Origin of the sequence: Amycolatopsis sp. PS_44_ISF1, from assembly GCF_032335455.1 — a bacterium.
In the GTDB taxonomy this organism is placed as follows: domain Bacteria; phylum Actinomycetota; class Actinomycetes; order Mycobacteriales; family Pseudonocardiaceae; genus Amycolatopsis.
This window is the reverse complement of sequence record NZ_JANUXO010000004.1, coordinates 465,311-580,653: the sequence shown is the minus strand read 5'-3', so window position 1 is coordinate 580,653 and position 115,343 is coordinate 465,311. Positions and strand designations below refer to the sequence as shown.

Here is a 115,343-nt window from a genome sequence, read left to right as displayed (position 1 = left end):
CGTGAGGCCGAAGCCGTCGACAGCTTCCTCGCCGAGATCATCCCGGTGTACCCGGCGGCCCAGGGCATGCCGTCGTGGTCGATCGCCAAGTGCGTGCGCCAGGTGCTCGACGTGCTGGAGGTCGACGAGGACCCGATGCCCGAGGAACTGCTGAAGCGCCACGGCCTCCCCGCGCTGGAGCGGGCGCTGCGCGGCATCCACCGGCCCGAGGACTGGGCCCACCTGGAGACTTCGCGGCACCGGCTGAAGTGGGACGAGGCCATGGCCGTCCAGCTGATCTTCGCGCAGCGGCGCCATTCCGTGGTGTCCCGGCCGGCCAAGGCCAGCCCGCACACCGACGGCGGCCTGCTCGACGCGTTCGACCGGCGGCTGCCGTTCGAGCTCACCGCGGGCCAGCGCGCGATCGGCGAAGACCTCGCCGCCGATCTGGCGACCGAGCACCCCATGAACCGCCTGCTGCAGGGCGAGGTCGGCTCCGGCAAGACCGTGGTCGCGCTGCGGGCGATGCTGCAGGTCGTCGATTCGGGGCGACAGGCCGCGCTGCTCGCGCCCACCGAGGTGCTGGCCGCGCAGCACGCCCGTTCCCTGCGCGAGATGCTGGGCGAGCTGGGCCGAGCCGGAGAGCTGGGCGCGGCGGACAACGCCACGCGCGTCACGCTGCTCACCGGCTCGATGGGCGCGAAGGAGCGCAAGAAATCGTTGCTGGAGACGGTCAGCGGCGAGGCGGGCATCGTCGTCGGCACCCACGCGCTGATCCAGGACACCGTGCAGTTCGCCGATCTGGGTTTCGTGGTGGTCGACGAGCAGCACCGGTTCGGCGTGGAGCAGCGGGACGCGCTGCGTTCGCGCGGCGCCGACTCCACCAGCCCGCACGTGCTCGTCATGACGGCGACGCCGATCCCCCGCACGGTCGCGATGACCGTGTACGGCGACCTGGAGACGTCCGCGCTGCGCGAGATGCCCGTCGGTCGCTCGCCGATCAAGACCACGGTGGTGCCGGTCGCGGAGAAGCCCGCGTGGTTCGACCGCGTGTGGCAGCGCGTCACCGAAGAGGTCGCGAAGGGACACCAGGCGTACGTCGTGTGCCCGCGCATCGGCGACGAGCCGCCGTCGGACAAGAGCGACAAGCGTCCGCCGCTCGCGGTGCTGGACGTCGCCCCCGATCTGGTGGGCGGGCCGTTGAAGGGGCTGCGGATCGCCGCGCTGCACGGCCGGATGCCGTCCGACGAGAAGGACGCCGTGATGCGCGCGTTCGGCGAGGGGAAGGTGGACGTGCTCGTGGCGACCACCGTCGTCGAGGTCGGCGTGAACGTCCCCAACGCGACGGCCATGGTGATCCTCGACGCCGACCGGTTCGGCGTGAGCCAGCTGCACCAGTTGCGCGGGCGCGTCGGCCGGGGCAGCGTGCCGGGCCTGTGCCTGCTGGTCACCGAGACCCTGGACGGCACCTCGACCCGCGAACGGCTGGCCGCGGTCGAATCGACCACGGACGGTTTCGAACTGTCGCGGCTGGACCTCGAACTGCGTCGCGAGGGGGACATCCTCGGCGCCTCGCAGTCCGGCACGCGTTCGAGCCTCAAGCTGCTTTCGCTGCTGCGCGACGAGGACGTGATCACCGAAGCACGCGAGCAGTCGCAGGAAATCGTGGTGCGCGATCCGTCGTTGTCGCACTACCCTCGGCTGGCCCAGATGGTTTCGGACGTCGTGGACGTGGACCGCGCGGAGTACCTGGAGAAGAGTTGACCCTGTCCGTCCGGCCCGCCACGGTCGCCGACGCGGCCGGTATCGCCACCGTCCACATCGGTTCCTGGCAGGCGGCGTACGAAGGTCTGCTCCCGGCGGAGTTCCTGGGCGGCCTTTCGGTGCCGGCGCGCGAACGCTTCTGGACCGAGACGTTGTCCGCGCCTGAGGCCTGCCACACGGTGCTGGTCGCGACCGCGGAGGGCGCCGTCGCGGGCTTCGCCGTCGCTTGCCCCAGCCGCGACCAGGACGCGACCGCGGAAGTCGGTGAGCTGGCGTCGATCTACCTGCTGCCGGACCACTGGGGGCAGGGCGCGGGGCGAGCCCTGCACGAAGACGCGGTGACGGCGCTGGCGCGATCCTTCACCACGGCCACCCTGTGGGTCCTCTCGACCAACCGCCGGGCCCGCCGGTTCTACGAACGCGCCGGCTGGTCCCCGGACGACCGCACCAGGGTCGAGACGACCAACGACGGAACCGTGACGCTCGAGGAAGTCCGGTACCGGCTGCCGCTGGGCGGTTGAGAGCGGGGCCGTCAGGCTGGCGAAGTGGCGCCTGCCGAGCCGGTCGATGCCCCGCACCCGGCCCGGCGGTCTGAGCGGTCCGCGCGGGCACCCGGTCGGCGCGTCCCGGCTGATTTCGGTTGCCACCTGCCGCTGCCGGTGCGTTAGCGTGCCGCAGTATGCCAGCCCTCGACGCAGTGACACCCTTTTCGCCCGACGACGTGACCCCGATCGCGGACCTGATCGGCGACGCGCGCGTCGTGGCGATCGGCGAGAACAACCACCACATCCGCGAGTTCGGCGAGCTGCGCAACCGGCTCCTGCGGCACCTGGTGACCGAGTGCGGGTTCACGGTGCTGGGCTTCGAGTCGGGTTTCACGGAGGGGTTCCTCGTCGACGAATGGCTGCGCGGCGGCCCCGGCGAGGTCGCCGACGTCGCGCGCGACGGCTTCACCTTCAACCTCGGCGGCTCGCCTGAGATGCACGAAATGCTCACCTGGCTGCGCGAGAACGGCGAGGTCCGTTACGCGGGCCTCGATCTCCCCAGCTCGGCCGGCTCACCGGCGCCGGCGCTGCTCGCCGTCCGGCGCTACCTGGAGGAGGTCGACCCGGACGTGCTCCCCCTGGTCGAGGCCGGTCTCACCGCTTCGGAGCCGTACGCGTCGGTAAGCAGCGCGATCGCCCCTGGCCTTTACGCGGCGATGGCCGCGCCCGCCCGCGACGCGGCGACGGCGGCGCTGACCGTGCTCGCCGCTCACCTCCGTTCGCTGGGCCCGGTGTACCGGCAGCGGCACGCGGGCGATCCCCATGCACACGCCGTCGCCGAGCACCAGGCCGAGGGCGCCCTTCGCGTCGACACCTACCTGCGAGAGCTGGCGGCGATGATGTCCGGCGCGGCGCCGGAGCTCGTGAGCTCTTCGCGTGACACCTACATGGCCTCGACGGTCCAGTTGCTGCGGCGCCTGCACGAGAGCGAGAAGATCATCCTGATGGTCCACAACGGACACCTGCAACGCATGCCCTTCGCGCCGAAGGGGGCGATGCGCTTCCCCTCGGCGGGCACCCACCTGGCGGCAGAACTCGGCGACGACTACTTCACCCTCGGCGTCACGGCCGGCGCGGGTACCACCACCGGCCTCACCCCGGACGACGGCGAACGCCTCGGCTTCCGCGTCCACGAGAACGAGCTGCCGCCGCCCGCGGAAGGCAGCGTGGAGGCGGCGCTGGCCGAATCGGGTTCGTGCCTGGTCGACCTGCGGGCCAACCGCGGGAAGGGGGGCTCCGGACCGTCGAGCATTCGGCACGCCCACCTGTTCACCCCGGTCGACGTGGGGGAAGCCTTCGACGCCTTGGTCCACCTGCCGCGGATGTCGGCCAGCGCCAACGTCGCGTCTGCTTGAGAAGGGGGCGACGGCGCCCCCCGAAGTCGCCGCTCGATGGCGAGGCCACGCCGGGTCGACGATCACCAGCCCCCAGCCGTCTTCGAGGCGAGCTGGCCCGGCGGACCACGGATCAGCCCATCGTGTGACGCCGAGCTGCCGCCCATCGGCGACGCAGAATGCGCACCGGCCCGCGGTCACCGTCGTCGGTATCAGGGGCGCACCCAGCGCGAAGCCTGACAACGCTGTCACCGGCTCGCCGCCCGTGCTCCACCGGCCGCCGGGCCAGGACGTCGCATCGGCGGACGTCACGACCGCGTTGGTGCAGGCCACGAAGCCGGCGTGGTCGAGAACGGACCCGCAGGCACAGCTGACCGGCGGCCGCGTGCCCGGCCCCGGGCGGTTGCGGGCGCGCCGAGCTCCCCGCATCATGCACCCGGGTCGGCGCACATGATGTCCATCACCTGGGCAACGGCTCCCGGACCGCGGGAAAAACCGGGTAACGTGCCTTCACTACCGATCCGAAACGGGAAGGACCGGGCATGTTCCGCAAGGTGCTGGTGGCCAACCGCGGCGAGATCGCCATCCGGGCGTTCCGCGCTGGCTACGAACTGGGAGCGGGCACGGTCGCCGTGTTCCCGCACGAGGACCGCAACTCACTGCATCGGCTGAAGGCCGACGAGGCCTACGAGATCGGTGAGCCGGGTCACCCGGTGCGCGCCTACCTCTCGGTGGACGAGATCGTGGCCGCCGCCGAGAAGGCGGGCGCCGACGCCATCTACCCGGGTTACGGCTTCCTGTCGGAGAACCCCGACCTGGCCCGCGCCTGCGAGGAGGCGGGGATCACGTTCGTCGGCCCGCCCGCCGACATCCTCGAGCTCACGGGCAACAAGGCCCGCGCCGTGAAGGCGGCGCGCGAGGCCGGCGTGCCGGTGCTGGGCTCGTCGGAACCGTCGAGCGACGTCGACGCCCTGGTGGCCGCGGCCGAAGACCTGGGCTTCCCGGTGTTCGTGAAGGCCGTCGCCGGTGGTGGCGGCCGCGGGATGCGGCGGGTCCAGGAGCCGGCCCAGCTGCGTGAGTCGATCGAAGCCGCCGCGCGCGAGGCCGAGTCCGCGTTCGGCGACCCGACGGTGTTCCTGGAGAAGGCCGTGGTCGAGCCGCGGCACATCGAGGTGCAGATCCTCGCCGACGGCGAGGGCAACGTCATCCACCTCTACGAGCGCGACTGCTCGGTCCAGCGCCGCCACCAGAAGGTGGTCGAGCTGGCGCCCGCGCCGAACCTCGACCCGGATCTGCGGGCCCGGATCTGCGCCGACGCCGTCAAGTTCGCGCGCCAGATCGGCTATCGCAACGCCGGCACGGTCGAGTTCCTGCTCGACAAGCAGGGCAACCACGTCTTCATCGAGATGAACCCGCGGATCCAGGTCGAGCACACGGTCACCGAGGAGGTCACCGACGTCGACCTCGTGCAGTCCCAGCTGCGGATCGCCTCGGGCGAGAACCTCGACGACCTCGGCCTCTCGCAGGAGAAGATCTACCTGCGCGGCGCCGCGCTCCAGTGCCGGATCACCACGGAGGACCCGGCCAACGGCTTCCGCCCGGACACGGGCATGATCAGCGCCTACCGCTCGCCCGGCGGCTCCGGCATCCGGCTCGACGGCGGCACCGCCTTCTCCGGCACCGAGATCAGCGCCCACTTCGACTCGCTGCTGGTCAAGCTCACCTGCCGCGGCCGGGACTTCAAGACCGCCGTGGGCCGGGCCCGGCGCGCGGTCGCCGAGTTCCGCATCCGCGGGGTGTCGACGAACATCCCGTTCCTGCAGGCCGTCCTGGACGACCCGGACTTCCGCGCGGGCAACGTCACCACCTCGTTCATCGAGGAGCGCCCGCACCTGCTCACCGCGCGCCACTCCGCCGACCGCGGCACGCGCCTGCTCACCTACCTGGCCGACCAGACGGTGAACAAGCCGCACGGCGAACGCCCGCGCACCCCGGAAGCGGCCGAGAAGCTGCCGAAGATCCCGGCCGGTTTCAAGCCGGTCGACGGCTCCAAGCAGAAGCTCGCCGAGCTGGGTCCCGTCGGCTTCGCGAGCTGGCTGCGCGAATCGCCGCTGCTCGGCGTCACGGACACGACGTTCCGCGACGCGCACCAGTCCCTGCTCGCCACGCGGGTGCGGACGAAGGATCTGCTGGCCGTCGCGCCGGTGGTCGCCGCCACCGTGCCGCAACTGCTCTCGCTGGAATGCTGGGGCGGCGCCACGTACGACGTCGCGCTGCGCTTCCTGGCCGAGGACCCGTGGGAGCGGCTGGCCCAGTTGCGCAAGGCCGTGCCGAACATCTGCCTGCAGATGCTGCTGCGCGGCCGCAACACCGTCGGCTACACGCCCTACCCGACCGAGGTCACGAACGCCTTCGTCGAGGAGGCGGCCGCCACCGGCATCGACATCTTCCGCATCTTCGACGCGCTGAACGACGTCGAGCAGATGCGGCCGGCGATCGAGGCCGTCGCCGAGACCGGAACCGCCGTCGCCGAGGTCGCGCTCTGCTACACCTCCGACCTGTCCGACCCCGGGGAAAAGCTCTACACGCTGGACTACTACCTGCGGCTGGCCGAGCAGATCGTCGGCGCCGGCGCGCACATCCTGGCGATCAAGGACATGGCGGGGCTGCTCCGCGCGCCGGCCGCGGCGAAGCTGGTGACCGCGCTGCGCCGGGAGTTCGACCTCCCGGTGCACATCCACACCCACGACACGGCGGGTGGCCAGCTCGCCACCTACCTCGCCGCGATCCAGGCGGGCGCGGACGCGGTGGACGGCGCCGTCTCGTCGATGGCGGGCACCACGTCGCAGCCTTCGCTCGGCTCGATCGTCGCGGCCACCGACCACTCCGAGCACTCCACCGGCCTCGACCTGCAGGCGATCGGGGACCTGGAGCCGTACTGGGAGAGCGTCCGCAAGATCTACGCGCCCTTCGAAGCCGGCCTCGCCTCGCCCACCGGTCGTGTGTACCACCACGAGATCCCGGGCGGGCAGCTGTCCAACCTGCGCACGCAGGCCATCGCGCTGGGTCTCGGCGACCGCTTCGAGGACATCGAGGCCATGTACGCCGCCGCGGACAAGATCCTCGGCCACCTGGTGAAGGTGACGCCTTCGTCCAAGGTGGTCGGCGACCTCGCGCTGCACCTCGTCGGCGCGGGCGTGTCCCCCGAGGCCTTCGAGGCGGAGCCGAACAAGTTCGACATCCCCGACTCCGTGATCGGCTTCCTGCGCGGTGAGCTCGGCGACCCGCCGGGCGGCTGGCCGGAACCGTTCCGCACCAAGGCCCTCGAGGGCCGTTCGGCGGCCAAGCCGGTGGTGGAGCTGTCCGATGAGGACCGCAAGGAGCTGACCGACGACCGCCGCGGCGCGCTGAACCGGCTGCTGTTCCCGGGCCCCACGAAGGAGTTCCGGGCCCACCGCGAGGCCTACGGCGACACCAGCGTGCTGCCCAGCAAGGACTTCTTCTACGGACTGCGTCCCGGCGAGGAGTACGCGGTCGATCTGGAGCCGGGCGTGCGCCTGCTCATCGAGCTGGAGGCGATCGGCGAGGCGGACGAGCGGGGCCTGCGCACGGTCATGTCCTCCCTGAACGGCCAGATCCGGCCGATCCAGATCCGGGACCGCTCCATCGCTTCGGACATCCCGGCCACCGCAAAGGCGGAAAAGGGCAACCCGAAGCAGATCGCCGCCCCGTTCGCCGGCGTGGTCACGCTGCAGGTGGCCGAGGGCGACGAGGTGGAGTCGGGCGCGACCGTGGCGACGATCGAGGCCATGAAGATGGAGGCATCCATCACCGCTTCGGCGGCGGGCAAGGTCGGGCGTCTGGCGATCACCTCCGTTCAGCAGGTCGAGGGCGGGGACCTCCTCATCGTGCTCGAGTAGCCGGGTCCGGCGCCAGCTTTACGGGTCGCGAACGGCCCGTTCGCTCCCCTGGGTGGCGAATGGGCCGTTCGCGACGTTCTGGGCTCGTGTTCGGCGGCGCGCCCGCGCTAACGTCGGCGGCATGCTGATCAACGCGGTGCCGCAGTGGCAGGGCGCGATCGGTCCGAGAGCGTCCGGGCTGGTCGACGGCTGCCTCGAACTCTCCGAACTGGCCGGGCACGTGCTCGGGCGGCCGGTGCGCCACGTCCGCCAGGACCCTGCGACGTCCGGCGTGGTCGACGGCGTCGCCCACCGGGCCGTGCTCACCGGCGCGAACCGCGCGGCGCAACTGGCCGCGCTGGAGGCCCCGGGCGGTCCGGTGCTGACCATCGGCGGCGACTGCGGCGTCGAGCTGATCCCGATCGGGGTCGCGCGCTTCCGGCACGGTGCAGGGCTGGGCGTCGCTTGGCTCGACGCGCACGCGGACCTGAACACGGCCGAGTCGTCGCCGTCCGGCGCCTTCCACGGCATGGTGTTGCGGTCGCTGCTCGGCGAGGGTGACGCGTCGTTCGCGGCGAGCCCGGCGCTGGAGCCTGGCCGGGTCGCGCTGTTCGGCGCGCGGGTTTTCGACCCGGCCGAGCGGGAAGCGCTCACCCGCGGCTTGGCCGTGCGAACCGAGGACGTCCCCGCGACGCTGCGCGCGGCCGGCGCGGACCGGGTGTACCTGCACCTGGACCTGGACGTCCTGGACCCGGCGGAATTCGGCGGGCTGAACCACCCGGAGCCCGGCGGGCTGACGATCAGCAGGCTGATCGAGGCGCTGGACGGACTGTCCGAAATGGACGTCGTCGGCGCGGGAATCACGGAGTGCGTGGGCACCGGGGCGCAACTGAGCGTGCTCGAACCCGTTGTCGCCGCAGTGGGGAGGTTGCTGATGCGGGCTTGATCCCTGGTCCAGGAACGCCGGCGGTTCATCCCGGTGTCCTTGCTGGTAGACGACCACGCGCGCGTGCGGCCCGAAGGAGGTGTGCCCGCGGCCGTGACGTGGATCGGTCATCGCACGGCGAAAACCACGCCGGCCGGCTCGGATGCGGACCATCAGCTGTCGTGTTCCGCTGAGCTCTAGCCCAGCGCCGCGCGAACGGCGTCGACGGTCCCCGGCCGGTCCGCCGCCGACTTCACGCACCCTGAAGGCGAACTCCCCGGCTGCTTCGCGAAGCAACTCGGCACGGCTCGGCTACTCGATCAGGCCGCGACGATGGCGGCGACGGTGGTGCCGAGCGAGGTCCACTGGCCGAGGATGACCAGGTGGACCGCGGCGGTGAGCGTAGCGCGGAGGTAGCGCGCTTGCCGGGGCGAAATTGGTCATGCGGCGGGTCGTCAGCGTGGCTTTCGTCGGGCGGTGCGAGCTGTCCGCGGAGCGAGCACTTCCGCAGTCAGCGCGCCGATCAGGAGAGCGGCCACGATCGTGTGTCGCCGAATTGGACGGACAGCAGGTCGGCCGCGGGCAGGACGAGCGGGACGCTCATGGACGGCAGGGCTACCGGCGGCGGCACCGGTAGCGGACGCTGACCGTGGCCTGGTCCAGCGTCGCCCCGAGCCGTCTCCGCTGGGCGAACCGGCCTGCACCTTGCCGTTCTCCCGGCCACCGGGCGATCGGCATAACCCGGCCGGACCGGCTGCTTCCGGCCGGCGCGCTGGTTCGTCCGTTCGTACGTACTTTACGCGGCAGCTGGGGGGGAGATTTGTCATGAGGTTCGGGCCCTACCCGGTGAAATTATAACGAAAGTGACAAGAAATCGGTTTCTTCTGCGGGAGGTGACACATTTGAGCTTGGGTTTTCGATGTGTCCGGTGTCACCCCTCGATGGCCGCGGGGTGCCCGGCCGGGCTTCGGCGTCGGCGGGGAACCGGGGTGGGGCAAAGGAGCTGCGATGTCGGTGGAGCGCGGAGTCGATCATCCGGTGCCCCCGTCGGCGCTGCCCCGGAAGCTGGCCGAGATCCTGCGGCCGGAGCTGGCGAGCCTCTCCGAGGAGATCGTCGACGAGATCCAGGCGACGATCCCGGCGTACGCGCGGCCGCTCGACGGGCCGTACGGGAAGTCGATCCGGGCCGGGGTGGAGTACGCGATCACGCTGTTCGTGGCGCAGATCGCCGATCCGAGCGCGTCCAAGGAGCAGTCGCACGAGGTGCACCACCGGCTCGGGCAGAACGAGATGCGCGAGGGCCGGAGCCTGGACACGCTGCAGTCGGCCTATCGCGTCGGCGCGCGGGTGTCGTGGCGGCGGATCATGCGGGTCGGGCGCCGCAGCGGGCTTTCCTCGGCGGTGATGTCGCAGCTGGCGGACGCGATGCTGGCGTTCATGGACGAACTCGCGTCGGTGGCCCTCGACGGTTACCTGGAGGCGAAGGCCCGCACGGCCGGCGCGCTGGAGACCTGGCGGCGGAAGCTGCTCGGATTGCTGCTGGAGGTTCCGGCCGCCCCGGCGAAGGCGGTGGCGGAACTCGCGCAGCTCACCGGCTGGGCGGTGCCGGAACTGGTGTCGCCGATCGCGGTCCGGCCGCTGCTCGAAGCGCATCCCCGCCGGCGCGTCACGCTGGATTCCGACATCCTGGCCGAACTCGACGGGGTCGAGCCGCGCATCGTCGTCCCGGGACCGATCGGCGGCGCGCGGCTGGCGACGTTGCAGGCGGCGCTGCCGGACCACTGCCTGGCCATCGGGCCGTGCGTGCCGCTGGAGAGCCTCGCGGATTCGCTGCGCTGGGCCCGGGCCGCCCTGGTCCTCGCCGATCGGGGGCGAATCCCCGGTCAGCGCGTGATCCGCGCCGAAGAACACCTGGCCGCGCTGCTGGTGAACTCCGATACCGCGCTGGTCACGCTGCTGCGCGCCCGGCTGTTCGCCCCGCTCGCCGAAATGACGGACAAGCAGCAGGACCGCCTCCTCGAGACGCTGCGGGCCTGGCTCGACAGCCAGGGCAACGTCGTCGAGATCGCCGAACGCCTCCAGGTCCACCCCCAGACGGTGCGCTACCGCATGCGCCAGCTGCAGGCGACGTTCGGCGACCGCCTGCGCGACCCGTCGGCTCGCTTCGAACTGGAACTGGTGCTGCGCGGCTGCGGCCCGGACCGCCCGTCGGCCGGCGAGACTTGGGTGGGCGGCCTCCCCGTGGGCGAGCTGATGCCCTCACCGCGCCGGAGCCCGCACTGGAGTGAGCACTGACCTCGGCTCTCGACTCTCGGCCTTGAGCGGCGAGAGCCGGCGTGGCCGCTGAGCGACGACATCGGTTTCGCTCACGGCCGCGGGTGGGGGCCGCTGGGGGTTTCCCTGGTTTCGCCGCTGCGGGACGACGCCATCTTTCGGACGTGCGTTGGGCGAGGGTGCCCGGCTGAGAGACGCGGAGACGTCGAAGGGCGCGTGGCGGTTCCGGCGGGGCCAGGGCGTGGTGGGTCAGCGGGGGGACTTCGCGGCCTGCGCGCCCGGGGAGTTCGCGTCCGGTGGGCACTGGTTGTGGTCCGGGGTCGTGCACTCGGCCAGGTTCAGGGTCTCCACGTGGGCCTGGTTGCCGGGGCCCGAGGCCATGCCGGTGAGGAGCGGGCTCAGGGGCTCGGTGGCGCCACAGCCGCGGAACGGCGGGAGGGTGAATCCGCGGAACTTGGGATCCGGGGAGTTCGGGTCGGTGCCGATGGAGCCGACGCCCAGGGGCTCGTAGGGGCCGCGGACGTCCAAGCCGACGGGTTGCGAGGTGACGCAGTCCGGGCCCACGTCGAGGGGCTGGCCGTTCACCTTGGCGTTGCTGAGACGGGCCATCACGTCGATGTGGGTGGTGAGGATGGAGGCGTTGTTCGCGTCGGTGGTGATGGTGCCGTTGATCGGGATCTGCCTGGCGTTGAGGTAGTCGACCGGGAGGAACTCGACCGTCGCGGTCACCGGGACGAAGCCGAAGCCGAGGAAGGTGGACTGCAGGGGCTTGAACGACGTGGTGCCCGAGACGGTGCTGTCGATCGGGATGCCCGTGTTCGGGTCGAGGCGGATGGTCCAGACGCCGTTGAGCAGGGCGGTCGGCGAGCTGGTGAGGTTCGCGCCCAGGCGCCTGACCGTGGACTTGGCCACGATCCGGACCAGGACCAGCGGCGTGACGATCGTCAGCGGCTCGTCGTCCTCGACCTGGGCCCTGGCGCCGGCAGCCACGCCCTGGCCGGGGAGCACCACGAGCGTGCCCAGCTCGGTGGGCTGGTCGGGGGCCAGGGTGCAGGCCACCTGCTTCGCGGGCGGGGTGCCGGTGGGGGAGCTTCCGGTGGGGGGCGTGGTGCCGGTCGCCGGGGGCTCGCCGGAGGGGGGAGTGCTGGGGTCGGTGGCGGAGCCGGACGCGGTGTCGCCGCCGCCGCCGCCGGTGCTGGAGCCGGTGCTGGAGCCACTGCCACTGCCACTGCCGCCACTGCTGGAGCCGCCACTGCCACCGCTGCCGGAGCCGCCGCCGGTGGGGTTGGAGCCGGTGCCTGGGTTGGGGGTGCCGTTGCCCGGAGTGCCGGTGCCGGTGCCGGGAGCACCGGGCTGGTGACCGGGGGCGGGGCCCGGGGCGCTGGTGCCCGGGCCGCTACCGGGGCCGGGGCCCGGGCCGGAGCTGGTGCCGGTGCCCGCTGGGGCCGGGGAGAGGGCGAGGGTCGGGGCCGTGACGTTCAGGGTCACGGCGCCCGGGGTGTCCAGGGCCAGTCCGGGGGCCTGGCCGGTGGCCGTCAACGTGACGTCGCCGGTGGGCGGCACCGCGGTGGGGGCGAAGGTCATCGGGACGGGGATGGTGTCCTTCTTGTCGTCCCGCTGGATCGCGAGGCCGAAGGTGAGCCCGCCGGCGAGGCGGCCCGTGGTGGTCAGGGTCTGGGCGACGGCGTGGGGCAGGGTGAAGGTGGTGGTGAAATCGTCGATGGACAGCGTCTGGCCGGTCTTCACCGAGGCCGGCAGGGTCGCGGTCGTGCGGACGGTGAGCGGGACCGGGCCGGCCAGGGGGCAGGTCATGGCCACCGTCACGCTCGCGGTGTGGGTGGCCGTGCGGTCCGGGCCCGGTGCGGCGGACGAGCCGGCCGCGGTCAGCGTGCCGCCGGCGGCGCTCAGGACGCCCAGCACCGACAGGACCGTGAGGGACCGGGTTCGCTGCCGGAAACGAACTGCCACTGCTGCTCCACCGCCCCATTTTCCGGGCGGGCAAATGCATTCGGGCTCCGCCGCAGTCGAAGTTACCCGCGGGTTCAACCGGTGACAAGACCTGGGGACAACCCCCTGGTCAAGGCCGGTTTTGTTGTCCGATCCTGCGTGCCCGGACCGGCGTTTTCGTAGCGGGGTGACAAAGAAATCCGGCGTGGTTTACCGGGCTCGGACCGGCTGGAAGCATCGCCGAAAAATGGCCAGGAGAGAAGAGGCTGCTGTGTCTGGTGTCTTTCGGTCCCGACGGATCCCGCGCCGCGGCGTCGTTCTCGGCGCCGCGCTGGCGGTCGCCGTGCCATTGTGGACGGCCGGGGCCGCCACGGCGGCGCCCAGCGGCGGCGTGTTCGGCTGGGGGGTGGCGATCACCGTGACGCTCGCCATCCCGCCGGAGACCGCCGACGGCGTCACGTCGATGTCGGCCGGTGGTATCGACGCGCTCGCGCTGCGCAACGGCGGCGTGCTCGCTTGGGGCGACAACAACTTCGGCCAGACGCAGGTGCCCGCGGGCCTCACCGCGGGTGTCGCGCAGGTTTCTTCGGGGTGGGCCCACGAGCTCGCGCTCAAGAACGGCAAGGTCTACGCCTGGGGCAACGACTGGTACGGCCAGACCGACCTGCCCGCCTCGGTGGCCGGCGGGGTCACGGCGATCTCGACGTCCAATGTGCACAGCCTCGCGTTGAAGCAGGGGGGTCAGGTGGTCAGCTGGGGCTCCCGCACCGACGTGCCCGCCGCCGCGGCTTCCGGGGTCAGCGCGATCTCCGCGGGCGGCGACCACAACCTGGTGCTGAAGAACGGCGGCGTCCTGGCCTGGGGCAACAACACCTACGGCCAGACGACGGTACCGGCGGCCGCGGCTTCCGGGGTCAGCGCGGTTTCGGCCGGTTACGACCACAGCCTGGCGCTCAAGAACGGCGGCGTCATCGCCTGGGGCCGGGACAACTTCCACCAGGTCGAGGTGCCGGCCGACGCGACGTCCGGCGTGGTCGCGATCGACGCCGGCTGGAACCACAACGTGGCGGTCAAGGCCGACGGCACGATCGTGCTCTGGGGGTCCGACATCTCCGGGGAGAGCGACCCCTCGGCCTGCGCCCCGATCTTCGGCGCCTCCGCGGGCAACGGGTCGACCTTCGTGCTCAAGCCGGATCTGAACGCCTGCCAGTGACCCCACCCGAAAACGGGGGCGACCGCGGTGGTCGCCCCCGTTTCGTGCCCCGGGAATCAGCTGATGGTGAGGTTCGGCGAGAACGAGGTGTTCTGCGCCGGGGACTGCGCCTTGAGGGTGCAGTTCATGGTCCAGTTGGACCAGCTGCCGTCGGAGGCCTTGTGGAACTGCAGCGCGGCGGTGATCGGCGTGCCGAGCTTGAGCGTCGCCGAGCCGGCCGCGCCCGCGGTGTAGGTCGGGATGCTGGAGGTCGCGACCTGCGAGATGACCACGGTGATCGGGCCGCCCGCCGGGTAGATCGTCTCCGGGACGTTGAGCCCGGTGGCGGCCGGCTGCGAGAGCGTGCCCGCGGTCGCGCTCACGGGGACCGTGGCCGAGCCGCGGATCCCGTCGAGGCCGACGGCGGTGAGCAGCGAGTGGACGCTCGCCGAGACCGTCGCGGTGCCGCCCACGTTGGTCGGGGTGATGGTGGTGCCGGACGGGACCGTGTCGGGCGCGCTGAGGTGCGCGGTGATCCCCACGGGCTGGGCCGGGATGCCCGGGAAGGTGCAGGTGTAGGTGATCGCCGGGTTCGGCGAGGTGCCGGCCGAGTACACGGTCGTGGCCGCCGCCGCCGTGCCGGCGGTGAGCACCGCGATCGCTCCCACGGCGATGCCGGTCATCGCGGCGCTCGTGGACAGCTTCCTGAATCGGGACATGCCTGTCTCCTTGTTTCGGGTTTCACTTCCGCGGAGCCTACGTTTCGGCGCGGGCACAACGTGCTCACGAAATCCCCCCGGCTCGAGAGTCATCATCGAGCGCAGTAGGCTTTGTGGAGGGCGTCCGGACCATCTGGATCCGGTCGCGACGCCAAGGTTACCCGCGAGTTCGGTCGGCAACAAGCCTGTTACGCGGGGGTTTTCCATTGCGGCGGATGAACCGATTATCTTGTCAGGGACCGAGTAAAAGTGGCGCGGTGTTCGTTGGTCGATGACAAATTCCTGTGCCGGAAAAGCCGGAGGGGCGCCGGATGTTTCCCGGCGCCCCTCCGATTCGGTGATCGAAATCAGGAATCGGTCTTGGGAGTCAGGGTCAGGGAGATCGTGTTGTTCGGGCCCGAGACCAGCGCGCCGAGGGCCAGGTCGGCGATGAAGCAGTTCTTGAAGTCCGGGATGGTGTAGGTGCCCTTGACCGTGATGGGCTGGGTGATGTCGACGTTCTGGGCCGACAGCGTGAGGTCGAGCGGCTTGGTCGTCTTGCAGCTGCTGGGCACGGTCGGGACCGGGACCACCGGCACGACGAAGCCGGCCCAGATGTCGTTGATCTCCATGTTCGCCGTGGCGTGGGTGGTGATGTTGCCGTTGGCGATCGTGCCGGTGACGGGTGCGGTCGGGGTCACCGTGACCTTGGCTTTGATCCGCAGCAGGCCCGAGGCCAGCGAGATGTCGGCCTGGGCCGGCGGCAGGCTCAGGTCGCCGCGCAGGCCGACGCTGCCGGTCTGGTCGTCGATGAGCAGGGCGCCGTCCAGGCTGCCGGGGCCGAGCTTGATCGCACTGCCGGTCTTCTGCACGGTGGTGGTTCCGGCCACCCCGTAGGAGACCGGGATCTCCACCACGTCGGCGGAGGCGGGCACGGCGGCCGCGAGGCTCAACCCGACCGCCGCGACCGCGGCGAGGGCGCCGGTGCGCGCCTTTCTGGAAATGGACATGATTGTTCTCCTTAATGGTTTGACGATCGGCTCCGGCTGCCCCCGGAGACCGTTTTCAACGCGGTGAAAGATCGGTGACGACCCAGCTTCCGCCCCGGCGCTCGGCCGTGACGGAAAGTTGGGCGGCCGCGGTGCTGGTGGTGCCATTATCCGCCCGGCCTGCGGATTGGTCCAGGAATGCGAGCAACTGTGCGTGGTCCCCGTCGAGCTGCTGGACGGAAATCTGGGAGACCCGGGAGGTCAGCACGAGTTTTTGGGCCGGGGCCATTCGGACCACGTCCGCGAACAACTGGTCGTAGGAATCCCGCGCTTTGCCCTGGAGGACGACGGCTGCGGCTTTTGCGGTGACGTCGGTCTTGTCGTAGGAGTAGGAGAAGACCTTGTTGAGCGCCAGGCTGACGGCGGAGGTGACGTCGGCCGTCGCGCCGACGTCGGTGAGCGCCCGGTTCGCCACCGCGGGGGAGCTCTCGGTGGCGTGGGCCTCGAGGGTGAACCAGGCGCCGGCGGCGGCCAGAACCACGGCTGCGGCCCCGAAGGCGGCGGGGAGCCGGCGACGGTGGCGGGGGTGGGAGCCGGGATCGGCGGAAGGGTCGGGGGTGCCGGTGGTTTCGGTGGGCTCGCGGTCGTCGCTCGCGTCCTGGCCTGCGGGGGGAGCGGAGACGTCGGACGGCGAGACCGGGTGCGGTGGCGTGGTGGGGTGGTCCGGGGGAGGGGCGCTCGTCACGACGTCACCGCCAGTTGGTCGAGGGTGCTGAGCTTCCAGCCGGACGGGGTGCGGGTCAGGGTGGCGGCGTAGCGGTTGCGGCGGGTGGCCGGGGCGGTGCCCGCCTTCTCGACGGTCACCTCCACCGACGCGATCAGCTTCGCGGTGCCGGCGTGGGCGTCCAGTTCGGACAGACCCGCGTCGAGGACCTTGCCGGTCGCGACGGTGGCCGCGGCGGTCAGGGCCTGTTTCGTCTGAGGGGTGGTGCGGGCCAGCTGGTCGTGGAGGGGGCCGGTGGAGGCGTCGAGCCAGTGGGACAGGCCCGCGTCCACCTGGTGGTAGTCGAGGGTGTTGAGGGTGGCGACCAGGGTGCGGCCGGTGGTCAGCGCCTCGTCGCGGGTTTCGCCGTAGGTGGCGGAGGGGGAGTGGGCCGCCGAGTACCAGGTGTAACCCGACCAGCCCGCGAAGACCGCGGCCGCGGCCACGGCAGCCGCCGCGGCCCAGAGCGGCTTCCGGCGTGCGGCGGCGGCGATCCGGGACGGTTTCCGGTCCGCCACGGGGTGATCCGCCGGGGCCGGATCGAGGTCGCCGCCCGGGCTTCCCGCCGCGGCGGCCGTCGTGTCGCCGCGCGTTGCCGAGGTGTGCTCGTCCGGGTCGAAGACCGCCGCCTCGTCCGGCTCCGGCTCCACGAGCGCCGTCAGTTTCCGTTGGGCAGCCACAGCATCTCCCTGAGATCGGTGGACGTGGGCTGGCCCGCGAAGCGCGTCAGGTCGGTCAGGCCGCCGGCGCCGCCGGGGACGGCGGCCGGGGGGACACCCGGGTGGGGCGCGTTCTGCGAGCCCCGTACCGAAGTCGCGGAGCCGGCGGGCAGGGTGCAGGCCGCCGCGGTGTTGAACGGCAGGGGCGAGGTGTCGGTGCTGCTGCGGACCGGCGTGCTTCCGTAGCCCGTGCGGCACGGGGGCGGGTCGAAGAAGGTCAACGCCAGCGAGACCTTCCCGCTGCCCGGCGTGATGGCCGCGGACGTCGCCGCCACCGCCTTCGGGGTGGTGACCAGCAGTTGCTCCAAGCCGTCGGTGCGGGCGCTGAACACCTGCGACGTCGTGAGCAGGTTGGCCAGCAGCACCGGCAGTCCCGGGTCGGTGTCCTTCAGCAGCCCCGAAATCTCGGTGGCGGCGGGGGGCGCGGTCGCGATCAGGCGGCGCAGGTCGCCGTCGGAGGACTTCAGCTGGGCGGCGAACAGGTGGGCGTTGCGGGTGAAGTCGCGCCATTCGTCCGAGGAGTTCGCCTGGGTGCGCAGGACCGTGGCGCCGTCGTCGATCAGCCGGTGGGTCTGGGGCAGGTGGTCGGAGGCCGACTTGGTGAACGACGACGCCGTGTCCATCAGCAGTTGCAGGTCCGGGCCCGAGTTCTGCAGCGCGTTGTCCAGCTCGTCGACCACCGTGCGCAGGTCGTCGGCCGGCACCGAGGCGGTCAGGTCGTCCAGGTTGGTCAGGAACGTCTGCACCGGCAGCGGCAGCGTGGTCGACTCGCGCGGGATCACCGAGCCCGCGGCCAGGTACGGGCCGTCGCCCGTGCGCGGCTGCAGGTCGACGTACTGCTCGCCGACGGCCGACCGGTTCGCCACCACCGCCTGGGAGTTCACCGGGATCGGCGGCGCCGAGGAGTCGAGCACCAGATCGGCCTCCATGCCGGCGTCGGTCAGCCGCAGCGGGCCGACGCGCCCGACCGGGACGCCGCGGTAGGTCACCTCGCCGTTGGTGAAGATGCCACCACCGTCGGACAGTTCCAGCTTCACCGTGTACGAGCCGAGGCCGAACAGCCGGCTCAGGCCCGCGTACTTCGCGCCGACGAACGCCGTGGTCACCAGCGCGATCACCACGAACACCAGCACCTGCAGGCGCGCCTTCCTCGACAGCATCACGGGCCTCCCGGCAACGGCAGCGTCGGCAGGCCCGGCGGCGTGCCCTCGCCCGGCGGCGGCAGCGGCACGCCGGGGGCGGGGATCAGCGAGGCGTAGACGTTGAGGTAGTCGCCCTTGACCGCGTCCAGCACCGGGTCGGTGAACGGGAAGGTCGGCAGGATCTCCAGGGCCTTGGGCAGGTTCTGCCCGGCGTCGGCGAGCCGGTGCAGGATCGGCGCGAGCGAGTTCAGGTCCGCGACCAGGTCGTCCCGGCTCCGGTCGACGACGTTCGTGGCCACCGAGGACAGCGAGTTCAGCGAGTTCAGCATGGTGACCAGCTGCGCGCGCTGGTCGGTGAGCGTCTTGAGCCCGGGGGTGAGGTCGGTGAGCGCGTCGGCGATCTGGTCGTCGCGGTCGGCCAGCGAGGCCGACAGGTGGTCGAGGCCGTCGAGCGCGGTGGTGATGTCCGCGCGGTGGGCGTCCAGGTTGGACACCAGGGTGTCCACTCCGGACAGGAACCCGCGGATCTCGTCCTCGTTGCCGGTCATCACCTTCGACAGCTCCTGGTCGATGGTCTGCAACTGCCCGATGCCGCCGCCGTTGAGCAGCAGCGAGAGCGCGCCGAACACCTCCTCGAACTCCGGGTTCCGGTTGGTCCGCGAGACCGGGATGACGGCGCCGTCGCCCAGCTTCCCGGAGGCCGCCTGGTCCGGGGGCGCCAGCTCCACGAACTTCTCGCCCAGCAGTGACGACTGGCGCAGCCGGGCGACCGCGTTCGCGGGCAGCGCGACGCCGCCGTTGACCACCAGCACGGTCTGCGCGGTCCAGCCGTCGGCGCCGAGGCCGATCGACTCGACGCGCCCGACCGGCACGTCGCCGACCTTCACCGCGGCCTGCGGTACCAGGTCCAGCACGTCGGCGAAGTCCACGGTGACGTGGTACGGGTGGTCGCCGAGGTCCGCGCCACCGGGCAGCGGCAGGTCGTACACGCCGTGGAAGCCGCCGGGCGTGGAGCAGCCGGCCAGCGCGAGGCAGGCCACCGTCACCGCGGTCAGCAGGGGCCGGACCTTCATCGCCCACCTCCGGACACCGCGCCGCCGGACACCACGTCACCGGACACCGGCAGCGGCAGGCCGGAGACGTAGTCGAGCAGGTCGGTCCGGCCCTGCAGGGTGCCGGTGGCCGGGTCGATCGCGCCCAGCACGTTGGTCACGGCCAGCGGGGCGTCGTCGAGCACCTCGGTCAGCGAGGCCCGCTGGTCCACCAGCGTCCGCGTGGTGCCCGCCAGCTTGTCCACATTGGACTTGATCGCGGCCCGGTTGTCGTGGATGAAGGACTGGACGGCGGCGAGCGCGCGGCCGAGCCCGTCGAGCGCCCCGGCCAGCTCGCCGCGGTTGGCCGCCAGGGTGTCCGAGACCGCCGCGAGCTGCCGGTTGACGTCGGCGACCTGGCTGTCGTTGGTGGCCAGCATGGTGGTGAACTTCTGCAGCTCGTCGACGGTGCCGAACAGGTCGTCCGAATTGCCCGCCAGCGTGCGGGCCAGCTGGGCGAAGTCGCGCACGGAGTCGTTGAACGCCGTGCCGTTGCCCTGCAGGTTGGCCGCGCCGGTGCGCAGGAGGTCCGACAGCGCGCCGGTGGAGTTCGCGCCCTTCGGGCCGAGCGCCGTGGCGAGGGTGTTGAGGCTGGCGTAGAGCTGGTCCAGCTCCACCGGCGTGGCGGTGCGGTCCCGGCTGATCACGGCGCCGTCGGGCAGCTGGGGCCCGCCGCGCGCCAGCTTGACCAGCTGCACGTAGCGGTCGGCCACCACGCTCGGCGCGATCACCACCGCGGGGGTGTCGGCGGCGACGGCGACCCGGGAGTCGACCGAAAGGTCGACCCGCACCTGCTCGCCCTGCGGGGTGACCGCGGTGACCTCGCCGATCTTGACGCCGAGCACCCGCACGTCCGATCCGCTGTAGACCCCGACCGCGCGGGAGAAGTACGCCGTGACGTGGTGGCGTCCGGCGCCGGAGAACACCCACCACAGCACACCGGCGAGCACCAGCGCGAGGATGAGGGCGAAGACCAGGAACCTGCTGGTGCGCAGGCCTGCCCGGGTGGTGGTCACTTCGCCCCTCCCTTCGGTGGCGTGCACGGGTCGCGGTTCTCGGGGATCAGGCCGCACAGGTAGCTGTCGACCCAGCGGCCGTTGCCCACGGCGTTGTTCACCACGCGGAAGTACGGGCCGGCCAGCTGCAGGCTCTTCGCGAGGTTGTCGTTCTGCCGCTGGAGCAGGTCGGTGACCTGCCCGAGCTGCCCGAGCGCGGGGGCGAGCTGGTCCTTGTTGTCCGCCACCAGCCCGTTGAGCTGCTGAGCGAGCTGCTGAGCGCCCACGAGGAGCTGGTGGATGGCCTCGCGCCGGTGGTCCAGCTCGGTCAGCAGCAGGTTGCCGTCGTCGATCAGCTTTTCGAAGTCGTCGTTGGAGTTCGCCAGTGTGGTGGTCAGCTTCCGCGCGCCGGAGAGCAGTTCCGCGATCTCGTTGTCGCGGGAGGACACCGTCTTGGACAGCGCGCTGAGACCGTCGAGGGCGGTGCGGACGTGCTCGGGCGAGTTCCTGAACGTGTCGCTGATCGCGGTGAAGCTGTCCGCGAGCTGCTTGGTGTCGATGGCGCCCGCGGTGTCGGCGAGCCCGTTGAACGCGTCGGTGACGTCGAACGGCGTGACGGTGCGGGTGCGCGGGATCGGCCGGTCCGGGTCCTGGTCGGCGCCGCCGGTCGGGTTCAGGGCCAGGAACTTGCGGCCCAGCAGGGTCTTGATCTTGATCTGGGCCGAGGTCCGGTCGCCGATCCAGGCGTCCTTGACCCGGAAGCTGACCAGCACGTGGTCGTCGGCCAGCTCGACGTCGTCGACCTCGCCGACCTTGATGCCGGCCACCCGCACCTCGTCGTCGGCCTGCAGGCCCGCGGCTTCGGTGAACTCGGCCTGGTAGGTGGTGCCGCCGCCGACGACGGGCAGGTTCTCCCAGTTCAGCGTGAGGGTGAGCACGGCGGCCAGCACGACGCTGCCGGCCACGCCCAGCGTCAGCGGGTTGCGCTCGCGGAAGGACTTCACGCGCCACACCTCGCCGCGGTCGCCGGGACGCCGCGGGGCGGCGAGGTCTGCAGCGTGGCGCTGCACAGGTAGAAGTTCAGCCACGAGCCGTAGGAGCCGATGCGGCCGAGGGCGGTGAGCTTCGGCGGCAGCTTGTTCAGGAAGTTGTCCACATCGGACTGTCCCGTGTTGAGGTTCTGCGACAGCGCGCCGAGCCCGGAGATGCTGTCCTTGAGCCCCGGCCGGGCCTGCTCGAACAGGCCCGCGGTGGACTGGGACAGATCGGCGATGCCGCCGATCGCGTCGCCGATCTCGGTGCGGTCGCCGGCCAGCCCGGAGACCAGCTGCCGCAGGGTGGAGATGAGCGTGGAGAGCGCGTCCCCCTTGCCGTTCACGGTCTTCAGCACCGAGTTCAGGTTGTCGATCACCCGGCCGATCACCTGGTCGCGGTCGGCCAGCGTGGTGGTCAGCGAGCCGGTGTGCGCCAGCAGGTCCTCGACCGTTCCGCCCTCGCCCTGCAGCACCTGCACGATCTCGCCGGACAGATCGTTGACGTCCTTCGGCGAAAGGGCCTGGAACAGCGGTTTGAATCCGTTGAACAGGTCGGTCAGGTCCAGCGCGGGGGTGGTGCGCGAAAGCGGGATCTCCCCGCCCGGCGGCAGCGGCCCGGCCCCGGGCTCGCCGCGGTTCAGCGCGATGTAGCGCTGGCCGACCATGTTGCGGTACTTGATCACCGCGCTGACGTTCGAGGGCAGCGTGTGCCCCTGCTCCAGCGAGAAGGTGACGTGCGCGCGGTTGTGGTCGACGATGTCCAGGCTCTCGACCTGGCCCACCTTGACCCCGGAGATCCGCACGTCGTCGCCGGCGTTCAGCGAGGTCGCGTCCAGGAAGGTGGCGCCGTAGACGTGGGCGCTGCCGACCGTGCCGCCGGTGATCGACAGCGCGAGCACCAGCGTGGCCACGGCCGTGACCAGGATGAAGATCAGGCTCTTGACCAGCGGGGCGGCGAGGTTCCTCACTTGAGCTTCACCTCCGTGCCGCGGTAGAGCGGGCCGACCAGCACGCTGCCCCAGGCGGGCACCTGCGCGGTGGGCACGCCGATCGACGGGGCGATGAGCGTGGCCAGCAGCTCCTGCTCCTGCGGCGAGTTCGCGACGCCGAGGTCGCCGTCGGTCCCGGGCAGCAGCGGGTGTGCCTGCGTGCCGGGCGCGGCCGCGGCGGTGCCGGTGGTCGGCACGACGCCGCTGGGGTAGCAGCGAGGGCCGCCGGTGGCGTTGTACACCGGGGTGTCCCGGCCGGGCACGTACTTCCCGCGCGATTGGGTCACCGAGATCTCCGCGTGCAGACCGGGCCGGTCGGTACCGGCGCCGAGCACCTTGTTCATGTCGGGCTTCAGGTCGGTCAGGGCCTGGAGCGTGCAGGGGAAGCTGGGGGAGTACTCGGCCGCGATCTCCAGCGGCCGCCGGCTGTCGGCGGACAGCGCGATGATGGTGTCGCCGTTGTGCTGCAACCAGGTCTTGACGTCGTCGGAAGAGGCGGTCACCTGCTGGTACAGCGCGCCGAGCTCGTCGCGCCGGTCGTTCACCGTGCCGAGCGTGACCGCGGAATCGGACAGGGCGTCGAGCAGGTCCGGCGCGATGTCTCCGTACAGCTTCGAAACGGTGGCGAGGTCACGCACGTTCTGGTCCAGCCGGGGCAGGTCGGGGTTGAACTGCTCGAGGTAGTCCGAGACCTGGGCCAGCGTCTGCCCGAGCTGCGCGCCGCGGCCCTGCAACGCGGTGGACACGGCGGTCAGCGTGGTCGAGAGCTTCTGCGGCTGCACGGCCTGGAGCAGGGGCAGCAGGTTGTCGAAGACGCGCTCCAGCTCGATGGCGTTGGCCGAGCGGTCCTGCGCGATCACGTCACCGGCCCTGAGCGGGGGCGTCCGGTCGGAGTCCGGAATGGAGAGCTGGACGTAGCGCTCGCCGAACAGCGTCTTCGGGACCAGCAGCGCGGAGACGTCGCGCGGCAGCCGGCCGACCTTGTCCGGGTCCAGCGCCAGGGCGATCTCGGCCCCGCCGGCCACCGCGCGCACGCCGCGGATCTCGCCGACGACGACCCCGCGCGCCTTCACCTGGCCGCCTTCGCGCAGCTGGTTGCCGACCCGGTCGGCCTGGAGCGTGACCGGCACGGACGTGATGAAGTCCTTGTCGTAGATCTTGATCGTGATCAGCACGAACACGCACATCACGGCCAGGAACAGCACCCCGGCGGTCCGGACGCCGGCCTTGCGCAGGCTCGCGTGCCGGCTCATCCGGCCACCTGGACCGTGGTCGTCGCGCCCCAGATGGCGAGGCTGAGGAAGAAGTCGATCACGCTGATCGCGACGATCGCGGTGCGCACCGCGCGGCCCACGGCCACGCCGACCCCGGCCGGCCCGCCGCTCGCGCGGAACCCGTAGTAGCAGTGGGCCAGCACCACCACGACGCTGAACACCAGCACCTTGCCGAACGACCACAGCACGTCGCCGGGCGGCAGGAACAGCAGGAAGTAGTGGTCGTAGGTGCCCGCGGACTGGCCGAAGGCCCAAACCGTGACCTGCCGGGAGGCGAGGTAGGACGAGAGCAGGCCGATCGCGTACAGCGGGATCACGGCGAGGAAGCCGGCGATCACCCGGGTGGTGACCAGGTACGGCACGCTCGGGATGCCCATCACCTCGAGCGCGTCGATCTCCTCGGAGATCCGCATGGCGCCCAGCTGCGCGGTGAACCCGCAGCCGACCGTGGCCGAGAGTGCGAGCCCGGCCACCAGCGGGGCGATCTCGCGGGTGTTGAAGTAGGCCGAGATGAAGCCCGCGAAGGCCGAGGTGCCCACCTGGTTCAGCGCGGAGTAGCCCTGCAGGCCCACGACCGTCCCGGTGGCGACGGTCATGCCGATCATCACGCCGATCGTGCCGCCGATCACCGCGAGCGCGCCGCTGCCGAAGCTGACCTCGGCCAGCAGTCGCACGACCTCGCGCAGGTAGCGGCGCACCGTGCGCGGCACCCAGCCGATCGCGCGCAGGAAGAACAGGATCTGGTCGCCGAGCGTGTCGAGGAAGCCGAAGCGCCGGTCGACGGCTTCGATCACCCGAGCACCCCGGTTCGGGGTCTTGGTGGCCATCGGCTCAGCTCCCCTTGGGCGGCACGAGTTGCAGGTAGACGGTGGTCAGCACCAGGTTCAGCACGAACAGCAGCAGGAAGGTGATGACCACGGACTGGTTCACCGCGTCGCCGACGCCCTTCGGCCCGCCTCGCGGGTTGAGGCCGCGGTAGGAGGCGACCACGGCCGCCACGAAGCCGAAGATCAGCGCCTTGATCTCGCTGATCCACAGGTCCGGGAGCTGGGCCAGCGCGGAGAAGCTGGCCAGGTACGCCCCCGGGGTGCCGCCCTGCATGATGACGTTGAAGAAGTAGCCGCCCAGCACGCCGACCACGCTGACCATGCCGTTGAGGAACACCGAAACGCCCATCGCGGCCAGCACGCGCGGCACGATCAGGCGCTGGATCGGCGAGACGCCGAGCACCTCCATCGCGTCGATCTCCTCGCGGATGGTGCGCGAACCCAGGTCCGCGCACATCGCGCTGCCGCCTGCCCCCGCGATCAGCAGCGCGGTGACGATGGGGCTGGCCTGCTGGATGATCGCCAGCACACTGGCCGCGCCGGTGAACGACTGGGCGCCGATCTGCGTGGTCAGCGAGCCGATGTGCAGCGCGATCACCGCGCCGAACGGCACCGAGACCAGCGCCGTGGGCAGGATCGAGACGCTCGCGATGAACCAGAACTGCTGCACCAGCTCCCGGAACTGGAACGGGCGGCGGAAGCTCAGCCGCACCACGTCGAGGGCCAGCGCGTAGAGCCGGCCGGTCTGCCGGACCGCGGCGGCCCCCGGGAACTGCGTCGCCATCCGAGCCTCCCAGCATTCTCCGGGCGCGGTGAACTCACCCGTGAGACGCCTTTCCGGCTGGTCCGAATGGCGGACGCGCTTGCCGGGCGAATGGTTTCCGGGTATTACCGTGCTGTTTCGTTACTGGTCGGTACGCTAACCACGGCCCCGCTCGGAGACAAGAACTTGTGTCTGGTTGCGGGGTCACGGCCTGGTAACCGCGAAATTCTTGTGGACTTCTGACAAAGGTGGCTGATCTTGTTGTCAGAGGTGGAAAAGAAAAATCCCGGCCCGTGGCGGGGCCGGGATTTGTTGAGCACTGGTCAATTCTTCAGGTCGGCCACGATCTCGTAGGACCGCAGCCGGTCGGCGTGGCCGTGGACCATCGTGGTGACCATCAGCTCGTCCGCGCCGGTGTCGGAGAGCAGCTGCTCCAGTCCCTTGCGGACGGTCTCGGGCGAGCCGATGATGCCGGAGCCGAAGCGTTCGGCGAGGAACGCGCGGTCCATCTCGGTGTACGGGTACCCGGCGGCTTCCTCGGGCGTGGGCAACGCGATGGGGCGGCCGCGGCGCAGGCTGAGGAAGGTCAGCCCGCTCGGGCCGGCCAGGAACTGCGCGCGCTCGTCGGTCTCGGCCGCGACCACGGAGACCCCGAGCATCACGTACGGCTCGGCGAGCGCGTCGGAGGGCCGGAAGTTCTCGCGGTAGAGCCGCACCGCGGGCAGCGTGTTCTCGGCGGCGAAGTGGTGCGCGAAGGAGAACGGCAGGCCCAGGCGCCCGGCGAGCTGGGCGCTGAAGCCGGACGAGCCGAGCAGCCACACCGGCGGCTTGTTGCCTTCGGCCGCCACGGCGTTGACCCCGCGGGCCGGGTCGGGCTCGAAGTAGCCGATGAGCTCCAGCAGCTGCTCGGGGAAGTTCTCGGCGGACAGCCCGCCGGGCCCGCGCAGCGCGAGCGCCGTCCGCTGGTCGGTGCCGGGCGCCCGGCCGAGGCCGAGGTCGATCCGGCCGGGGTGGAACGCCTCCAGCGTGCCGAACTGCTCGGCCACCACGAGCGGCGCGTGGTTCGGCAGCATGATGCCCCCGGACCCGACGCGGATGGTCTCGGTGGCGTCGGCCACGTGCCCGATCATCACCACGGTGGCCGAACTCGCGATGCCCGGCATGTTGTGGTGCTCGGCGAGCCAGTAGCGGTGGTAGCCCAGCCGCTCGGCGTGGCGGGCCAGGTCGAGCGTGTTGCGCAGGGTCTCGGCCACCCCCCTCCCGTCCGAGACGGGGGCGAGGTCGAGCACGGACAGCGGGACGTCAGGCAGGGAACTCACAGTCGGCGTAACGCGCGAGGGGGCGGTTCCCTTCCCGGAGCGGTCCGGGTCCCGCCCGGCCTTCAGCCCTCCGGCAGCCAGTCCGGGTTCGAGGCCAGCACGACGAGCTGCTGGGTGGCCCGGGTCAGCGCCACGTACAGCACCCTTCGCCCGGTGGTCGACTCCGTCACCAGCTCCATCGGCTCGACCAGGACCACCGCGTCGTACTCCAGCCCCTTCGAGTCCAGGCTGCCGACCACCTTCAGCCGCTCGTCCGCGGTGGCGGCGAACCAGGAAGTGACCTCCGGCACCCGTGCCATCGCCGTGATCACGCCCACAGTGCCCTCGACGGAGCCCATCAGCTCCTTCACCGCGCCCTGCGTCGCCGCCTCCATGCCCGCGCGTTCGACCGGGCGAACCTCCGGGGTGATGCCCGTTCGACGCACCGCGTGCGGCAGTTCGCCGGCCTCCGCGTGGCCGACCACCACCTTCGCGGCCAGGTCGAAGATCTCCGCGGAGTTGCGGTAGTTGGTGCGCAGCGTGTAGCGGCGGTGGGCGGTCTTGGGGCCGAAGGCCTGCTCGCGCGCGGACGCGGCTTCGGCCGGGTCCGGCCACGAGCTCTGCACCGGGTCGCCGACCACGGTCCAGCTCGCGTACTTGCCGCGGCGGCCGACCATGCGCCACTGCATCGGCGAGAGGTCCTGGGACTCGTCCACGACCACGTGCGAGTACTCGTCGTAGTGCTCCGGGCGGTGGGTCGCCCCGGTTCCGCCGCGGCGCTCCGGCTCCGCTTCCAGCACCGTCTGGCGCCGGCGGCGCTTCGGCTCCGGGCCGATCAGCACGCGCAGCTCGTCCAGCAGCGCGACGTCGGCCACCGACCAGCCGCGTGAGCGGTCCGCGAGGTCCGCGGCCAGCATGGTGATCTCGCCGCGGTTGAGCACCCCCTTGGCCGCCGCCGCGAGGCGCTTCTCCTCGCCCAGCCACTTCAGGATCTGCGCCGGGTACAGCACCGGCCACCAGACGACCAGGAAGCGGTGGAACTCGATGCGCTCGCCCAGGTCGGTGACCAGGTCGGCGCGGTCGAACTGACGGCCGTCCTCCTTCGCGTACCCCTCGGCCTTCGTGGCCAACGCGTCCAGAAGCAGCTCCGCCACCCGTACGCGCGAACGGTTCGGCGGCGCGCCCTGCGTGTGGGCCTTCCGGCGTACCTTCTCCAGCTCGCGCTCCGAGAGCTTCAGCACCTCACCGCGGTAGACCATCCGCAGTTCCTCCGGCGCCTCCGGCGGGATGTCACGCAACGCCCGCAGCAGCACCCGCCGCATCCGCAGCGAGCCCTTCACCGCGGCCAGCGGCGAGCTGTCCTGACGCACCGCCTCGAGCCCGTCCAGCACTTCGCCGAGCGCGCGCAGCTCGACGTTCGTCTCGCCCATCGACGGCAACACGCGGGAGATGTAGGAGGTGAACACCCCGGACGGCCCGATCACGAGCACGCCGGCGCCGCCCAGCTGACGGCGGTGGCGGTAGAGCAGGTACGCCGCGCGGTGCAGGGCCACGGCCGTCTTGCCGGTGCCCGGCCCGCCGGTGATCTCGGTGACCCCGCGCCACGGCGCGCGGATCACCTCGTCCTGCTCCTTCTGGATGGTGGCGACGATGTCGCGCATCTTCTCGCCGCGTGACCGGCCCAGCGCGGCCATCAGCGCACCTTCGCCGACGATCTGCATGTCCTCGGGCACGGCGTCGGCGATCAGCACGTCGTCGTCCACGTCCAGCACGCTCGACCCGGAGCAGCGGATCACGCGGCGGCGCACCACGTCCATCGGTTCCTCGGCCGTGGCCTGGTAGAACGCGGCGGCGGCGGGGGCCCGCCAGTCGGTCACCAGGTTGTCGAACTCGGCGTCGCGGATGCCCAGGCGGCCGACGTAGACCAGCTCGCCGTCGCGGTGGTCGAGCCGGCCGAAGACCAGGCCCTCGTACTCCGCGTCGAGCGTCTGCAGGGTCTGGTTCGCGTGGTGGACCATCATGTCGCGCTCGAAGAGCATCGACGCCTGCTCGAAGATGGCCTCGCGCTGGGCGCCCTGCCCGATTTCGTAGCCCTTCGTGCGCATCGCCTCGGCCTGGACCTTCAGCGCCGCGAGCTGGGTGTACACCCGGTCCACGTGCGCCTGCTCCACGGCGATCTCAGCCCGCCTGACCCGGGGTTCGGACACGCATCGCTCCTCGAAGACTCTCGATCGCCCCATCAAGGCGAAGGACGACTCTACGCGTTGCGCGCGCGTGGTTCAGCACGTCCTGCCCAACACCACATCCCGGGACTCGGCGAAGATGGGGGAGTGACGAGGATCGTGGCCGGGAAGGCGGGCGGGCGGCGGCTGAAGGTGCCGCCCCGAGGGACCCGCCCGACGTCCGAACGGGTGCGGGAAGCCCTGTTCAACGCCCTGGACGTGGCGGGAGAGCTGGACGGCGCGCGAGTGCTCGACCTCTACGCGGGCTCCGGCGCCCTCGGCCTCGAAGCCCTCTCCCGAGGTGCGGCCGACGCGTGGTTCGTCGAGGCCGACCGGAGGGCGGCCGACGTGCTTCGCGGGAACATCGCCGACGTGGGTCTCGGCGGCACCGTGCGCGCGGCGCCGGTCGAAGCCGTGGTCGCCGCTCCGGCGCCCCTGCCGTTCGACCTGGTGCTGGCCGACCCGCCGTACGCCGTGGACGCCACGGCGCTCGGCCGAATGCTGACCGCGCTCGGCGAAGGCGGTTGGCTCGGCGAAGGCGCACTGGTGGTGATCGAACGGGCCGCTCGCGACGGCGCGCCCGGCTGGCCCCCCGGCTTCACGCCGACGCGTGAAAAGCGTTACGGCGACACCGCTCTGCACTGGGCGGAATTCGAGGCCCGGTCCTCGGGTGTGACGCAGTAGTCACGAGGTGCGCGCGGGCCCGCCCGGCTTGGTAGCGTCCGCCGCATGCGGCGTGCGGTCTGTCCCGGCTCCTACGATCCGGCCACCAACGGACACCTCGACATCATCGAGCGGGCCTCCCTCCTCTTCGACGAGGTCGTCGTGGCGGTGGGGGTGAACAAGAGCAAGAAGGGCCTGTTCGAGGTCGAGGAGCGCATGGAGATGCTGCGCCTGATCACCGCGAAGCTGCCCAACGTGCGCATCGACTCGTGGCAGGGCCTGCTCGTGGACTACTGCCGCGAGAACGACATCGTGGCCGTGGCCAAGGGGCTGCGCTCGGTCAGCGACTTCGACTACGAGCTGCAGATGGCGCAGATGAACCGCGAGCTCACCGGGCTCGAAACCCTGCTGATGGCCAACAACCCGGCCTACGGATTCGTCTCCAGCTCGCTGGTGAAGGAGGTCTCGGCCCTCGGCGGCGACATCGAGGCCCTCGTCCCGCCGGTGGTGTTCGAGCGGCTCAAGCAGGTCTTCCCGAAGGCGGGCTGACCGGCCGGGCCACCGGATCCGCCGGACGCCGTGGGAACCGCCCGGCATCGGGAGGACTGCCCGGCACTGGAATTGCCCAGCTCCGGGAAGCTGCTTAGCTCCGAGAAGCCGCACGGCGCGGGGGTAGTCGCACAGCGCGGGGAAGCTGCCCGGAACACGGCCGATCGACCGGAAACCGTGCAGCGCCCGGAATCGGTCGAGCAACCCCAGACCTGCGGGCGTCGTGACCGCAGCCCGGTATGGTCCTCCGGGCCGCCCCTCCGGCGGGCGACCTCACCCGATCGGGCGCCGACCATCGTCGGGACTTCGGCCGTCTGCCCTGAGTGTTCACTTGGTGGTGTCTCCGCGACCATTCGATCGGGCTACGGTCCGAAAATGACCAACCATCGTTCCCGTTTAGCTGGTGTCCTTTTCGCACTGCTGGTCGGTTTCCTGGGGTTCGCGACGGCCGCGCAAGCCGCTCCGGCCACCCCGGCCGGCCCGGCGGCGTCCGCCTCGCCCGCCTCGGTCCGGCAGAACTCCTGCGGTGACCTCTCGGGCTTCTCGCACAAGGCGCTTTTTTCGCTGCCGGCCGAGGCGACGACCACGTACAACCTGATCCAGAAGGGTGGCCCGTACCCGTACCCGAAGAACGACGGCGTCGTCTTCGACAACCGCGAGGGCATCCTGCCGTCCTGCGCCTCCTCGTACTACCACGAGTACACCGTGCCGACGCCCGGCGCGAGCAACCGCGGCACGCGCCGGATCATCACCGGGCGGGGCGGCGAGTACTTCTACACCGGCGACCACTACGCGACGTTCAGCGTGATCGACGTCGACGGCGGCGGCAGCACCGCGGCCTGCGGCGACCTGTCGAAGCTGTCCGAGGTCGGCTACTCCACCCTGTCGGCGGCCGCGAAGAAGGTCGTGGACACGGTCAAGGGCGGCGCTTCCACCGGCACCACCTACGAGAACCGCGAGGGCGTCCTCCCGGCCTGCGCAGCGGGCTACTACCAGCTGTTCCCGGTGGGCACCGACGACCGCGTGATCAGGGGCAAGGCCGGCGAGCTGGCCTACACCCCGGACCACTACGCCACGTTCGAGGCGATCGACCTCGACTCCTGACCCGGCCGGTCCGCCGGTGCCGTCCCGGAGCGGCACCGGCGGTCTTCCGCGCGAACAGGACACGCCCAGCCCGGCGCGCGTTCACCGGTTCGGCCGCCGCAGCGGGCAGACTGGACCTCAGCGAACGGGGAATTCTGCTTGAGGGAGTGGCCGTGTACCGGGTTTTCGAGGCACTCGACGAGCTCGTCACGATCGTCGAAGAGGCGCGTGGGGTGCCCATGACGTCCAGTTGCGTGGTGCCCCGTGGCGATGTCCTCGAACTGCTCGACGACGTCCGCGACGCCCTGCCGGGCGAGGTCGACGACGCCCAGGACGTGCTCGACAAGCGCGACGACGTGCTGCACGCGGCCCGCAAGGAGGCCGGCGAGACCGTCTCCGGGGCCAACGCGGAAGCCGAGCGCACGCTGAACGACGCGACGGCGGAGGCCGAGCGCATCCTGGCCGACGCCCGTGACCGCGCCGAGCAGATGCTGGGCGACGCGCACAACGAGGCCGAGCGCATGGTGGCCGGCGGGCAGGCCGAGTACCAGAACCTGACCGAGCGCTCCCGCGCCGAGTCCGAGCGGATGATCCAGGCCGGGCGCGACGCCTACGACCGCGCCATCGAGGACGGCCGGGCCGAGCAGGTCCGCCTGGTCTCCCAGACCGAGGTGGTGCAGGCCGCGCACGCCGAGTCGGCCCGCATCGTGGACGAGGCGCACGCCGAGGCCGAGCGCCAGCGCGGCGAGTGCGACGTCTACGTGGACGGCAAGCTGGCGGAGTTCTCCGAGCTGCTGGCGACCACCCTGCGGACGGTCGACTCGGGCCGCAACCACCTGCGCTCCCCGGCCAACCTCGGCGGCGGCGGGCGTCCCACGCTGTACGACTACCAGGTCTGACCACCGGGTCCGGCCCCGTCGGAAACCGGCGCGGGCCCTCGCCAGGGGTCTGGGCCCGGCCAGCGTGAACGGGCCCGCGGACCCTTGCGTACCCTGGTCACCGATGTCTGAGAACTCTTTGCACCCGGACCGGCCTGCGCAGCTCGACGACCGCAGCCCCTGGGTGATCGACACCCGTGAGCTGGGCCGGCGGGCCGGCCTCAGCCGTGAGGTGCGCCGCACCGTCCCGGTCGAGGTCGCGCTCGGCGTGCCCGGCGTGATTTCCATCGAGGCGGGCTCCGCCGTCGAGCTGGACCTGCTGCTCGAGTCCGTGGTCGAAGGCGTGCTGGTCAGCGGGACGGCCTCGGCCACCGCGAACGGCGCGTGCGCCCGCTGCCTCGACCCGGTGACCGAGCTGGTCGAGGTCGACCTCACCGAGCTGTTCGCCTACCCGGGCTCGGCCACCGAGGAGACCACCGACGAGGACGAGATCCCCCGCCTGGTCGACGACCGGATCGACCTGGAGCCGACCGTCCGCGACGCCGTGGTGCTGGCGCTCCCGCTCGCGCCGCTGTGCCAGGAGGACTGCGCCGGGCTGTGCACCGAATGCGGGGTCAAGTGGGCCGATCTCGAGCCCGGACACGGGCATGAGAAGATAGATCCTCGGTGGGCCGCGCTCGTTGATCGATTCGACGACGAGAACGCGGGCGATAAGCCTGCGCACGGCTCCGGAGAGCAAGCCTGACGAGCGTCCAGCTCGATCCGGGAGAAGAAAGTTCGCTCGCCAGGCGCGAGCAGACCGTTTTAAGGAGATCTACTCGTGGCCGTCCCGAAGCGGAAGATGTCGCGATCCAACACGCGCTCCCGCCGCAGCCAGTGGAAGGCGGCTCCGGTTCAGCTGGTGCCCTGCTCCAACCGCGCCTGCCGCCAGCCCAAGCTCCAGCACATCGCGTGCCCAGCGTGCGGCCAGCACAACGGCCGCCAGGTCGTCGAGCCCGCCTGATCGGGCAGCCGGACATGGGGGGCAAGCCGACCGGTGGCGCACCGGCGGATCCCGCATCCTTGCTCGAAGCGCTCGGGGTCGAAATCGACCCCGAGCTGCTTCGGCTGTCCTTGACCCATCGCTCGTACGCCTACGAGAACGGTGGCCTGCCGCCGAACGAGCGGCTCGAGTTCCTGGGCGACGCGGTGCTGGGGCTGGTCGTCACCGACCACCTCTACACCACGCACCCCGACCTGCCCGAGGGGCAGCTCGCGAAGCTGCGGGCCAGCGTGGTCAACATGCACGCGCTGGCCGGTGTCTCCCGCGCCCTCGGTGAGGGTGGTCTCGGCGCGCACCTGCTGCTGGGCAAGGGCGAGGAGCTGACCGGTGGCCGCGACAAGGCGAGCATCCTGGCCGACGGCCTCGAGGCCGTGATCGGCGCGGTGTACCTGGCGCACGGGATCGAGATCGCCCGCAAGCTGGTGCACCACCTGTTCGACGGGCTGCTCGCCGAGGCCCCGCTGCGCGGCGCGGGCCTCGACTGGAAGACCAGCCTGCAGGAGCTCACGGCGTCGGCCGGGCGCGGCGTGCCCGAGTACCGCGTCGAAGACACCGGACCGGACCACCGCAAGGAGTTCACGGCCACGGTGTTCATCGGCGGCCGTCCCCTGGGCCACGGTTCCGGCACCACGAAGAAGGAAGCCGAGCAAAAAGCGGCCGAGACGGCCTGGCAGGCGCTTTCCGCGGAGCTGAGCACCGAGGGCGAAAGCCAGGGCCGGCCCGCGACCGAAGGCTGAGCCCCGCCGCTGTTTCTTCCGCCGCGCCTGATGCGACTCCCGGTCCCGGGTGGTCGCGTCGGGCTTTCGGCGTTTCCGGGACCGGGTGCGGGGGCCGGCGGGGGTTTGCCGTCCGGACCCCGGTCAGACCACCTGCAACTGGCCGCCGTCCACGATCAGCTCGCTGCCGGTGATGTAGCTCGCGCCGTCCGAGGCCAGGAAGACCACCATCGCGGCGATCTCCTCCGGCTCGCCGAGCCGGCCCAGCGGGATGCCGCCGATGGCCGCGATGAAGGCGCTTCTCGCCGTTTCGTAGTCCATACCCGCCTTCGCGGCCATTTCCGCGAGTCCGGATTCGACCAGCGGAGTCCGGGTCAGGCCGGGGGACACCCGGTTGACGCGCACGCCTTTGCTCGCCACCGCGGTGGCCAAGGTCTTGCTGTACGTCGAAAGCGCCGCCTTCGAAGCGGCGTAGTCCACGCCGAAGGGCTGGGGAAACCGGTTCACCGTGGACGTCACGTGCACCACCAGCCCCGAGCCGCGTTCGATCATGCCCGGCACCAGCTCGCGGTCCAGCCGGACCGCGCTGAGCAGGTTCGTCTCCAGCGCGGCCAGCCAGTCCTCGTCGCCCGCCGACAACGGGCCTTCGAGGTGGGCCTTGCTCGTGCCGACGTTGTCGACCAGCACGTCGACGCCGCCGAGCAGCCGCTCCGCCTCGCGCGCCAGGCGGGTCAGGTCCGCGGGGTCTCGGGCGTCGGCCGCGATGAAGCGGACGCCGTCGGGCAGTTCGGCCTCGGTGCGCGCGCTGGCCAGCACGGTCGCGCCCGCCCGGGCGAACCCCTGCACCACCGCCAGCCCGATCCCGCGGGTCCCGCCCGTCACCAGTACCCGCTTGCCGCTCAGTCCGCTTTCCTCAGCCATACCGGAGAGCGTAGTGACGGCGCCCGCTCCGGAACTGTCGCACCCGGCGGGCAGAATGACACCATGCCTGAACTACCCGAGGTGGAGGTCGTCCGCGCCGGCCTCCAGGCCCACGCCGCCGGCCGCACCGTGAGCAAGGTCGAAGTGCTGCACCCGCGCGCCATCCGGCGGCACGGGCCGGGGGCCGAGGACTTCACCGGCCGGCTCGCCGGAGTGCGCATCGAGGCCGCCCGCCGCCGCGGGAAGTACCTGTGGCTGGAGCTCTCCGACGGCGAGGCCGTGCTGGCCCACCTCGGCATGAGCGGCCAGATGCTGGTGCAGCCCGAGGGCGCGCCGGACGAGAAGCACCTGCGCGTGCGCTTCCGGTTCGCCGACGACGGGCCGGAGCTGAGGTTCGTCGACCAGCGCACGTTCGGCGGGCTGGCCCTCGACGAGCTGGTGACCGACGACGACGAGCGGCTGCCCGGCACCATCGCGCACATCGCGCGCGACCCGATGGACCCGAGGTTCGATCCGGCGGCGGCCGCGCGGGCGCTGCGCTCGCGGCGCACGGAGATCAAGCGCGCGCTGCTGGACCAGACGCTCGTGTCCGGGGTGGGCAACATCTACGCCGACGAGGCGCTCTGGCGATCGAAGCTGCACGGTTCGCGGCCGGCGGACAAGCTCACCGCCGCGCAGGGCCGCGCGCTGGTCACGGCGGCCACCGAGGTGATGGACTCCTCGCTGCAGGCCGGGGGTACCTCGTTCGACGCGTTGTACGTCAACGTGAACGGGCAGTCGGGGTACTTCTCCCGCTCGCTCGACGCGTACGGCCAGGAAGGGCTGCCGTGCCGCCGGTGCGGGACGGCGATCCGCCGCGAACCGTTCATGAACCGCTCCTCCTACTCCTGCCCACGCTGTCAGCCGAGGCCGCGCAGCTCGCGTTGATGCATTCGCCGAGGACGTAAACTAGGATGAATGGCAGCAGAAGGGGGCGGGGCATGGTGGCCACGGAGTCCGGCAAGACTTCGCTTTCCGGCAAGATCGATCAGTTGTTCCACGTGGTGCGCCGGCCCGACCGTGAGCAGTACAGCCACGAGGAGGTGGCCCGCGCCTGCCGGGAGGCGACGGGGGAGAGCTTCTCCACCACCTACCTCTGGCAACTGCGCACGGGGCGTCGCGACAATCCCACGAAGCGTCATCTCGAGGCTCTCGCCCAGTTCTTCGGCGTGCCTCCGGCATACTTCTTCGACGACGAGCAGAGCGTGAAGATCGCCGAGGAGCTGGCCCTCCTGGGTGCGCTGCGCGACGCCGGGGTCCGCGACGTGGCCCTGCGCGCGGTCACGCTCTCGTCCGACGGGCTCGACACGATCAGCGACATGATCGACGCGATCGCGCGGAGGGAGGCCGGCCGCGGCGGTGCGCAGAAGGAGGGCTGAACGGTGCCGGACCGGCAGCGTGAGCAGCTGTGGCGGAGGTGTCGCCGGCTGGCCGAGACGGCCGCGCTGCCCGAGCCGTTCGACTCCGAGCGCTTCGTGGCGGGCATCGCCGCCGAACGGGGCCGGCCCATCGAGCTGATGCCGGTGAACACCCCGTCGGGCGGGCCCTGCGGTCTGCTGATGAGCACCGAGCGAGCCGATTACCTCCTCTACCCGACGAACACCACGGCACTGCACCGACGGCACATCCTGCTGCACGAGGTCGGGCACCTGCTGTGCGGTCACCTCGGCTCCGACGCGGGCGCGGACGGCGCGGCCATCGATTCCGCCATCGGCCGCCGGCTGATGCCCAGCCTGCCGGCGGAGCTCGTCCGCCGGGTGCTGGGCCGGACCACGTACACGGCGGTCGAAGAACAGGAAGCCGAGCTGGTCGCGTCGCTCATCGCGCAGCGCGTGGCCCGCGGCTCGGGCTCCCGGCCGGCGGTCGAGGCCGACGAGAGCAGCGGCTTCGCCGGTGGGATGGCCCGGATGGACAACCTGTTCGGCGGCAAGCCGCGCCGCCACCACCCGTGAGCGAGACCCTGGCGTACCTGGCCTGCGTGCTCGGGTTCGCCGGTTTCAGCGCCAAGCTGCTGGAGGCCGGGCGCGACCAGCCGGCGAAACGGCTCTGGTACCTGTCCGGCTTCGGTATCTGCATCGCGCTGGGGATCACCGTGAGCACGGCCGCGATGGACGCCCTGACCGGGCATTCGCCGTGGTACGCCCAGTTCGCGACGTTCGCCGGCGACGCGCTGAAGATCGGCGCGATCGGGTTCACCGTCGCTTTCGCTCGCTCGATGCGCCTGGGCGACGGCGCGAAGCTCGGCTGGCACGCGGTGGTGACGTGGGTGGCGCTGCTGGCGGAGGCCGTGCTGTTCGTCCGGGCCTCGCCGGTCCGGTCCGGCGCCTACACGTACGCGGCCTCAGCGGGGCGGCCGTACTACTTCGCGTACGAGGTGGTGTTCATCCTCTACGGCGTGCCGAGCCTGGTCCTGCTGGCGGTGACCTTCGCGAGCTTCGCCTCGCGCGCCCGGGGAGGTTCGCTTCGGCTGGGGCTGTGGCTGATCTTCTCGGGCGTGGTCGCGGCGGTGGCGTGGACGCTGTGGGACCTTGACGACCTCCGCACAGTCATGCGGATCGGCCGCGTCGACGCGACGGACGACCTGCCGTCGGCGGTGCTGGGCGCGGCGTGTGTGGTGCTGTCGGTGGCGGGTGCGACGCTGTCGGCGTGGGGGCCGTCCCTCGCCGCGCCGGTGCGCTGGCTGCGCGCGTACCGCGGCTACCGGCGGATCGAGCCACTGTGGACAGTCCTGCGCGACGCCGTGCCGGGAATCGCCCTCGATCCGGCGCGTGGGTACGGCGGGGTCGAGTTCGCCTTGTACCGCCGCGTGATCGAAATTCGCGACGGGCACCTCGCGCTGCGCCCGTACTTCGACCCGCACCTGCCCGCGCGGGTGGAGGCGCTCGCGCGGCGCTCGGGGGTGCCGGCGGCGGACCTGGTGGTGACCACTGAAGCCGCGGCGCTGGCCGCCGCCCTCGTTGCGAGCGAAGCGGGACACCGTTACCAGCCCGACGACGCCGAAGGACCGGCCGGCGAGCCCGTCGACGCGGACGTCCTGGCCGAGGCGGCCTGGCTGGTGCGGGTGACGCGGGCGTGGCGGCATTCGGCGGTGGTGCGCCAGGTTCGCGGCGAGGCCCAGCGGGAGCTGGGCGTCACGGCCTGAGGCGTCAGCAGGTCTCCATCGGGGCTCCGCTGTGCGCACTACTGCGCTATGCGTGGTACCGTTTCAAGCGTAGGACTGGAGGGCGTCGTGGAGATCAGTCAGCTGCTCAAGGGAGTGCTGGACCTGGCGGTGCTGGCGGTGCTGCGCGAAGAGGACGGGTACGGCTACGACGTGCTGCGAAGGCTTCGCGTGGCCGGCCTGGAGGAAGTGGGCGACGCGTCGGTGTACGGGACGCTGCGCCGGCTGTACAAGGCCGGGCTGTTGACCTCGTACGTGGTGCCGAGCGAGGAAGGCCCGCACCGCAAGTACTACAGCCTGAACGAGCCGGGCCGGACGCGGCTCGCCGAATCGGGGAAGACGTGGCAGAGCTTCGCGTCGACGATGAACGATCTGCTGGGGGAGGCGGCTTGAGCGCGCGAAGTCCTCACCGGGCCCCGCGAACCCGCACCGCCACCGGCCGGGGGCCGGTGGCCCGAGTGACACAGGAGGCAGCATGAGTACGGAGAAGCCCACCGCTGTGCGGGTGTACCTGGCGAGGGTCCGCACCGCGCTCGCCGACCTGCCCGCGGGGGAGGTCGAAGAGATCCTGGAGGACGTCCGGCCGCACCTGGCCGAAATGGAGACGGAGCTGGGCGCTTCGGCCCGGGTCGAGGCGCTGATCGAGCGGCTGGGCACGCCGGAGAGCTACGCCGCCGAACTGCGGTCGTCCGGGGGCTACCCGTTGCCGCCGGGTGAGGAAGCGGCGACCGCGGTGCTCAAGACGAGCGGGGGCCAGGGCCTGTTCGGGGCGCGCTTCGCCTTGTGGGGCATGGTGTTCTGCGCCGCGGGGCTGGCGCTGCTCGCGTTCGGCGCGGGGGTCTCGGCCGACGCGACCCCGCTGGCGGCCCTGCTCCTGCTGGCGCCGGTTTTCGCGCTGAGCCTGTGGTTCCTGCACCGCCGCGGGGTGGCAGCGGTGCTCGCGCTGCCGGAAGCGGCGTATGTCCGGGACACCGCGCGCAAGTACCGCGAGGACCACAAGGGCAACCGTGCGCTGGAGTACCTCGGCTCGCTCAAACCGGCGTGGTGGGTGGTGTGCGCGGTGGTACTGGTGGCGTTCGGGCTGTTCATGATGGCACGGCACTCGTACTCGCTGCTGGTGCTGCTGTTCATGGTCGCGGCGGCGGCCGCGGTGGTCTGGGCCGGTCCGCGCACCGGCGCCGACCGCCGGCTGCTGTGGCTCGTGATCCCCATCTCGGCCTTCGTGATCGGCGGCGGCCTCGGCGGGTTCGGCCGGGTGATCGACCGGGCCGGCCCGTTCTCGAGCCAGTCGGGCACCTCGCCGTACACCACCGCGTACTCCTCCTCGGACCAGTACGGCAACGACCAGCTCCGCTACGGCGCCGAGGAGCTGAAGAACGTCTACGCGTTCGACACCGAAGGCAAGCCGCTCACCGACGTGTACCTGTACGACGAACACGGCCGCCCGATCACCATCACCCGCTACGGCTGCGAGCAGGACACCGGCGAGGAAGCCCGACGCGGCGAGGACAACCGCTTCCCGCGCCCCCAGCTGGTTCAGGGCACGATGGACTCGCGGGGCAACCTCGACGGCTACAACGGCTACCGGGGCTACTGCCACGAGGTGACGGGCGTCCCGTTCGCGGCAGCCGTCCCCAAGCCGAGCCCGGTGCCCTCCCGTACTCCGTCCGGGACTCCTTCGAGTACCCCGTCGAGTGCTTCGGCCACGTCGGCCAGTCCTGCTCCGCCCACGAGGTAGAGCCGCGCGGGAACGGGGGAGCAGAGGTCGGGGCTGCTCACCTTCGGACGCAATCGCCGAGGCCGAGGGGTTCCCAGCCGGGTGGGCACGGCGGTGGGCCGTAGGCGATCGAGAAGTACACGGTCAGCGCGAGGATCAGGACCAGGGCGGGAAGGCCGTACCGGCGCCACCATCGCCACAGGCACGGACGCCGGCCGCAGAGGGGGAGCGCGCCCTCCCACGGGATCGAGCGGTGGGTGCAGGTCGGCTTGAACCCGCGGCGGCGGGTGGGGCTCACCGGCAGTGGCAGGACATTCCGCAGGTGCGGCAGATGGTGCGCCGCCCATGCTTCTCGATGCAGGTGCACGCGTGGTCGAAGCCGGGTGCCCGGCCGCTCGGCGGCGGGACGAGTGCTGGTCGGTGCTGCGGTCTGGGCACGGTTGCCGCCTCCCCGGGGGAACGGCGCTGGTAGCGGCGCCGTGGCGACAGGGTCAGCGTCGGCAGTGGGTGACGGAAGTCGCTCGAGTGGGGGCAGCGGAAAGCCCGGGCCACCGGCACAGGACCGGGGGCCCGGGCTCAAGGGGTGAACGTCAGTGCAGCAGGCCCGAGCGGGCCGACAGGTCGGCCAGGAGAGCACGGCCCTTTTCCGCGTTGCGGGGCTGGGAGAGCACGTCGTAGCGCTGGGCGACGAGCTGGCTCTGGGAGACGAAACCGCGCTTGTTGCGGTTCGCCGCGTAGCCCAGGGCGCCGAACAGCAGGTTGAAGCCGACGCCCGCGACCAGGCCCAGCAGGATGGGGATCAGGCCGGCGCCCGGGTTCATCAGGCTGAGGACCAGTCCGAGGAACAGGCCGAACACCGCACCGGACGCGGCCGCGCTGCCGAGCAGCTTGCCCCAGGTCATCCGGCCCGCGATGCGTTCGACCAGCATCGGCTGGACGCCCACGATCGTCACGTCGGTGACCGGGAAGTCCGTGCTCGCGAGGTGGTCGACCGCGAGCTGGGCCTGCTCGTAGGACTCGTAGGAGCCGATCGGCCAGCCGGTCGGCATGGTCGGGAGCTGGGGCCGGGCCTGGGCCCGGCCCGCCGTGGTCTGCGTGAATGCTTCTGTCATCCCTCTCACCTCTCTTGCCCCGTACAACGCCAGTGAGGGCGAGTTTGGTCCCATTCCACCACGATTCACAGATTCTTCTCAGCCGGGCAACCCGGACATACACGGCAGAAGTTCAATGGCTCAAAAAAGTACCTTTGACTGGATTGACCTCACCGGGACGACCCGGTAGGAAGAACCCGCAAAGGATCGGATCCAAACCTTTGGACGGTGCGATGGCAAGCAGGCGTGGCTTCCTCACCCTCGAGGCGCTCCGGGAGCAGGTCGAGGCGGGCGCGATCGACACCGTGCTCGTGGCGATCACCGACATGCAGGGCCGGCTCCAGGGCAAGCGCTGCTCGGCCGAGTACTTCCTCGAAGAGGTGGCCGGCCACGCCACCGAGGCGTGCAACTACCTGCTCGCCGTGGACGTCGACATGAACACCGTCGACGGGTACGCCATCTCGTCGTGGGAGAGCGGTTACGGCGACTTCGTGCTCCGGCCCGACTTCGCCACGCTGCGCCGGGTGCCGTGGCAGGAGGGCACGGCGATGGTGCTCGCCGACGTCGAGCGGGTGCAGGGCGGGCCGGTCGCCGTCTCGCCGCGGCAGGTGCTGCGCCGCCAGCTCGACCGGCTGGCCGAGCGAGGGCTGGCCGCGTTCGTGGGCACCGAGCTGGAGTTCATCGTCTTCGACGACAGCTACGAGGCCGCCTGGGACCAGCGCTACCACGGCCTCAAGCCCGCCAACCAGTACAACGTGGACTACTCCATGCTCGGCACCGCGCGCCTCGAGCCGCTGCTGCGCCGCATCCGCAACGACATGGCGGGCGCCGGGCTGTACCCGGAGTCGGCCAAGGGCGAGTGCAACCTGGGCCAGCAGGAGATCGCGTTCCGCTTCGCCGACGCGCTCACCACCTGCGACAACCACAGCGTCTACAAGAACGGCGCCAAGGAGATCGCCGCGCAGGAGGGCAAGAGCCTCACCTTCATGGCGAAGTACGACGAGCGCGAGGGCAACTCCTGCCACATCCACATCAGCCTCCGCTCGGCCGAAGGCGGGTCCGTGCTGGCGGGCGACGGCGAGCACGGTTTCACGCCGCTGATGGAGCACTTCCTCGCCGGGCAACTGGCGGCGCTGCGCCAGCTGACCTACTTCCTGGCCCCGAACATCAACTCCTACAAGCGGTTCGTGCCCGGCAGCTTCGCGCCGACCGCCGTCGCCTGGGGCACCGACAACCGAACCTGCGCCCTGCGCGTGGTGGGGCACGGCGAATCCCTGCGGGTGGAGAACCGGGTGCCGGGCGGCGACGTCAACCCGTACCTGGCCGTGGCCGCGCTGATCGCCGCCGGGCTGCACGGCATCGAGCACGCACTGCCGCTGGAGCCGGAATTCACCGGAAACGCCTACTCCTCGGCCAAGCCGACCGTGCCGGCCACCCTGGGCGAGGCCGCCGAAACGCTGGCGGCCAGCGAGATCGCGCGCGCCGCGTTCGGCGAGGACGTGGTGGAGCACTACCTGAACGCCGCCCGGATCGAGCGGGAGGCGTTCGAGCGGGCCGTCACCGACTGGGAGCGGGTCCGTGGCTTCGAACGGCTCTGAAGCTTCCACCCGCGCCCCGGTCATCGGCCTCACCAGCTACCTGGAGCAGGCCGGGTTCCTGGCCTGGAACACCGAGGCCGCGCTGCTGCACCGGGTGTACCTCGACTGCGTGGTGGCCGCGGGCGGCGTCCCGGTGCTGCTGCCGCCGGTCAGCCCGGCGCACGACCGGCTGATCTCCACTGTGGACGGTCTGGTGCTGACCGGGGGCGCCGACGTGGACCCGGCGCGGTACGGCCGCGATCCCCACGCACTCACCCGCTCCCGGCCCGGGCGCGACGCCTTCGAGTTCGGTCTGCTCGCCGCCGCGCGACGGGCGGACGTGCCGGTGCTCGGGGTGTGCCGCGGCCTGCAGGTGATCAACGTCGCGCTCGGCGGGACGCTGGTGCAGCACCTGCCGGAGACCGTCGGGGACACCGCGCACCAGCCCGCGCCCGCGGTCTTCGGACCCGGCGCCGTCTCGCTCACCGAGGGCAGCCGGGCGGCCGCGATCCTCGGTCCGGAGACGAAAACCCTGTGCTACCACCACCAGGCGATCGACCGGCTCGGCGACGGGCTGATCGCCACCGGGCACGCGGCCGACGGCACGATCGAGGCGGCCGAACTGGCGGGCGCGGGCTTCCTGCTCGGCGTCCAATGGCACCCGGAGCAGGACACCGACGACGTCCGGCTGTTCCAGGCCCTGGTCGAAGCAGCGAGGGAGAAGTGATGGCAGTGCCCGATCCCGCCTCGGCGGGAAGGAGTGCGTCGGCGGTGCCCGATTCCGCCTCCGCGGGAAAGAGTGCGTCGGCGATGTCTGATTCCGCCTCCGCGGGAAAGCGCCCGTCGGGGGGGTTCGACGTGGTCAACCCCGCCACCGAGCAGGTGGTGCGGACGGTCGCGCAGACCAGCGCCGAGGAGACCGACGCGGCCATCGCCCGGGCGCAGGCGGCCTTCCCGGCCTGGCGGGACGTGGCCCCGGGGGACCGGGCGCGGCTGCTGCGCCGGTCCGCCGACGCCGTCGAGGGGGACCTCGAGCACCTCGCGCGGCTGGAGGTGGCCAACTCCGGGCACACCATCGGCAACGCGCGGTGGGAGGCGGGCAACGTCCGCGACGTGCTGAACTACTACTCGGCCACCCCGGAACGCCTGATCGGGCAGCAGATCCCGGTACCGGGCGGGGTGAACGTCACCTTCCACGAGCCGCTGGGCGTGGTCGGGGTGATCGTGCCGTGGAACTTCCCGATGCCGATCGCCGGCTGGGGGTTCGCGCCCGCGCTCGCCGCCGGCAACACCGTGGTGCTCAAACCGGCCGAGCTGACCCCGCTGACGGCGCTGCGGCTGGCCGAGCTGGCCCGCGAAGCCGGCCTCCCCGAGGACGTCTTCCAGGTGCTGCCGGGCCAGGGCTCCGTGGTCGGCCGGCGGTTCGTCGAGCACCGGAGCGTGCGCAAGGTCGTGTTCACCGGCTCCACCGAGGTCGGCAAGCAGATCATGGCGGGCTGCTCGGCCCAGGTGAAGCGGGTGACGCTGGAGCTGGGCGGGAAGAACGCGAACGTCGTGTTCGCCGACGCCGACCTGGAGCAGGCCGCCGCCACCGCGCCGTACGGGGTGTTCGACAACGCGGGCCAGGACTGCTGCGCCCGTTCGCTGATCCTGGTCCAGTCCGGTGTGTACGACCGGTTCATGGAGCTGCTCGAACCGGCCGTGCGCGGGGTCGTGGTCGGCGATCCGGGCGACGAGCAGACCGAGATGGGCCCGCTGATCTCGGCCGCGCACCACGCGAAGGTCTCCTCCTACGTCACCGGGGACACCCCGGTCGCCTTCCGCGGCCGCGCGCCGGACGGGCCGGGGTACTGGTTCGCGCCGACCGTGGTCACCCCGCCGGACCTGGCCGACCCGCTCGCCGCCGACGAGATCTTCGGGCCGGTGGTCGCGGTGGTCCCGTTCACCGACGAGGCCGCCGCCGTGCGGATGGCGAACCGCACGGAGTACGGCCTGTCCGGCTCGATCTGGACCCGCGACGTCGGGCGGGCCTTCCGCGTCGCGCGCGGGATCGAGGCGGGCAACCTGTCGGTGAACTCGCACTCCTCGGTGCGGTACTGGACGCCGTTCGGCGGGTTCAAGCAGTCCGGGCTCGGCCGCGAGCTGGGCCCGGACGCCGCGGCCGCGTTCACCGAGACCAAGAACGTTTTCCTGAGCACGGGAGAGTAGGCGAAGAGATGGTGCAGCGTTTCGAAGGCCGCGTCGCGGTGATCACCGGCGGCGCGAGCGGCATCGGGCTCGCCTCGGCGCGGCGGCTGGCGAGCGAGGGCGCGAAGATCGTGATCGGCGACCTCGCGCCGGAGCCGGGGCAGGCGGCCGCGGACGAGGTCGGCGGCCTGTTCGTGGCGACCGACGTCACCGACGCCGAGCAGGTCGAGGCCCTGTTCGCCACGGCCGTGCAGCGATACGGCTCGGTCGACGTGGCGTTCAACAACGCCGGCATCTCGCCGCCGGACGACGACTCGATCCTGACCACCGGCATCGAGGCCTGGGAGCGGGTCCAGCGGGTCAACCTGACCTCGGTCTACCTGTGCTGCAAGGCCGCGCTGGCGCACATGCGGCGCCAGGGCCGGGGCTCGATCGTCAACACCGCCTCGTTCGTCGCGGTGATGGGCGCGGCGACCTCGCAGATCTCCTACACCGCGTCCAAGGGCGGCGTGCTGGCGATGAGCCGCGAGCTGGGCGTGCAGTTCGCGCGGGAGAACATCCGGGTCAACGCGCTGTGCCCGGGCCCGGTGAACACCCCGCTGCTCGAGGAGCTGTTCGCCAAGGACCCGGAGCGCGCGGCCCGGCGGCTGGTGCACGTGCCGGTCGGCCGGTTCGCCGAGCCCGAGGAGATCGCCGCCGCGGTGGCCTTCCTGGCCAGCGACGACGCCAGCTTCATCACCGCTTCGCAGTTCCTGGTGGACGGCGGGATCTCGGGTGCGTACGTGACCCCGCTGTGACGCGGGGCCCGGGGGTGCGGCCGAGGTGTGGCGTAGGCCGAGACGGGTAGACTGACGCGCGAAGGGGCAGGTACGGTGACCGCACCGCAGCACCCCCACAACTGCATCGCCGCACGATTGAATGCACAACTGAATACCGGGCCGTTCGAGCCGGAGCGGGAGAGCCCCCAGTCAAACCATGGGGCACCGAAGGAGCAAACTCCCCGGAATCTCTCAGGTACCCACTACCGCTTCGCGCGAGGCCACTCTGGAAAGCAGGCGCACCCGCGCCTCACCCAAGGTGAAAGCCGTGCTGTGCGCGGTGAAACTCTCAGGTGCCCATGACAGAGGGGGAGTTCCCAGTGCACCGCTGCGCCCGGTGCCCGTCCCGAGGAGCTCCCATCACCTCCACCCCCTTCGACGCCCGCCACATCGGGCCGTCCGAGTCCGAGCGGGCCAAGATGCTCGCCGAAACCGGGTACGCGAGCCTGGACGCCCTGGTCGGCGCGGCGGTGCCCTCGGCCATCCGGGCCACCCGCGAGCTGGACCTGCCCGCGGCCGCCAGCGAAGAAGAGGCGACCGCCGAGCTGCGCGCACTGGCGGCGCTGAACCGCCCGATGACGCAGATGATCGGTCTCGGCTACTCCGACACCGTCACCCCGGGCGTGATCCGCCGCAACGTGCTGGAGAACCCGGCCTGGTACACCGCGTACACGCCGTACCAGCCGGAGATCTCGCAGGGGCGGCTCGAAGCGCTGCTGAACTTCCAGACCATGGTCGCCGACCTCACCGGCTTGACCACCGCGAACGCCTCGCTGCTGGACGAGTCGACCGCGGTGGCCGAGGCCGTGACGCTGATGCGCCGGTCCTCGAAGTCCAAGTCCAACGTCGTCGTGCTCGACGCCGAGTGCCTGCCGCAGACCATCGCGGTGGTGCGCACGCGCGCCGCCGCGCTGGACATCGACGTGCAGGTGCGCGATCTGCTGACCGGGCTGCCGGAGGAGTTCTTCGGCGTGGTCGTGCAGTACCCGGGGGCGTCCGGCGTGCTGCGGGGCCGTGGGTTCTACCAGGCCGTCTCGGAGGCCGCGAAGGCCGCGGGCGCGCTGTACACCGTGGCCGCGGACCTGCTGGCGCTCACCCTGATCACTTCGCCGGGCGAGTTCGGTGCCGACGTGGCGGCCGGCTCGACCCAGCGGTTCGGCGTGCCGCTCGGCTACGGCGGCCCGCACGCCGGGTACCTGGCCGTGCGCGCCGGGCTGGAGCGCTCGCTGCCCGGCCGGCTCGTGGGCGTCTCGGTGGACGCCGACGGCAGCTTCGCGTACCGGCTCGCGTTGCAGACGCGGGAGCAGCACATCCGCCGGGAGAAGGCGACGTCGAACATCTGCACCGCGCAGGTGCTGCCGGCCGTGCTCGCCGCGATGTACGCGGTCTACCACGGCCCGGACGGCCTTCAGGCCATCGCGAACCGCGTGCACGGGCTGGCCGCGGGTCTCGCGGACGCGCTGCGTGCCGGTGGGGTCGAGGTCGCGCACGAGTCGTTCTTCGACACGGTCGTGGCGAACGTCCCGGGCCGCGCCGCCCAGGTGCACGCCGCCGCGCGCGAGGCCGGGATCAACCTCGGCCACGTCGACGAGGACCACGTGCGCATCGCCTGCGACGAGGTCACCCGCCCGGACACGATCGCGAAGGTGCTCCGCGCGTTCGGCGTGGACGCGGAATGGGCCGGCGCCACCGCGCTGCCGAACGGCATCGTGCGCGAGAGCGGCTTCATGGGCCACGAGGTGTTCAGCACGCACCGCTCCGAGACCGCGATGCTGCGGTACCTGCGCCGGCTGTCCGACCAGGACTACGCGCTCGACCGCGGCATGATCCCGCTCGGCTCGTGCACGATGAAGCTCAACGCCACCACGGAGATGGAGCCGATCAGCTGGCGCGAGTTCGCGGGCATCCACCCGTTCGCGCCCGCCGAGGACGCCCAGGGCTACCACGTGCTGGTCGAGCAGCTTTCCGGCTGGCTGGCCGAGGTCACCGGATACGACCAGGTGTCGCTGCAGCCCAACGCGGGCAGCCAGGGCGAGCTGGCGGGCCTGCTCGCCATCCGCGGCTACCACCACGCGAACGGCCAGCCCGAGCGCGAAGTCTGCTTGATCCCGTCGTCCGCGCACGGCACCAACGCCGCCTCCGCGGTGCTCGCGGGCATGCGCGTGGTCGTGGTCAAGTGCACCGAGGAGGGCAACGTCGACCTGGCCGACCTGCAGGCCAAGGTGGACGCCCACCGCGACACCCTCGCGGCGATCATGGTCACCTACCCGTCCACGCACGGCGTCTACGAGCACGGCATCGAGCGGCTGGCGAAGATCGTGCACGACGGCGGCGGCCAGGTCTACGTGGACGGTGCGAACCTCAACGCCCTGCTGGGCCTGGCCAAGCCGGGCGAGTTCGGCGGCGACGTCTCGCACCTGAACCTGCACAAGACCTTCTGCATCCCGCACGGCGGCGGCGGACCGGGCGTCGGCCCGGTCGCGGTGCGCGCGCACCTCGCGCCGTACCTGCCGAACCACCCGTTGCTGGACCAGGCGGGCCCGGCCACCGGGGTCGGCCCGATCAGCGGCGCGCCCTACGGCTCGGCCTCGATCCTGCCGATCTCCTGGGCCTACGTCCGGATGATGGGCGGCCCCGGCCTGACCACGGCCACCGAGGTCGCGGTGCTCGCCGCGAACTACGTGGCCTCGCGCCTGTCGCCGCACTTCCCGGTGCTCTACACCGGACAGGACGGGCTGGTCGCCCACGAGTGCATCCTCGACCTGCGCGGGATCACCAAGGAGACCGGCGTGACCGTCGACGACGTCGCGAAGCGGCTCATCGACTACGGCTTCCACGCCCCGACCATGTCGTTCCCGGTGGCCGGCACGCTGATGGTCGAGCCCACCGAGAGCGAGGACCTGGGCGAGATCGACCGGTTCATCGCGGCCATGATCGCCATCCGCGGTGAGATCGACCAGGTCGCGGCCGGCCGGTGGACCGCCGGGTCCAGCCCGCTGCGCGGCGCCCCGCACACCGCGGAGGCCCTGGTTGGGGAGTGGGCCGCGGACTACGACCGGGAGCTGGCGGTGTACCCGGCCGGGGTGTCGCGCAAGAACAAGTACTGGCCGCCGGTCCGCCGCATCGACGGCGCCCGCGGCGACCGCAACCTCGTCTGCTCCTGCCCGCCCCTCAACGCTTACGAAGGCTGATCCGTGTCGAAAGAGACGTCCCTGCACGAGGTCCACAAGGGACTCGGCGCCCTGTTCACCGACTTCGCCGGCTGGTCGATGCCCGTGCGCTACGCCAGTGAGCTGGCCGAGCACAAGGCCGTGCGCGAGGCGGCGGGCCTGTTCGACCTCTCGCACATGGCCGAGATCCACGTCCGCGGCCCGCAGGCCGCCGACGTGCTCGACTTCGCCCTGGTCGGCAACCTCTCCGGGGTCAAGCCGGGCCGGGCGCGGTACACGATGATCTGCGACGCCGACGGCGGGGTGCTGGACGACCTGGTCGTCTACCGGCTGGCCGATCAGGAGTACCTGGTGGTCGCCAACGCCGGCAACGCCGACGTGGTCGCGGCGGCGCTGGCCGAGCGGGTGGCCGGGTTCGACGCGGTGGTGGACGACCGTTCGGCCGGAACCGCGCTGCTCGCGGTCCAGGGCCCGAAGGCCGTGGAGATCCTGCGCGCGGTGACCGACGCGGACCTGGACTCGTTGAAGTACTACGCCAGCGTGCCGGCCGTGGTGAAGGGGCACGACGTGCTCCTGGCCCGCACCGGCTACACCGGCGAGGACGGCTTCGAGCTGTACGTGCCGGCCGAGGAGGCGCCTTCGGTGTGGCGGATCCTGACCGAGGCCGGGGAGCCGCACGGGCTGGTCCCGGCCGGGCTGGCCTGCCGCGACACCCTGCGGCTGGAAGCCGGGATGCCGTTGTACGGCAACGAGCTCAGCCTCCGGCTCAGCCCGTTCGAGGCCGGGCTGGGACGCGTGGTGAAGTTCGAGAAGCCGGGTGACTTCGTCGGTCGCGCGGCGCTGGAGGAGCTGGCCAAGGCGGACGTTCCGCGGGTGCGCGTGGGCCTGCGTGGCGCCGGGCGGCGGGCGCCGCGTCACGGCTATCGTCTGCTTTCCGGCGACGTCGGAAACGACCCGGCGGTGGGCCTCGAGGTCGGCACGGTGACCAGTGGCGCGCTGTCGCCGACGCTGGGCTACCCGATCGCCATGGCGTACGTCGATCGGGCGTACACCGAGCCTGGTACGAAGCTTTCCGTCGACATCAGGGGCAGGATCGAGCCCGTCGAGGTCGTCTCCCTGCCCTTCTACTCCCGAGCCTGAAAGCCCGAAGGTACCCATGAGCATCCCCCAGAACCTGTCCTACACCAAGGAACACGAGTGGCTGAACGTCGAGGACGGCGTGGCCACCGTGGGCATCACCGCCTTCGCGGCGGAATCGCTCGGTGACATCGTGTTCGTGCAGCTGCCCGCGGCGGGCGAGCCGGTGACCGCCGGCGAGGTGTTCGGCGAGGTCGAGTCGACCAAGTCGGTCAGCGAGCTGTACTCGCCGGTCAGCGGTGAGGTGGTCGAGGTGAACGAGACCACATCGGACACCCCCGAGGTGATCAACTCCGACCCCTACACCGAAGGATGGCTGCTGAAGGTGCGCCTGACCGGGGACACCCCCGAGCTGCTCGACGCCGCCGCCTACGCCGCGCTCACCCAGGAGAACTGATGACGACTTTCGACGCCCCGCTGTCGGTCGTGGACCCCGAGGTCGCCACCGCCGTCGCGGCCGAGCTGGACCGCCAGCAGTCCACGCTGGAGATGATCGCCTCCGAGAACTTCGCGCCGGTGGGCGTGCTCGAGGCGCAGGGCTCGGTGCTGACCAACAAGTACGCCGAGGGGTACCCGGGCCGCCGGTACTACGGCGGCTGCGAGCACGTCGACGTCATCGAGCAGCTCGCCATCGACCGGGCCAAGGCGCTGTTCGGGGCCGAGCACGCGAACGTACAGCCGCACTCGGGCGCCCAGGCCAACGCGGCGGCCATGGTGTCGGTGCTGAAGCCGGGGGACACGATCCTCGGCCTCGACCTCGCGCACGGCGGGCACCTGACCCACGGGATGAAGATAAACTTCTCCGGCAAGCTGTACACCGTGGTCGCCTACCACGTCGACCGGGAAACCGGGATCGTCGACCTGGCCGAGATCGAGCGGCTGGCGCTCGAGCACCGGCCGAAGCTGATCATCGCCGGCTGGTCGGCCTACCCGCGCCAGCTCGACTTCGCCGAGTTCCGCCGGATCGCCGACCTGGCCGGCGCGCGGCTGATGGTGGACATGGCGCACTTCGCCGGCCTGGTGGCCGCGGGGCTGCACCCGTCGCCGGTGCCGTACGCCGACATCGTCACCACCACCACGCACAAGACCCTCGGCGGCCCGCGCGGCGGCCTGATCCTGTGCCGCGAGGAGCTGGCGAAGAAGATCAACTCGGCGGTGTTCCCCGGCCAGCAGGGCGGACCGCTGGAGCACGTGATCGCGGCGAAGGCCGTGGCGTTGAAGATCGCCGCGAGCGAGGAGTTCCGCGAGCGGCAGGAGCGGACCCTGGCCGGCTCGCGGATCCTGGCCGACCGGCTGTCGCGTTCGGACTGCGCCGAGGCGGGCGTGCGGGTGCTCACCGGCGGCACCGACGTGCACCTGGTGCTGGTCGACCTGGTCGGCTCCGCGCTCAACGGCCAGGAGGCCGAGGACCGGCTGCACTCGGTGGGCATCACGGTCAACCGCAACGCGGTGCCGTTCGACCCGCGCCCGCCGATGGTCACCTCCGGCCTGCGCATCGGCACCCCGGCGCTGGCCACGCGTGGCTTCGAGGCCGAAGACTTCACCGAGGTCGCCGACGTGATCGCCGAGGCGCTCAAACCCGATTTCGACGAGTCCGTGCGGCAGGCGTTGAGCAGCCGGGTCGCGTTGCTGGCCAAGAAGCACCCGCTGTACGCGGACCTCTCCCGATGAGCGCGGCGCCTGAGGGGCGGAAGTTGTTGCGGTTGGAGGTCCGTAACAGTGAGACGCCGATTGAGAAGAAGCCGTCGTGGATTAGGACGCGGGTGCGGATGGGGCCTGAGTTCACGGAGTTGAAGGGCTTGGTCCGTCGTGAGGGTTTGCACACGGTGTGTGAGGAGGCGGGCTGCCCGAATATTTATGAGTGCTGGGAGGATCGTGAGGCGACGTTCCTGATCGGGGGTGATCAGTGCACGCGGCGGTGTGATTTCTGTCAGATCGACACGGGTAAGCCGGCTGAGCTGGATCGTACCGAGCCGCGGAAGGTGGCGGAGTCGGTGCAGGCGATGGGCCTGCGGTATTCGACGATCACCGGTGTCGCGCGGGATGATCTCGATGACGGTGGCGCGTGGTTGTATGCGGAGACGGTCCGGCAGATCCATGAGCTGAATCCGGGTACCGGGGTGGAGTTGCTGATCCCGGATTTCAACGCCGATCCGGCGCAGCTGGCGGAGGTGTTCAGCGCACGCCCGGAGGTGCTGGCGCACAATGTGGAGACGGTGCCGCGGATTTTCAAGCGGATCCGTCCGGGTTTCCGGTACGCACGGTCGTTGGAGGTTATTACCCGGGCTCGTGCGGCCGGTCTGGTGACGAAGTCGAATCTGATCCTGGGGATGGGTGAGACGCCGGACGAGGTGGGTCCGGCGATGCGGGACCTGGTGGAGGCGGGGTGCGAGATCCTCACCATCACCCAGTATTTGCGTCCGTCGCCGCGGCATCATCCGGTGGATCGGTGGGTGAAGCCGGAGGAGTTCGTGGAGCATGCGGGGGCGGCGGAGGCGATGGGGTTCGCGGGGGTGATGGCGGGTCCTTTGGTGCGGTCGTCGTATCGGGCGGGCCGGTTGTATGCGCAGGCCAAGGCCCGTCGTGGTGAAGCCCTCCCGGGCAACCTCTCCCACCTCGCCGAGCAGGGTCCGGCCGCGCAAGAGGCCAGCTCCCTGCTCACCAGATAAGGGGCACGATCAATGGCGATCAGCGTCTTCGACCTGTTTTCCGTCGGTATCGGGCCGTCCAGCTCGCACACCGTCGGCCCGATGCGGGCGGCCCGGACCTTTGTGGACGGTCTCGCCGAGGACGGCACCCTGGGCGGCGTGGCCCGGGTGCAGGCCGAGCTCTTCGGCTCGCTCGGCGCGACCGGCTTCGGCCACGGCAGCGACAAGGCCGTGCTGCTCGGGCTGTCCGGCGAGCGGCCCGAGGAGATCGACACCGACACGGTACCGGCGAAGGTCGCGGCGATCCGCGAGTCGGGCCGGCTGCTGGTGCGCGGTGAGCACGAAGTCGTGTTCGTCGAGGACACCGACCTGACCATGCACCGGCGCAAATCGCTGCCGGCGCACCCCAACGGGATGGTGTTCCGCGCCTTCGACGCCGACGGCGGGCTGCTGCGCGAACGCACGTACTACTCGGTCGGCGGCGGGTTCGTCCGGGACGAGTCCTACGAGACGGACGCGGTGTTCGTCGAGGACTCGACCCCGGTGCCGTTCCCGTTCCGCACCGGCGCGGACCTGCTGAAGCACTGCCTCGACACCGGGCTGACGGTGAGCGAGGTGATGATGCGCAACGAGCTGTCCTGGCGTTCGCGCGAAGCGGTGCGGTCCGGGCTGCTGGCGATCTGGGCCGTGATGGCCGAATGCGTGGAAAACGGCATCGCCCACGAGGGCGTGCTGCCCGGCGGGCTGAAGGTGCCCCGGCGCGCGAAAGCCTTGCACGACAAGCTGATCGCCGAGGACGGGGTGGGCGACCCGCTGTACGCGATGGACTGGGTCAGCCTGTACGCGTTGGCCGTCAACGAGGAGAACGCGGCCGGCGGACGCGTGGTGACCGCCCCGACCAACGGGGCGGCCGGCATCATCCCCGCGGTGCTGCACTACTACCAGCGCTTCATCCGCGGCGCCTCGGAAGACGGCATCGTGACGTTCCTGCTCACCGCGGGTGCGATCGGCTCGATCCTCAAGCAGACCGGGTCGATCTCGGGCGCCGAGGTCGGCTGCCAGGGCGAGGTCGGCTCGGCCTCGGCCATGGCGGCGGCCGCGCTGACCGAGGTGCTGGGCGGTTCGCCGGCCCAGGTGGAGAACGCCGCCGAGATCGGCGTCGAGCACCACCTGGGCTTGACCTGCGACCCGGTCGGCGGGCTGGTGCAGATCCCGTGCATCGAGCGCAACGCGGTCGGTGCGTCCAAGGCGATCCACGCCGCCCGCATGGCCATGCGCGGCGACGGCAGCCACGTGGTCACGCTGGACAAGGCGATCAAGACCATGCGCGAGACCGGCGCGGACATGAGCGTGAAGTACAAGGAGACCGCGCGCGGCGGTTTGGCCGTGAACGTGATCGAGTGCTGATCTCCGGGTCCTGAAACGGCGTTCGGCGGGCCGGGCCGAGGCGGGAGCCTCCGTCCGGTCCGCCGGGGCGCTGCCGGCGGGGGTGCGGTGACGCGGTCCGCGGCGGTGCCGGGGCCGTCCGGCCTAGACTCGGGGAGTGGAGTCGACGCCGGTGGTGAGCGCGGGGGAAGCCCTGTTCCGGCCCGTGCGCGCCGGCAACGCGTTCGAGGAGACCGTGGAGCGGCTGCTGCAGTCCATCCGGCTCGGAGTGGTCGGGGCGGGGGAGCGGCTGCCTTCGGAGCGGGAGCTGGCCGAGCGGCTCGGCGTCAGCCGGGTGACGTTGCGCGAGGCGATCCGCGCGCTGGCCGATGCCGGGTACGTCGAGTCGAGGCGCGGGCGCTACGGCGGCACGTTCGTCACCCAGAGCCTGCCGGAACCGGGGGAGGGCGATCCCGGCACCGTAGACGCCGCGGCGTTCGAGGACGCGCTCTGCCTGCGTCACGTGCTGGAGACCGGGGCCGCCGAGGCCGCCGCCGCGCGCACGCTGAGCCCGGCCGACCGCCGTCACCTCACCGCCACCCTCGGCGAGACCGCCACCGCGGACCTGGCCGAATACCGGCGCCGGGACTCCCGGCTGCACCTCGCGATCGCCGAGGTCACCGCGTCCGGCTCGCTCACCACCGCGGTGGCCGACGCCCGCATGCGCGTGAACCTGCTGCTCGACCGGATCCCGCTGCTGGAGCCCAATCTGGAGCATTCGAACGCCCAGCACGCGGCGATCGTCGACGCGATACTGGCGGGGGAACCGGTGGCCGCGCGCCACGCGATGGCCGAGCACATCGAGGGCACCGCCTCGCTGCTGCGGGCCTTCCTCGCCTGAGATTTTTTTGTGACGAACAGAACTCAGCCACCCGTACGGGCGTCCTCTCATCGTGGGAGACGAGACGGATAACGCTACCGAGAGTGTTCCGACTGACGTTTCAACCGGGGTTTCGGACGGCTTGGAGGATGCCGCCGACCGGGCCGGTGCGGGTCGTCGTCGCAGGTGGCGCCGGGTCCGCCGGATTTCCTACTGCGTGTTCGGGGCCGCGGTCGGGGTGCCGCTGATCGGGTTCTGGGTCGCATATCTGCTGCTGGATGTGCGCAGCCCGCAGGAGGTGCTCGCCTCGCTGAACAAGACGGTGGTGCTGGAGTACGGCGACGGCTCCGAACTGCTGAAGGTCCCGCCGGCCGAAGGTGACCGCTTGTTCGTTCCGTATGCGAAAGTCCCCGAGAAGCTGCGTGATGCGATCATCGCGACCGAAGATCCGACGTTCTGGGACAACGCGGGCTTCGATCCCACGGGCATCGGCCGTGCGTTCCTCACCGGTGTCGGTGGGGGCTCGGGCATCACGCAGCAGTACATCAAGAAGTCCACCGGCGACGATGACGCGACCCTCGGGCGCAAGCTGGAAGAGCTGGTGCTGGCCACGAAGATCACGCAGCAGCAGAGCAAGGAGCGGATCTTCGAGAGCTACGTCAACATCATCTCGTTCGGGCGGGGCACGTTCGGTCCGTCCGCGGCGATGAGCGCGTACTTCGGCCGCGATCTCGATCAGAGCATGACCTGGAGCGAGGCCGCTTTCCTGGCGGGGATGATCCAGTCGCCGTCGGTGCACGATCCCGCGGCGTCGGGGGACGCGCACGCGGCCAAGCGCTGGGGGTATGTGCGTGACAAGCTCCGGCAGCGCGGCTACGTCACGGAGGTGGAGGCCGCGGCGATGGTCTACCCGGGCGCGGAGGTCCGGGCGCCGTCGGGAACGCGGGCGAGCCGGCTGAGCTACGACGAGTACCACGTCAAACAGCAGGTGCTGACCGAGCTGGAGCAGGACGGGTTCCCGTTGTCCCGGTTGCAGCAAGGGAATCTGACCGTGCGGACGACGCTGGACCGCGGGGCGCAGGCGGCTGCGCGCACGGCGTTGTCCGACCGGTTGAAGGGTGAGCCCCAGGAGTTCCGCGGCGGGCTGGTGTCGGTCGATCCGTCCACCGGTGCGGTGCGCGCGTACGACGGGGGTGACAACGGTGTCCGTGACTACGCCGGTACAGCGCACGCGCCCGGTTCGGCGTTCTACCCGCTGACGCTGGCGGCCGGGCTGCACGCGGGGGTCTCGCCCGATCGGGCGGTGGCGTCGCCGGACCGGATCCGCTTCCTCGGCGAGGAGTTCGTCTACCCCGGCCGCTGCGCGAAACCCTGCACCCTGCGCATTGCCATGACCTCGGGCGCGGACACGCCGTTCATCGGGCTGGCCGGCAAGGTCGGGCCCGACGCGGTGAGCGCGGCGGCCCGGGACGCCGGGATCCCGGACACCGTCGACGGTGAGCCGACCATGCGGGAGAAGGACGGGTACCTGATCGGTTCGGGTATCGCGGTCGGCCGCTACCCGGTGCGGCCGCTGGACCTGGCCGGTGCGTACGCGAGCTTCGCCGACGGCGGCCTGCGGACCACGGCACACCTGGTCGAGGCGGTGCTCGACCAGGACGGCACGCCGGTGTGGCGGCACGACGACACGGCCAAGCCGTCCTTCGACGACGACGCGGGCGTGAGCAGGCGCATCGCCGACGGGGTGACCGACGTGCTGCGGACCTCGTTGCCCGACGGCCGCCCCGCCGCGCTGCGCACGGGGGAGTTCCAGCACGGCAACAGCACCGACACCCAGGACGGCTGGGCCATCGGGTACACCCCGCAACTGTCCACCGCGGTGTGGATCGGCTCCGACGACGACCGCCGCCTGCCCGAGGCCACGGACGGCGAACTGACCGGCGCGACCGTGCCCGCGCAGGTGTGGCGGGCGTTCATGACGCAGACGCACCGGTCACTCCCGGTGCGGTGGAACGAAGCAGGCGGGAAAAGGGCGGGCGAGCCCGTGGAACGGGGGCCAGGCTCTTAGGCCGCGGGTGAGCACGAACCCGTCGTGACCCCGGTCGGCGGTCCGGCCCGGCTCCGGGTTCAGCGTCGGGTCGCCTTCGGGATCACCAGCGGGGTGCCGGTCTCCGGGCAGGGCATCACGCGGCAGGGCAGCTCGAAGATCTTCTCGACGTTTTCCTCGGTGACGACCTCGGCCGGGGTGCCGGTGGCCAGCACCCGCCCGTCGCGCAGGGCGATCATGTGCGTGGCGTAGCGGGCGGCGTGGTTGAGGTCGTGCAGCACGGCCACGAGCGTGCGGCCCTGCTCGGCGTGCAACTGGGCGCACAGGTCGAGGATGTCCATCTGGTGGGCGATGTCCAGGTAGGTCGTGGGCTCGTCGAGCAGCAGCAGATCGGTCTGCTGGGCCAGTGCCATGGCCATCCAGACGCGCTGGCGCTGGCCGCCGGAGAGCTCGTCGACCAGCCGCTCGGCCAGGTCGTCGACCCCGGTCGCGCGCATCGACTCGGCGACCACGGCGGCGTCGTCGCGGGACCACTGGCGCAGCAGGCGCTGGTGCGGGTACCGGCCGCGGGAGACCAGGTCGGCCACCGTGATGCCGTCCGGCGCGACCGAGCTCTGCGGCAGCAGCCCCAGCCGGCGGGCGACCTCCTTCGCGCCGTAGCTGGAGATCACCGCGCCGTCGAGGTACACCGAGCCTTGGCGTGGCTTGAGCATCCGCGCGAGCGCTCGCAGCAGGGTGGTCTTGCCGCAGGCGTTCGGGCCGACGATCACCGTGAACGACCGGTCCGGGATGACCACGCCCAGTTCCTCGGCGACGGTGCGCCCGTCGTAGGCGAGGGTCAGGGCCTCGGTGTGCAGGCGCGATTCGATCCGGGTCGGCACTTCGGCGATCGTCTGTTCCACGAAGGCTAGGCTAACCTAGTGACCCTCGTTCGGGGAGCTCCCCGGGGTGTGTTCGCCGAGCGTGACCACCCGGTGCCATCATGCTGTCGGCAGGAATCCTGGCGCGGGCGAAGGTGGCGATGGACGACTACCGGGTCGTCGCGGACGGGCTCGCCGCCGAGATCGAGGCCGGGCGCCTGCGTCCGCGCGGCTCGCCCGGCGCCCGAGCCCGCGCTGGCGGAGCCGGGCGACGCGCGAGTGGACCTGGAGCTGAACTTCGCCGTGCTGCCCAGCCAGTCCGCGAAGCTGGCAGATGCGCTGGAGCCGCTGCTTCGCACCGACGTCTTCACCGACGCGCTGCACCCGGTGGGCGCGGCCGGCACGAAGGCGGTCCGCGAAGCCGCCGCCGGTCTGCTCGCGCGCGGGGGCTGGACGCCCGGCCCGGGCACGGTGCTGATCACCGGCAACGGCCGTCAGGGCATCGCCGCGGCGGTCTCGGCGTTCGTGCCGATGGGGGAGCGGCTGGCGGTCGAGGCGCTGACCTACCCCGTGGTCAAGGCGATGGCGAGGCGGCTGGGGATCGAACTGGTGCCGATCGAGACCGACGCCGGAGGTCTGGTCCCGGCCGCGCTCGAAGCCGCTCACGCGACGGCGCCGGTGCGCGCGCTCTACGTCCAGCCGACGCTGCACAACCCACTCGGCCCGACCATGCCCGCGGCGCGCCGAGCTCGCGGAGACCGTGCGACGGCTGGACCTGCCCGTGGTCGAGGACAGCATCTACGCCTTCCTGCGCCCCGAAACCGCGCCGCTCGTCGCGCTTCGCCGTTGAAGCGGCAACGCGCTGGATCGCTAGCGGCGTACTGGCTGAGGTTGAAGCGGTGAAGCGGGCTGACGTGGCGAAGCGCGCGAAGATCCTGGACGAGCGGCTGGACGGCTTCCCGGTCCTCGGTGACCCGGCGGCTTATCACCGGTGGTGGGAGCTGCCGGACCAGTGGCGGGCGGAGACCTTCGTGGCGGCGGCTACCCGCCGGGGGATCGCGCTGCTGCCGGCGGCGGCGTTCGCGGTGCGGCCGGGGCACGCGCCCGACGCGGTGCGGATCGCGGTTTCCGCAACCACCGGAGGAGGCCCTGGCGACGGCGCTGGACGTGCTGGCCGGGCTGGCGGCGGGGACCCCGGAGGACGCGCTCGTCGAGTAGGGTCCGGGAGCGTTCGGTCCGGCTGACCGGTGTGAGCCCGCACGGGTTTTCACCGCCGCGGCTGCCACTTGCCCACGAAACTCCCGCACACCACCGATTCCCCGGCCAGCCGGGCGCGGATCGCGTTCTCCAGCCCCTGGTAGTCGACGTTCGGGGTGGCCGCCGGCACCGAAGCGGGCACCGGGCCGCCGTGGGCCAGCACCTGGTTCGGCACCGTTTCGAAGAGGACCAGGTAGTCGCCGTCGTGGTCGAGGCGGTCGGCGGTGGTGAGCATGCGGGCCGGTGCGTCGCCGACGATCTCCTGCGGCAGGGGCCACTCGAGCGGGAACGGGTTGCGCCGGCCGAAGGCGGGGTAGGCGAACGGGTTGTCCGGCAGCACCGCCACCTGTTCGGCCGGGTAGCGGTTCAGGCAGTCGTGGATCTGGGCGACGTAGGCGTAGGTGGCCGGGTTCGTGCGGATGCCCTGCAGAGCCGGGCTGACCGCGCCCAGGTCGGCGGTGAGTTCGCCGTGCGAAAGGTCGAAGTAGGCCGCCTCGTCGTGGTGCGCGACCACCGCCCAGCCGCACAGGGCGGCGGTGGCCAGTCCGGCCGTCGCGGTGAGCCGGGGGAGCGGTTCGGCGGGTGGCACGACCTCGGCGACCAGCAGCAGCGCGGTGAGCGCGAGGGTGCCGGTGAGCAGCGTCGGGGTGTCGTTGCCCCAGGAGAGGCTGGCCATGAAACCGGTCGCGAGCACCAGCAGCCCGGCCCACGGCAGCCGTCTGAGCCCGATCGCGCGCACCACCACGGCCAGCCCGAGGATCCACCAGAGCACATCGGCCCAGCGGGTCGAGGCGGTGAACCGGCCGTCCCATATGGTCCAGACCACTACGGCGACAGCGCCCAGGGCCGACAGCCACGAGACCACGCGACCGGCCGCCCCCAGCCGGTCGCCGCCGAGGCGCACCAGCACCAGTACCACGGCGATCGCGGCGAACCACGTCAGCCGGCGGCCCGGCGGGAGGGCAAGCGTCGCGGGGTCGTCCAGCCACAGGCCGAGCAGGCGTTCGCCGTAGGCGGGGACGCCGCCGGTCAGTTGGGCGACCATTGCGCCGAAGCCGCCGCCGGCCGTCACCCAGGCGACGTAGCCCAGTCCGAACGCGCCGAGCGCCAGCACATCGGGGATCAGGCGGCGCCGGCGGTCCGGGTAGGAGAGGGTCCAGACCAGGCCGATCAGCGCGGCGGGGACGAAGCTCTGCTTCATGAACACGGCCGCGCCGAGCAGCGCCAGCCCGCCGAGCCGGGGCAGCGCCTTTCCGCTGCGCAGACCGGCGTCCAGGGCCCAGGCACCGCACGCGGTCAGCGCGATGCCGTCGATGGTGTGCCAGGCCATGAGCGGGAACCCGTTGAGGTTGACCAGCGCGGCGGCGGCGACCAGCGCCGTGCGCCCGACCCCCCAGGTGTGCACCGGCCGCCGCGTGACCAGCACCGCGAACGCCATCGTGGCCAGCGTGAGCTCGACCATGGCGAGGACGCCGGAAGCGAAGAACAGCGGCCCCGGCAGCGCGAAGTCGAGCACGTGCAGCACGGCCGAGCCGAGCGGCCGCGCGGAGATGATGCCGGCGTGCGGGACTTCGCCGTGCCGCACCCGCCAGGCCTGCGCCAGGATGAACCCCTGGTCCGTGGGCTGGAACCCGAACCGCCCGACCCGCCACTCCGTCGCGAGCGCCAGGGCGGCCACCCACCCGGCGTGCACCGCCCCCCGCGCCGCCACCCGCCCGCGTCCACCCCGTCCCGCGGCGACCGGCGGCAGCGCCGGACTGGCGACGTCCACGCTGGCCCTCTTCCCGATCGTGCGGCTGGCTCACCCGGCCCGGTCCGGACCGCGATGGTAACGGCCGCGGTCTGGGGTACCGGCCCGCGCCCTAGGCCCGCCGACGGGACCAATCCATTGGCCAGTGCCAGGCCCGCCGCGACCTGGCCTGGGGCCGGTCTTGTTCTTCGCGGTCGGTAAGCCCTCCCCGACCACCCCCCGCCAGGCCTTTCGGGCAGGACTCGGCTTCGACCACGCCGGTATCGGAGCCCGGGTGGACGGTGTGGTGGGGGGTAGAGGTATCAGCGCGAACCCGTAACCGGTACCACCACGCAGCCGCCTCGAACCGGCCGGTTGCCTAGGCCCGCCGCCGCCAGAGCAGCCGGATCAGGGTCCGGGCCACCGCGGCCAGGGCCGGGTCACGGGGGAGGTGCCTGGCCTCTGGGGCGGATTCCGGCATCGCGCGGTAGGCCAGGTGGACCACGAAACGGGTCAGGTCCGGGGCGGCCAGGGCGGCCAGTTCGGCGGCGCGGCCCTCCGGCAGGCTCAGGATCTGGGGCCGCTCCTCCAGGGCCTTGACCACCAGCGCGGCCGCGCGTTCGGGCGAGCTCGAGGGCAGGCCGCGGTAGCCGGAGGGGGCGATCATGGGGGTGCGGACCAGGGGCATGCGCACGGAGCTGAAGGTGATGCCGTCGGAGAGGGTCTCGCGGCCCGCGGTCAGGCCGAATTCCTCCAGCGCCGCTTTCGAGGCCAGATAGGCCGAAAACCTCGGGGTGTCGGTCTGCAGGCCCATCGTGGTCACGTTCACCACGTGCCCGAAGCCCCGCTCCGCCATCGACGGGAGCAGGCCCAGGGTGAGCCGCACCGGGCCGAAGTAGTTGACGGCCATCGTGCGCTCGTAGTCGTGGAAGCGCTCCGTCGAGAGCCGCACCGAGCGGCGGATGGAGCGGCCCGCGTTGTTCACCAGCATGTCGACGGCGCCGTGATCGGCCAGGACGGTCTTCACCAGCGCGTCCACGGCGTCGCCGTCGGTCAGGTCGCACGGGTACGCCACGGCTTGGCCGCCCGCGGCCGTGATCTCCGCGCGCACCTCTTCCAGCTCCTCCGCGCGGCGCGCGACGAGCACGACCTTCGCACCGCGACGCGCGACGGCGAGCGCCGAAGCGCGGCCGATGCCCGAAGACGCCCCGGTGATCAACACCACGCGTCCCTTGAGCCCGCGCGTACGGGCTCGGTCAGGGTCGAGATGCGCGCGCCAGTAGCGGTACAGCGGACCCGCGTAGTCGCGAAGCTCGGCGAGAGTCACGCCGCTGCCGTACAGCTGCGAAGTCGTGCGCGCGGTGTCGAACTCCACGGCCAGGCTCAGGTGCGGCAGAACTTCCAGCGGCACACCCAGCTCACGCAGCACAGCGGCCCGCGCGGCGCGTCCACCCGGAATCAGGTCGACGCCCGCGGCCAGGCGCGAGGCCACGGCGCGCAGCGCACCCGAAGGCAGCTTCGCCGTGATCTGCGGTCCGCCCGCCTCCCGCGCGAAAGCGTTGTAGACCTCGCCGAGCTTCTGCGGCCGTGGCGAAGCGAGGTGGTACGTGCTGCCCGAAGGCGCTTCGCGGTGCATCAGGTACTCCATCGCCTCGACGACGTAGTCCACCGGCACCAGGTTGGTCGCGCCCAGATCCGGCGCGGGCAACGGCAGCCGGCGCGGCAGCGCGGCCAGGCGTGAAATGGCGGGGAGGAAGTAGTACGGGCCGTCGATCTTGTCCATCTCACCGGTGCGGGAATCGCCGACGACGGCGCTGGGCCGGTAGACCCGGAACGGCACTTCGCGCTGCGCCCGCACCAGCTTCTCGGCCTCGAACTTCGTTGCGTGGTAAGGGGAGCCGAACGTCTGGCCGAGGTCGAAGTCGGCCTCGGTGAACCGCCCGGCGTGGTTGCCGGCCACGGCGATCGAGGACACGTGGTGCAGCAGCCCGGCCCGCGCGGCAGCGGCGAAGGCGAGCACGTTGCGGGTGCCGCCGACGTTCGCGGCGTGGTTGACCTCGTCGCCCGCGGTCAGGTCGTAGACCGCGCCCAGGTGCACCACGTGGTCGATCCCGCCGAACGCCGCCGGGTCCAGGCCCAGCGCCGGCTCGGTGAGGTCGCCCACCACGGGCGCCAGCTTCCCGGCACCCGCCCAGCCTCGCGCCAGCTCGGCCAGGCGGTCCCGGGAGGTGTTCCGGACCAGGGCGTGCACGGTGGTGGTGTCCGGCCGCCGCAGCAGCCGGGCGACCAGGCGCCGGCCCAGGAAGCCGGTCGCGCCCGTCACGAAGTAGGTCGTCATCGCCGCACCTTCTGCTCGGAGTGTGCGACGAACTGTACCTACTCACAAGTAGGAACGGTAGTTGTCACTCGGGGTGCTGGGCGACGACCACCACGGCGTCCCGCAGGGCGGCGCGCAGCCGGCCGACGTCCAGCGGCCCCAGCACCGCCGCCTCGCCCGGTGGGGCGACGAGCACGATCTTGTCGTCGCTGCTCACGAACACCGTCACGTCCCTCCGCCGTCCCGCCAGATCCCGACAGCCGACCGACCACTCGTCCCGTCCCGACACGGTCCTCGCCCTCCTCAGTGGTGCTTTCTGCGGGTGTGACCGGGGCCGCAGGCGCCGCTTACGCCCGTTCACCCGAATTGCCTACCGGCCGGTTTTCCTTTCCCCGGCCCGACCGCGCCCGGCGAGGTAGCCCGGTGGGATGTGCCGGGCGGGTATCGGGAGTAGCGTCCGGGCGGCAGGTCGTGGTCGGCGTGGGAGGTCTTGGTGTCGGAACCCCGGAAGATCGTCATCATCGGAGCGGGGCTGGCCGGTGCGTCGGCCGCCACCGCCCTGCGGGAGCGCGGCTACGGCGGTGACCTGCTGCTGATGGGCACCGACGCGCACCGGCCCTACGAGCTGCCGCCGCTGTCGAAGGGGGTGCTGCTCGGCAACAGCGACGAGCCGGACTGGGTCCACGACGAGGGTTACTACGACGAGCACGACATCCGGCTCGCCTCGGGGGTCACGGCGACGCGGCTGGAACCGGGCGCGCGGCTCGTGCTCGACGACGCGGGCGGCGAGCACCTGTACGACCGGCTCGTGCTGGCCACCGGCTCACGCCCGCGCCCGCTGCCCGTGCCGGGCGGGGAACTCCCGGGTCTGTACGCGCTGAGGACGCTGGACGATTCGCTGCGGCTTCGCTCGGCGTTCGCCGACGCGGAGCGGGTGGTGGTGGTCGGCGCGGGCTGGATCGGCACCGAGGCCGCGGCCGCCGCCCGGCACCACGGCGCGGAGGTCACCGTGGTCTCGCCGGGGCGGCTGCCGCTCGCGTCCGTGCTCGGTGACGAGGTCGCGGGCGTTTTCCGGGACCTGCACCAGGAAAACGGCGTGCACTGGCGGCTGGGAGAACGCGTCGCCGAGGTCACCGGCGACTCCGGCGGGGTCCGCGGGGTCCGCCTTTCCGGGGGCGACGAACTCGCCGCGGACGTCGTGCTGGTGGCCGTCGGCGCGGCTCCGCGCGTGGAACTGGCCCACGCGGCCGGTCTGGAGCTGTCCGACGACGGTGGCGTCTGCGTCGACGCGGGCCTGCGCACCTCCGCCCCGGACATCTACGCCATCGGCGACATCGCGGCGCACTTCCACCCGCGCTACGACCACCGCATCCGCGTCGAGCACTGGGCGACCGCGCGGGGGCACGGTGCGCACGTGGCCCCGAACCTGTTGGGGGAGAACGAGCCTTACCTGGCTCTGCCCTACTTCTTCACCGACCAGTACGACCTGGGCTGCGAGTACCGCGGCTCGGCCGACCTGGACCGCGACCGCCTGGTGGTGCGCGGCGACCTGGCGGCGCGGGACTTCACGGCCTTCTGGGTCACCCCGGGCGGCGAGGTCGGCGCGGCGATGAACGTCAACCAGTGGGACGACGGGGACGCCCTGCAAGCGCTGGTGGACGGCCACGCGGTGGTCACGGACGAGCAGCTTCGGTCCGGGAACCTGGCGGATCTCGGGTAGCGCTCGGGTTTTCCGTGCGCGTAGCTCGTCGGCGAGCTACGCGCACGACGCCGAGCCCGGCCGCGAAGCCGTCGGCCGGGCCAGGGCCGATCCTTCACCCGACCGGCGACACCCGCCCGTCCCGGCCGAGGTACTCCCGCAGGTTGAGCGGGTCGTAACCCAGCACCGAACGCCGTTCCACCACGCTCGACGCCACGCTCTCGCGGGCCGGGTCGGTCACGCCGATGGACCGGGCGGCCGTCGGCATCAACCGGTAGAAACCCTTGCGGGACTGGTACATCGCCCCCAGCGGGTCCGGTTTGACCTCCGGGTCGGTGGTCAAGGCCAGTCCGCACTCGCGGGCCCGGCCGGTCATCCAGCTCATCGGCACGTCGGACAGCCCGTGGGCCGTCCGGCCGCCCCCGCCGACGTCGGAGTGACAGCCGGCGAACCAGACCTGCTCCACCCGCTGCCCGCTCCCCGCGGCCGGGGGCAGCCAGATCGCGGGCACGAACGGTTTGCGGTGCTCGTCGATCGACAGGGCCTGGAACGCCGCGTCCACCTGCGAGCTGAGCGCCGTGTCGTGGAATTCGAAGCGGCGGTTGAACAAGTCGACCGGCCAGACCCCGCTGAGCGGGATGCCCAGCGAGCCCACCGTGTCCCACACGCCGATGAAGCGGATCCGCGGCTCGCGCGAATACGTGCGGCGAAACAGCGTCGCCTCCGTCTCGCGCGGGTGGCTTTCGTTGCGGCGGTCGCGGTACAGCGCGTACGCGCGCGGCACCAGGTCGGCGTGCTCCGGGCGCAACAACCCCGAGTTGCGGATCAGTCCGGCGACGCTGCGCACCGTGTAAGCGCCTCGGCTGAAGCCGACGAAGAAGATCTCGTCGCCTTCTTCGTACGTACGCACCAAGAAGCGGTACGCCTCGCAGACGTCGTTCGAGAGCCCGAGCCCGAACGCGCCGCCCAGCAGCTTCCAGCGGACCGTGCCGATCCCGGACTGGTAGTAGACCCGCTGGAGGACACCGTCTTCGCCGGCCGGGGCCACGGACAGCGCGAGCCGCGTGACGTTGCTCGGCGCCGCCACCTCCCCGTCGGCCAGGTCGGCCGTGTCCCACGTTCCGTCGCAGCAGATCACGATCCGCTTGGGCATCCGCACCTCACTCCCGGGAAAAGGTCCCGGCTATCAAGGCACGAACCGCCCGGTCATTTCAACGTTTTGGGCAAACCCGCGCCCGCGGGCCGGGTCAGGGTCAGGAACGCCAGCAGGGCCAGCACCCCGAAACCGGCCATGGTCACGGCCATCGGCAGCGCCGTGCCCGGCCCGCCGAGGCCGACCAGCGGCGTCGCCACCCCGCCGACCACGAACTGCAGCACCCCGAGCAGCGCCGACGCCGAACCGGCCGACCGCGCCTGCTCGGACAGCGCCAGCGAACTGGCGTTGGGCATTACCAGCCCGATGCTGGAGACGACCACCAGCAGCGGCACCAGCAGCCCGACCAGGCTCAGCCCGAGGGTCACCGCGAGCAGCACCCCGATCCCGCCGGCCGCCGCCACGGTCAGCCCCGCGGCCAGCAGCGTCCGCTCGGAGAACCGGCCGACCAGGCGCCCGTTGAGCTGCCCGGCGAGCACGATGCCGACCCCGTTGAGCCCGAAGGCCAGGCTGAACTGCTGCGGGCTCAGCCCGTACACCCCTTGCAGCGCGAACGAAGAGCCCGAGATGTATGCGAACAGCGCGGCGAACATCAGCCCGGCCGCCAGCGCGTAACCGAGGAACGACCGGTCCGCGAGCAGTCCGGCGTAGGTGCGCAGCACCGGCCCGAGCCGCGCGGGCGTGCGGTTCGCGACGGCCAGCGGCTCCGGCATCGCGATCGCGACCACCACGAGCAGCAGCAGGCCGAACGCGGTCAGCACCACGAACACCCCGCGCCAGGTGGTGAAGTTCAGCAGTTGCCCGCCGAGCACCGGCGCGATGATCGGGGCGAGGCCGTTGACCAGCATCAGCAGGGAGAAGAACCGAGTCATCGCCTTGCCGGAGAACAGGTCTCGCACGGTCGCGCGCGAGATCACCAGCCCGGCGGCGGCGCCCATCGCCTGCACCGCGCGGGCGATGATCAGCAGCGTGATGTCCGGGCTGACGGCGGCGGCCACCGAGCCCACCACGTACAGCCCCAGCCCGATCAGAAGCGGCACGCGCCGGCCGTACGCGTCCGACAGCGGCCCGGCCACCACCTGCCCGACTGCCAGCCCGACGATGAACGCGGTCAGCGTGAGCTGCACGGTCGAAGCGCTTGCGCCGAGGTCGGTGGCCAGCCGCGGCAGCGCGGGCAGGTACATGTCGATGGACAACGGCCCGAACGCCGACAGCCCGCCGAGGATCAACAGGAAGCGAAGGGTCCCCTCGCGCTTCGGCGTTCCTCGCTCGGCTCTCGTGCTGCGCGCGGTCTCGGCCGTAGTCATACGTGGTCCCCATCCCAAGTCGGCGGCGCTTGCCCCTCGGGCCAACCCGCGGGCCACCGTCCGCTATTCCGATTGTGGCCTGGAGCACGTCGAACGGACGTATCGCGGCAAGTGCCGGGAGGAGAGTGCACGGCGACGGGCTCGCGTTCACCATCGGCCGCGGCGACGACGTACAGACCGCTGCCATCCGCGCGCTCGCGCCGCGCCGGACTGCCGCCGTGGAAGTTCGCCGCGGCCATGACGCGGGAGGAGCTGGTCTCGCTCGTCGACTTCCGCTACCGGACCGAGCTGGAAGCACCGGACATCCTGCGCGCAGCCGAACTGCCGGTAGACAGCCTGCTGCGTAGCGCCCAGGTCCCGGCAGAGTGGTTCAAGGCGATCTGCGGCGGCATCACCCTGATGGCGCTGATCATCAGCCGCTACGCCGGCGGCGAATCGCCGACCGGAGCACTCGTGATCATCCGACCTTAAGTGTCGCGCGGGCTCTTCCTCTGCCGTCGGGGAGCCAGGCACGGGCTTCCGCGTTGCTCAGGAAACTGCGGCGGGATTCTCGTTGCCGGGAGCCTCGGCCCCGTTCGGCGCTAGCGTTCTGCGCAGCCACTGCTCGACCCCGGCTATATGCACCGTCGCCCAGGACCGCGCCAGCTCCGGTTCGCGCGCGGCGATGGCCTGGTAGATCGCGGTGTGCTGTTCGCGGATGCGTGCGACGGCGCCCTCCTCCGTCAGCCCGCGCCAGATCCGCGCCCGCGTGGTCGGTCCGGAGAGGCTGTCGAGCAGCGAGCACAGCACGGGGTTGCCGGAGCCGTCGGCGATCTTGCGGTGGAACCGGAGGTCGTTCGCGGCCAGGGCCTCCGCCGTCGGCGCGTCGGCCAGCTCGCCCAGCATCGCGCCCAGCTCGGCGAGGTCGTCCTCGCCCATGTGCAGCGCGGCCAGCGCGGTGGCCGCGGGTTCGAGGATCCGGCGCACCGCGAGGAAGTCGAGCACGGTGTCGTCACGGTGGAAGTCGACCACGAACGTCATCGCGTCCAGCAGCAGGTTCGGTTCCAGGCTGGTCACGTAGGTGCCGTCGCCCTGACGCACGTCGAGCACCCTGATCAGGCACAACGCCTTCACGGCCTCGCGCAGGGAGCTGCGCGAGAGCCCCAGCCGCTGGGCGAGCTCCGCCTCCTTGGGCAGCCGGTCGCCCGGCGCGAGCTCCCCCGAGATGATCATGTCCTTGATCTTGTCGATCGCGACATCGGTGACGGGCATCCCGACCGCCCTCCCTGCAGAGACCTCGGATGTTTCGGTGTGCTGAGCCCAGAGTGCCACGTGTCCGCACAGGAGGATCGATGACCCACGCCGCTGCCCCTCGCCGAGCCCCGGAAAGAGTGGCCCGGCACACCAGACTCAAACCGGGCCGGGATGCGCACCCGGCCGGCCCGCACCCCGCCGCTGCTCGACCCGAACGGCGCCCCTCGTCGGGGCTGCACCAGTTCTGGGAACCACCGTGAAGCTCCCCTCGCTGGGGCTCGGCTGTGTGTAGCCGGGCAATCTCTGCTACGCCACCACCGACGAGACCACCGCCGCCACCGTGGACCGCGGGCATCCGCTACTTCGACACCGCGCCGCACTACGGGCTCGGTCTTTCCGAACAGCGCCTCGGCGCGACGGGCATACGTCCTGTCCACCAAGGTCAGCCGGGCGCCGGAGCCAGTCGCATCCGTGTCCGGGCAGCGCGACGACCAGTGGTCCGAGCGGTCGGTGCGGGCATGAACCAGGCGCCGACACGGGCGGAGTTCGTGCGCCGGTCCGACCTCGACCACGTACTGGTGGTCGGCCGGTACGCGCTGCCGAACCAGCCGGCCCTCGACGAGCTGCCTCGACCACGGGGTCGGCGTGGTCTTCAACGGCGGCATCCTCACCACCCCGGAGCCGGGCGGGACCCTACGACTACGCGGCGCCCACGGAGCTGGTCGAAAAGGCGCCCCGGATCGCGGAGGTCTGCGCTCGCCACGGTGTCGAGCTGCCGCAGGTCGCGCCCGCCTCGCACCCCGCCGTGGTCTCGTTGGCGGTCGGCGCGCACGGTCCCGGGCAGGTCGCGCTCAACGTTCGGCAAGCGTCGAAGCCGGTCCCGGACCTACGGTGGGCCGACCTCGCCGAAGCCGGACTGCTGCGGCTCACCGGCCGCCCCGTCACCTCCGGAGGACCGCAGTGATCGACGCGCACCACCACCTCTGGGACCCCACCCGGCGCGACTACCCGTGGCTGGCGGGCGCGGAGCTCGCCCCGATCCGCCGGCCGTACACAGTGGACGATCTGCGCGCGGTGACGGACGGGGCGGGCGTGCACGCGACGGTGCTCGTTCAGACCGTGCCGGAGGCGGCGGAGACCGAGGAGCTCCTGCGGACCGCCCGGGCCGAGCCGGTGATCGCCGGCGTGGTCGGCTGGGTGGACCTGACCGCGCCGGACGTGGCCGACCGGCTCGCGCGCCTGACCGGGCTGGGCCCGCTGGCCGGCCTGCGCCACCAGGTGGAGGACGAGGCGGACCCGGACTGGCTGGTGCGCCCGGACGTGCTGCATGGGCTCGCCGTGGTCGCCGCCGCCGGGCTGGTCTACGACCTGCTGATCGCGCCCGCGCAACTGGCCGCCGCGGTGCGGGTGGCCGATCGGCTACCGGAGCTGAAACTGGTGCTGGACCACGCTGCGAAGCCGCCGATCGCCGCTGGCGGGTGGCAGCCGTGGGCCGAGGGGATCACCGCACTGGCCGCGCGGGAGAACGTGCACTGCAAGCTGTCCGGGCTGGTCACCGAGGCGGACTGGGCGCAGTGGCGGGTCGGGCACCTGCGCCGGTACGCCGACCACGTCTTCGGCGCCTTCGGCGCTCGCCGGGTGATGTTCGGTTCGGGCTGGCCGGTCTGCGAACTCGCGGCCGCCTACGAGGTGGTGCTCGACGCGGCGGTTTCGCTCACCGGTTCGTTGACGGACCCGGAGCGGCTGGAGGTCTTCGAGCACACGGCGGCCCGGGTCTACCGGATCGGCTGAGCCGGGCGTCGAGGCGAGGGACGTGGGCGGACGCCGTCAGAGGTCCTGGCCCTGGACCATCTCGCGCAGCTTGCTCAGCGCGCGGTGCTGGGTGACCCGGACGTTGCCGGGGGAGATGCCCAGGGTCTCGGCGGTCTCGGCGGCGCTGAGGCCGACGATGACGCGCAGGGTGAGGATTTCCTGCTGCAACGGGGCGAGCCGGGTGACCAGCTCGGCCAGGCGGGCGCCGAGGTCGAGGTTCAGCGCGTGGGACTCGGGCTCGTTGCCGGCCAGCGGGCGCTCGGGCAGCTCGGGCACGGGGTCCGAGCGGTCGCGGGCGACGGCGCGGTAGGCGTCGGCGACCTTGTTGGCCGCGATCGCGTGCACCAGGTAGAGGAACGAGCCGCCGCGGTCCTGGTAGTCGGGCAGGGCCTTGAGCACGGCCATGCAGACGTCCTGGGCCACGTCGTCGGCCGAGAGGTAGGACAGGTCGCGCCCGCCCATCCGCGCGCGGCAGTAGCGGGCGGCGGCGGGGCGGAGCACGTGCAGCAGGTCGTCGATCGCGCGCTGGTCACCGCTTCCCGCGGCGCGGACCATCGGGTCCAGTTCTTCCTTGGTGAGCCGCCCGTGGCCGCGGGGCAGGGCATCGGGCCTGGTGTGACCCGGTAGAACGGACTCCGCGGTGCGGGCCAGCTTCGACGGTGCGGTCATGCTCGTCTCCCCGACGACCCTCGGCCCCGGCGGCCGAAAGAGTCAACACTCCGTGATGTTGCGAATGCGGCTTACTCCGTTCGAGAGAGCAAGCCACGCCCGTTGCGACGCTCTGTAACCCTAGGCGGCGCCGGGGTCGACCGTCCAGATTTCAACTACGAATACCCCGTTAGCAGGAGTGGTCTTGATGGAAACGAGACCAGTCCTACGCGCGGTATGGGTGCCGCGCGGTGAAATGTGCCGATTCCGGAGGAGGTTCGTCACTCGGAGTTATGCGCTGGTAGCGCAACAGAGCGTGCTCAGGGCAGATGTGCAGAGGCGGGCTCGGGCCGGGCGAAGACCCACCAGCGCAGCGCGACGAACCGGATGAGGCCGCCGACGAAGCTCGCGGCCAGCAGCGCGCCGGTCTCCTCCCAGGCGGTCGGCCGGCTCACCAGCGAATCGACGACGGCCAGCACGATCGAGCCGTAACCGACGTAGAAGGCGAAAGTGAGCAGGTCCTGCAGGTGCCGCTTGCCGGCGTTGCTCTGACGACCGGCGAAGGTGACGCGGCGGTGGAACTCGGTGTTGCCGACCGTGGTCAGCGCGATCGCTGCCAGATTCGCCCACTGGGCGCCGAACTCCGGGCGCAGGGCCAGGAAGAGCGCAGCCTGGATCCCTGTGGTGATCCCGCCCGCCAGCAGGTACCACGCGGCGTGGCCGCCGAGTTCGTGGTGGCGGTCCCCGTCGAGTTCTGGGTGACGGTGCGGGGCGTCGGCTGCGAGATGGTGCCCGGGCGTCCACCGGGTGGTGGTCATACCGGAAACGCCACCTCCGCTTCACAAATTGGTGAACCTGCTGAACCCGATGAATACCTGTGATTCCGGCGACAGCCCCCGGTTTCGGCCTCCGTCACCCCGGGTAACTGGCCAGGAAGACGGAGATCTCGTCCCCGGAACAGCAGGAGGAAGCAGTGAGTGACCGCGACGCGGCCGAGCCGGAGTTGATGAGCCCCAGCGAGTCGCTCGACGAGGACGATCTGGGTATCGACCCGGTCGAGGCCGGGATCGACCCGCCCGAGCACTGGAGTGCCGCCGACCACTACGGCACCACCGCGGCGGAGGTTCGCGAAGGCGAGACGCACGAGCAGCGCCTGGCTGAGGAACAGCCCGACGTGCAGCCCATGCCTATCCCCGCCCGCCCCATCGCCGCCACACCGGCGGAGGATCTGGACGGCTCGATCGACGACGTGCCGGCTGATGTCGAAGACTTGGTGCCGGGCGACTTCTCACCCGCCCAGCACACCGATGCCGACCCGGGCGCTCAGCCCGACATCACGGGCGGCGACGTCGCCGAAGCGATTCGTGAGGTCCGCTGACCGACGTCGAAAGCCGTAGCTGCACTAGTGGCTCGATCCGGGCGGCTTTCTTGGCCGCACCGGATCACCACTCGTGCTGCGCCACCGAACGACCGCCCTTGGCGTGAGGTCCCACCGCGTCTGACCGCGACGGGTGGAAGGCCAAAACGCCAACCGTGACCGAAGCCGCTTCCGAAGCAATCACCGCGCTGACGGCAGAACGGGGCGCCGAAGAAAGCGGTCTGCGATTCGCTGTCGGTGGCCTCCTCACCCGAGGACGGTGATCGTGTAGTCGGCACCGATGGCGGAGCCAAGGTGTTCTTGGAGCCTCAAGCCACCGCACTGCCGGTCCACAAGGTGCTGGACGTGCAACAGGGCGCAACTTGCGACGTCGCCATCGCGGTACTGCCACAGGAGACTGCTTGGGGACCATCAGCCCAGCGGTTCGTGGCACCGGCGCCCGGAGTTTCGGCTCAGACTCATCCCATTGTCCCGTGCTGGAGTGCGGCAACTCGTCTTGAACTTCAGCTTCGCCGCGTGGTTGCCCGGCCTTGACTCAGCTCGTCTCCCCGTGCCGGCGTACGGCAGCTCGTCCCGAATTTCGGCCAGCCGTCCCGGCTTGGCTTCGCGGTTGCTCAACCCAGACTTAGCCTGGCGTCCTGGTATCGCCTCGGCAGCTTGTCCTAGACCTTAGCCAGCCGTCCCCGGCTTGGCCGCGCGGCAGCTCGGACCGGGGTTCGGCCTGGCGCCCTGGCATCGCCTCTGCAGCTTCGCCCTGGACCTTAGCCAGCTGCCCCAGCTTCGTCACACGGTTGCCCCGGTTCGGACTTCAGCCCGGCGTCCTGACATCGCCTCGGCAGCTCGTCCCAAGCCTCAGCCAACCGCCTTAACTTCGCCGCGCGGTTGCCTGCCTGGACTCAGCCCGTAGCCCTCGCATTGCCGCGCGGCAGCTCGTCCTGAACCTCAGCCAGCCGTTCCAGCTTTCATCATGCCGTTGTGCGGTCCGGGCTTCAGCTGGTCGTCTGGTTTTGCCGTGCGGCAGCTCGTTTTGGAGCTCAGCCAACCGACCCAACTTTGCCGCGCGGCAGCTAGGCCCAGACTAAGCCCGTCGTTCCGCCATGACCGGGTGGCGGCTCTATCGCGGCCTTCAGCAACTCGCCCAATCGCGGACCAGCACTGCGGCTCGGGCGCGTAACAGCTCTGCCGCGTGCGTACGGGCGTGGTCTAGCGATGGTGCGTGGTCGATCAGCGCGCTGCTGCCCACCACCCCCAGCCCGGTCAGCCGGGCGGAGTCCAGCCGGATGCGCCCGGCCAGCACCAGCAGCGGCACGGCCGCGCGGCGAGCCCGGTCCGCGATTCCCGCCGGAGCCTTACCGGCCAGGCTTTGCTCGTCCAGTGAGCCCTCGCCGGTGATCACCAGGTCCGCGCCGATCAGCGCGGTGTCCACTCCGGTCAGCCCGGCGATCAGGTCGAAGCCCGACTCCGCGGTCGCGCTCAGCCCCGCGATGGCGCCCGCCGCGATACCGCCGCCGGCGCCCGCTCCGGCGAGATTCGCGACCTCCGGCGTGCCCGCGTTCGCCAGCGCGATCGCCCAGCGTCCGAGCGCGGCGTCCAGCGCGGCGACCTCGTCCGTCCCGGCGCCCTTCTGGGGTCCGAACACCGCCGCGGCCCCGTCCGGGCCGAGCAGCGGGTTGGTCACATCCGTGGCGACGGCCACCGGCACCGAGCCCAGCCGCTCGCGGACCGGGCCCAATTCCACTTTCGCCACCCGGGAGAGCGTGCCGCCGCCGAGCCCGATGGGGGAGTCGAAGGCGTCCAGCACCCCCGCGCCGAGCGCCGCCAGCATGCCCGCACCGCCGTCGGTGCTCGCGGTGCCGCCGACAGTCAGCACGAGTCTGCGGGCGCCGTGCACCAGCGCGTCGGCCAGCAGCTCGCCGACGCCCCAGGTGTGCGCGCCGAGCGCGACTTCCGGCGACGGCGTCACGAATTCGATACCGCACGCGCGCGCCGACTCGACGTACGCCGTGCCGTCGAGCACCACGTACCGAGCGTCGACCGCTTCGTCCAGCGGCCCTCGCACGGACAGCCGCACGATCCGGCCGCCCGCGTTCTCCAGCACCTCGATCGTGCCCTCACCGCCGTCGGCGACCGGGCAGAGGACGACGTCGGCGTCCGGCAGCTCGTCCCGCACGCCCAGTGCGATGGCCTCGGCCGCCTCGACCGCGGTCAGACTGCCCTTGAACTTGTCCGGCGCGATGACGACCCGGGTCAAGGCCGTACCTCCGTCAGCGGTTGACCCCCGGTGAGCACCGAGGTCACGTTGCGCGCGGCCAGCACGGCCATCGCGGTCCTGGTCTCCACGGTCGCCGAGCCCAGGTGCGGGGTCAGCACCACGTCTTCCCGGCCGAGCAGCCGGGGCTCGATCTCGGGCTCGGCTTCGAACACGTCGAGCGCCGCGCCCGCGATCTCGCCCGCCTCCAGGGCGTCGGCCAGCGCGGACTCGTCGACGACCAGGCCCCGGGTGGTGTTCACCAGGTAAGCGCCGGGTTTCATGGTCTGTAATGCCCGGGCGTCGATGAGATGGCGCGTCTCCGGGGTCAGCGGGCAGTGCAGCGAGACGAAGTCCGACTGCCGCAGCAGCTCCTCGAACGGCAGGAACTCGCCTTCGAGACCCGGTTTTGCCGACCGTCCGGAGTAGACGGTCCGGAGTCCGAACGCCGCCGCCCGCCGGGCCACGGCGCGGCCGATCTGCCCGGGCCCGACGATGCCGAGCGTCTTCCCCTGCAGCCCCGAGCCGAGCAGGAAACCGAGGTGGAACGACCACGGCGTGCGCGCGCGGATCAGCCGCTCGCCCTCGCCCAGCCGCCGGGTGACAGCCAGCAGCAGCCCGAACGCCAGGTCCGCCGTCGCATCGGTGAGCACCCCTGGGGTGTTGGTGACGGTGACGCCGCGGGCAGCCAGGACGGCCACGTCGACGTTGTCGTAGCCCACCGCGACATTCGCGACGACCTTCAGCCCTGGCCCCCCGGCTTCGGCCAGAGATCCGTCGACCCGGTCGTGCAGCATCGAAACCACGGCGGATGCGCCCGCGACGTGGTCCCGCAGCTCTTCGGGCATCAGCGGCCGGTCGGCGTCGGACAGCTTCACCTCGCCCGCCTGCGCGAGCACCTCCAGTGCTTCGTCCGGGATCCAGCGGGTGACGGCAATGGTCGGGCGCATGGGTGCAGCCTAGTGCCGGACCTTGGGCGAGACCCGGGTCGCAACCGCACCAGCCGGCTCGCGTAACCACTACCGGTTCACCTGAACTCGCTGATGATTGCCGTGGCCGCCCCCGTTGGCCCCGTGAGTCCGACTTCGTCTGCACGGCCCTTGCTCCTTCCTGGTCTTCACCCGGACGAACGCTCGTCCCGGGGTGCTGCTCGTGCTATGTTCTCATCAAGAACGAATGTGCGCAATGCGAACATTCGACGACGAGACTGAGACCGAGACTCAAGATGAGGGGAAGCCGATGGCCAGGGTGCTGTCACTCGGCGAGGCAGTCGCCGAGCTGGTGCACGACGGGGACACTGTCGCGCTCGAGGGCTTCACGCACCTCATCCCGGTCGCGGCCGGGCACGAGATCATCCGGCAGGGCCGCACCGGGCTGACCCTCGTGCGGATGACCCCGGACATCGTCTACGACCAGCTGATCGGGGCCGGCTGTGCGAGCAAGCTGATCTTCTCCTGGGGCGGCAATCCCGGCATCGGCTCGCTGCACCGCTTCCGCGACGCCGTGCAGCACTCCTGGCCGGTGCCGCTGGAGATCGAGGAGCACAGTCACGCGGGCATGGCCAACCGCTACGTCGCGGGTGCGTCCGGGCTGCCGTTCGCCGTGCTGCGCGGGTACACCGGCACCGACCTGCCGGCCCAGACCGACACGATCAAGCCGATCACCTGCCCGTTCACCGGCGAGCGGCTGGCCGCCGTGCCGGCGCTGAACCCGGACGTCTCGATCGTCCACGCGCAGCGGGCCGACCGGGCCGGCAACGTGCAGCTGTGGGGGATCGCGGGTGTGCAGAAGGAGGCGGTGCTGGCGGCGAAGCGCTCGCTGGTTACCGTCGAGGAGATCGTGGAGGAATTGGAGCCCCGGCCGGGGGCGGTGGTGCTGCCCACCTGGGCCGTCACCGCGGTCGCCGAGGTTCCGGGCGGGGCCAAGCCCTCGTACGCCGCGGGCTACTACGAGCGCGACAACGCCGCGTACCAGACCTGGGACGAGATCGGCCGCGACCGTGAGGCGTTCACGAAATGGCTGGGCGGGCTGAGGGGGATGAAGGCGTGAGGAAGTACACCGCCGACGAGATGATGAGCGTCGCCGCCGCGCGAGCGCTCGGCGAGGGCATGTCGTGCTTCGTGGGCATCGGCCTACCCAGCACCGCGGCCAACCTCGCGCGCCGCACGCACGCGCCGGACCTGACGCTGATCTACGAATCGGGCTGCCTCGGCGCCAAACCGTCCCGGCTGCCGCTGTCGATCGGTGACGGCGAGCTGGCCGACACGGCGGACGCGGTGGTGAGCGTGCCCGAAGTGTTCAACTACTGGCTGCAACCGGGACGGATCGACGTCGGCTTCCTCGGCGCCGCGCAACTGGACAAGTTCGGCAACATCAACACCACGGTGATCGGCTCCGACTACCACGATCCGAAAGTCCGACTGCCCGGTGCGGGCGGAGCGCCGGAGATCGCGGCCTCTTGCCGCGAGGTGTTCGTGGTGCTGCGGCAGAACCCGCGCGCATTCGTGGAAAAGGTCGACTTCGTGACCTCCTTCGGCCACGGCAGCGGCCGGGGCGACCGCGAGCGGCTCGGCCTGCGCGGTGCGGGCCCCACCCTCGTCGTCACCGATCTGGGCCTGCTCCGGCCCGATCCGGAGACCGCCGAGCTGATCCTCACCGAACTGCACCCGGGGGTGCGGCTCGAACAGGCCGTCTCCTCGACCGGGTGGACACTGAAGGTGGGTGCGGACTTGAAGACCACCCCCGCACCCACCGAACGAGAACTGACCCTGCTCCGCGAACTGAAGAAGGCCGGCGAATGAGCGACGCATACGTACTCGACGCGATCCGCACCCCCTTCGGGCGCTACGGCGGCGCCCTGTCCGGGGTGCGTCCCGACGACCTCGCCGCGGGGGTGCTGCGCGCGCTGGGCGAGCGCAACGGGCTTGATCCGTCCACTGTGGATGAAGTGGTGCTCGGCGACGCCAACGGCGCCGGGGAGGACAACCGCAACGTGGCCCGGATGGCTGCCCTGCTCGCAGGCTGGCCGACCTCGGTGCCCGGGTCCACGGTGAACCGGCTGTGCGGCTCCGGGGTCGAGGCGACCGTGCAGGCGAGCCGGGCGATCCAAGTCGGTGACGCTTCGCTGGTGGTCGCGGGCGGGGTGGAGTCGATGAGCCGCTCGCCGCTGGTGATGCCCAAGCCGGATAAGGCGTTCCCGGCCGGCAATCAGACGCTGTACAACACCGCGCTCGGCTGGCGGATGGTCAACCCGGCGATGCCCTCGCAGTGGACCGTCTCGCTCGGTGAGTCCACCGAGCTGCTCGCCGAGCGTTACGGCATCAGCCGCGAGGAGCAGGACGCCTTCGCCGCGCGCAGCCACGAGAACGCGGCCCGCGCGTGGGACGAGGGCTTCTACGGGGATCACGTGGTGCCGGTGGCCGGGGTCGAGCTGACCCGGGACGAGGGCATCCGGCCGGACTCCACCGTGGCCAAGCTGGCCAAGCTGAAGACGGTGTTCCGCAAGGAGAACGGCACGGTCACGGCGGGCAACGCGTCGCCGCTGAACGACGGCGCTTCGGCGCTGCTGCTCGGTGACGAGGCCGCGGCCGGGCTGCTCGGCCGGGAGCCGCTGGCACGAATCGCCGGGCGCGGTGCCGCCGGCGTCGATCCGGACGTGTTCGGCATCGGCCCGGTCCGGGCGGCAGAGATCGCCTTGGCCCGAGCCGGTATCGACTGGGGCGACCTCGCCGCGGTGGAGCTGAACGAGGCGTTCGCCGCGCAGTCGCTGGCCTGCCTGAAGGAGTGGTCGAAGCTCGACCCGGAGATCGTGAACGTCAACGGCGGGGCCATCGCCATCGGTCACCCGCTCGGTGCGTCGGGCGGCCGGATCATCGGCACGCTCGCGCACCAGCTCCGCCGCACCGGCGGCCGCTGGGGGCTGGCCGCGATCTGCATCGGCGTGGGCCAGGGCCTCGCCCTCGTGCTCGAACGCCCGTAGCGATCCAGTCGAAGCAGGTGGATGCGGGCTACAGCCGATCTGCTCATAGAAGTGCTTTTGCGCCATCGGATCAGTACTGGAACGACCCAAGAAGCCGACCGGGGAGGGGAAACGTGGCCACACCGACCGGGCTCCGCCTGCCGCGCTACCGGCAGGATCCCGAGGGCACGCACGCGTCGACGGACTTCGCGGACTACCGCTCCACCCGGCTGCGGCACCCGGCGCAGCCGTTGGTTCTGCTGCCGCAGATGCTCACCGAGGTGACCGGCCCGCTGCTCGGTCCCGGCCGGCTCGGCGAGCACGACAACGACCTGACCCGCGGTCACCCCGGGGAGCCGCAGGGCCAGCGGATCATCGTCACCGGCCGGCTGCTCGACGGTGACGGCCGGCCGATCCGTGATTCGCTGGTCGAGACCTGGCAGGCGAACGCGGGCGGGCGGTACCGGCACACCGGCGACCGCTGGCCGTCACCGCTGGACCCGAACTTCGACGGGCTCGGCCGCACCCTGACCGACGCCGGCGGCCGGTACGAGTTCACCACGATCAAGCCGGGCGCGTACCCATGGAAGAACCACGACAACGCATGGCGGCCCGCGCACATCCACTTCTCGGTGTTCGGCACCGCGTTCACGCAGCGGCTGGTCACCCAGATGTACTTCCCGGACGACCCGCTGTTCGACCAGGACCCGATCTTCACCTCGATCCCGGACGAGCAGGCCCGGCAGCGGATGATCGCACGCTTCGACCTCGAGCGCACCGAGGAGCAGTGGACCCTGGCCTTCCGGTTCGACATCGTGGTCCGCGGGCGGGAGCAGTCGGTGTTCGAGGACGAGGAGGCGGAACAGTGAGGAGCCGGTGGGGGACCACGCCCTCGCAGACGGTCGGGCCGTATCTGTCGCTCGCGCTGCCGTGGGAGGACGGCCCGTGGGTCGTGCCGGAGGGCACGGAGGGCGCGGTGTGGATCCGCGGCACCGTGCTCGACGGCCAGGGTGAACCGGTGCCGGACGCGCTGATTGAGACCTGGCAGGCCGATCCCGAGGGCCGGTTCGACCATCCGGACGATCCACGCGGGCGGGCCGGGTCCGGGTTCCGCGGGTTCGGCCGCTGCCCGACCGACGAGCGCGGCGAATACCGGATCTGCACGCTGCTGCCGGGAATCTTGCCGTCCGCGGACGGTGACCAGGCCCGGCACCTCGATGTCTCGGTGTTCGCCCGCGGCCTGCTGAACCGGCTGGTCACCCGGATCTACTTCGAGGACCAGGACAATTCGGGCGACCCGGTACTGGCGAGCGTGCCGCAGGAGCGGCGGCCCACATTGGTGGCGGCCCGGACCGGCGACGGCTACCGGTTCGACGTGCGGCTGCAGGGTGCGGGCGAGACGGTCTTCTTCGCGCTGTGAGTGTCCATGCTGTGAGTGTCCACGTTATGAATGTCCACAGTGGAGGTGGTGAAGTGTCCGCGGTTCGGGTGCACCGGGTGGTCGAAGGCTCCGTCGACGGTCCGGCGGTGGTGTTCGCCAACTCCATCGGCAGCGACCACCGGATGTGGGAGCCGCAGGTGGCTCCGCTCGTGGCGCATGGGTTCCGGGTGATCCGCTACGACACCCGCGGCCACGGTGCTTCACCGGTGCCGCCGGGCCCGTACGAGCTGGAAGACCTGGGCGCCGATCTGCTGGCGTTGCTGGACGAACTCGGTGTAGAGCGTGCGCACCTGGCTGGGCTTTCGCTGGGCGGAATGACCGGCCTGTGGGCGGGTGTCCACGCGCCGGAGCGGATCGCGAGCCTGACGTTGTGCTGCACCTCGGCGAAGCTGGGGCCAGCGAAGGTGTGGGTGGAGCGGGCGGCGAAGGTGCGCGCCGAGGGCACCGGCTCGGTCGCCGAGGCAGGCGTCGGGCGGTGGCTGACAATCGCGTATGCGCAGGCGCACCCGGACGTCGTAGCCTTTCTGCGTGACATGATCGCGGCCACGCCGCGCGAGGGCTACGCGGCCTGTTGCGGGGTCATCGAACGAATGGACCTGCTGGGCGAGCTGTCCAAGATCGGCGCGCCCACGCTGGTCATCTCGGGGGCCGAAGACCCGGCGACCCCGGCGGAGCCGCACGGGAGGCTCATCGCCGAAGGCGTGCCGGGCGCGCGGTTCGAGGTGGTCGCCTCGGCGGCCCACCTGGGCAGCTACGAGCAGCCGGCGGAATTCACCCGGCTGATCCTGGAACACCTCACGGAGGGCGAATGACCGGAGAGCGGTACGAGGCAGGCGCGCAGGTGCGGCGTGAGGTGCTGGGTGACGAACACGTCGACCGGGCATCCGCGCGCACCACGGAGTTCAGCCGCCCGTTCCAGGAGTACCTCACCGAGGCGGCGTGGGGCTCGGTCTGGACCCGCGAGGGGCTGGACCGGCGCACGCGCAGCTGCATCACCCTGGCGGCGCTGACCGCGTTGCACTGTCACGACGAACTGGCCCTGCACGTCCGGGCGGCCGTCCGCAACGGGCTGACCGCGGACGAGATCGGCGAGGTGCTGCTGCACACGGCCGTGTACGCGGGGGTGCCGGCGGCGAACACGGCCATCGCGATCGCCCAGCGCACGCTGGCCGAACTGGGCGAGCCGAAGGCCCAGCCCCCGGCCGGCGGATAGGGTTCCGGGCATGGAAGAGGGCGAACCGGCCGGTCGCGGAGCACACCACGTGCAGTCGCTGGAGCGCGGCCTGGCGGTGATCAGGGCGTTCAGCGCGGAGGCGCCGCACCTCACGCTCAGCGAGGTCGCGCGGCTCACCGGTCTGACTCGGGCGGCCGCGCGGCGGTTCCTGCTGACCCTGGTCGACCTCCGTTACGTCCGCACGGACGGCAAGTACTTCACGCTCACCGCGCGGGTGCTCGACCTGGGGTACGCGTACCTGTCGAGCATGTCGCTGTCGGAGGTGGCGCAGCCGCACCTGGAGCGGCTGTCGGCGGAGGTGCGGGAGTCCAGTTCGGTGTCGGTGCTGGAGGTCCCGGACATCGTGTACGTCGCGCGGGTCGCGGTTTCGCGGATCATGACGGTGAGCATCAACGTGGGCACGCGCTTCCCGGCGTACGCCACGTCGATGGGGCACGTGCTGCTCGCGGACATGAGCCCGACGGAGCTGGAGGCCTACTTCGTCGTCGCGAACCTGGACCGCCTCACCGATCACACCTTCACCGACCGAGAGCTGCTGAAGGCCGAGCTGGCCCGCGTCGCCGACCAGGGCTGGGCCATGGTCGACCAGGAACTGGAGGAGGGTCTCCGCTCGGTCGCCGCCCCCATCCACGCCGGTGACGGCCGGGTCGTCGCCGCGGTGAACCTGTCCACCCACGCCAGCCGCACCACCGCGGCGATCATCCAGTCCGAGCTGGTCCCGCCCCTGCGCGCCACCGCCGCGGCCATCTCTAACGACCTGTCCGCCGCCGGCCCGACCCGAGCCGCCCGTGGCTGACCGCCCCGCCGAGACCGGCCCGCCGTCGACCAGACCCCCCAGCCCAGAGCTGGCGGTGATGAGGTCGGCCAGTGCCGGGCCTCGGCCAGCCGATTCGCCGGGGGTGGCGCCGAATAGTGGTGAGTTGGCTGCGAATGACTCGGCGGTTATGCGGGGCGAGCGGCGAGTGGGCGGGACCGGGCTCATGTTGGCTGGTACGCCGGATGGTGGTGAGTTAGCGGTTACTGGGGTCGTCTCGCGAGTGGGTGGGGCCGGGGCCGGGGTTGGCAAGTGCGCCCGGGGTGGCGCCGGAGCTGCCGAGTCTGGTGCGGGCGAGTCGGTGATAGCCGGGGCCGAGCCGGGGGGTGCTGGAGCTGAGTCTCCGGTTGCTGGGGCTGAGCCGCGTGCTGGTAAGGCTGGGACGGGGGGCGCCGGGATCGGGCTCCGGGGGGATGGAACCAGGCCGCGCGTGGCCGGGATTGTGCTGGCGGCGGGGGCTGGGCGGCGGTTCGGCGGGCCCAAGGCACTCGCCGAGTTAGACGGTGAGCCGTTGATCCGCCGGGCGGTGCGCGCGCTGGTCGAGGCGGGGTGCGAGCCGGTGCTGGTGGTCGTGGGTGCGGCGGCGGAGGAGGTTCGGGCGTTGCTGCCCGACCCAACCATCGCTGTGTACGCCGATGGTTGGGAAGGGGGGATGGGTGCCTCGCTGCGGGCCGGTCTCGCCGCACTCACCGCGCTCACCGAACCGACCACGCCGATGCGATCGACTGCGTTGGCCGAACCGACTGCGCTAAAAGCGCCGGATGGACCAACCGCGCTGGCCGAACTGACTGCGCTCATCGAACCGACCGCGCCGGACGGGCTAACCGCGCTGACCGAACCGACCGCGCCGATCGAACCGACCGCGCTGACTGAACCGGCCGCGCCGAACGGGCCGATCGAACCGACCGCGCTGACTGAACCGGCCGCGCCGAACGGGCCGATCGAACCGACCGCGCTGACTGAACCGGCCGCGCCGAACGGGCCGATCGAACCGACCGCGCTGACTGAACCGGCCGCGCCGAACGGGCCGATCGAACCGACCGCGCTGACTGAACCGGCCGCGCCGAACGGGCCGATCGAACCGACCGCGCTGACTGAACCGGCCGCGCCGAACGGGCCGATCGAACCGACCGCGCTGACTGAACCGGCCGCGCCGAACGGGCCGATCGAACCGACCGCGCTGACTGAACCGGCCGCGCCGAACGGGCCGAACCGGCTGATCGAACCGACCGCGTTCACCGAATCAAGCGCGCCGACCGAAGTGACCGCGCCAGCCATGCGTGCCGAGTACGACGGGCCTGAAGCTGCTCTGGTGCACCTGGTTGATCTGCCGTGGGTAGGGGCTGAGGTGATCGCCCGGGTTGCCGGCTATGCGAGCGGGGAGGTTGTCGCGCGGGCGGCCTTCGGCGGGGTGCCCGGTCATCCGGTGCTGTTCGGCCGTCGGTGGTGGCCGGAGGTTGCCGGGGCGGCTCGCGGTGACCGTGGGGCGCGGGATTGGCTGGCCAACCGGACCGATCTTCGCCTGATCGAATGCGGTGACCTGGGCAGCGGGCGGGATGTCGACCGTCGGGCGGACTTGCCCGGTTAGGTGCTGGCGGCGAGCCGACCACGAGGCGGGTTGTTAGCGGGGCGTTCTACCGTCGGCACTGTGACGGCGTGTCCAGAAGACCTCGGCGTGGCGCTGGATGTGGCCGGTTGTCTCGCCGACGAGGGGCTGGCGGACGGCTGGGTTCCTGGCGATGCGGTTGCACTGGCCGTTGTTCTGCGAAGGCGAGTCGGGCACGGGTAAGACGTCGCTGGCGCTCGCGTTGGCCTACGGGCTCGGCCTGCCGCTGGTGCGCCTGCAATGTCACGCAGGCGCTGTACGAGTGGGACTATCCGCGCCGGTTGCTGCGCCTGCGCGCGCTGGAGGTGACCGAAGGGGGACGGCTCGATGCCGCGACGGCCGAGCGTTCGCTCTACACCGAGCGGTTCCTGCTGGCCCGGCTTCTGCTGCGGGCGCTGACTGGCCCGTGCGTGCTGCTGATCGACGAGATGGGCCGGGCCGACGACGTGCTCGAGACCTCTGCTTCGGCTTCTCGACGAGTACATCGTCACGATCCCGGAGTATGGCGAGATTCAAGCGGAGGTGCCGCCGCTGGTCGTGCTGGCCTCCAATCGCACCCGCGAGATGAACGTCGCTGCCTCTACCCCTGGCTGGAGCACCCGGACCTGTCCCGCGAGGTGCGGATCCTGCGCCGCTGGGTGCCTGGGGTCGGCGCGGCCATGGCCCGGCAGGTCGCCGAGGCAGGCGCTGGCTCCGGGCCATGGACCTGCTGGAGCCGCCCGGGACGGCGGAAGCGCTGGACTGGGCGAGCGCCTTGCTCGCGCTGGGCCGGGACGAACTGGACGTGGCGGCGGCCTGCACTCTCGGCGCCGTGCTCAAGTACAGCGAAACCTCGACCGGGTCCGGGCCAAGTCGGACGCTCCCTTCGTCTGACGGGGGTGCAAAAAACTGTTGTCCGCCAAGGGTTTCCGGAGACGTCGTTAATTGCGTTGACCCACGTGGGGCCGGGCGGTCATGCTGGTCCGGTCGTTGTGAAAGATTCGCTCGAGAGGAGGAAGACCGTGCTCGCTCGGTTCGGCGCCCGCGAACGCGCGGTCTTCCTGTACGCCCGCTGATCGCACTTCTTTTCCGCAAAACAGATTCTTCTCTGCCGGCTCCGCGCGCCCACCCTTCGCTACCTCGGGTCGGCTGCTGCGTGGAGCCGCGGTCCGCGCCGTCGTCTCGGGGGAGGGGCGTCGGCGCGGACCGCTTCCTTTCGGTTTCGGGAGCACCGAGAGCACACTGGGAGAGGGACTCACTAGCGGGTTTCATCGGGTTCGCGGCGGCCCTGTGCGAAGCCGGGGTGGCCTGCGACGTGCGACGGGTGTGGGGTGTACCCCGAGGTGGACGTCGCCGAGCCGACCTTCGCTCGCTGGTTCGAGGTGGAGCCGACGCCGCGCGGCTGGCCACGAACCGGGTGCACCTGTGCGCCCGCCGGGGAACACGAGCGCGCCGGGTGGTGTTGGTCATCGACGTGTCCGGTTCGATGAGCCCCTGCGCCGACGCGTTGCTGTGCTTCGCCCCCGTCCTCACGCGGGCGAATCCGGCTGTGGTCGAGGTGTTCACCTTGGGCACGCGGCCGGCCCGGGTGTCCTGGCCGTGGCGGAGCGATCCGGGACGGGCCGTGCTCGCGGCGGGCTTGGCGGTGCCGGACTTCGCTGGCGGCACGCGGCTTGGCGAGACGCTGCGCGTGTTCCTCGACCGCTGGGGGCGGCGCGGATCCGCCCGGCGGGCCGTGATCACGGTGTTCTTCGACGGTTGGGAGCGCGGTGACCCGGGACTGTTCGCGGGGCTGCGCCGGCTCGCGCACGCCGTATTCCGGGTGGACCCGCAGGCGGGGCGGTCGGGGTACGCTCCGGTCCAGTCTGGCATCGTGGCCGCTCTGCCCCACATCGACCGGCTGTCGGCCGGGCACAGCCTGGCCGCGTGGGAACAACTGCTCGGGGAGATGGCCGATGCGTGACGTACTGGACGAGGTGTACCGCCGCTGGTCGGCGGGGGAGACCGTCGGGCTCGGCACGGTGGTGGCCACGTTCTCCTCGGCGCCGCGCGAGCCCGGCGCGTCGATGGTGGTGGCCGCGGACGGCACGGTGTCCGGCAGCGTCTCCGGCGGCTGCGTCGAAGGCGCGGTGTACGAGCTGGCCCGGGAGGTCGTCGCCGAGCGCAAACCGGTGCTGCAGCGCTACGGCGTGAGTGACGACGACGCGTTCGCGGTGGGCCTGACCTGCGGCGGGATCATCGACATCTACGTGGAGCAGGTGGACCGCGACTCGATGCCGGAGCTGCCCGAAATCGTGCGCTCGGTGCGGTCCGGGGAGCCGGTCGCCGTGGTCACGGTGATCGAGCACGAGCGCCAGGGCCTGGTCGGCGAGCGCATGATCGTCTGGCCGGACCGCGTGGCGGGCACGCTCGGCTCCTCCCGCATGGACGACGCCGTGGCCGACGACGCGCGCGGACTGCTCGCCACCGGCCGCACCGCGACCCTGCACTACGGACCGGACGGCCAGCGCCGCGGTGAGGGGCTGGCCGTGTTCGTCAACTCGTTCGAGCCGCCGCCTCGCCTGCTGGTCTTCGGCGCGATCGACTTCGCCGCGGCCATGGCCCGCATGGGCGCTTACCTCGGCTACCAGGTGACGGTGTGCGACGCGCGGCCGGTGTTCGCCACCAGCAGCCGGTTCCCGGACGCGCACGAGGTGGTCGTCGACTGGCCGCACCGCTACCTCGCGGCCGAGGCCGCGGCCGGGCGCATCGACGCCCGCACCGCCATCACGGTGCTCACCCACGACCCGAAGTTCGACGTACCGCTGCTGGAGGTCGCGCTGGGCCTGGACGTCGGCTACGTCGGTGCCATGGGTTCGCGCAAGACCCACGACGACCGCTTCGCCCGCCTCCGGGAGGCCGGCTTCGGCGAAGCCACGCTGGAGCGGCTCTCCTCGCCGATCGGGCTCGACCTGGGCGCCCGCACCCCGGAGGAGACCGCGGTGTCCATCGCGGCGGAGATCATCGCGCTGCGCTGGAGCGGCACCGGACGCCGGCTGGCCGCGCTGTCCGGTCGCATCCACAACTGAGCCCCGGCCCGGAATCCCGGGTGTGCGGTGAAGACCGTCCGTGGCGCCGTTGTCCACCTGGGAGTGAAAATTCGCTCCGCGAACGGGCAGCCTCAGAGCTTGTCCGCGAGTGCGGCGAGTTCGCAGTCTCGGCTGTGAAGCCGGTCATGCGCGGGTCTTGGCCGTTGCCGGACCGGCCTACCGCCTGGCCGCGGACGGCCGCTCCGACGTCGAGTACCGGCAGCACCTCGCGCGGGTGCTGACCGGGTGGGTCGATATCCTTGCTGTACAAGGGGATTTGGCTATTTCCCGGAGAAGGATGGTCGCCTCCGAGCTGGCCGTGACGGGTCGCCCTGGCCTGATCGCCGAGGTGAGCGGCGAAGGCTCCTGAGAGCTTCCGAACCGGCCCGCTCCCGCCATTCCGGTGGTTTCGGAACCGGGCAGCCGGGAGGCTCCGGTTCCGCCAGGCGCCCCGGCCGTGTCCCGGCCAGCGGGACCGACGCCATCGACCTCCTGGATTACGCGGGCCCGCCGGCTCGTTCCCGTGGCCGTGGTCGCGCCCTCCTGGTCATCCGGTTCTCGCGGCGTCGCTGACCTGCGTCTCTCCTCGCCCCGGCGGATCGGCCGGGGCCTCGCGCCACCTGCCCCGAACGCGGCCGGGCATCACCCGAACAGGAGAGATCTGCCCTGCGGCTCTACCTTGAGCAGGGTCAAGGGGGCAGATCGGCCCGGAAATCGCCCGGGTCGGCGACGGGCGACGAGCCCGGCGGATACTCTGGGCAACCTCGCCGGCCGACTTTTCGCAGTGGGGGCGTCACGATGCAGGGAGCCGTCTCCCGGGGCACGCTTGCGGCGTGGCCCGGCTGGCCGTCCCGCTGGGCGATGTGGTCCGTCGCGCGGGGGCGCTGGATCGTGTACGCGGTCGGGTGCGAGCTGGTGGCCACGGCGGCCGTGGCCGGGGGGATCGCGGGGCAGTTCGGGGGGCCGGTGCGGCCCGTTTCGTTCGCGGTGCTGGTCGGGCTCGGGGTCGCGCAGGCGGAGATGGCGCGGCGGATCGAGCGGGCGCGCCGGTGGATGAGCGGGCAGACGCACATCAACGTCACGTCCGTCTGGTACCTCGCCGGGGCGTTCCTGCTGCCACCCGCTTGGGTCGCGCTGCTCGCGCTGGTGCTTTACCTCCATCTGTGGTTGCGCGTCTGGCGTGGCGTGCGTACGCGGCCCGCGCACCGCTTCGCGGCCAGCACGGCGTGGGCCATGCTTTCCTGCTTCGCGGCTTCTGGTGTGCTCGCGCTCTGCGGGCTGAACCGAGCCGACCTCGAAACCTGGCGCGGGGTGTTCGCGCTCGTGCTCGCCGCCGCCGTGTTCGAGCTGGTGAACATCGCTCTGGTCGCGTTCGGGATCTACCTCTACACCGCCAGCCGCGCGGCCGCGGACCTGATCGGCACCTGGGAGGACAACGCCTTCGAGATCGCCACCCTCTGCCTCGGCGGGCTGGCCGCGCTGGCCCTGGCCGCGCAGCCGGTGCTGGTGGTCTTCGTCTTCGCGCCGCTGCTGCTGCTGCACCGGTACCTGCTGCTCAAGCAACAGCTCCAGGTCGCGGCCGTGACCGACGAGAAGACCGGGCTGCTCAACACCGCGGGCTGGCACGACCTCGCCACCCGGGAGTACTCCCGCGCGCGCCGTCGCGGACCGGGCAGCGAGTTCGCGGTGCTGATGATCGACCTAGACCACTTCAAGCGCATCAACGACACCTACGGGCACCTGACCGGGGACGAGGTACTGGCGGCGGTCGCGGTGGCGATCGAGGACTCGGTGCGCACCAGCGACACCGTCGGCCGGTTCGGGGGCGAGGAGTTCGTGGTGCTGCTCCCGGCCACCGGTGCCACGCACGTGCTGGGCATCGCGGAGTCCGTCCGCGTCGCGGTGGGGGAGCTGACCGTGGTCGTCTCCGGTTCGGCCCGGGTCGACGGGCTGTCGGTCTCCATCGGCGTCGCCTGCTACCCGGAGGCCGGTGGCACGCTCGACCAGGTGCTGCGGTCCGCCGACGCCGCGCTCTACCGGGCCAAGGACGCCGGCCGCAACCGCGTCGCCGGGTGAGGCCGGACTCGAAATACCGGCCCGGCCAAGTTGTTGAACGTTGTATGAGTGCTGATCACGAGCTGGACGTGGTGGTCATCGGGGCCGGTCAGGCCGGTCTTTCCGCCGCCTACCACCTGCGTCGTGCGGGTTTCGCCGACGGCTCCGGGTTCGTCGTGCTGGACCACGGCAAACGCCCGGGCGGGGCCTGGCAGTACCGCTGGCCTTCGCTGGTTCTGGGCAAGGTGCACGGCATCCACGACCTGCCCGGGATGGCGTTCGGCACGCCCGAGGGCTCACGCCCGGCCAGTGAGGTCGTCTCCGAGTACTTCGGCCGGTTCGAAAAGACCTTCTCCCTGCCCGTGCGCCGGCCGGTCGACGTCACGGCCGTCCGCCGCGAGGGCGAGCGGCTGCTGGTCGAGAGCCCGGCCGAAACCTGGGCCGCCCGCGCCGTGGTGAGCGCGACCGGCACCTGGGACCGGCCGTTCTGGCCGCACTACCCGGGCCAGGAGACCTTCGCCGGACGGCAACTGCACACCGCCGACTACCCCGGAGCCGAGCCGTTCCGCGGCCGGCGCGTGGTGGTGGTCGGCGGGGGTGCTTCGGCCGTGCAACTGCTGATGGAGATCGGCCCGGTCGCGCGCTCGGCCACGTGGGTCACGCGCCGTCCGCCGGTCTGGCGCGAGGCGCCGTTCGACCGGGACTGGGGGCGCGACGCCGTGGCGAAGGTCGACCGGCGCGTGCGCGCGGGGCTGCCGCCGGAGAGCGTGGTCAGCGTGACCGACCTGGCCGTGACGCCCGAGGTGCGCGAGGCCCGCGAGTCCGGTCTCCTCGACCGGCGCCCCGTGTTCGAGCGGCTGGTGCCCGAAGGCGTGGTCTGGGCCGACGGCACCTTCGAGCCCGCCGACGTGATCCTGTGGGCCACCGGTTTCCGCGCCGCGCTCGACCACCTCGCCCCGCTGCGGCTGCGCGCGCCGGGCGGCGGCATCCGGATGGACGGCACCCGCGTGGTCGACGAGCCGCGCCTGCACCTGGTCGGTTACGGGCCCTCGGCCAGCACCGTCGGCGCCAACCGCGCCGGCCGCGCTGCCGTGCACGAGATCCGGCGGCGGCTCGGGCGGTAACCGTTTCGGCGGGAAGCTGCTAACCTCCCGCTATCACTTTACGGCATAAAGAGATCGGCGGAGCATGGTCGGTACCCAGCTGACAGACGGCAGCCGGATCGAGGTCGAGGTCCACGGCGAAGGCCCGGCGGTGATGATCCCGGTGAACCCGCGGCCTCTCGAAGGCGAGCGGGCCGAGGCGATGCGGCAGTGGGGCGCCGATCCGGCGCTGGGCCGGTCGCTGATCGACGGGCTGACCGGGTTCCGCGTCCTCGCCTTCGACTACGAGGGCCACCTCAGGGCGAACCCCCGGCCGCACGACCTCACCCCGGACACCATCGCCGCCGACTTCCTGGCGGTCGCGGACGCGGCGGGAGCGCGGCGGTTCGCCTACTACGGCTACTCGTGGCTCGCGCTGGCCGGGTTGCAGCTCGCCCTGCGCACCGACCGGCTCGACGGCCTGGCCATGGGCGGCTTCCCCCCGCTCGACGGGCCGTACGCCGAGATGCTGGCGGTCACCCGGGCCACGCGGGCGATGGCCGCCGCCGGGCCGTCCGGCCGACCGGGGGAAGTGGGCGACTGGGACTCGGTCGAGGTCGCCATGTCGACCGGGCAGGCCCAGCAGTTCGTCACCCTTTACGAGTCCCTGAAGGATTTCGCCGACGACCAGGCCCAGCCGTCCTGCCCCCGGTTGTGCTTCGCGGGCGAGGCCGACCGGATCGAGTACGGCGAACGCTGGGGTCACACCACGGTCGACCTCGCGGGCCCGTTGAAGCGCCGGCGGGCGGAGCTGGCCGGACGCGGCTGGACGGTCGAGGTCCTGGCCGGGCTCGACCACCTGGGAGCCATGCAGGCCGCCGCGGTGCTGCCGGTGTTGCGGCCGTGGCTGGCCGGAATTCACCGATGCAGGTAACGCACCTGCCCGGGCTTCGCCGCGTCGAGGGCCGGGCGCCCGGCCAGGTGCTCCGGGACGCCGACCTCCCACCAGGCCCCGGCTTCCGTCCAGGCCGACGGTCGGGTCCGCACCACCACGACTGCGGGGCGGCTCTCCGCGATGGCTGCGGCGCGCGCCTTCGCGTACGCGTCGCGTACGTCCTCCACTGACGTCGCCGTGAATACCGCGCAGCCCAGCGACTCGGCGTGACGCGCGAAATCCACGCGTGGCGGCGAAGCGTGCGAAGTGCGGCAGTCGGCGTAGAAGTTGTTGAACGGCTTACCGCCCTGTCCCTGCTGAAGCCGGGCGATGACCGCGTAGCCGTCGTTGTCGCACACGACCGCGACGAGGGGGTGGCCCGCGAAAGCGGCCGAGAACAGGTCCGAGTTCAGCATCAGGTACGAGCCGTCGCCCAGCAGCGTGGTCACCAGCCCTTCGGTGTGCGCGATGGCCGCGCCCCAGGCACCGGACAGCTCGTAACCCATGCAGGAGAAGCCGTACTCCACGTCCATGCTCACCTCGCCGGAGCCGCGCCAGCCGCCGATCAGCTCACCGGGCAGGCCGCCCGAAGCGGTCATCACGTAGTCATGGGGCTCCGAAAGCTCGTTGACCACGCCCACCACCTGCGCGTAGGACGGCACCGGTTCCGGGGCCGACCGCAACGCGTCGACGTGGGCGTCCCAGCGGGCGCGTTCCTCGGCCGCCCGGGCCGTCCACTGTGGATCGACACGCCAGCCCTCCAGCAGCGCGCCCAGATCGGCCAGGCCCGCGTCCGCGTCGCCCACCACGGCCAGCGCGCCGTGCTTGACCGCATCGAACCGGGCCGCGTTCAGCGTGACCAGCCGGACGTCGGGGGAGAACACCGTCCACGACGCCGTGGTGAAATCCTGAAGCCGGGTTCCGGCCGCCAGCACCACGTCGGCCTCGCCGGCCAGCACGTTCGCCGAGGCGGAGCCGGTGATGCCCAGCGGCCCGGCGTGCAGCTCGTGCGAGTGCGGCACCAGCGTCCGGCCCGCGGTGGTCTCCGTGACCGGGATCCCGTGCCGCTGCGCGAAGTCGAGCGCGCGGCGGCCGGCGCCGGAGTACCGGACACCGCCGCCCAGCACCAGCAGCGGGCGCCGGGCCGAGCGCAGCACGGCGGCGGCCTCGGTCAGCGAACGGCGGTCCGCGCGCGGGCGCGGCAGCCGGTGCGTGACCGGCTCGAACAGCGCCTCCGGGAAGTCGCCGGTCTCGGCCTGGACGTCCTGCGGCAGCGCCAGCGTGACCGGCCCGGCGTCCGCCGGATCGGTGAGCACCCGCGCGACCTGCGGCAACGTCGAGAGCAACTGCTCGGGCCGGGTGATCCGGTCGAAGTAGCGGCTGACCGCACGGAAGGCGTCGTTGACCGTCGCCGTGCCGTCGTGGAACGGCTCCACCTGCTGCAGCACCGGGTCCGGCGCGCGGCTGACGAACGTGTCGCCCGGCAGCAGCAGCACCGGCAGCCGGTTCGCGTGCGCGACCCCCGCCGCGGTCACCAGGTTCAGCGCGCCCGGCCCGATCGACGAGGTCACCACACCGACCTGCCGCCGCTGCGTCGCCTTCGCGTAACCGACCGCCGCGAGCGCCATGCCCTGCTCCGTGTGCCCGCGCCAGACCGGGATCTCGTCGCGGTGCTCCTCCAGCGCGGTGCCGAGGCCGAGCACGTTGCCGTGCCCGAAGATCGCGAACACCCCGGGGAACAGCGGCACCTCCCGCCCGTCCAGGGTCTCCGAACGCTGGGCGAGCAGCCAGCGCACCAGGGCCTGGGCCGTGGTCAGCCGCATCGGCGCACCCGCCCTTCGGCCGAGGTCACCGGGCACCGCGGATCCGGCTCCTGCGCGGCCCAGGTGCCGCGGACCCAGTGGTGCGCCGGGTCGTCGCAGAACGCCATCGACCGCTCCCCGGCCGGGCCGGCCAGCACGTTCAGGTAGTACATCGGGTAACCGGGGGCCGCCACGCACGGGCCGTGGTAGCCGCGCGGGATGACGAACACGTCGCCGTCGCGCACCGCCACGTCCTCGTCCAGCTCGCCGTCCGCGGTGTAGGTGCGGTGCAGGCCGAAGCCCTCGCGCGAGGGCGTGACCCCGTCGCGCCCGGCGATGCGGAAGTAGTAGACCTCCTCGTTGACCACCTCGCAGCCGGTGGCCTCGTCGTGCTTGTGCGGCGGGTAGGAGGACCAGTTGCCGTCCGGGGTGATCAGCTCGCACGCGTTCAGCTTGTCCGCGTGGTCCCAGACCCCGGGCACGCCGAAGTTGTTCACCTGCCGGCTCGCCTGCCCCGAGCCGCGGACCTCGACCGGCACCCGGCCGGCCGGCCCGTACTTCGGCTCCAGCCGGCGCGTGCAGCGGGCCATCGGCAACGCCACCTCGGCCCCGGAGTCCGAGGTCAGCACCACCTCGGCGGCACGGGGCACGTAGAGGAAGTCGGTGACCCGGCCGAACACCGAATCGCGGCCCTCCAGCTCGAACTCCTCCCCGTCGACGACCACCCGCAGCGAGCCGGACAGCGGCAGCACGAACGCTTCGAACTCACCGGTCTCCACCACCCGCGGCCGCCGGCGGCCGAGTTCGAGCACCCGCAGGCCGGTGTAGCTCCAGCCCGCGTCCTCCGGGGTGAGCCGGACCGGGTCGGTGCCGTCGGACAGTGTCCCGAGTGGACGGTGCAGGGCGCTCACTTCGCGGCCTCCAGGGTGTTCGCAGCGGCTTGCACGGCGGAACCGACGTCACCGTCGGGCGGGTACAGCAGGCTCCGGCCCACGACGAGCCCGCGCACCACCTCGTGCCGCAGGGTGCGGCCCCACGAGACCAGGTCGGCGGCGGGGTCGCCGGAGGGCACCCCGCCCAGCAGCACCACCGGCAGCGTCGTGGCGCCGAGCACGGCGGCGTCCTCCGTGGACGGTAGCTTGAGCCAGGTGTGCGCGGAGGTGACGCCGATGCCCGACGCCACGGTGACCGCGCGCGCCAGCGAAGCCGCGTCCTTGTGGAGCACCAGCTGCCCGTCTTCCCGGGCGTAGGGCAGCGGCTCGACCATCGCCATCAGGCCGTGGGCGGCCAGCTCGGTGACGGCGTCCGCGCACGCCTGCAGGGTCGGCACGGTGCCGGGGTCGGAGTCGACCAGGCGCAGCAGCATCTTGCCGCCGTCGAGCCGGGAATCGACCAGCGCGTTCGCGTGGTAGCCGGTGAACCGGTCGTCGATCTCCCAGTCGGCGCCGGCCAGGCCGCCGCGGTTCATCGAGCCGATCACCACCTTGTCGTGCAGCGCGTCGAGCAGCAGCAGCTCCTCGACCACGTCCGGGGTGCCGAGCAGACCGTCGACCGCCGGGTTGGCCAGCGCCACCAGCAGCCGCTCCAGCAGCGAGCGGCGGTCGGCCATGGCCAGCGGGTCGCCGCCGACGCCGAGCGCCCCGCGGGCCGGGTGGTCCGCCGCCACCAGGAACAGCGTTCCCTTGTCGGACAACAGGTTCTCCCGCCTTCGCCGGGAGGCGTACGCGCGGCGCACCGCACCGGGATCGGTCGCGCGCGTGCGCAGCAGCCGGCTCCAGCGCTCGTCGGTCAGCAGGGCCGTCACAGCATCTCCTCGATCTCGTCGGCCGTGGGCATGGCGTCCGCGCAGGCCAGCCGCGAGGCGACGAGAGCGCCGGCCGCGTTCGCGTACTCCGCGATGCGCACCGGGTCCCAGCCCGACAGCAGGCCGTGCACCAGCGCGCCGCCGAAACCGTCGCCGGCGCCGAGACCGCAGACCACCTCGACCCGTCGCGGCGGCACGGTCCAGCGGCCGCCGGGCGTGGCGACCAGCACGCCTTCGGCCCCCTTCTTGACCAGCGCGAGCCGCACCCCGCGGGTGAGCATCCGGTCCGCCGCCTCATCCGGATCGGCCGTGCCGACCGCGACCTCCACCTCGGCCCGGTTGCCGACCGCGACGCTCACGTGGTCGAGCATCCAGCCGATCTCCGCGCGCGCGGCCTCGGCATCCGGCCAGAACATCGGCCGGTAGTCGAGGTCCACCACGGTGTGGAAAGCCCCCTCAGCGGAAGGGAGTGCTTCGGCGGGGTGGAACGCCGCCTCAGTCGTGCGCTCACGCTGCCTTCGCACCTCCAGCATCTTCCGCTGGGTCGCCCGCGCGGGTTCGGAGGAGACCCCGGTTCCGGTCACCCACAGCAGCGGAACGTCGCGCACCAGGTCCCACGGCACGTCCGCCTCGGTCAGCGTGAGGTCGGGGGCGAGGGGGGAGCGGTAGAACAGCAGCGGCGGGTCGGCGGGCGGGTTCAGCTCGCAGAACACCACCGGCGTCCGCAGGTCCGGGGAGGTGCCCACGTGCTCCGGCGTCACGCCGAAGCCGGTCAGGGCGTGGCGGACGTAGTCGCCGAACCCGTCCGCGCCGACCTTGGTCAGCACGCCGGTGCGGCGCCCGAGCCGCGCGGCGGCGACCGCGACGTTGGTCGCGGTCCCGCCGAGCGACTTGGCGAAGGTGGCCACCTCGGCCAGCGGCACGCCGCTCTGCTCGGGGTAGAGGTCCACCCCGACCCGGCCGACGGTCAGCGCTTCGATGGTCATGCCTGCCTCCGCGGCGGTGCGGGCGTCACGGGGTTTCCCCGGTCCGCAGCTCGTGTTCGAGCGCCTCCAGTTCCGCGCCGCCGGCCATCTGCCGGGTCAGCTCGCCGAGGCCGATCTCGGGCTTCTCGTACGAGCCCAGCGCCGCGCCCCGCTTGAGCAGCAGGAACCGGTCCGCGACCGGGTAGGCGTGGTGCGGGTTGTGCGTGATCAGCACGACCCCGAGCCCGCGGTCACGGGCCTGCGCGACGTACCTGAGCACCACCCCGGCCTGCTTCACGCCGAGCGCGGCGGTCGGCTCGTCGAGGATCAGCACCTTGGCGCCGAAGTGCACGGCCCGCGCGATGGCCACGCACTGGCGCTCGCCGCCCGAGAGCGTGCCCACCGGCTGTTCGACGTCACGCAGGTCGATGCCCATGTCGGCCAGCGCCTTCCGGGTCGTCTCCCGGCCCTTCTTCCGGTCCAGCGCGCGGAACGGGCCGAAGCCGGTCGTGGGCTCGGAGCCGAGGAAGAAGTTGCGCCACACGCTCATCAGCGGCACCACGGCGAGGTCCTGGTACACCGTGGCGATACCGCGGTCGAGCGCCTCGCGCGGGGAGGCGAACCGCACCGGTGAGCCCGCCACCCGGAACTCGCCGCGGTCGTGGGCGTGCACCCCGGCCAGGATCTTGATCAGCGTGGACTTCCCGGCGCCGTTGTCGCCCAGCACGCAGGTGACCTCGCCCGCGTTGACCACAGTGGACACCTCGCGCAGCGCCACGACGCTGCCGTAGGTCTTCCCGATGTCCCGGACCTCGATCAGGGGGACGCTCATCGCCGGACCCTTTCCGCGCGTCGCCGGAAGGCGTTGTTGACCAGGACCGCGGCCAGCAGCATGACGCCGAGGAACAGCATGAACCAGTCGCTGTCCCAGCCCGCGAACACGATGCCCTGGCGCGCCATGCCGAAGATCAGCGCGCCGATCGCCGCGCCCACGGCCGAGCCGAAGCCGCCGGTGAGCAGGCAGCCGCCGATCACCGCCGCGATGATGTACTGGAACTCCAGCCCGATGCCCTGGTTGGCCTGCACGGTGGCGAAGCGCAGGATGTTGATCGAGCCGACCAGCCACGCCGCCAGCGCCGTGCCGGTGAACAGCAGCACCTTCGTGCGCACCACCGGCACGCCGACCGCGCGCGAGCTGGGCGCGGAGCCGCCGACGGCGAAGATCCAGTTGCCGAAGCGGGTCCGCACCAGCAGCCACGAGGCCACCGCGGCCGCGCCGACCCACCAGAGGATGGAGATCTGGAACGGCGTGCCCCCGACGTCCACGGTGGAGGCGAAGACGAACCCGGCCGAGGCGTACCCGTCGGTCGAGCGCAGGCCCGACACCTGCACGGTGCCGGTGACCAGCCGCGTGACGCCCAGGTTCAGCCCCTGCAACGCCAGGAAGGTGCCGAGCGTGACGATGAAGCTCGGCAGCCCGGTCTTCATCACCAGCCACCCGTTGAACGCGCCGACCGCCAGCGCGAACACCAGCGAGACCAGCAGGGCGAGCCAGACGTTCCAGCCCGCCGAAGTGGCCAGGATCGCGGTGACCAGCGAGGTGGACGCGGTCATCACGCCCGCCGACAGGTCGAACTCGCCGCCCACCATCAGCAGGGAGACGGCGACGGCCATGATGCCGAGCGTCGCCGCGTCGTCGAGCCAGGTCGCGGCCCCGCTGGCGCTGAAGAACTTGTCCGTGACGAGGGCGAAGAAGCCGAAGACGACGACGGCACCGAGCAGGGCGCCGATCTCCGGGCGCACGATCAGCCGGTCGCGCAGCCGCGGTTCGACGAACCGCTCGTCGAGCGGGGTCGTGGTCATCGGGTGCCCCTCTGCACGTATTGGCCGACCTTGTCCACCGTGGATTTGTCGACCAGGTCGGGTCCGGTGAGCACCGGCTTGCCGCCCCCGACGACGTTCGCGTTGTCCCGGTACAGCTTGAGGAACAGCACCGGCAGGTAGCCCTGCTCGTACTGCTGCTGGTCGACGGCGAAGAGCACGTCGCCGGCCTTGATCGCGGCCACCACGTCGGAGTTCAGGTCGAAGGTGGCGACCTGCGCCTTGGCCGCCGCGGTCTTGATCGCGCTCACCGCGCGGGCCGCCACCTGCGAGTTCAGCGTGAGCACGGCGTCGATCGACGGGTCGGTCTGCACCGCGCCGCGGATGCGGGACTCGGCGTCGGTCGGGTTGGTGATGTCCACCTGCAGCGTCTGCACGGTCCCGCCGAACCCGGTCTTCGCGCCGTCGCAGCGCTGCGCCTGGCCGACGTTGCCGGCCTCGTGGACCACGCAGAGCAGCTTCTTCTTGCCGAGGTCCTTGAACTTCTTCCCGGCCTCCCCGCCGGCGATCGTCTCGTTCTGCCCCACGTGGGTCAGCGCGCCGAACGCGGCGCTGCGGTCCTCACCGGAGTTGATGGTGATCACCGGGATGCCCGCGCGCACCGCCGCCTCGATCGAGGGTTGCAGCGCCTCCGGGTTCGCCATCGACACGACCAGCCCGCCGGTGCCCTGCGCGACGGCGTTGTCGATCAGCTTGGCCTGGGCCCCCGGATCGCCGTCGGAGTTGTACTCGACCCCTACCCCCAGGTCGTGGCCGGCCTGCTCGGCGCCGTTCTTCACCACGTTCCAGAACGCGTCGCCCGCGGTGCCGTGGGTGATCACCGAGACCTTGAGCGGTCCGTGGTCCACCGGCGCGGATACGGGTGCGGAGGACTTCTCTTCGGCCGCCGGCCCGGTGCACGCCGACAGCAGCAGCAAGCCGGCCGCGGCCACCAGCGCGGCCCTGGCCCGGGGCGGTGCCGGTGGCCCGCTTCGACCGGCGCGCGCCGGGGCGTCGCCGGTCCTGGCCCCGCGCGGCCACGACCGGCCGTGTCTCGAGCGATGGGACATCGTCGTCTCTCCTCGCTTCTTCCTTCGATACCGCTCTTCCTCCGGTACCGCCTCAGCCGAGCCGGCTGACGATGGCGCCGAGGTGGGCGAGGCTGGCCGCCACGTCCCGCTTCGGCCGGTCCAGCGGGCTGCGTTCGTCCAGCGCGGTGTCCTGCTCCAGGACGTACCAGCCGTCGTAGCCTGCTTCGTGCACGAAGCGAACCATGGCTTCGATGTCCACGTCACCCTCTCCGAGCGGGACGTACAGGCCCCGGCCCACGGCCTCGGTGTAGGCCAGGGTCCCGGAGCGGACGGCCTCGGCCAGCTCACCGCGCACGTCCTTCAGGTGCAGGTGCCCGATGCGCCCGGGGTGCCTCCGGGCCAGCTCGACCGGATCGGTGCCGCCGATCAGCAGGTGGCCGGTGTCGAGGCAGAGCGGCAGGCGTGAGCCGGCGAGGAAGCGCTCGACCTCGGCCCGGGTTTCCACGTGCGTGCCGACGTGCGGGTGCAGCACGGTCTTGAGCCCGTGCTTCGCCGCCACGTCGCGGATCTTCGCGGCGGTACCGACCAAAGTGGACCATTCGGCCTCGTCGAGCGGGGGCCGTTCGTCGTAACCCCCGAGCCCGGTGGCCGCCGCGAGCACGAGCACCTCGGCCCCGCAGGCGGCGAACAGCGCGGCGGAGTCCTCGGCCTCGGCGAGCGCCGCTTCGGGGTCCCGGTGCAGCACCACGGCGAGGAAGCCGCCGACGAGCCGGAGCCCGTGGCCGCCCAGCAGCGACTTCAGCTCACCCGGATCACGCGGCAGGTATCCGGGCGGGCCCAGCTCGGTGGCGGTGAGCCCCAGTTCGGCCATCTCGCCCAGCACGGCCGGCGCGTCGAGCACCCGGCCCCAGCCCGGCACCTCGCACACGCCCCAGGAGATCGGCGCGGCGGCGACCCGGATGGTCGGCTTCGCGGTCATGGATCCCTCTCCGTCGGTGTCCTTCGCGGCGGTCCCCGCCGGGTGGCGTTGGAGCGCTCTATTGATTGGAGCGCTCCAAGGATGTAACGTCCGTCACGGCGAAGTCAAGGCCGAAGCCCGGGCCCGGGGGGAGGAGGACGGCGAATGGTGAGGCCCACCATGGAGGACGTCGCCGCGCGGGCGGGGGTCTCCCGCTCACTGGTGTCCCTGGTGATGCACGACTCGCCCAAGGTGTCCGCGAGCCGCCGTCAAGCCGTGCTCGACGCGGCGGCCGAGCTGGGCTACTCGCCGCACGTGATGGCGCGGTCGCTGGCCAGCCGGACGTCCACGGTGCTCGGCGTGATGGTGAACGACCTGCGCAACGCCTTCTTCGCCGACGTGGTGGAGGGTCTCGACGCGGCCGCGCAGGCCGCCGGGTTCGACCTGATCCTCAACACCGGCGGACGGGTGCCCGCGCGGGAGAGCGCGGCGCTGCGCAGCCTGCTGTCCTTCCGCCCGGCCGGTCTCGTGCTGCTCTCGCCGGTGGTGCCGGCCGCGGCCATCGAGGCCGCCGCGCTCCAGTGCCCGACCGTGCTGGTGTCCCGGACCTCGCGGGCGGCCGGCGTCGACACGGTCAACGACGACGGCGAGGCCGGTTCCGCGCTGGCCGTCGGCCACCTGGCCGGCCTCGGCCACCGGCGGATCGCGCACCTCGACGGCGGTCCCGCGGCCGGCGCCGCCGCGCGCCGGCGAGGCTTCGTGGCCGCGATGCGTGCGCACGGGCTGGAGCCGATCGTGGTGCGCAGCGAGCACACCGACACCGCCGGGGAGAAGGCGGTGCGCGAGCTGCTGACCGAGCACGCGCGGCCCGGACTGCCGACCGCGCTGGTGGCGGGCAACGACTTCAACGCCGTCGGCGCGATCTCGGCGCTGGAGGAGAACGGCCTGCGGGTGCCCGGCGACGTGTCCGTGGTCGGCTACGACAACACTTCGCTGGCCGGCCTCCGGCACATCTCACTGACCACTGTGGACCAGCCGCGCACCGAGATGGGCCGGCTGGCGCTCGAAACCCTGCTGGAGCGCGTGCGCGGCGAGCGCGCGAAACCGGTTCGGCACCTGCTCGACCCCTCGCTGGTGGTCCGCTCGACCACCGCGGCCCGCCCGTGACCGCCCGGAAGCGGGAGATCCCTGGGCCCGAAACCGTCCGGCACTGGATCGACGGCGCCACCCGGCTGGAAGGACTCGCAGTTCGGCGACACCCGTGTGCACGGGGCCGAGAGCGTCCGCTGCTGCACCCGGGCCAAGGCCGCGACGTCGCGCCAGGCCCGCCGCCGACCGCACCGGCACGATAGTGAGGAGTTCGACGATGAGGATGGGACTGGCCGGTACCGGCCGGATCGGCACCGCGCACGCCGAAACGCTCAAGGGCCTCGAAGGCGTGTCTTCGGTGGTCGTCGCCGACGTCGACACCGCGCGAGCGCAGGCGGCCGGGGCGAAGCTGGGGGTCGAGGCCGCGGAGAGCATCGAGGCGCTGTTCGGCGCCGGGCTCGACGGGCTGGTGGTCACCGCGGCCACCGACGCGCACCCGGCGCTGATCATCGAAGCGGTGGACGCGGGCATCCCGGTGTTCTGCGAGAAGCCGGTGGCCGCGGACATCCCGGGCACGCTCGCCGTGCTCGACCGGATCGAGGGCTCGGACGTGCCGGTGCAGATCGGTTTCCAGCGCCGGTTCGACGCCGGCTACCGGGCGGCGCGTGCGGCGGTGGACAGCGGCGAACTCGGCTGGCTGCACACGGTCCGGGCCACCACGCTCGACCCGGCGCCCCCGCCGGCGGAATACGTGGGCCACTCCGGCGGGCTGCTGCGCGACTGCGGTGTGCACGATTTCGACATCATCCGCTGGGTCACCGGCCGCGAGGTCTCGGAGGTCTACGCGCTGGGCGGCAACCGCGGCGAGACCTTTTTCGCCGAGGCCGGCGACGTCGACACCGCCGCCGCCATCCTGACCCTGGACGACGGCACCCTCGCCACGGTTTCGCTCACCCGCTACAACGGCGCGGGTTACGACGTGCGCTTCGAGGCCCTCGGCTCCGCCGCGAACGTGGTGGTGGGGCTGGACGACCGCGCCCCGCTGCGCTCGGCCGAGCCCGGTTCCACCCCACTGCCCGGACCGGCCTACCCCGGTTTCATGGAGCGGTTCCGCCCCGCTTACGCGGCGGAGCTGAAGGTGTTCCTGGACGTCGCCGCGGGCCGTGAGCCCAGCCCGGCCGGCGCGCGGGACGCGCTGGAGGCGTTCTACATCGCCGAAGCCTGCGAAGTTTCCCGCCGCGAGCGCCGTCCGGTGGAGGTGGCCGAAGTCCGCCGGTAGCGCGGTACCGGGGCGGGCGTCACCGGCGGGGCCCGGGCCGGTAACGGGTTCGTGCGGGTGCGGTGCCGACGTTCGCGGCGCGTCCGGACCGGCGGAAAAGCCTTCAATGGGGCAGACCGCCCGCGGCCGTGGTGGTAAGCGGTATTACCGGCTCGCCTTCCCCGGATGGTCGTGCCAAGCTTCCCGGGTGACCGGACTTTCCGACTTCGAGATCGTCCTGACCCCGCTCGACGAACCGGCCCTGGCCCGGCTGCTGGCGGCCGCGGTCGACGGCGCCGAACCGCACGAGGTGATGCCGCCGGTCGACGGGCCGCCGGGCTGGACCCCCGGGCGGCGGGCGGCGTTCCTCGCCTTCCACCGGCGGCGCTCGCTCGATCCGGACACGGCGATCGAGACCACCTGGCTGGTCGAAGTGGACGGGCGGGCGGCGGGGGCCGCGCGGCTTCAGCCGGTGCTCGGCGGCTCGGCGATCGAGGTGGAGGCCGGGGTGTGGCTCGGCCGCTGGGCCCGGGGCCGCGGCATCGGCAAGCGCGTGGCCGAGGTGCTCCTGGAGTCCGCGCGCGACGGGGGCGCCACCCGGTTCATCGCTTCGACCACAGTGGACAACACCGCGGCCCGCCGGCTGCTGCGCGGCACCGGCGCCGAACTCGACGTGCACGGTGCGGAAGTGGACGCCCGGCTGGAGCTCTGACCCGGGCCGCAAGCGGGTGGCCGGCCCGTCCTCACGAGGAAGGAGGGCGGGCCGTTCCCGCGCGTCGCGGACGGTGACGCTGATCGTGGCCGGGTCCGCCTGCGACATCCGGTCGGAAACACCGGTGCACCCCGGCGGCGGCCTGATGTCTGCCCGAATTGCACGCTCTGTCGTCGTCCTGCTACCTGCTGTGTCATCTGGCGCTCGACGGTGGCTGTCCGTGACCGATCCGGGCTTCCCCGAATGGCGGAAGGTCTCGCGGTGGCGGCCGTCACCCGGCGTCAAGAACGCGTAAACGGCCGTAGGGGCGGCATCAAGGACCCGTCAGCCCGGGCTCGCCAACCTGGGCCGGGACCGCAGAGTGACGGCACGTCCGCCGGTCACCCGACTCGGGTGACCCGTCTTGAGAGGTGCCTAGTGGCCGACTTGCTGTACGCCGTTCTGCTGATCGGCGTGTTCGTGGTGCTGGCTTTGACGCTGCGCGGGCTGGAGAAGCTGTGAGCGGCGCCTCGGCTGTGGCCAACATCGTCGGCGGGCTGCTGGCGCTGGGCCTGATCGTCTACCTGTTCATCGCGCTGGTGCGGCCGGAGAAGTTCTGATGCGTCCCGAAGTGCTTTTTCCCGCGGAGGGACCGAAATGACTGACCTCACGGCCGGCCTGATCCAGGTCGGCCTCCTGCTGGTGGCGCTGGCGGTGGTCTACCGGCCCCTCGGCGACTACCTGGCCCGGGTCTTCTCGAGCGAGAAGCACACCCGGTTCGAGAAGGGCTTCTACAAGCTGGTCCGGGTCGACCCCGGCTCCGAGCAGCGCTGGCCGACCTACGCGGCCGGGGTGCTCGGCTTCTCGCTGGCCTCGATCGTCCTGCTGTACCTGCTCCAGCGCCTGCAACCGTTGCTGCCGTGGAACTTCGGGCGCGGCGCGGTCTCGCCGGCGGTCGCGTTCAACACCGCGGTGAGCTTCGTGACCAACACGAACTGGCAGTCCTACGTGCCCGAGACGACCATGGGCCACTTCGTGCAGATGGCCGGGCTGACGGTGCAGAACTTCCTTTCCGCGGGCGTCGGCCTGGCCGTGGCGATCGCGGTGGCGCGCGGATTCGTCCGCTCGCGCACCGACCGGCTGGGCAACTTCTGGGTGGACCTGACCCGCGGCACGATCCGGGTGCTGCTGCCGATGGCGTTCGTCTTCGCGATCGTGCTGATGGCGCTCGGTGTGGTGCAGAGCCTGCACTCGGGGGTGGCCGTGACCAACCCGGACGGCAGCCGGAGCACCATCGCGCTGGCCCCGGCGGCGAGCCAGGAGACGATCAAGGAGCTCGGCACCAACGGCGGCGGCATCTTCAACGCCAACTCCGCGCACCCGTTCGAGAACCCCAATGCCTGGACCAACCTGATCGAGCTGTTCCTGATCCTGGTCGTCCCGGTCAGCCTGACCCGCACCTTCGGGAAGCTGGTGGGCAACAAGAAGCAGGGTTACGTGCTGCTCTCGGTGATGGGCGTGCTGTGGGCGGCCATGCTGGCCGTCACCTGGCTCTCCGAGGCGATGACGACCAGCCCGGCCGCGCTGGCCGCGGGCGCCAACCTGGAGGGCAAGGAACAGCGCTTCGGCCTGAGCCTGACCTCGATCTTCGCCGACACCACCACGGGAACCTCCACCGGCGCGGTGAACGGAGCGCACGACAGCCTGTCCGGGCTCGGTGGCGGCGCGCCCCTGCTGAACATGCTGTTCGGCGAGATCTCGCCCGGCGGGGTCGGCACCGGCCTGTACGGCATCCTGGTGCTGGCCATCATCGCGATGTTCCTGGCCGGGCTGATGGTCGGGCGCACCCCGGAGTACCTGGGCAAGAAGCTCGGCAAGCGCGAGGTCACCTGCGCCGCCCTCTCGATGCTGGCGATGCCGACGGTGGTGCTGATCGGCTCGGGCATCGCGCTGATGCTGCCGGACACGGTGGGGGCCCTGGGCAACGGCGGCGCGCACGGGCTGTCCGAGGTGCTCTACGGCTACGCCTCCACCGGCAACAACAACGGCAGCGCGTTCGGCGGGCTGACCGCGACCAGCGACTGGTTCCAGTCCTCGTTCTCGGTGGCCATGCTGATCGGCCGGTTCGTGCCGATCATCGCGGTGCTGTGCCTGGCCGGCTCGCTGGCCGCGCAGAAGAAGGTCCCGGAGACCGCCGGCACGCTGCCCACCACCGGACCGCTGTTCGGCTCGATGCTCACCGGCACCATCGTGCTCGTCGCGGCCCTCACTTTCATCCCGGCGCTCGCGCTCGGACCCATCGCGGAGGCGTTGTGAGGACACCATTGCGCCAGCCTGCTCGCAATGCCGACCGGGTGCGGGTGTCCCGCAAGACACAGGAGGCGTTGTGAGGACACCATTGCGCCAGCCTGCTCGCAATGCCGACCGGGTGCGGGTGTCCCGCAAGACACAGGAGAAGTTGGCATGACCGTTACCGAAGAACGGACCCCGGTGGAGGGTCGGCAGCACCCGGCGGAGAACGCGGGGCGGGTCGGGGCGGGGGTGTTCAGCCCGCGCCAGCTCTGGACCTCGCTGCCCGAGGCGCTGCGCAAGCTCAACCCGAAGCACCAGTTGAAGAACCCGGTCATGTTCGTGGTCTGGGTCGGTTCGGCGCTGACCACGGTCTTCGCCGTCACGGACCCGAGCGTGTTCACCGTCCTGATCGCGATCTGGCTCTGGTTCACCGTGCTGTTCGCGAACCTGGCCGAGGCCGTGGCCGAAGGGCGCGGCAAGGCGCAGGCCGAATCGCTGCGGAAGTCCAAGAAGGAGACGGTCGCGCGGCGGCTGACCGAGGACGGCTCCGAGGAGCGCGTGCCCGGGGTGGACCTGCGCGTCGGCGACCTCGTGGTGGTCGAGGCCGGTGAGGTCATCCCGGGTGACGGCGACGTGGTCGAAGGCATCGCGACGGTGGACGAATCGGCCATCACCGGTGAGTCGGCCCCGGTCATCCGCGAGTCGGGCGGGGACCGCTCGGCCGTCACCGGCGGCACCACGGTGCTGTCCGACCGGGTCGTGGTCAAGATCACCACCAAACCCGGTGAGTCCTTTGTGGACCGCATGATCGCGTTGGTGGAAGGCGCGTCCCGGCAGAAGACGCCGAACGAGATCGCGCTGACCATCCTGCTCGCCACGCTCACCATCATCTTCCTGCTCGCGGTGGTGGCGCTGCAGCCGATGGCCGCGTACTCGGGCAGCGAGCAGTCCGTGGTGGTGCTGACCGCGCTGCTGGTCTGCCTGATCCCGACCACGATCGGCGCGCTGCTGAGCGCGATCGGCATCGCGGGCATGGACCGGCTGGTGCAGCGCAACGTGCTGGCCACCTCCGGCCGCGCCGTGGAGGCGGCGGGCGACGTCTCGACGCTGCTGCTGGACAAGACCGGCACCATCACCTTCGGCAACCGCAAGGCCACCGAGCTGATCCCGGTCGGCGGGTCCGCCAAGGACGAGCTGGCCCACGCGGCCCGGCTGTCCAGCCTGGCCGACGGCACGCCCGAGGGCCGCAGCATCGTCGAGCTGACCGTGCGCGAGCACGGGCTGCCGGCGCAGGCCGACGAGGACGAGAAGCTGGCCGAGTTCGTGCCGTTCACCGCGCAGACGCGGATGAGCGGTATCGACTTCGGCGGGCGCCAGGTCCGCAAGGGGGCCACCGCGGCGGTGCGCGAGTGGGTGCGCGAGCACGGCGGCGACATGCCGGACGAAACCGAGCGCGTGGTCGACGAGATCAGCCAGCAGGGCGGGACCCCGCTGGTGGTCGCGGAGTCCGACGGCACGCGGGCGAGCGTGTGCGGCGTGATCCGGCTGTCCGACGTGGTCAAGCCGGGCATGAAGGAGCGGTTCGCCGAACTGCGCACCATGGGCATCAAGACGGTGATGATCACCGGCGACAACCCGCTCACCGCCAAGGCCATCGCCGAGGACGCGGGGGTCGACGACTACCTCGCCGAGGCCAAGCCCGAAGACAAGATGGCGCTGATCAAGCAGGAGCAGGAGGGCGGGCGGCTGGTCGCGATGACCGGCGACGGCACGAACGACGCGCCCGCGCTGGCCCAGTCGGACGTCGGCGTCGCGATGAACACCGGCACGTCGGCCGCGAAGGAGGCCGGCAACATGGTCGACCTCGATTCGGACCCGACCAAGCTGATCGAGATCGTGGAGATCGGCAAGCAGCTGCTGATCACCCGCGGCGCGCTGACCACCTTCAGCGTGGCCAACGACCTGGCGAAGTACTTCGCCATCCTGCCCGCGATGTTCACCGGCATCTTCGCCCAGCTGGGCGCGCTGAACATCATGCACCTGGCCACCCCCAGGTCGGCGATCCTGAGCGCGGTCATCTTCAACGCGCTGATCATCGTCGCGCTGATCCCGCTCGCCCTGCGCGGCGTGCGGTACCGGCCCTCCTCGGCGTCCGCACTGCTGCGGCGCAACCTGCTGATCTACGGCCTCGGCGGGATCGTCAGCCCGTTCCTCGGGATCTGGGTGATCGACCTGCTCGTGCGGCTCATTCCGGGAATCGGGTGAACACCATGGTGAAACAGACTTGGGCGGGCCTGCGGGTCCTGCTCGCGATGACCGTCCTGCTCGGGCTGGTCTACCCGCTCGCGGTGTGGGCGGTCGGGCGGATCCCCGGCCTCGAAGCGAACGCCGAGGGTTCGATCGTCACGCAGCACGGCCAGGCGGTGGGCTCCTCGCTGATCGGGGTCGACCCGGTCGCGGCGGACCCGGCGCGCGACCCCTGGTTCCACAACCGGCCTTCGGCGGGCTCGAAGGACGCGCTCGGCCCCGGCGACCCGTCGACCTCGGGCGCGTCCAACAAGGGCCCGTACAACGAGGACCTGGTGAAGTCGATCACCGAGCGGAAGGACGCGATCGCGAAGCGGGAGGGGGTCGGCCCGGACCAGGTGCCGGCCGACGCGGTGACCGCTTCGGCCTCCGGGCTGGACCCGTCGATCAGCGTGGCCTACGCCGACCTGCAGATCGCCCGGGTGGCCCGCCACACCGGGCTGGCCGAGGACCGGGTGCGGCGGCTGGTCGAGGCGAACACCTCGGGCGCCGGGATCGGCGTGCCCGGCGTGAACGTGCTCCAGCTCAACTTGGCCGTGCAATCGGCCGCGCCTGGAGCACACTGACAGCGTGAGCACCGAAACCGGGCCGGGCACCGAACGGCCCTCGAAGCCGCGCCGGGGAGAGCTGCGCATCTACCTCGGCGCGGCTCCGGGCGTGGGCAAGACCTTCGCCATGCTGGGCGAGGCCCGGCGCCGCGCCGAGCGCGGCACGGACGTGGTGATCGGGCTGGTCGAGACCCACGGCCGCAAGAAGACCGCGGACCTGCTCGACGGGCTCGAAGTCGTGCCGCGGCGCACCGTGAGCCACCGCGGGCACGAGTTCGCCGAGATGGACCTCGAAGCGATCCTCGCGCGCCGGCCCGAGGTCGTGGTGGTCGACGAGCTGGCGCACACCAACGTGCCCGGCGCGCGCCACGACAAGCGCTGGCAGGACGTCGACGAGCTGCTGGCCCACGGCATCGACGTGCTGTCCACGGTCAACGTGCAGCACCTGCAGAGCCTCAACGACGTGGTCGAGCGGATCACCGGCGTGGCGCAGCAGGAGACGGTGCCGGACGGGGTGGTGCGCCGGGCCGAGCAGCTGGAGCTGGTCGACATCACCCCGGAGGCGCTGCGGCGGCGGCTCGCGCACGGCAACGTCTACCCGGCCGAGCGGATCGACGCCGCGCTCGGCAACTACTTCCGCCCCGGCAACCTCACCGCGCTGCGCGAGCTGGCGCTGCTGTGGGTGGCCGACCAGGTCGACGTCGCGCTCCAGCGCTACCGCGCCGAGCAGAAGATCACCGACACCTGGGAGGCCCGCGAGCGGGTGGTCGCCTCGGTCACCGGGGGGCCGGAGAGCGAGACGCTGATCCGGCGCGCGAGCCGGATCGCCACCCGGGCGGGCGCGGAGCTGCAGATCGTGCACGTGCTCAGCGGTGACGGGCTGTCCGGGCGGTACTCGTTCAAGACCGGGCCGGGCGCGATGGCCCGCTCACGCACGCTGGCCGACGAGGTCGGCGCCACGTTCCACACGGTGGTGGGCGACGACGTGCCGACCGCGCTGCTCGACTTCGCCCGCGGGGTCAACGCGACGCAGCTGGTGATCGGCACCTCGCGACGCTCGCGGGTGGCGCGGCTGTTCGACGAGGGCATCGGCGCCGCGGTGATCCAGCAGTCCGGCTCGATCGACGTGCACATGGTCACCCACTCCTACGCGGGCGGGCGGCTGCGCGCGCGGTTCGGCAGCAGCCCGCTGGCGCCTTCGCGGCTGGTCCTGGGCTGGGTGCTCAGCATCCTGCTGCCGGTGCTCGCGACCGGGCTCGGGGCGCTGCTGCGGGACACGGTGGAGTTCTCCACCGACGTGATCCTCTACGTGCTGGCCACGGTGATCGTCGCGCTGGTCGGCGGCCTCGGCCCGGCGCTGCTCGCGGCCGTGTTCGGGGCCGGGCTGCTGAACTTCTTCTTCACGCCCCCGCTGTACACGCTGGACGTGCACAGCCCGCAGAACGTGGTCACGCTCGTCGCCATGATCGTGGTCGCGGTGCTGGTGGCCCTGGTCGTGGCGTCGGCGGCGCGGCGGGGGAGCGCGGCGGCGCGGGCGCGGACGGAGGCTTCGCTGCTGGCCTCCTACGCCCGGACCGTGCTGACCCACGCCGACCCGATCGAGCGGCTGTTGGCCAAGGTGCGGGAGAACTTCGGCCTGACTTCGGTGACCCTGCTGGAAAAGCGCGACGGCGAGTGGCGGGAGGTGGCCTCGGCCGGCCACCACCCGTGCGCCGACCCGGACGAGGCCGACGTGGACATCGCCGTGACCGCCGACGTCCACCTGACCCTGCGCGGGCGGGCGCTGCCGGCTTCGGACCGGCGGGTGCTGGAAGCGGTGGCCGGGCAGGCTCTGCTGGCCCTGCGCCAGCAGCGGATGGCCGCCGCCGCGGCCGCGGCCGAGCGCAAGGCCGAGGCGACCGAGCTGCGCACCACGCTGCTCTCGGCCGTGGGGCACGACCTGCGCACGCCGCTGACCTCGATCAAGGCCGCCATCGGCAGCCTGCGCGCGCCCGATCTGTCACTGTCCGAAGAGGACACCGGCGAGCTGATGGAGGCGATCGAGGAGTCGGCCGACCGGCTGGCCGGGCTGATCGACAACCTGCTGGACTCCTCGCGGCTGGCCACCGGCGCCGTGCGGCCGTCGCTGCGCCCGGTCGGCTACGACGAGGTGCTCGCCCACGCCCTGTCCAACGTGGACAACTCGCGCGGGGTGAAGGCCGCGGTGGACGCGCGGCTGCCCTCGGTGCTGGCCGATCCCGGCCTGCTGGAGCGGGTGATCGCGAACGTGCTGGACAACGCGCTGCGCCACGGCACCGACCGGGTCTCCGGCCGGCCGGTCTCGGCCCGGGCCAGCGCCCACTCCGACCAGGTGGAGCTGCGCATCGTCGACCACGGGCGCGGGCTGCGCAAGGGCACGGCGGATTCGGCCTTCGCGCCGTTCCAGCGGCTCGGCGGCGACCGGGACTCGGCGCCGGGGGTGGGCCTGGGGCTGTCGGTCGCCAAGGGGTTCACAGAGGCCATGGGCGGCTCGATCCGGGCCGAGGACACCCCCGGGGGCGGGCTGACCGTGGTGATCTCGCTGCCCGCCTACACCGGGCAGCACCCCGACAAGGATCTGCTGCTCATCGACCAGGCCGTGGAACAGGAGGCCCGGTGAGCACACGATCGCGCCAGCCGCTCGCCGGGCCGGGCGGGTGCGGGTGTCCCGCAAGACGCAGGGGCCCGGTGAGCACACGATCGCGCCAGCCGCTCGCCGGGCCGGGCGGGTGCGGGTGTCCCGCAAGACGCAGGGGCCCGGTGAGCACGCGATCGCGGCTGCCGTTCGCCGGGCCGGGCGGGTGCGGGTGTCCCGCAAGACACAGGAGGCGTCATGAGTCCTGATCGGACGGCCACCGTGCTGGTGGTGGACGACGAGCCGCAGATCGTGCGGGCGCTGCGGATCAACCTGACCGCGCGGGGCTACAAGGTGATCACCGCGCACGACGGCACGGCGGCGCTCAAGGCCGTGGCGGAGACCAAGCCGGACGTGGTGGTGCTGGACCTCGGCCTGCCCGACCTCGACGGCACCGAGGTGATCGCCGGCCTGCGCGGCTGGACCACGGTGCCGATCATCGTGCTGTCCGCGCGCGGCGACTCGGCCGACAAGGTGCAGGCGCTGGACGCGGGCGCCGACGACTACGTGACCAAGCCCTTCGGCATGGACGAGCTGCTGGCCCGGCTGCGCGCCGCGGTGCGCCGCTCGGCCGTGGCCGGCTCGGACGGCGCGGAGGCGGTGGTGGACACCGGCTCGTTCACCATCGACCTGGCGGCGAAGAAGGTCCGCCGCGAGGGCCGCGAGGTGCACCTGACCAAGACCGAGTGGGGCGTGCTGGAGCTGCTGGTCCGCAACCGCGGCCGGCTGGTGGCGCAGAAGCAGCTGCTGCACGAGGTGTGGGGCCCGTCGTACGAGACGGAATCGCACTACCTGCGGGTGTACCTGGCCCAGTTGCGGCGCAAGCTGGAACCGGAGCCTTCACGGCCGCGGCACCTGCTGACCGAGCCCGGGATGGGGTACCGGTTCGAGGCTTAGCGGTCCGGCTCAGCGGTCTCCGCGGCCCGCTAGGGCGAGCCGGCGGTCCAGGACGCGTCACGGGGCCGGCCCCGCGCGGTGCTAGCGGCCGTGGCCCGCGGGGGTGGTGTCCGAAGTGGACGAACGGCCGGTGGTCCCGCTGCTGCTCGGCGGCTGGCCGCTGGTGCTGCCGCCCCCGCCTTGGCTGGTGGTCGGCGAGCTGGGCGGGCTGTCCGAAGACGGCGGGGTGGTCGGCTTCGAGGACACCGAAGACGGCGGGGTGACGGTGTGCGAGGTCGGCGGGTCGTTGCGGCCGGTGGTCGTCTCCACCGGTGCGGTGCCGCCGCCCGGGGGCGGGGGACCGCCGCCGGGGTTGCCCGGGGCGGGCGGATTCGGCGGATGGGGCTGGGGGGTGACGACCGAGGTGGTCGGGACGCCGTCCGCGCCGACCGAGACCACCGTGGTCGGGGTGGCGGGCGCGGTGGAGCCGCCCGGACCGGAGGCCGGGGCGCCGGGGACCGCGCTGCCGGTCACCAGCTGCGAGCTGCCGGGCAGGGTGCCCTGGCCGCCGCCGGGGATGGTGGTGGTGTCGGCCGCGGTGGCGCCGGGGCCGGCCAGCTCGGCCATCGCGGCGAACGCGGTGGCCACGACCAGTCCGCTCACGCCGAGGATGGCGTAGCCGGCGCGGCTCATCAGGCCGCTCGCGCCCTTCGGCGGGGCGACGGAGATTCGGGTGCTCGGATCCGGCCCGTCGGGACGGGACATGCAGGCTCCTTACCAGACGTGGCGCGGGGGTCGTGGTGCGCTCGGGGTCAACCGGTGCCCGGGCACTGCTGCCGGACCGACGAGCGGCCCTGGACGCTGACCTCGGCGGGGAGGCTATCACCGGCCCCGCCCCCGGAGCGCGGCCGTGGACCACCTGTGGTGACTGTCCGCAGCCGCGCGGCCGGCGGCAGAATGGCCGGATGAGCGAACGAGAAACACCCGCACGGCTGGCGGCCTGGGTGCACGGACAGGTCCAGGGGGTCGGTTTCCGCTGGTGGACCCGGAGCCGCGCGCTGGAGCTGGGGCTGACCGGTTTCGCCCGCAACCGGCCCGACGGGCGGGTCGAGGTGGTGGCAGAGGGTGCACGAGAACACTGTGAGCGGTTGTTGGCCGCCCTCCGGTCCGGGAAATCACCCGGAAGCGTGGATCACGTGGTCGAACGCTGGTCCGAGGCCCAAGGCGGGCTGACGGGCTTCACCGAACGCTGAGACCCAGCCGGGCCGGCTGGGGCGGAGGGGACGGGTGAGGCCGGAGGGGTTGCCGTGGCAACTGATCCTGTGCTAGGCGCGCCCGTCCCGGCGGCCTCCCACGATGACCGCGGCGGCCCGGGTAGCCTGGTCCGATCGAAATACCCGAGGCCAGAGGGGTCCGCACCCAGTGCACCTGAAAAGCTTGACGCTGAAGGGCTTCAAGTCCTTCGCCTCGGCCACCACGCTGCGCTTCGAGCCCGGGATCACCTGCGTGGTCGGGCCGAACGGCTCGGGCAAGTCCAACGTGCTCGACGCGCTGCGCTGGGTCATGGGCACCCAGGGCGCGAAGGACCTGCGTGGCGGCAAGATGGAGGACGTCATCTTCGCCGGCACCGCGGGCCGCGCCCCGTTGGGCCGGGCCGAGGTCACGCTCACCATCGACAACGCCGACGGGGCGCTGCCGATCGAGTACGCCGAGGTCTCCATCACCCGCCGGATGTTCCGCGACGGCGCGAGCGAGTACGAGATCAACGGTGACCGCTGCCGGCTGATGGACGTCCAGGAGCTGCTGTCGGACTCCGGTATCGGCCGCGAGATGCACGTCATCGTCGGGCAGGGCCAGCTGGCCGCCATCCTCGAATCGAAGCCCGAGGAGCGCCGCGCCTTCATCGAAGAGGCCGCGGGGGTGCTCAAGCACCGCAAGCGCAAGGAACAGACCCTGCGCAAGCTCACCAACATGCAGGGCAACCTGGACCGGCTCGGCGACCTCACCACCGAGCTGCGCCGCCAGCTCAAACCGCTGGGCAAGCAGGCGGAGATCGCGCGCAAGGCGCAGTGGGTCCAGTCGGAGCTGCGGGACTCGCGGCTGCGCCTGTTCGCCGACGACCTGGTCACCCAGCGCGGCTCGCTGGCCCGGGAAGAGGCCGACGAGCGCACCGCCCGCCAGCGCCGCGCCGAGGTGGAGCAGGCGCTGGAGGTGGTCGCGGCCGAGGAGACCGAGCTGGAGGCCTCGCTGGCCGAGGACGCGCCGAAGCTGCAGACCGCCCAGGAGACCTGGTACAAGCTGTCCGCGCTGGCCGAGCGCCTGCGCGGCACCGTGCGGCTGGCCGTGGAGCGCCAGCGCCACCTCTCCTCCGACGTCTCCGCGCCCACCGGCGGCCGTGACCCGGAGGAGCTGCTGGCCGAGGCCGAGCAGGTGGCCGAGCGGGAGCAGGAGCTCAACGAGGCCGTGATGGAGGCCCGCGAGCTGCTGGCCGAGACCGTGCTGCGGCGCGAAGACCTGGAACAACGGGTGCAGGCGGCCGAGCGCGCGCACTGGGCCGCGGTCCGGGCGATCGCCGACCGGCGCGAGGGCATGGCCAAGCTGACCGGCCAGGTCGAAGCGCTGCGCAGCAAGAACGGGGCCACCGCCGACGAGATCGACCGGCTCACCGTCTCCCTGGAGGAATCGGCCGAGCGCGCCGAGCTCGCGATCGAGGAGCTGGAGGAGGCGCAGGCCGCGGGCGGGGTCGAGGAGTCCGACGACGCCGACCTGAGGCAACACCACGACCGGGCGGTCGAGGCCAACAACGCGGCCAAGGCTCGCGTCGAGGAGCTGGTGAAGGCCGAGCGCGGGGCCGAGCGTGAGATCGCTTCGGAGCGGGCACGGGTCGAAGCGCTGTCGATGGGCCTCAAGCGCAAGGACGGCGCGGGCGCGCTGCTCGGCGCGTCGCACGAGCTGCCCGGGCTGCTGGGCTCGGTCGCCGCGCTGCTGACCGTCGAGCCGGGGCACGAGGTGGCGCTGGCCGCCGCGCTCGGGCCGGTGGCCGACGCCGTTGCCGTGACGGGCGGGACCGAGGCGCTGCACGCGCTGAAGTACCTGAAGGACAACGATTCCGGGCGCGCGGGCATCGTGCTGGGCCGGGATGCATCCACTGTGGACACCAGCTCGTGGCCGATGCTGCCGTCCGGCGCGCGCTGGGCCCGCGAGGTGGTCCACGCGCCGGAGCGGCTGCGTCCCGCGGTCGAGCACGCGCTGGACCAGCTCGCCCTGGTGCCCGGGCTGGAGGCGGCGCAGCGGCTGGTCGAGGCCCACCCGGACGTGCGCGCGGTGACGGCCGAGGGCGATGTGTTCGGCGCCGGCTGGGTGGCCGGCGGCTCGGCCGCCCGGGAGAGCGTGATCGAGGTCCAGGCCGCGGTGGACGAGGCGGGGGAGCGGTTGCGCGTCGCCGAGCGCGCGCTGGAGCGGTTCGCCGCCGAACTGGAGGGCGCCCGCGCCGAGCAGCAGGCCCGCCGGGAGGAGGTCAGCCAGGCCAAGGACGCCCTCGGTGACGCCAAGGTCCGCAAGGCGCGCTCGTCGGAGCGGCTCAGCCGGATGCAGCAGGCCGCGCGGTCCGCGCAGGCCGAGGTCGAGCGGCTCACCGGCCAGCGCGCGAAGGTCGAGCAGAGCCGGGCGCAGGTCATGGTCGAGCTGGCCGAACTGGAGGAACGGCTCGCCGCCGTGGCCGAGCAGCCGGTGCAGGACGACCCGGACACCGCCGAGCGCGACGAGGCCGTGGCCCAGCTGACCGTGGTCCGGCAGGAGGAGATGGAGGCGCGGCTGGCGCAGCGCACCTCCGAGGAGCGGGCGCGCAGCATCGCCGGGCGCGCCGAATCCCTGCGCCGCGCCGCGCACGCCGAACAGCAGGCCCGCGAGCGCGCGGCCAAGGCCCGTGAAGCCCGGGAGCGCGGGGCCGAGATCGCCAACGCCGTGGTCGACGCCGGTGAGCTGGCGCTGGAGCGGATCGAGCACTCCGTGCAGCGCGCCGCGGCCGAGCGCGACGAGGCCCAGGCCCGGCGCCAGACCCGGGAGACGGCGCTGACCGCCGTGCGCGGCAAGGTCCGCGAGCTGTCCGGCGAGCTGGAGAAGCTGACCGACGCCGTGCACCGCGACGAGGTGCTGCGGGCCGAGCAGCGGCTCCGGCTGGAGACACTCGAGACCAAGATCGCCGAGGACTTCGGCATCGGCCTGGAGGACCTGGTCGCCGAATACGGCCCGGACGTGCCGGTGCCGCCGAGCGCCGGCGAGATGGCCGAGTACGAGGCGGCCAAGGAGCGCGGCGAGGACGTCACGCCGCCGCCCCCGATGCCGTTCGACCGCGACACCCAGGCCCGCCGGGCCAAGCGCGCGGAGAAGGACCTCTCGCTGCTGGGCAAGGTCAACCCGCTGGCGCTGGAGGAGTTCGCGGCGCTGGAGGAGCGGTACAAGTTCCTGTCCACCCAGCTCGAAGACCTCAAGGACACCCGCAAGGACCTGGAGGCGGTGATCCGGCAGGTGGACGAGAAGATCCTGGAGGTCTTCGCCTCGGCCTACACCGACGTCGCCCGCGAGTTCGAGACCGTGTTCGGCGTGCTGTTCCCCGGCGGCGAGGGCCGGATGGTGCTCACCCAGCCGAACGACCTGCTGGCCACCGGCGTCGACGTCGAGGCGCGGCCGCCGGGCAAGAAGGTCAAGCGGCTCTCGCTGCTCTCCGGTGGCGAGAAGTCGCTGGTCGCGGTGGGCATGCTGGTGGCCATCTTCCGCGCCCGGCCCTCACCCTTCTACGTGATGGACGAGGTCGAGGCGGCGCTGGACGACACCAACATGCGCCGGCTGATCGGGCTGCTGGAGCAGCTTCGCGACTCCTCGCAGCTGATCATCATCACCCACCAGAAGCCGACCATGGAGATCGCCGACGCGCTCTACGGCGTGAGCATGCAGGGCGACGGCATCACCAAGGTGATCTCGCAGCGGCTGCGCACGGCCGAAGAGGAGCCGGTGCCGGCCTCCTGAACCCGGTGATCGTTCCTGCCC

101 protein-coding genes, 3 pseudogenes and 1 riboswitch (1 of these 105 cut by a window edge) are annotated in these 115,343 nt (G+C 71.8%); of the genes and pseudogenes, 66 read left to right on the top strand and 38 right to left on the bottom strand.

What is annotated here, in order from left to right; translation table 11 throughout:
• From recG to NYF13_RS32520, 6 genes are all read left to right on the top strand, one after another.
• On the top strand, nt 1–1,743 hold the 3' portion of the coding sequence (gene recG / locus NYF13_RS32545; RefSeq protein ID WP_315661761.1) for an ATP-dependent DNA helicase RecG. The gene continues 411 nt to the left of window position 1, outside the view; only the last 1,743 of its 2,154 coding nucleotides appear in the window; its start codon lies beyond the left edge, outside the window; its stop codon occupies nt 1,741–1,743.
• Nucleotides 1,740–2,264 carry a GNAT family N-acetyltransferase gene (locus NYF13_RS32540; RefSeq protein ID WP_315661760.1) on the top strand — a complete coding sequence of 175 codons (525 nt, stop codon included), beginning with the start codon at nt 1,740–1,742 and terminating at the stop codon, nt 2,262–2,264. Before recG ends, NYF13_RS32540 begins: the two co-directional genes overlap by 4 nt.
• A 158-nt stretch (nt 2,265–2,422) precedes the next feature.
• Entirely contained in the window at nt 2,423–3,643 is a 1,221-nt protein-coding gene (locus NYF13_RS32535) for an erythromycin esterase family protein (protein ID WP_315661759.1), read from the top strand.
• Between the two features lie 521 nt (nt 3,644–4,164).
• A complete protein-coding gene (locus NYF13_RS32530; protein ID WP_315661758.1) occupies nt 4,165–7,542 on the top strand; it encodes a pyruvate carboxylase in 3,378 nt (1,125 codons plus the stop codon).
• A gap of 121 nt (nt 7,543–7,663) precedes the next feature.
• Nucleotides 7,664–8,467, top strand: a complete 804-nt coding sequence (locus NYF13_RS32525) for an arginase family protein (protein WP_315661757.1) — start codon at nt 7,664–7,666, stop codon at nt 8,465–8,467.
• Between the two features lie 987 nt (nt 8,468–9,454).
• Complete coding sequence (locus tag NYF13_RS32520) at nt 9,455–10,741, top strand: helix-turn-helix domain-containing protein (RefSeq protein WP_315661756.1); 1,287 nt, start codon at nt 9,455–9,457, stop codon at nt 10,739–10,741.
• Between the two features lie 228 nt (nt 10,742–10,969).
• On the opposite strand, the gene NYF13_RS32515 is transcribed toward NYF13_RS32520, so the two are convergent.
• Nucleotides 10,970–12,688 carry a DUF6801 domain-containing protein gene (locus NYF13_RS32515; protein WP_315661755.1) on the bottom strand — a complete coding sequence of 573 codons (1,719 nt, stop codon included), beginning with the start codon at nt 12,686–12,688 and terminating at the stop codon, nt 10,970–10,972.
• Nucleotides 12,689–12,938: 250 nt separating this feature from the next.
• Between NYF13_RS32515 and NYF13_RS32510 the strand changes: the two genes are divergently transcribed.
• The gene (locus tag NYF13_RS32510) at nt 12,939–13,880 is read left to right on the top strand and encodes a hypothetical protein (RefSeq protein WP_315661754.1); all 942 of its coding nucleotides are present in this window, start codon (nt 12,939–12,941) and stop codon (nt 13,878–13,880) included.
• A gap of 56 nt (nt 13,881–13,936) precedes the next feature.
• Here NYF13_RS32510 and NYF13_RS32505 read toward each other — a convergent pair whose 3' ends face one another.
• From NYF13_RS32505 to NYF13_RS32440, 14 genes are all read right to left on the bottom strand, one after another.
• Entirely contained in the window at nt 13,937–14,578 is a 642-nt protein-coding gene (locus NYF13_RS32505) for a DUF6801 domain-containing protein (RefSeq protein ID WP_315661753.1), read from the bottom strand.
• Between the two features lie 347 nt (nt 14,579–14,925).
• Nucleotides 14,926–15,567, bottom strand: a complete 642-nt coding sequence (locus NYF13_RS32500; RefSeq protein WP_315661752.1) for a hypothetical protein — start codon at nt 15,565–15,567, stop codon at nt 14,926–14,928.
• Between the two features lie 55 nt (nt 15,568–15,622).
• Entirely contained in the window at nt 15,623–16,291 is a 669-nt protein-coding gene (locus tag NYF13_RS32495; RefSeq protein ID WP_315661751.1) for a hypothetical protein, read from the bottom strand.
• Nucleotides 16,288–16,989, bottom strand: coding sequence for a hypothetical protein (locus NYF13_RS32490; RefSeq protein ID WP_315661750.1), 702 nt, complete (start codon nt 16,987–16,989; stop codon nt 16,288–16,290). Before NYF13_RS32490 ends, NYF13_RS32495 begins: the two co-directional genes overlap by 4 nt.
• Nucleotides 16,968–18,188 (bottom strand): MlaD family protein, encoded by a 1,221-nt coding sequence (locus NYF13_RS32485; RefSeq protein ID WP_315661749.1) that lies wholly within the window; start codon nt 18,186–18,188, stop codon nt 16,968–16,970. The genes NYF13_RS32490 and NYF13_RS32485 overlap by 22 nt, the downstream gene beginning before the upstream one ends.
• Complete coding sequence (locus tag NYF13_RS32480; RefSeq protein WP_315661748.1) at nt 18,188–19,243, bottom strand: MCE family protein; 1,056 nt, start codon at nt 19,241–19,243, stop codon at nt 18,188–18,190. Before NYF13_RS32480 ends, NYF13_RS32485 begins: the two co-directional genes overlap by 1 nt.
• A complete protein-coding gene (locus tag NYF13_RS32475; RefSeq protein WP_315661747.1) occupies nt 19,240–20,277 on the bottom strand; it encodes an MCE family protein in 1,038 nt (345 codons plus the stop codon). The genes NYF13_RS32480 and NYF13_RS32475 overlap by 4 nt, the downstream gene beginning before the upstream one ends.
• Nucleotides 20,274–21,260, bottom strand: coding sequence for an MCE family protein (locus NYF13_RS32470; protein WP_315661746.1), 987 nt, complete (start codon nt 21,258–21,260; stop codon nt 20,274–20,276). The genes NYF13_RS32475 and NYF13_RS32470 overlap by 4 nt, the downstream gene beginning before the upstream one ends.
• Complete coding sequence (locus tag NYF13_RS32465; protein WP_315661745.1) at nt 21,257–22,258, bottom strand: MlaD family protein; 1,002 nt, start codon at nt 22,256–22,258, stop codon at nt 21,257–21,259. The genes NYF13_RS32470 and NYF13_RS32465 overlap by 4 nt, the downstream gene beginning before the upstream one ends.
• Entirely contained in the window at nt 22,255–23,532 is a 1,278-nt protein-coding gene (locus tag NYF13_RS32460; RefSeq protein WP_315661744.1) for an MCE family protein, read from the bottom strand. Before NYF13_RS32460 ends, NYF13_RS32465 begins: the two co-directional genes overlap by 4 nt.
• Nucleotides 23,529–24,380, bottom strand: coding sequence for an ABC transporter permease (locus NYF13_RS32455; protein WP_315661743.1), 852 nt, complete (start codon nt 24,378–24,380; stop codon nt 23,529–23,531). The genes NYF13_RS32460 and NYF13_RS32455 overlap by 4 nt, the downstream gene beginning before the upstream one ends.
• Before the next feature lie 4 nt (nt 24,381–24,384).
• Nucleotides 24,385–25,164, bottom strand: a complete 780-nt coding sequence (locus tag NYF13_RS32450; RefSeq protein WP_315661742.1) for an ABC transporter permease — start codon at nt 25,162–25,164, stop codon at nt 24,385–24,387.
• A 302-nt stretch (nt 25,165–25,466) separates the two neighbouring features.
• Nucleotides 25,467–26,462: an LLM class flavin-dependent oxidoreductase gene (locus tag NYF13_RS32445; RefSeq protein WP_315661741.1), complete on the bottom strand. Its 996-nt coding sequence runs from the start codon at nt 26,460–26,462 to the stop codon at nt 25,467–25,469.
• Between the two features lie 62 nt (nt 26,463–26,524).
• Nucleotides 26,525–28,648, bottom strand: a complete 2,124-nt coding sequence (locus NYF13_RS32440) for an ATP-binding domain-containing protein (RefSeq protein WP_315661740.1) — start codon at nt 28,646–28,648, stop codon at nt 26,525–26,527.
• Nucleotides 28,649–28,771: 123 nt separating this feature from the next.
• On the opposite strand from NYF13_RS32440, the gene rsmD reads away from it, so the two are divergent.
• From rsmD to rnc, 7 genes are all read left to right on the top strand, one after another.
• Nucleotides 28,772–29,347 carry a 16S rRNA (guanine(966)-N(2))-methyltransferase RsmD gene (gene rsmD, locus NYF13_RS32435; RefSeq protein ID WP_315661739.1) on the top strand — a complete coding sequence of 192 codons (576 nt, stop codon included), beginning with the start codon at nt 28,772–28,774 and terminating at the stop codon, nt 29,345–29,347.
• 45 nt (nt 29,348–29,392) lie between these two features.
• Nucleotides 29,393–29,875, top strand: a complete 483-nt coding sequence (gene coaD / locus NYF13_RS32430; RefSeq protein WP_315661738.1) for a pantetheine-phosphate adenylyltransferase — start codon at nt 29,393–29,395, stop codon at nt 29,873–29,875.
• Between the two features lie 375 nt (nt 29,876–30,250).
• Complete coding sequence (locus tag NYF13_RS32425) at nt 30,251–30,979, top strand: ribonuclease domain-containing protein (protein ID WP_315661737.1); 729 nt, start codon at nt 30,251–30,253, stop codon at nt 30,977–30,979.
• 152 nt (nt 30,980–31,131) lie between these two features.
• Nucleotides 31,132–31,857 (top strand): DivIVA domain-containing protein, encoded by a 726-nt coding sequence (locus tag NYF13_RS32420; protein WP_315661736.1) that lies wholly within the window; start codon nt 31,132–31,134, stop codon nt 31,855–31,857.
• Nucleotides 31,858–31,960: 103 nt separating this feature from the next.
• Complete coding sequence (locus NYF13_RS32415) at nt 31,961–32,581, top strand: YceD family protein (protein WP_315661735.1); 621 nt, start codon at nt 31,961–31,963, stop codon at nt 32,579–32,581.
• Nucleotides 32,582–32,656: 75 nt separating this feature from the next.
• A complete protein-coding gene (rpmF, locus tag NYF13_RS32410; protein WP_020661787.1) occupies nt 32,657–32,839 on the top strand; it encodes a 50S ribosomal protein L32 in 183 nt (60 codons plus the stop codon).
• 14 nt (nt 32,840–32,853) lie between these two features.
• Nucleotides 32,854–33,615 (top strand): ribonuclease III, encoded by a 762-nt coding sequence (rnc, locus tag NYF13_RS32405; protein ID WP_315661734.1) that lies wholly within the window; start codon nt 32,854–32,856, stop codon nt 33,613–33,615.
• A gap of 123 nt (nt 33,616–33,738) precedes the next feature.
• On the opposite strand, the gene NYF13_RS32400 is transcribed toward rnc, so the two are convergent.
• Nucleotides 33,739–34,515, bottom strand: a complete 777-nt coding sequence (locus NYF13_RS32400; protein WP_315661733.1) for an oxidoreductase — start codon at nt 34,513–34,515, stop codon at nt 33,739–33,741.
• 63 nt (nt 34,516–34,578) lie between these two features.
• Between NYF13_RS32400 and mutM the strand changes: the two genes are divergently transcribed.
• From mutM to NYF13_RS32370, 6 genes are all read left to right on the top strand, one after another.
• Nucleotides 34,579–35,442, top strand: coding sequence for a bifunctional DNA-formamidopyrimidine glycosylase/DNA-(apurinic or apyrimidinic site) lyase (gene mutM / locus NYF13_RS32395; protein WP_315661732.1), 864 nt, complete (start codon nt 34,579–34,581; stop codon nt 35,440–35,442).
• A 53-nt stretch (nt 35,443–35,495) separates the two neighbouring features.
• Nucleotides 35,496–35,933, top strand: a complete 438-nt coding sequence (locus NYF13_RS32390; RefSeq protein WP_177231612.1) for a helix-turn-helix domain-containing protein — start codon at nt 35,496–35,498, stop codon at nt 35,931–35,933.
• A 3-nt stretch (nt 35,934–35,936) separates the two neighbouring features.
• Complete coding sequence (locus NYF13_RS32385; protein ID WP_315661731.1) at nt 35,937–36,506, top strand: hypothetical protein; 570 nt, start codon at nt 35,937–35,939, stop codon at nt 36,504–36,506.
• Entirely contained in the window at nt 36,503–37,696 is a 1,194-nt protein-coding gene (locus NYF13_RS32380; RefSeq protein ID WP_315661730.1) for an MAB_1171c family putative transporter, read from the top strand. Before NYF13_RS32385 ends, NYF13_RS32380 begins: the two co-directional genes overlap by 4 nt.
• Before the next feature lie 87 nt (nt 37,697–37,783).
• Complete coding sequence (locus NYF13_RS32375; RefSeq protein ID WP_315661729.1) at nt 37,784–38,107, top strand: PadR family transcriptional regulator; 324 nt, start codon at nt 37,784–37,786, stop codon at nt 38,105–38,107.
• A gap of 82 nt (nt 38,108–38,189) precedes the next feature.
• Complete coding sequence (locus tag NYF13_RS32370; protein ID WP_315661728.1) at nt 38,190–39,452, top strand: HAAS signaling domain-containing protein; 1,263 nt, start codon at nt 38,190–38,192, stop codon at nt 39,450–39,452.
• 37 nt (nt 39,453–39,489) lie between these two features.
• On the opposite strand, the gene NYF13_RS32365 is transcribed toward NYF13_RS32370, so the two are convergent.
• Together NYF13_RS32365 and NYF13_RS32360 are read right to left on the bottom strand one after the other, a co-directional pair.
• The gene (locus tag NYF13_RS32365; RefSeq protein WP_315661727.1) at nt 39,490–39,729 is read right to left on the bottom strand and encodes a hypothetical protein; all 240 of its coding nucleotides are present in this window, start codon (nt 39,727–39,729) and stop codon (nt 39,490–39,492) included.
• 292 nt (nt 39,730–40,021) lie between these two features.
• Nucleotides 40,022–40,543, bottom strand: a complete 522-nt coding sequence (locus tag NYF13_RS32360) for a general stress protein (protein ID WP_315661726.1) — start codon at nt 40,541–40,543, stop codon at nt 40,022–40,024.
• 212 nt (nt 40,544–40,755) lie between these two features.
• Between NYF13_RS32360 and NYF13_RS32355 the strand changes: the two genes are divergently transcribed.
• The 12 genes from NYF13_RS32355 (at nt 40,756) to NYF13_RS32300 (ending at nt 56,372) form a co-directional block, all read left to right on the top strand.
• Nucleotides 40,756–42,120, top strand: a complete 1,365-nt coding sequence (locus NYF13_RS32355) for a glutamine synthetase family protein (protein ID WP_315661725.1) — start codon at nt 40,756–40,758, stop codon at nt 42,118–42,120.
• Nucleotides 42,101–42,826: a gamma-glutamyl-gamma-aminobutyrate hydrolase family protein gene (locus tag NYF13_RS32350; protein WP_315661724.1), complete on the top strand. Its 726-nt coding sequence runs from the start codon at nt 42,101–42,103 to the stop codon at nt 42,824–42,826. The genes NYF13_RS32355 and NYF13_RS32350 overlap by 20 nt, the downstream gene beginning before the upstream one ends.
• Before the next feature lie 83 nt (nt 42,827–42,909).
• The gene (locus NYF13_RS32345; protein ID WP_315661723.1) at nt 42,910–44,307 is read left to right on the top strand and encodes an aldehyde dehydrogenase family protein; all 1,398 of its coding nucleotides are present in this window, start codon (nt 42,910–42,912) and stop codon (nt 44,305–44,307) included.
• Between the two features lie 8 nt (nt 44,308–44,315).
• Nucleotides 44,316–45,083, top strand: a complete 768-nt coding sequence (locus NYF13_RS32340; protein ID WP_315661722.1) for a 3-oxoacyl-ACP reductase — start codon at nt 44,316–44,318, stop codon at nt 45,081–45,083.
• A gap of 146 nt (nt 45,084–45,229) precedes the next feature.
• Nucleotides 45,230–45,323, top strand: a riboswitch (glycine riboswitch).
• 140 nt (nt 45,324–45,463) lie between these two features.
• A complete protein-coding gene (gene gcvP, locus NYF13_RS32335) occupies nt 45,464–48,295 on the top strand; it encodes an aminomethyl-transferring glycine dehydrogenase (protein WP_315661975.1) in 2,832 nt (943 codons plus the stop codon).
• Nucleotides 48,296–48,298: 3 nt separating this feature from the next.
• On the top strand, nt 48,299–49,414 hold the full coding sequence (gene gcvT, locus NYF13_RS32330) for a glycine cleavage system aminomethyltransferase GcvT (RefSeq protein WP_315661721.1): 1,116 nt from the start codon (nt 48,299–48,301) through the stop codon (nt 49,412–49,414).
• 16 nt (nt 49,415–49,430) lie between these two features.
• Nucleotides 49,431–49,808, top strand: coding sequence for a glycine cleavage system protein GcvH (gene gcvH / locus NYF13_RS32325; RefSeq protein ID WP_315661720.1), 378 nt, complete (start codon nt 49,431–49,433; stop codon nt 49,806–49,808).
• On the top strand, nt 49,808–51,082 hold the full coding sequence (gene glyA / locus NYF13_RS32320; RefSeq protein ID WP_315661719.1) for a serine hydroxymethyltransferase: 1,275 nt from the start codon (nt 49,808–49,810) through the stop codon (nt 51,080–51,082). The genes gcvH and glyA overlap by 1 nt, the downstream gene beginning before the upstream one ends.
• Nucleotides 51,079–52,080: a lipoyl synthase gene (gene lipA, locus NYF13_RS32315; RefSeq protein ID WP_315661718.1), complete on the top strand. Its 1,002-nt coding sequence runs from the start codon at nt 51,079–51,081 to the stop codon at nt 52,078–52,080. Before glyA ends, lipA begins: the two co-directional genes overlap by 4 nt.
• A 12-nt stretch (nt 52,081–52,092) precedes the next feature.
• Nucleotides 52,093–53,466, top strand: a complete 1,374-nt coding sequence (locus NYF13_RS32310) for an L-serine ammonia-lyase (RefSeq protein WP_315661717.1) — start codon at nt 52,093–52,095, stop codon at nt 53,464–53,466.
• Between the two features lie 136 nt (nt 53,467–53,602).
• Entirely contained in the window at nt 53,603–54,325 is a 723-nt protein-coding gene (locus NYF13_RS32305; protein ID WP_315661716.1) for a GntR family transcriptional regulator, read from the top strand.
• 121 nt (nt 54,326–54,446) lie between these two features.
• Nucleotides 54,447–56,372, top strand: coding sequence for a transglycosylase domain-containing protein (locus tag NYF13_RS32300; protein ID WP_396287790.1), 1,926 nt, complete (start codon nt 54,447–54,449; stop codon nt 56,370–56,372).
• Between the two features lie 59 nt (nt 56,373–56,431).
• Here the strand turns inward: NYF13_RS32300 and NYF13_RS32295 are convergent, their stop codons facing one another.
• Nucleotides 56,432–57,253, bottom strand: a complete 822-nt coding sequence (locus NYF13_RS32295) for an ABC transporter ATP-binding protein (RefSeq protein ID WP_315661714.1) — start codon at nt 57,251–57,253, stop codon at nt 56,432–56,434.
• Nucleotides 57,254–57,490: 237 nt separating this feature from the next.
• On the opposite strand from NYF13_RS32295, the gene NYF13_RS36855 reads away from it, so the two are divergent.
• Entirely contained in the window at nt 57,491–58,114 is a 624-nt protein-coding gene (locus NYF13_RS36855) for a hypothetical protein (protein ID WP_396287789.1), read from the top strand.
• Nucleotides 58,115–58,478: 364 nt separating this feature from the next.
• Here NYF13_RS36855 and NYF13_RS32285 read toward each other — a convergent pair whose 3' ends face one another.
• The 3 genes from NYF13_RS32285 to NYF13_RS32275 form a co-directional block, all read right to left on the bottom strand.
• Complete coding sequence (locus tag NYF13_RS32285) at nt 58,479–60,239, bottom strand: hypothetical protein (RefSeq protein WP_315661713.1); 1,761 nt, start codon at nt 60,237–60,239, stop codon at nt 58,479–58,481.
• A gap of 337 nt (nt 60,240–60,576) precedes the next feature.
• The gene (locus tag NYF13_RS32280) at nt 60,577–62,535 is read right to left on the bottom strand and encodes an SDR family oxidoreductase (protein ID WP_315661712.1); all 1,959 of its coding nucleotides are present in this window, start codon (nt 62,533–62,535) and stop codon (nt 60,577–60,579) included.
• Between the two features lie 64 nt (nt 62,536–62,599).
• Nucleotides 62,600–62,803 (bottom strand): hypothetical protein, encoded by a 204-nt coding sequence (locus NYF13_RS32275; RefSeq protein ID WP_091623393.1) that lies wholly within the window; start codon nt 62,801–62,803, stop codon nt 62,600–62,602.
• 204 nt (nt 62,804–63,007) lie between these two features.
• Between NYF13_RS32275 and NYF13_RS32270 the strand changes: the two genes are divergently transcribed.
• On the top strand, nt 63,008–64,234 hold the full coding sequence (locus NYF13_RS32270; RefSeq protein WP_315661711.1) for an FAD-dependent oxidoreductase: 1,227 nt from the start codon (nt 63,008–63,010) through the stop codon (nt 64,232–64,234).
• Nucleotides 64,235–64,328: 94 nt separating this feature from the next.
• On the opposite strand, the gene NYF13_RS32265 is transcribed toward NYF13_RS32270, so the two are convergent.
• Nucleotides 64,329–65,366 carry a DUF2235 domain-containing protein gene (locus tag NYF13_RS32265; protein WP_315661710.1) on the bottom strand — a complete coding sequence of 346 codons (1,038 nt, stop codon included), beginning with the start codon at nt 65,364–65,366 and terminating at the stop codon, nt 64,329–64,331.
• Between the two features lie 53 nt (nt 65,367–65,419).
• The gene (locus tag NYF13_RS32260; protein WP_315661709.1) at nt 65,420–66,673 is read right to left on the bottom strand and encodes a multidrug effflux MFS transporter; all 1,254 of its coding nucleotides are present in this window, start codon (nt 66,671–66,673) and stop codon (nt 65,420–65,422) included.
• A gap of 131 nt (nt 66,674–66,804) precedes the next feature.
• On the opposite strand from NYF13_RS32260, the pseudogene NYF13_RS32255 reads away from it, so the two are divergent.
• Nucleotides 66,805–66,994 (top strand): annotated as a pseudogene (locus tag NYF13_RS32255) (fuconate dehydratase); the annotation flags it as partial.
• Nucleotides 66,995–67,201: 207 nt separating this feature from the next.
• On the opposite strand, the gene NYF13_RS32250 reads toward NYF13_RS32255, so the two are convergent.
• Complete coding sequence (locus tag NYF13_RS32250) at nt 67,202–67,924, bottom strand: FadR/GntR family transcriptional regulator (protein ID WP_315661708.1); 723 nt, start codon at nt 67,922–67,924, stop codon at nt 67,202–67,204.
• Nucleotides 67,925–68,711: 787 nt separating this feature from the next.
• On the opposite strand from NYF13_RS32250, the gene NYF13_RS32245 reads away from it, so the two are divergent.
• Both NYF13_RS32245 and NYF13_RS32240 read left to right on the top strand, forming a co-directional pair.
• Nucleotides 68,712–68,870 (top strand): hypothetical protein, encoded by a 159-nt coding sequence (locus tag NYF13_RS32245; protein WP_315661707.1) that lies wholly within the window; start codon nt 68,712–68,714, stop codon nt 68,868–68,870.
• Nucleotides 68,867–69,697 (top strand): amidohydrolase family protein, encoded by an 831-nt coding sequence (locus NYF13_RS32240; RefSeq protein WP_315661706.1) that lies wholly within the window; start codon nt 68,867–68,869, stop codon nt 69,695–69,697. The genes NYF13_RS32245 and NYF13_RS32240 overlap by 4 nt, the downstream gene beginning before the upstream one ends.
• Nucleotides 69,698–69,733: 36 nt before the next feature.
• On the opposite strand, the gene shbA is transcribed toward NYF13_RS32240, so the two are convergent.
• A complete protein-coding gene (shbA, locus tag NYF13_RS32235; RefSeq protein WP_315661705.1) occupies nt 69,734–70,387 on the bottom strand; it encodes an RNA polymerase sigma factor ShbA in 654 nt (217 codons plus the stop codon).
• Nucleotides 70,388–70,686: 299 nt separating this feature from the next.
• Nucleotides 70,687–71,184, bottom strand: coding sequence for a GtrA family protein (locus tag NYF13_RS32230; RefSeq protein ID WP_315661704.1), 498 nt, complete (start codon nt 71,182–71,184; stop codon nt 70,687–70,689).
• A 155-nt stretch (nt 71,185–71,339) separates the two neighbouring features.
• On the opposite strand from NYF13_RS32230, the gene NYF13_RS32225 reads away from it, so the two are divergent.
• The gene (locus NYF13_RS32225; RefSeq protein WP_315661703.1) at nt 71,340–71,744 is read left to right on the top strand and encodes a hypothetical protein; all 405 of its coding nucleotides are present in this window, start codon (nt 71,340–71,342) and stop codon (nt 71,742–71,744) included.
• 1,126 nt (nt 71,745–72,870) lie between these two features.
• Here the strand turns inward: NYF13_RS32225 and NYF13_RS32215 are convergent.
• Complete coding sequence (locus tag NYF13_RS32215; RefSeq protein WP_315661702.1) at nt 72,871–73,995, bottom strand: glycerate kinase; 1,125 nt, start codon at nt 73,993–73,995, stop codon at nt 72,871–72,873.
• Nucleotides 73,992–74,942: a D-glycerate dehydrogenase gene (locus NYF13_RS32210; protein WP_315661701.1), complete on the bottom strand. Its 951-nt coding sequence runs from the start codon at nt 74,940–74,942 to the stop codon at nt 73,992–73,994. The genes NYF13_RS32215 and NYF13_RS32210 overlap by 4 nt, the downstream gene beginning before the upstream one ends.
• Before the next feature lie 289 nt (nt 74,943–75,231).
• Here NYF13_RS32210 and NYF13_RS32205 point away from each other — a divergent pair, with 289 nt between their 5' ends.
• From NYF13_RS32205 to NYF13_RS32125, 17 genes and pseudogenes are all read left to right on the top strand, one after another.
• Nucleotides 75,232–76,041, top strand: a complete 810-nt coding sequence (locus NYF13_RS32205) for a CoA transferase subunit A (RefSeq protein WP_315661700.1) — start codon at nt 75,232–75,234, stop codon at nt 76,039–76,041.
• Complete coding sequence (locus tag NYF13_RS32200) at nt 76,038–76,793, top strand: CoA-transferase subunit beta (RefSeq protein ID WP_315661699.1); 756 nt, start codon at nt 76,038–76,040, stop codon at nt 76,791–76,793. The genes NYF13_RS32205 and NYF13_RS32200 overlap by 4 nt, the downstream gene beginning before the upstream one ends.
• Nucleotides 76,790–77,971 (top strand): thiolase family protein, encoded by a 1,182-nt coding sequence (locus NYF13_RS32195; RefSeq protein WP_315661698.1) that lies wholly within the window; start codon nt 76,790–76,792, stop codon nt 77,969–77,971. The genes NYF13_RS32200 and NYF13_RS32195 overlap by 4 nt, the downstream gene beginning before the upstream one ends.
• A gap of 113 nt (nt 77,972–78,084) precedes the next feature.
• The gene (gene pcaH / locus NYF13_RS32190) at nt 78,085–78,819 is read left to right on the top strand and encodes a protocatechuate 3,4-dioxygenase subunit beta (protein ID WP_315661697.1); all 735 of its coding nucleotides are present in this window, start codon (nt 78,085–78,087) and stop codon (nt 78,817–78,819) included.
• On the top strand, nt 78,816–79,370 hold the full coding sequence (gene pcaG, locus NYF13_RS32185; protein ID WP_315661696.1) for a protocatechuate 3,4-dioxygenase subunit alpha: 555 nt from the start codon (nt 78,816–78,818) through the stop codon (nt 79,368–79,370). The genes pcaH and pcaG overlap by 4 nt, the downstream gene beginning before the upstream one ends.
• Nucleotides 79,371–79,396: 26 nt before the next feature.
• Nucleotides 79,397–80,203, top strand: coding sequence for a 3-oxoadipate enol-lactonase (gene pcaD, locus NYF13_RS32180; protein ID WP_315661695.1), 807 nt, complete (start codon nt 79,397–79,399; stop codon nt 80,201–80,203).
• Nucleotides 80,200–80,604 carry a 4-carboxymuconolactone decarboxylase gene (gene pcaC, locus NYF13_RS32175; protein WP_315661694.1) on the top strand — a complete coding sequence of 135 codons (405 nt, stop codon included), beginning with the start codon at nt 80,200–80,202 and terminating at the stop codon, nt 80,602–80,604. Before pcaD ends, pcaC begins: the two co-directional genes overlap by 4 nt.
• A 10-nt stretch (nt 80,605–80,614) precedes the next feature.
• Nucleotides 80,615–81,421: an IclR family transcriptional regulator C-terminal domain-containing protein gene (locus NYF13_RS32170; protein WP_315661693.1), complete on the top strand. Its 807-nt coding sequence runs from the start codon at nt 80,615–80,617 to the stop codon at nt 81,419–81,421.
• A 58-nt stretch (nt 81,422–81,479) separates the two neighbouring features.
• Nucleotides 81,480–82,115 (top strand): annotated as a pseudogene (locus NYF13_RS36850) (NTP transferase domain-containing protein); the annotation flags it as partial.
• Nucleotides 82,116–82,484: 369 nt separating this feature from the next.
• Nucleotides 82,485–83,027, top strand: a complete 543-nt coding sequence (locus NYF13_RS36845) for an NTP transferase domain-containing protein (RefSeq protein WP_396287810.1) — start codon at nt 82,485–82,487, stop codon at nt 83,025–83,027.
• 60 nt (nt 83,028–83,087) lie between these two features.
• Nucleotides 83,088–83,918 (top strand): annotated as a pseudogene (locus NYF13_RS32155) (AAA family ATPase).
• Between the two features lie 262 nt (nt 83,919–84,180).
• The gene (locus NYF13_RS32150) at nt 84,181–84,987 is read left to right on the top strand and encodes a VWA domain-containing protein (RefSeq protein WP_396287788.1); all 807 of its coding nucleotides are present in this window, start codon (nt 84,181–84,183) and stop codon (nt 84,985–84,987) included.
• Entirely contained in the window at nt 84,980–86,092 is a 1,113-nt protein-coding gene (locus NYF13_RS32145; RefSeq protein ID WP_315661692.1) for an XdhC/CoxI family protein, read from the top strand. The genes NYF13_RS32150 and NYF13_RS32145 overlap by 8 nt, the downstream gene beginning before the upstream one ends.
• A 157-nt stretch (nt 86,093–86,249) precedes the next feature.
• Nucleotides 86,250–86,462, top strand: coding sequence for a hypothetical protein (locus NYF13_RS32140; RefSeq protein WP_315661691.1), 213 nt, complete (start codon nt 86,250–86,252; stop codon nt 86,460–86,462).
• Nucleotides 86,463–86,953: 491 nt separating this feature from the next.
• Nucleotides 86,954–88,168, top strand: coding sequence for a diguanylate cyclase (locus NYF13_RS32135; protein WP_396287809.1), 1,215 nt, complete (start codon nt 86,954–86,956; stop codon nt 88,166–88,168).
• Nucleotides 88,169–88,212: 44 nt separating this feature from the next.
• The gene (locus NYF13_RS32130) at nt 88,213–89,271 is read left to right on the top strand and encodes an NAD(P)-binding domain-containing protein (RefSeq protein ID WP_315661689.1); all 1,059 of its coding nucleotides are present in this window, start codon (nt 88,213–88,215) and stop codon (nt 89,269–89,271) included.
• Between the two features lie 64 nt (nt 89,272–89,335).
• Nucleotides 89,336–90,163, top strand: a complete 828-nt coding sequence (locus NYF13_RS32125; RefSeq protein ID WP_315661688.1) for an alpha/beta fold hydrolase — start codon at nt 89,336–89,338, stop codon at nt 90,161–90,163.
• Here the strand turns inward: NYF13_RS32125 and iolD are convergent.
• From iolD to NYF13_RS32085, 8 genes are read right to left on the bottom strand one after another with little or no spacing between them, the layout of a single operon-like run.
• A complete protein-coding gene (gene iolD, locus NYF13_RS32120; RefSeq protein WP_315661687.1) occupies nt 90,148–91,986 on the bottom strand; it encodes a 3D-(3,5/4)-trihydroxycyclohexane-1,2-dione acylhydrolase (decyclizing) in 1,839 nt (612 codons plus the stop codon). The two genes, NYF13_RS32125 and iolD, sit on opposite strands and share 16 nt — an antisense overlap.
• Nucleotides 91,977–92,876, bottom strand: a complete 900-nt coding sequence (gene iolB, locus NYF13_RS32115; RefSeq protein ID WP_315661686.1) for a 5-deoxy-glucuronate isomerase — start codon at nt 92,874–92,876, stop codon at nt 91,977–91,979. Before iolB ends, iolD begins: the two co-directional genes overlap by 10 nt.
• Nucleotides 92,873–93,769, bottom strand: coding sequence for an aldolase (locus NYF13_RS32110; RefSeq protein ID WP_315661685.1), 897 nt, complete (start codon nt 93,767–93,769; stop codon nt 92,873–92,875). The genes iolB and NYF13_RS32110 overlap by 4 nt, the downstream gene beginning before the upstream one ends.
• The gene (gene iolC / locus NYF13_RS32105; protein ID WP_315661684.1) at nt 93,766–94,755 is read right to left on the bottom strand and encodes a 5-dehydro-2-deoxygluconokinase; all 990 of its coding nucleotides are present in this window, start codon (nt 94,753–94,755) and stop codon (nt 93,766–93,768) included. Before iolC ends, NYF13_RS32110 begins: the two co-directional genes overlap by 4 nt.
• A 25-nt stretch (nt 94,756–94,780) precedes the next feature.
• Complete coding sequence (locus NYF13_RS32100) at nt 94,781–95,566, bottom strand: ATP-binding cassette domain-containing protein (protein ID WP_315661683.1); 786 nt, start codon at nt 95,564–95,566, stop codon at nt 94,781–94,783.
• A complete protein-coding gene (locus NYF13_RS32095; protein ID WP_315661682.1) occupies nt 95,563–96,597 on the bottom strand; it encodes an ABC transporter permease in 1,035 nt (344 codons plus the stop codon). The genes NYF13_RS32100 and NYF13_RS32095 overlap by 4 nt, the downstream gene beginning before the upstream one ends.
• Nucleotides 96,594–97,664, bottom strand: a complete 1,071-nt coding sequence (locus NYF13_RS32090; protein WP_315661681.1) for a substrate-binding domain-containing protein — start codon at nt 97,662–97,664, stop codon at nt 96,594–96,596. Before NYF13_RS32090 ends, NYF13_RS32095 begins: the two co-directional genes overlap by 4 nt.
• Nucleotides 97,665–97,716: 52 nt before the next feature.
• Nucleotides 97,717–98,604, bottom strand: coding sequence for a sugar phosphate isomerase/epimerase (locus tag NYF13_RS32085; protein WP_315661680.1), 888 nt, complete (start codon nt 98,602–98,604; stop codon nt 97,717–97,719).
• A 144-nt stretch (nt 98,605–98,748) separates the two neighbouring features.
• Here NYF13_RS32085 and NYF13_RS32080 point away from each other — a divergent pair, with 144 nt between their 5' ends.
• The 9 genes from NYF13_RS32080 to NYF13_RS32040 all read left to right on the top strand — a co-directional run bounded on the left by NYF13_RS32080 (nt 98,749) and on the right by NYF13_RS32040 (nt 110,318).
• Nucleotides 98,749–99,750, top strand: a complete 1,002-nt coding sequence (locus tag NYF13_RS32080; RefSeq protein WP_315661679.1) for a LacI family DNA-binding transcriptional regulator — start codon at nt 98,749–98,751, stop codon at nt 99,748–99,750.
• Between the two features lie 199 nt (nt 99,751–99,949).
• Nucleotides 99,950–100,951 (top strand): Gfo/Idh/MocA family oxidoreductase, encoded by a 1,002-nt coding sequence (locus tag NYF13_RS32075; protein ID WP_315661678.1) that lies wholly within the window; start codon nt 99,950–99,952, stop codon nt 100,949–100,951.
• A 187-nt stretch (nt 100,952–101,138) separates the two neighbouring features.
• Nucleotides 101,139–101,642 (top strand): GNAT family N-acetyltransferase, encoded by a 504-nt coding sequence (locus tag NYF13_RS32070; RefSeq protein ID WP_315661677.1) that lies wholly within the window; start codon nt 101,139–101,141, stop codon nt 101,640–101,642.
• A gap of 497 nt (nt 101,643–102,139) precedes the next feature.
• Nucleotides 102,140–102,241 carry a K(+)-transporting ATPase subunit F gene (kdpF, locus tag NYF13_RS32065; protein ID WP_315661676.1) on the top strand — a complete coding sequence of 34 codons (102 nt, stop codon included), beginning with the start codon at nt 102,140–102,142 and terminating at the stop codon, nt 102,239–102,241.
• A gap of 37 nt (nt 102,242–102,278) precedes the next feature.
• Complete coding sequence (gene kdpA, locus NYF13_RS32060) at nt 102,279–103,937, top strand: potassium-transporting ATPase subunit KdpA (protein WP_315661675.1); 1,659 nt, start codon at nt 102,279–102,281, stop codon at nt 103,935–103,937.
• Between the two features lie 147 nt (nt 103,938–104,084).
• Complete coding sequence (kdpB, locus tag NYF13_RS32055) at nt 104,085–106,178, top strand: potassium-transporting ATPase subunit KdpB (RefSeq protein ID WP_315661674.1); 2,094 nt, start codon at nt 104,085–104,087, stop codon at nt 106,176–106,178.
• The gene (locus NYF13_RS32050; RefSeq protein ID WP_315661673.1) at nt 106,175–106,786 is read left to right on the top strand and encodes a potassium-transporting ATPase subunit C; all 612 of its coding nucleotides are present in this window, start codon (nt 106,175–106,177) and stop codon (nt 106,784–106,786) included. Before kdpB ends, NYF13_RS32050 begins: the two co-directional genes overlap by 4 nt.
• Nucleotides 106,787–106,790: 4 nt before the next feature.
• Nucleotides 106,791–109,406: a sensor histidine kinase KdpD gene (locus NYF13_RS32045; RefSeq protein WP_315661672.1), complete on the top strand. Its 2,616-nt coding sequence runs from the start codon at nt 106,791–106,793 to the stop codon at nt 109,404–109,406.
• A gap of 213 nt (nt 109,407–109,619) precedes the next feature.
• Nucleotides 109,620–110,318, top strand: a complete 699-nt coding sequence (locus tag NYF13_RS32040; RefSeq protein ID WP_315661671.1) for a response regulator — start codon at nt 109,620–109,622, stop codon at nt 110,316–110,318.
• 81 nt (nt 110,319–110,399) lie between these two features.
• Here NYF13_RS32040 and NYF13_RS32035 read toward each other — a convergent pair whose 3' ends face one another.
• On the bottom strand, nt 110,400–111,062 hold the full coding sequence (locus NYF13_RS32035; RefSeq protein WP_315661670.1) for a hypothetical protein: 663 nt from the start codon (nt 111,060–111,062) through the stop codon (nt 110,400–110,402).
• A gap of 200 nt (nt 111,063–111,262) precedes the next feature.
• On the opposite strand from NYF13_RS32035, the gene NYF13_RS32030 reads away from it, so the two are divergent.
• Both NYF13_RS32030 and smc read left to right on the top strand, forming a co-directional pair.
• The gene (locus NYF13_RS32030) at nt 111,263–111,550 is read left to right on the top strand and encodes an acylphosphatase (protein WP_315661669.1); all 288 of its coding nucleotides are present in this window, start codon (nt 111,263–111,265) and stop codon (nt 111,548–111,550) included.
• 169 nt (nt 111,551–111,719) lie between these two features.
• A complete protein-coding gene (gene smc, locus NYF13_RS32025; RefSeq protein ID WP_315661668.1) occupies nt 111,720–115,322 on the top strand; it encodes a chromosome segregation protein SMC in 3,603 nt (1,200 codons plus the stop codon).
• The last annotated feature ends 21 nt before the right edge of the window (nt 115,323–115,343 follow it).

Coding starts and splice junctions, on each gene's coding strand:
- NYF13_RS32390 (WP_177231612.1), top strand. CDS start 35,496: ATGGTGGCCACGGAGTCCGGCAAGACTTCGCTTTCCGGCAAGATCGAT.
- NYF13_RS32460 (WP_315661744.1), bottom strand. CDS start 23,532: ATGAGCCGGCACGCGAGCCTGCGCAAGGCCGGCGTCCGGACCGCCGGG.
- NYF13_RS32505 (WP_315661753.1), bottom strand. CDS start 14,578: ATGTCCCGATTCAGGAAGCTGTCCACGAGCGCCGCGATGACCGGCATC.
- NYF13_RS32260 (WP_315661709.1), bottom strand. CDS start 66,673: ATGACTACGGCCGAGACCGCGCGCAGCACGAGAGCCGAGCGAGGAACG.
- NYF13_RS32425 (WP_315661737.1), top strand. CDS start 30,251: ATGACCAACCATCGTTCCCGTTTAGCTGGTGTCCTTTTCGCACTGCTG.
- NYF13_RS32030 (WP_315661669.1), top strand. CDS start 111,263: ATGAGCGAACGAGAAACACCCGCACGGCTGGCGGCCTGGGTGCACGGA.
- NYF13_RS32455 (WP_315661743.1), bottom strand. CDS start 24,380: ATGGCCACCAAGACCCCGAACCGGGGTGCTCGGGTGATCGAAGCCGTC.
- NYF13_RS32500 (WP_315661752.1), bottom strand. CDS start 15,567: ATGTCCATTTCCAGAAAGGCGCGCACCGGCGCCCTCGCCGCGGTCGCG.
- NYF13_RS32355 (WP_315661725.1), top strand. CDS start 40,756: ATGGCAAGCAGGCGTGGCTTCCTCACCCTCGAGGCGCTCCGGGAGCAG.
- kdpB (WP_315661674.1), top strand. CDS start 104,085: ATGACCGTTACCGAAGAACGGACCCCGGTGGAGGGTCGGCAGCACCCG.
- NYF13_RS32170 (WP_315661693.1), top strand. CDS start 80,615: ATGGAAGAGGGCGAACCGGCCGGTCGCGGAGCACACCACGTGCAGTCG.
- NYF13_RS32090 (WP_315661681.1), bottom strand. CDS start 97,664: ATGTCCCATCGCTCGAGACACGGCCGGTCGTGGCCGCGCGGGGCCAGG.
- kdpA (WP_315661675.1), top strand. CDS start 102,279: ATGACTGACCTCACGGCCGGCCTGATCCAGGTCGGCCTCCTGCTGGTG.
- NYF13_RS32480 (WP_315661748.1), bottom strand. CDS start 19,243: ATGAAGGTCCGGCCCCTGCTGACCGCGGTGACGGTGGCCTGCCTCGCG.
- mutM (WP_315661732.1), top strand. CDS start 34,579: ATGCCTGAACTACCCGAGGTGGAGGTCGTCCGCGCCGGCCTCCAGGCC.
- NYF13_RS32035 (WP_315661670.1), bottom strand. CDS start 111,062: ATGTCCCGTCCCGACGGGCCGGATCCGAGCACCCGAATCTCCGTCGCC.
- iolD (WP_315661687.1), bottom strand. CDS start 91,986: ATGCGGCTGACCACGGCCCAGGCCCTGGTGCGCTGGCTGCTCGCCCAG.
- NYF13_RS32525 (WP_315661757.1), top strand. CDS start 7,664: ATGCTGATCAACGCGGTGCCGCAGTGGCAGGGCGCGATCGGTCCGAGA.
- NYF13_RS32135 (WP_396287809.1), top strand. CDS start 86,954: ATGTGGTCCGTCGCGCGGGGGCGCTGGATCGTGTACGCGGTCGGGTGC.
- NYF13_RS32095 (WP_315661682.1), bottom strand. CDS start 96,597: ATGACCACGACCCCGCTCGACGAGCGGTTCGTCGAACCGCGGCTGCGC.
- NYF13_RS32450 (WP_315661742.1), bottom strand. CDS start 25,164: ATGGCGACGCAGTTCCCGGGGGCCGCCGCGGTCCGGCAGACCGGCCGG.
- NYF13_RS32400 (WP_315661733.1), bottom strand. CDS start 34,515: ATGGCTGAGGAAAGCGGACTGAGCGGCAAGCGGGTACTGGTGACGGGC.
- NYF13_RS32535 (WP_315661759.1), top strand. CDS start 2,423: ATGCCAGCCCTCGACGCAGTGACACCCTTTTCGCCCGACGACGTGACC.
- NYF13_RS32230 (WP_315661704.1), bottom strand. CDS start 71,184: ATGACCACCACCCGGTGGACGCCCGGGCACCATCTCGCAGCCGACGCC.
- NYF13_RS32310 (WP_315661717.1), top strand. CDS start 52,093: ATGGCGATCAGCGTCTTCGACCTGTTTTCCGTCGGTATCGGGCCGTCC.
- iolC (WP_315661684.1), bottom strand. CDS start 94,755: ATGACCATCGAAGCGCTGACCGTCGGCCGGGTCGGGGTGGACCTCTAC.
- NYF13_RS32210 (WP_315661701.1), bottom strand. CDS start 74,942: ATGCGCCCGACCATTGCCGTCACCCGCTGGATCCCGGACGAAGCACTG.
- NYF13_RS32520 (WP_315661756.1), top strand. CDS start 9,455: ATGTCGGTGGAGCGCGGAGTCGATCATCCGGTGCCCCCGTCGGCGCTG.
- NYF13_RS32415 (WP_315661735.1), top strand. CDS start 31,961: ATGTCTGAGAACTCTTTGCACCCGGACCGGCCTGCGCAGCTCGACGAC.
- NYF13_RS32265 (WP_315661710.1), bottom strand. CDS start 65,366: ATGCCCAAGCGGATCGTGATCTGCTGCGACGGAACGTGGGACACGGCC.
- NYF13_RS32530 (WP_315661758.1), top strand. CDS start 4,165: ATGTTCCGCAAGGTGCTGGTGGCCAACCGCGGCGAGATCGCCATCCGG.
- NYF13_RS32485 (WP_315661749.1), bottom strand. CDS start 18,188: ATGCTGTCGAGGAAGGCGCGCCTGCAGGTGCTGGTGTTCGTGGTGATC.
- NYF13_RS32195 (WP_315661698.1), top strand. CDS start 76,790: ATGAGCGACGCATACGTACTCGACGCGATCCGCACCCCCTTCGGGCGC.
- pcaC (WP_315661694.1), top strand. CDS start 80,200: ATGACCGGAGAGCGGTACGAGGCAGGCGCGCAGGTGCGGCGTGAGGTG.
- NYF13_RS32040 (WP_315661671.1), top strand. CDS start 109,620: ATGAGTCCTGATCGGACGGCCACCGTGCTGGTGGTGGACGACGAGCCG.
- NYF13_RS32345 (WP_315661723.1), top strand. CDS start 42,910: ATGTCTGATTCCGCCTCCGCGGGAAAGCGCCCGTCGGGGGGGTTCGAC.
- glyA (WP_315661719.1), top strand. CDS start 49,808: ATGACGACTTTCGACGCCCCGCTGTCGGTCGTGGACCCCGAGGTCGCC.
- NYF13_RS32250 (WP_315661708.1), bottom strand. CDS start 67,924: ATGCCCGTCACCGATGTCGCGATCGACAAGATCAAGGACATGATCATC.
- NYF13_RS32145 (WP_315661692.1), top strand. CDS start 84,980: ATGCGTGACGTACTGGACGAGGTGTACCGCCGCTGGTCGGCGGGGGAG.
- rnc (WP_315661734.1), top strand. CDS start 32,854: ATGGGGGGCAAGCCGACCGGTGGCGCACCGGCGGATCCCGCATCCTTG.
- shbA (WP_315661705.1), bottom strand. CDS start 70,387: ATGACCGCACCGTCGAAGCTGGCCCGCACCGCGGAGTCCGTTCTACCG.
- NYF13_RS32370 (WP_315661728.1), top strand. CDS start 38,190: ATGAGTACGGAGAAGCCCACCGCTGTGCGGGTGTACCTGGCGAGGGTC.
- NYF13_RS32085 (WP_315661680.1), bottom strand. CDS start 98,604: ATGACCGCGAAGCCGACCATCCGGGTCGCCGCCGCGCCGATCTCCTGG.
- NYF13_RS32075 (WP_315661678.1), top strand. CDS start 99,950: ATGAGGATGGGACTGGCCGGTACCGGCCGGATCGGCACCGCGCACGCC.
- NYF13_RS32080 (WP_315661679.1), top strand. CDS start 98,749: ATGGTGAGGCCCACCATGGAGGACGTCGCCGCGCGGGCGGGGGTCTCC.
- lipA (WP_315661718.1), top strand. CDS start 51,079: ATGAGCGCGGCGCCTGAGGGGCGGAAGTTGTTGCGGTTGGAGGTCCGT.
- coaD (WP_315661738.1), top strand. CDS start 29,393: ATGCGGCGTGCGGTCTGTCCCGGCTCCTACGATCCGGCCACCAACGGA.
- NYF13_RS32125 (WP_315661688.1), top strand. CDS start 89,336: ATGGTCGGTACCCAGCTGACAGACGGCAGCCGGATCGAGGTCGAGGTC.
- NYF13_RS32130 (WP_315661689.1), top strand. CDS start 88,213: ATGAGTGCTGATCACGAGCTGGACGTGGTGGTCATCGGGGCCGGTCAG.
- NYF13_RS32205 (WP_315661700.1), top strand. CDS start 75,232: ATGGCCAGGGTGCTGTCACTCGGCGAGGCAGTCGCCGAGCTGGTGCAC.
- NYF13_RS32340 (WP_315661722.1), top strand. CDS start 44,316: ATGGTGCAGCGTTTCGAAGGCCGCGTCGCGGTGATCACCGGCGGCGCG.
- gcvH (WP_315661720.1), top strand. CDS start 49,431: ATGAGCATCCCCCAGAACCTGTCCTACACCAAGGAACACGAGTGGCTG.
- pcaD (WP_315661695.1), top strand. CDS start 79,397: ATGAATGTCCACAGTGGAGGTGGTGAAGTGTCCGCGGTTCGGGTGCAC.
- NYF13_RS32100 (WP_315661683.1), bottom strand. CDS start 95,566: ATGAGCGTCCCCCTGATCGAGGTCCGGGACATCGGGAAGACCTACGGC.
- NYF13_RS32280 (WP_315661712.1), bottom strand. CDS start 62,535: ATGACGACCTACTTCGTGACGGGCGCGACCGGCTTCCTGGGCCGGCGC.
- NYF13_RS32360 (WP_315661726.1), bottom strand. CDS start 40,543: ATGACAGAAGCATTCACGCAGACCACGGCGGGCCGGGCCCAGGCCCGG.